Origin of the sequence: Pseudomonas sp. OST1909, assembly GCF_015277575.1 — a bacterium.
Classification (GTDB): Bacteria; Pseudomonadota; Gammaproteobacteria; order Pseudomonadales; family Pseudomonadaceae; genus Aquipseudomonas; species Aquipseudomonas synxantha_A.
On record NZ_CP063780.1, the window covers coordinates 1,556,322 to 1,671,664 of the forward strand.

The window sequence follows — 115,343 nt, forward strand, 5'->3', positions numbered from 1 at the left end:
CGGCACCGCCACTGATTCGGGTTCGCGTGGTACGGATGACCATCGTCTGGTCGGGGTCAATGCCCTGTGTGGGATAGTCTGGCAGGAACGCGCGTATCTTCACTAGCACCTGTTGCCTGGCATACTCGGCCAGTGTGGGAATCAGCGCGTTCCATTGTTTGCTCAGTTCGTTCTGTTTCTCGTCTGCGGTGCGTAGCTGGTCTTGCAGTGCCTTCTGGTCCGCTGGGTTCAGGCGCTTTTCCCAGTCTGGCCGCCAATGCTCCAGCAGCCGCTGGTTGCGTGCCACAAAGGCCTCTGCCATGTCCAACAGCTCGACCAGTTCTACACGGCCGTTGCTCTGGGGATCCGGTTCACCCTCGCTCAGGCCCAGGATGGCTTCGATATCAGACTGCTGCTTGTCCAGTAATGCCTGAATGCTATCGGCGACAAAATCACGGGCTATCGGTGCAAAGGTGGTGCGTAGGTCACTGCCCCATAACCCGGTTTTGCCGCGCAGTACCAGCAGCGGCAAGCTGGCGATCAATAACCTGCCCGTGTCGCCACCGCTATCGATGCGTGCCTTGAGGGTGTCGTGCAGTGTTTGCAGGGTGGCAAATTCTTCAAAGCCCTGGCTCGGGGTATACAGCACTACCGTACCCGCTCCAGCTTTATGGGTACTGAGGTTTTTGTGCCCGTAGGGCCAATGGGGAAGTACCGGGCGGGAGTCGTCGCTGGAGGTCAGGACGAAGCTGCCGGGCAGGCGCGCACCCTCTGCGTCACCGGTGTTCAGTGTTAATTGATACACCCCTGGCCGGTTTGCGTGGCTGAAGCGGGCTTCACGACGGGCCTGGGTCGGGTAGTGCAGCGCGTGATCGATCAGCCGTTTGGCCTGCGGGCTCAAGGTATTGTCGGCCATACCCAGGCGCGCCTGCACCTCCAGGGCTTGACGGTGCACCTCTATCAGTCTGGCTTGTGGGCAGGCCAATTCAGGCGCTATGGGCGTCTGCCAGTAAGTGGTGATGTGCGCGGTCAACTTGGCCAGCAGGGCTTCTGCCAGGGCCGTCAGTGTGCCGGTGTAGGGGATCTGGTCGGCAGCGCTGAAAGCCGTGGCGCTGCTGAAGACGCCTTCGGTGTGGCTCGCTTGTTCCTGGGGTTCATCTTCCCAGCGCAATAAGGTGCAAAGCGCCTCCAACAAGGTTTGCGAGGATTCAAAATGGCGCTGGCCGTCGCTGTCGGTGCGGTAGCGGTTGACATACAAATCGACCGGTTTGGTTTCGTGGGCCAGTTGCGGGAAGGTCTCCTTGAGCAGGGCTGACAACACGCCCTCCAGCGAAGGGTGTTTGTCTGGGGCCAGTACGTATTCGATCTGCTGGTTGAGTGAGTTCCAAAGCTGTATCAACTGCGCCTGTTGTTCAGGGTCTGGCGGGGTGTGGGCGAGGGCGGGCAAGGTCATTGGGTCTACCGGCGCAGGCAGGCGGGCGCGCAAGCTTGGGCTACCCTTGAGCGGCAGTGCCAGGGTCGCGCTCAGTGCGGTCGCCAAGGTGTCAAACGTGGTAGGGGTGGCGCTGAAGGCTTGGTCGATATCGGCATCTTGCTGGTCACGCTGGGCTTGCAGGCACGTGCTGAATACAGGGCCGGTAATCGGCGTGTAGCGCAAGTGCTGCCCACTGCGTAATCCTTCGTCGGCAAGGTGCCGCTGGCTGAGCGCAATGTTGATAAGCAGCCGGCTTTTATCGGCACCCGTCACCAGGCGTCTGCGCAGGGTGTTCTCCAAGGTGACGAAATGCTCGAATACCTCAACCCCGAATTGCGGGGTGTAGAGGACCGCCGGACGCGTCCCGTGCAATTGTTCGGTGAGTACGAAGCAGCCGTTCAGCGCCGCCGACCATTCGGGCTGGCGCGTTGAGTACAGGGTGATCGTCACCACCTGTGGCCGTGTGGCAGTGCCCGAGGTCTCATGGCGCACCAGGTTGTCGATCAACTGCCGGCCTTCGGTGTGTATCTTCAGGTGGGCCTTGGCTGCGGCAACGTTCGCCAGGGCTTGAGCGTCCGTGGGTTTTTTCTGCAACGCCTGCTCGGCCTTTGTGACCTCTTGCAGGGCGTCGTGGGTTTTCAGGTCCGACTCAAGCACGAACACTTCGCGTTGTTTTTGACTGATGGCCTCCAACACACTCAGCGCACCGGTGGTTGCCTGGGTAGACGTCCAGAACACATCGAGCCTGCGCGCGTACAGTGCCAGGCTGTCATGGTGCAGGTTGCTGATCAGTTGATTGAAGGCCGTGACCTCAAGCGCCGATATTTCGCCGTCGCGACCAGTGTCGTGAGCGCGTGTGTAGAAGCCCACGGCCTGCTCGACTACGCCGGTTTGCGGTGCCTTGGCATGCTCGGTCGGTATTTTGCCGGTGGCAATAGCCTCTTGCATAACCTGGGTCAGGTTATGCGTTCGGGTGACACGGGGCTTGGATTCGAGGCGGTCTGGAATGTCCGTTGTCGGGGGGGCGTACACATACTCGTTCAGGAAAACTGCATCGGGATCAAGCGGGGTACCGGGCACAAGGTTGGCCAGTGCCTGGCGCAAATGGGCAGCCATCAGCGTGGCGAAGTCCGGTTGGGCATCGAGCAGATGTTCAATGGCGGTGAGACATGCCGGTAACCGATATAGCAAGTCTTCGGGTGGCGGAAGGGTAAGTGACGACATAACCTGGGTTTCCTGTAGAGATAGGGTGACGGCACCCCATGTGAATCGAACGATCGACTCGACCTACACTACTTACCCAGGGTAAAGGGGCGGCCATACATAACCACAGCATGGGCCTTTCATCTCTGCATTCAGCTGAGGTTTGCTGGAACCAGAGGCGCGCCTGGTTCCAGCTCGCTTGTGCAATGGGAGTGAGGGTTACAACCCGGCGGCAACCATGGCCTCGCGGGTCAGGCGGCGGCCCAGTTCCTGTTCGTCGTAGAAACTCTTGAGAAACAGGCTCAAGTACAGTGCATCCGTCATAGGCTCGCGAGTCAGGACTTGCTCATGGGGGACATTCAGCGCGTCTGCCAGCTCGAGCAGGCGCTGCCGGAGTTGGGTACTGGTGGTCGAGCTTTTGCGCTCCGGTGGCAGTTGTTCATTGGCGGCCCAAGCGTTTTGAGCCAGGCGCAAGTCGTCGATGCTTTCACTGGCCTGTTGATGCTGGCATTTGATCTGTCGGAACGCCTCGGGACGGGTATTGACCAAGTAGTCTTTCCAGAAATACTGCTCAAGCATTTGGTTCACTAGCCCGTCGCCTTGCTCCTCCTCGATGACCTTGTTGTAGGCATTGACCAGTTGCGAGGTTGCGACATTGCCAGCATGGCGGTATAGCATGTGATCCGCCAGCCAAGGCAGATCCAGACGCTCCTTCAGGCCGGTCTGGTAGGCGCTGTACACTTCGACTTCATCCAGGGTGCCCGGAACACCGTTGACCACATCGGTGGTCAGCCGCAAAGGGGGACCTTCTCTGCCATCCTCATTGAGTGTGGAGGTGTTGAGGCGAGTCTGGATGTCTTTCTTGGCGATCTGGTTGACCTTGTCCAACCGGGCCTTTTGCTTGGCCAGCCGTACCAGCGCATCGGTCCGGGCTTGAGGGGTCGGCTCGCGCCATGCCTCCAGCTTCATGGCTTCGATACCCATGGCGTTGAACAGATGGGCGCCCGCATCGGCGCAGTGGGTCGGCATAGCGCTCAGGTTGAACAGCGCGGTGCGGGTTTGTTCGTCGCTGTCGGCGGCCCTTAGCAGGCGCAAGACATTGGTGCGCAATTGTCTGAGGTTCTGGTTGTAGCGCACCAGGTCGGCCGGGTCGTGGACGATCTCGGGGGCGGGTGGTCGCTGGCTTCTGATGACTTCAAAAAAACCCTGTGAGCCATGTTCCCGTTCGAGATCGTCCCAGATTTCCTGCCATCCCTGGCGTATTTCGGGTGTCAGGTGTTCGAGCCAGAATTGACTGTCCAGCTGGCCTCGGGGGGGATAGGTGCGATAAGGATCCAGGCCCGCGGCACGCCGGTAACTGACCATCCGATCCTCGGCGTCGCGTTCCAGCTTGTTGTTGTCCAGGCGTGCACGTGTCACCAGTTCGGCTTGCGCCGAACCGGGTTCGACAATCGGTACTTGGGTGATTGGCGTATTCAGCAAGTTCAGGTTGAAGTCGGGCGAGCGAGGCAGCTCGAACAACCCTATCGGCCAATCACGAATCTGAGTGTTGTTGAGTGCCAGTATGCACAATTCCGGCATGCGGCTAATGTCCGCCGGTGTGACCAGGTGTTCATTGTGCGAGAGGATCAATACCTTCAGGTGCTGCAATTGCCTGAGGTGTTCCAGGTTTTGCGCACGCCAGCGAATCGGGTTTTCGGACAGGCCCAGATGGGTGAGGCGACGCATACCGCTGAGGGCCGCAGGGAAGGTCATCAGGTGCTTGCCGGTGATATCCAGCATACGCAGGTTAGGGAAATTGTGCAGGAACGGGCTGTCGGCATCCGTGAAGTCGGTGCCTGCCAGGTTGAGGTTGGTGATGTGGTTCAACGCGGTATCCAATCGGGGAAAGTTTTGTAGAAACCCGTAGATGGTTTCTCCACGCAGGTCCAGTTCGCTACCCACTCGGCGCTCGCCGAAGTCCGTTTCGTAACCTTGGGCCGATTGCTCCCAACTCTGCTGTATGAGTGTGCTCAGTCGTTTCCTGAACAGTTGCTCCGGCAGTGCTGCGCGACGCTTGCGGGTACCGGCGGCTGGCAGCTCCTGCCAATTTTCGAGTGCATCGAGCAGGTCTTTTTTCTGGGTTTCAAGCTCAGTGAGCAGACGCTTTCCCTCGGCCGAGTCCAGCGACAGGGCATAGGCCGCTACATCTTCTTCGGAAAGTGTCGGATACAGAGCCTTGAGGCGCTCGTCTACGCTGGCACGCCCCAGCCTACGGCGCAGGGCGCTGACTATTGGATGTTGCAGCAGATCCTGGATTTCCAGGGGGGCGACGGTGAAGACCGGCGGTTCGGCCAACACAGCGCGGCGTTCGGCGGGTGGTTGCAGGGTACGTGTGAGCCACTGGCGCAATGCCTCGCCGTCACCCGGTGCAAAGCCCAGGGTGCCAGGGGGTACGGCTTGCAGCACGGCTTCATACAGGTCCCAGGTGTTATCGCCGCTGGCTTCATGGCGTGCATATCGCCCTGGCGCTGTGCATACCAGCAGCGTATCGGTCACCGCCTCGTCCGGACCGACACGGCAACGCAGTTGCCCGCTGGGCACTTGCTCGCGGATACTCAGGCGCAGGTTCGCGAACGCGTCGCTGTGAATCCTCAAGGCATTGAGCAGCAGCCGTTCGGTATCGGGTGTGGGCGCGTTGCCCGGGTAGAAACCTTCGTAGGCGTGGGTGGTTTGTGCTTCGAACTGCAATTCCCTGGCCTGATACTTGAGCCGTAGCGGCAAACGCTTCTCGTCATTCATCAACTGCACTTCCGCCGGGCGGGCCTGGTTCAGTATCACTTGGGCCAGCGTGTCGGGCAGCTCGGGGAACTGGCGTTGCAGCAGTAACCCGTGGGCGCTTTTCGACTGGCGTTTGAAACCGTACAGGTGCTCGAAGATGTCCTCCTTGCGTGTGGTTATGTAACGGCTCAGCTGTTCACGCAGGATTTGCACCCGCGCGTCATTGTCGGCGGGCAAGGGCTGGTCGAGTAGAGCGGCAAGCTCGGTTGTGTCCAGAAAGTCTACGACTCGTGGGATTAGCCGGCCTGCCAATAACGCTTCACGGCTGATGGTCAGCGTCGATTCCTGAGTTGCCTGCATTGCGCCATGGTGCATCGGCTCGCCGCTCAGGTCGGCGGCCTCGAACACCGCGACGGCTTTATCAGCCGGCCAGCCAGGCATTCGCGTTACCATGTCGGCGGACCAATAGGCGGCTTCACCGTTGTCGGCGGAGGGTTCGCTGAGAGCCTCGATCTGCTGCCGCAGTTTCAAGCGATTCAGGGTATCGCTCAATAGCGGCGGCGGTGCCTGGTTTTCGGCGTACATATGCCTCAACGCGCCGGGTTCGGTGCCACTGATATCGTATAACTGTTGCAGGCGTGCAGGTGGCCAGGTGGCGGTGATGGGGCTCAGGCGCTGGAGCAGTTGTGAGTCGTCCCAGGCCCTGGGTTCTTCGCCCTCCAGCACGACGGCACCCTGACCGTTAAGCACCACCTCGGGACGATAGGCGTGCGGGCGTTGTGGATGGATGATCCGGTGCCGGCCGGTGTCGGTTTCCTCGCTGACCTCGTAGTGCTTGTTCTCCAGGCGCAGGATTTTTTTGCCGGCGTGCGAGTGAAACCCATGGGCATCGGCTTTCGAACCGGGGGCCAGGGTTACGGCTTTTTGTTCATAGGGGCTCAAGTCCGCATGCCATAAACGGGTTTTGCCGTCAGCCAGCGTCACAGGCTTCAAACCCTCGACAAAGGGGGACAGCTTAAGATGGGCCAGTTGCCCGGCGGCGCCGAACGCGATCAGTTGCACCACGTTCTCCGTCACCCCTGCCACATGTTCAATGGCCTCTATGCCCTGGCCTTCGGCCCAATCCAACAATCCTTCGAACACCTCGTCGGCGAGTTGGTAAGCGGTATAGGCCAGCATCAATTCGCCCAAAAACGGAACGAAGGGGGTCACTACTAATAGCGCCGCGTTGAGAATGTCCGAGAAGATTTTTTCCAGATTGTCCCACCAGGCCCAACGTGCCATGCGGTCGGCGTAGGCGGTTGCGATCGCCAGTTCACGGGCATCGTTGAGGATTTTATTGAGACTTTGCTGATACAGGTGCTCCCACAGTGGCGTGCGTACACGCGTCACGCTGAACTGCAGGTTGGGGTTGTCGATGGGTGTTTCACGCCAGGTCGGCTGTGGATCGCCGGGCGCGTGCTGATGCCATTTCACCTGGCTCAAACGCGTGCCCAACTGGTTGAAAAAATGCCCCTGGTACTGATGCTCGACAAACCGGCTGAAGAATTGCTGATAGTCGGGCTGGCGCAGTTGCCCCGTCAGTGCCTGCATGAACTCCACCGTCGAGGCGTAGCGCTTGAGTGGGTGCTGCGGGTCATCCGGGATATAGGCGATCACGGGGGATGCCTGGCGACTGACTTCCAGGTCGGCGGCAATCAGTACCACGCCGGTCAAGGTGGCATCCATCAGGCTCAGGTCATGGCAGTGCGCGGCCTTGCCGTCGAGCGTCAGGTGTTGCTGGCCCTTGACCCAACCTGTGATCAACGCATGATCCAACGCCTGGATATCGCCCTTGATCAACGCCATGCGAGCGGCCACCGTGAGGGCGGCCTGCTGGTTGAGTAACACCTGGGCGCGCAGTACCCCTTCGACCACAGGTGCGGTGCGGCCGAGATAGTTCTCAAGGTGCTGTTGGTACTGGGCGCCGATGTCCAGGCCGCGAACCAGCGTTTTGAACTGCTGGATCGACAGCCGGGCTTTCAGGGGGAGGACTTCGAAATGGCCCAAGGCGTCGGGCTGGGTGATGAATTGCGAATCGGCGGTGAATGTCTCGTTGTCGGCAAAATTGTGCAGCGCCGCGTCCAGTAGCGACACCGTGCGGCTTTGCACACCACCTCTGAAATCCACGACCCACCATGCCTGGTTGGCCGGAGCATAGAGCCGCAGGTAGGTGCTGCGGACATCGACATCGAGGTTGTATTGCTGTATCAGCGCGGCTTTCAACAACGGTTCGGCGAAGCCTTTGAGGTCGGTGGCCGGGGCGAGTTTCTGGTCAATGAGGGTTTGGGTTTTCCAATGTTCGGCAATCGCGGTTTTCAATAATTGATGCTGGTGGGGCGAGGCGCTTTTGTACCAGGCCGCAATAGCTTTTCGGCTGGATTTCAAGGCGCTGACACGTGATGCCGACAGCGTCGTGATCCAGTCGGGCAAGGCCTTGCGAATGACGTCGTAGTGCTGGCCTTTATCTTCGTGTGTAGAGGGGGCAATGGCGGTCATGGCGTATGTCTGTAGTGGGACGGGCACTCAGATTAGGCTTGCGCAGGGGAGCACCTGGCAGTAACTGTCTATCGACACTGGGTGTCGGGCAGTCTGTAGCGTCGATGGCTCTATCACACCGAGAAACCCTGTCATGACCTCGACCGAACCCAGCCCCGCTTCCCTGCGCCAACCCCATATTGACCAGATCCAGACCCTGTTCCGCGATCCGCCGTCACTGCTCACTGTGGCGCAAGAGGCTGCCCAAGCCTATCTGGACCAGCATTTTGCGCCGCAGCAGTGGATGGCCGGCTTGATCCATATCGCCACACCTACCGCTGACAGCTCCGCTGCATTGCCGTCCTACACTTACCAGCCTTTGCCCGAATTAGTGGTGCAGCGCTTGGCCAGTGCCAGGCCGACATTGCTGGTCGAGCAGTATCAGGTTGTGGTCCGTCGGGTTCGCGAGGTGTTTGCGCCGAGTGGGCCGACCCTGGCTGAGCTGGAGAAATTGATCAATGAGTGCGGCGCCGTGCTTCTGAAGTCTTTTTCCAATCGTTTGCAAACATGGTGGCGTGAGCTTCTTCCGATAAACAGGGGCCGTTGGGGCTATCTGTCCGACCACCTGTTGGCGTTGCTCTACGACTCACCGATCCCCCCTGGCATGGACGAAAAACGTTTCGCTGCGCTGTTCCCCAAGGCCTTGTTACGCCCGGTGCGGCCGACCGCTGCATGGAGCCTGCATGGCGGCCCGTTGCAGGTGCGCACCGTACACCTGCAGGGGGGTGATCAAACGCAGATGTTGCCGCTGCTGGTCTTGAGTCATGCCTCGACCACCTTATTGTTCAGCCCGGCTAGCGGTATCCACGCGCTCGATAGTCTGGACGACATCGGCGCTCTGTTGCCGGCTTACACGAGCCCAGTGTTGACGGGAGTGGCTGAGCAGTGGTTCGTCCTGGAGTCTCAAGGCGACCCGTTCGATGCCTTGGCGTCGAGTTATCTGGCACGCCAACTGTTGGAGATTGATAGCATCCAGCGCACGGTGCGGCGTACGCCGCAGGCGTGCCAAGCGTTGCTCGATTACATCATTGATCCCAGGCGTTGGTTTATCTGTGAACTGAGCGCGCCCCAGCAGCGTTTGCGCCAGGTCATGCCGGGGTGGCTGACCCAGGCGAGCCCTGAGGACAGCATTGCCTACGCCCAGTTGTTGCAGCAGTGGGTGTTGGCCCAGCATGAAAGCGGGGCAGCGGATTTTCTTGAGGGTATCGAGTCGATTACCCAGTACGCTGACCGCCAGTTACAGCAGTGCTTGAGGAGGCAACCTGGTGCGAAGAGCCTGCAGCCGGGTGACGTTTCGCTGACCTTTGATCGAGTGATCGCGGCAGCCGTGCCGGTGCCTGGCGGGTTCATTGCCGGGGAAGTGGACCCTGTCACGGTGACGCTGACCGAGCTGGCCCTGGAAAACCTTGCCGGCTTCCCGCACACCGCCAAGCGCATCACGCTCAACGACGCAGAGGCACCGACCTGGCTGACGTACGACCTGATCAAGCGCTGTGTGGACGAGGCGGATGTGGGACAAACCTATCCTGCCCTGCTGAAAAAAACACTGATCGACGACACGGCTGGGGCCGCCCGTCGTCGGCAACAGTTCAGCCGGCAACTGCGGGTGCAACTGCCTATGTTGGCCCTGGAATCGAAGATCAAGGGCGAGCACGGTGTGACCCGCAGCGGTTTTCAGCGGGTACTCGCAGCCTTGCAGGCGAGTGCCGCCGAACGCAAGGTCGGTGGGCAGGCGGTCGCGTTGTGGCCGTTGGCGTTCAAGGCGTCGGCGCAGGCCGCAGCAGATGTGGTCGCCAACATGTTCATTATCGGGCCGCAACAGGGGCAAGTCGGCCCGCACCTGTTGTACCGGCCACTGTTCAGCCCGATGCTGCTGGAATATGAATCGCTGGAGGCTCTGTTTACGGCGATCAAGACCCCAGGTGCCCTGCAGGACAATGTGTTGACCTGGCTTGCGCCTGCGCGCCAGGCGATCTATGCCAACAATGGCTTTCATGAGCCGCATATTCGCCGCGTTCTACCGGGCGATGAGTTCAGCGTGTATGAGGCGCCGGCACCGGCACAACTGAGCAAACAGGTGGTCACCACCGACCCGACGGAGCAGGTGTTCAACGCCACGACCCAGGCACTGGTAGCCCTGGCAGACCGCCAGTCGGTGTCGAATGCCGAGCAGCGTTGGGCCAACTTGAAGCAGGTCGGTTGGCTGCTACTGGGCACTGTGCTGCCGTTGCTCAACGGGCCGTTGATGCTGGGGGGCTGGCTGGCTCAGTTAGTCGACAGCGCGCAGCGCGATATCCAAGGGCTGCAGAGTCACGATGGGCAAGCGAGGAGTGCAGCCCTCACCGACATGCTGGTGAACCTGATGGCGATTGTGGCCCATCAGGCCGCGCCCCAGGATGCCCAACAGCATTTGGCGCTGGAGCACCCGGTGTTTGCACCTTTGGCGGGTGTCGAACCCGTGCAACGGGCTGTGCCGCTCAAGCCTGTTGCCCCGCCGGCGACGTTCTACACGCCCACCCGCTGGGCCAATGCCCGCGACGTGCTGACGCCGCAACAGCGGGCGTTGATCCAGCCGTTGCGCCTGAAGACCTTCCCGACGCCCTGGCCGGTTGCCCTGGACAACGCCGAGCCCAGTGGTGCTACCCAGGGATTGTTGCGTGATACCTCCCATGTGCCTGTGCAATGGCAGGCGTTGGTTCGAGGGGCGCTGTACCGGGTGCAAATCAATCAAGGCGTGGTCCGGGTGGTTAGCGCTGATGGCGCCACCCTTGGACCTTGGCTCAGGCACCTGGGCCAGGGGCGGTGGGACTTTGACTTGAGACTGCGGTTGGCGGGCGGCAATGCCGACGAGGTGATTGAGCAAGCCCGGCACGCGCAGCCGGCCATCCTCTCAGCACTTGAGGCTGACTATAGAAATGCCCAGGCGGACTGCGCCAGGGCGAACACCGCGATGCACCTGGCACGCACGTTGGCGACCCGGCCCGCCGGGCAAATCACTGACCCGCAACGTACCCAGGCATGGGAGCGCTATGGTCGGGAAATGAGCAGCAAGTTCCAGCATGTACAGCGGGAGTTGCAGCTACTCAAGCGCCTACGGGAATTGGGCCCTCGCCCTGGCTATGAAGTAGAGCTTTGCCGAGTGTTGGAGTCAGTGATTCTGACCGCGCAGTTATTGGATACAGAGTCTCGACGACACGTAGTGGACTGCAATGCCAGGCTCAGGCCGCTGTTGGACCGGCTGAGTGAGGAAACCCCGGAAGAAGCCGAATCGGATATCAACCGCCAGGATCATGCCAAGCTGGGCACCGTCATGCGTGAGTTGGCGGCTGTGCAAGAAAAGGGCATCCGCTGGCGAACCCTGGAGGTCGGGTATCTGGATGAGTTGAGCCGTGTTCCTCGACTAGGTCGGGACAAGGCCCAAGCGCTGACGCTAGCCGGGCGCCCTTTGATACAGGATCTGCAAGTCTTGCAACTGACGACCTTGTGGGGAATTTCCATCGATGTTGCGGGACCTGAGCTCAGCGACGATTTCTTCGACGCTGTCAACGAAGCCGTCAAGCGTGCACGCCGTGCCACTCGCTCTCTGGCGGACTTACAACTGCTGCAAACAACGCCGGCAGAACGCATTGAACTGCTGAAGAATATTGACCAAGTCTATGCGCAAGTCGACGATCAGATTGAATTCTGGCGTGCCATGGAGCCGGAAAAATTCGACTTGGAGTACCTGCAAAAACTGCAGGAGCTGCTTGCCAGCCTGCACCAACAGGTCGAAAGAGAACTGGCGAGCCTCTTGCAACCTGAACCCCAGGCAGAACGGCCGACTGCACCCGCATCAGTGTCCCAAGGCACCCGGCGTAAAAAAATTATCCGTACTCGTAATCACGATATGTATGTGGCGCAGATCAATGAAGCCACGTCATTGGCGCCCGTCACCGCAGAGTTGCATGAGGCTGGCGGCGAGCTCATCGGCACGTTTACCGAGGGCCAGGACGGGATTTGGGAGCCGGTGACGCCGACGCCCAAGCCTGATGCGCAGCTTGGTAGCTTGCTGAAAAAGGGTCAGGCACTGCTGGATGATGAGCGTAGAGCGATCCAGCAGGTGGAGGTGCTGATTGAGCGGGTCAACGATCCGTCTTCCCTGGAGGACTTGCTCGAGGCGCAGGCCAAGACCCGCCGCTGGACCGCCGAGGCGATTGACCGCAGGCGTCAGGGTATGGAAGCCGTTCGACTGGTGGCTGTGCAGCAAGCCAAGGCACTGGCGATGGCGCGCGATCTACGCCTGGCTGACGCCCGACTGAAGGCTGCCGGGTTGGCGGCACGGATTAAAGCGACCCGGCTGCGACCCACCACTCAGGACCACGTCGATTTTCTCAAGCGCCACAATGAAGTGCTCATCTACCGCAAGGGGCAGCGTGTACTGCTCAAGGACACGGTTGATGATTACCTGCAGGTGTATGCGGTCGTTGACGCGAGGAAGACCGGCCGGGTTTTGTGCTACGCCCACTTCCACTACAAAAGGGCCCAGGGGCCGGAAGATCATTATGAGGGCGATCCCCACCTCAAGAGCCCCGAGCAGGAGCGCCTGGGACGCCAGGCCCAGGCCCGGGTCGAGGCCGAGGCGTTCACACGTATGCGCAGTGGCCAGACCGGGCGTGTGCGCCAGACCCTGGAAATTGACCGGGCAAAGATCACGCGGCCTTTTGCCCGACGCCTGTTTTTCAGTGTTGACTAGCCACGGGCTGGCACAGCGTGTGGCTGCCTGGCTTTAGGTACGGCAGCAGAATGGGCGCCATGCCTTTGAGCACCTGCACGGGCAGCGCCGAGGTGAACTTGAAGTTTTGTGCCGAGCTGCCCGGGACGAAGGCGGTGAGCGTGCCGAAGTGCCGGTCGCCGATATAGAACACAAAGGTGGCGGTGCGGTTGATCGCCTTGGAACTGAGTACCCGGCCGCCGGCGCCGATGGCTTCGATACGGTTGTCACCGGTGCCGGTCTTGCCGCCCATGGCCAGCGGTGTGCCGTCGTCCAGCTTGAAACTGCCAGCCACGCGTTTGGCCGTACCGGCATCCACCACTTGGGACAAGGCCCCGCGCAGTGCTCGCGCCACTTCGAGCGGCATCACCCGTTTGCCTTCGGCGGGGTCGTTGATCACCTGGGTTTCATACGGTGTATCAGCGGCAAAGTGCAGGCTGTCGATACGCACCACCCGCGCACGCACGCCATCGTTGAGGATGATCCCCATCAATTCCGCGAGTGCCGCCGGGCGATCGCCGGAGCTGCCGATAGCCGTGGCCAGGGAGGGCACCAGATGGTCGAATGGATAGCCCACCGCTTGCCAGCGCTGATGAATATCGAGGAAGGCTTGGACCTCGAGCATGGTGCGGATGCGACTGTCACGGGCGCTCTGATGGCGGCTCTTGAACAGCCAGCTGTAGACTTCCTGGCGCTCGAATTGGCTGGCTTTGACCACCTCACTGAAGGTTGCCTCGGGATGATTGAGCAGGTAGCCCATCAGCCACAGGTCCAGAGGGTGCACCTTGGCGATATAGCCCTGGTCGGGCAGGTCATAGTTGCCGGGGCCGTAAGCTTTGTAGAGATTTTGCAGGCGCTCGTCGGTGAGTTTCTCACCGGTTTTGATGCCGTTCAGGTGCGCACGCACGAACAGGTCGAAGCTGCCTTGGCTGGCGTTGGGCAACAAGTAACGGTGCACGGCGGCCAGGCGGATCGGCGTGGGGCGCAGGCCGTCGAGAAAGGTGTCGAGGCGGGCCTGGGTGTCTTTCTTCTGGTACTTCTTCCAGAACTTGCGCAGGAACGTCGTGCCCTCGCGGTCGGCGAAGTCGGCCAGGTATTCCTGGCGGCGCGGGTCACTGTCGTCCTTGAGCAACTCGGCGCTGTTGTTGGCGCCCGAATAGGTGCTGAAACGCACCAGGTCACGCATCAGGCGAATGAACGGCAGGTTGATCGACTCGCGCAATGCATCGCGCAAGGTCGGGTTGCGACCGTTGTCTTCGTTACGGAAATTGTGGAAGTGGTGCAGGCCGCCACCGGTGAAAAAACCTTCGTTGGGGCTGGCCGAATAAGTGCGGTCGAGGGCGGCGTCGAGCATGTTGGCCAAGGATTTATCCGGTGTCTGGATCAAGTAGTCGACGGCCCAGCGGCTGATGCGATCCTGTTCGGCGATGTCGACTTTCTTCAGTGCGGCGGGTGCTTGTGCGGCGTACTTGTCGTGCAGCTCGGTGATGATTTGCAGGTAGGTGGTCAGCACTCGCAGCTTGGCCGTGGAGCCTAGCTCGAGTTTGCTGCCTTCGTTGATATCGAAGGGCTGGTCGGTGTTGTCGGTTTGTACACGTACCCGTGAGCCGTCCGGTGTCAGCTCGAACAGGGTGAAGCTGTAACGCACCTGGGATGTGCTGGCGGGCGTCAGCAGGCGTTCGCCGAGCAGGCCCGTTTTACCGGCGAAGGTCGGGTCGGCCAGTTGCTTGAGGTAGTCGGTGACCTGGGTTTGCAGCTCGCCGTGCAAGGTGCTGGTGGCGGAAAGGTCCAGGCGGTCAAGGTCGTACAGCGGTCGGTTGAGCAGCGCGGCGAGGCGGCTGCGGGCGACGCTGATACCCTTGTTGGTGTCGATGGGCTGGACGGTCGGCTGTTGCTGCCAGTCGCGGTAGGTGACTCGCGCTGCCAGCGCGGCCTGGAGCAGTTTTGGGTCGATGACGTCGTTCTGCGCGAGCAGGCGCAGGTGGCTGTCGGTGAGTCGTGCCAGTTCGTCGTGTCCCTTGGCCAGGTAATGGGAAGGACGGCGCTGGGCGATCATCAGCGACAATACCTGGCGTAACGCGAGGCCACGCGCGGCGCGGCTGGCTGGCGTCGATGCCGTATCGAGCAGGGCTCGATTGACCTGGGCGAAGTCGGCGCCGTACCACACCCGCAAACCTTCGGCCATGCCATGGACTTCGCCGTGTCCAGGCACGGCGGACAAAGGCACGCTGTTGAGGTAATCGCGCACGACGTTTTGCCGGGCGGGAAGGGTGTCCGGGCCATTTTGGTAAGCCCGCACGCTGGCCGAGAGCATCTGGCGGATTTTTTCGCTGCCCGACAGGGTCAGGCCGTCGGGCGAATGGCGATACTTTTCCAGTTGGGTCGCCAGGGTGCTGCCGCCCGCAGTTTGTCCCGGTAAGTGCAATTGACGGGTGAGTTGTGACCACGCAGCCTTGGCAAAGCGCGGCCAATCCACCGCCGGGTTGGCCTGTGCGGGTTCAGCGGCGAGCAACTCGCGGTTTTCAATGAATAGGAGGCTGTTGACCATCAGCGACGGTATGTCATCGAAACGCGCATACAACTGGGTAGGGTAGTTGAACTGATACAGCGGTGCGGCGCGGCAATCGGTGATGGTCAACCCGGCCTGGATTTTCTCGGCGTAGGGAATGAACAGGCCATGTTGGCTGTAATCCATCAGTGCCTCGGAAAAGCGCACCTGGGACTGGATCAGGTAGTTGCGCTTGAGCAGGCGAGGCAGGAATTCGCCGAGGGCGCTGTAGCCCAGGCGCTGGTCAAACGGCCCGGCGCCGGGATACACGATGGCATCGCTGGCGCCTGGAGCCAAGCTGTAGGTCAATTTGGCGGCCCACTGGCTGAACTCGCGAGCCTGCCAACGGGCAGTGTGGATCTCCCGGTTGGCGGCAAAACCCAGGGCGATCAAGGCCATTAACAGGATCAGCCAACCCAGGCGCCGCCAGGGCCTGGTTTTTTTGGGCAAAGGTGCTGGGGGCGGGCTGTCGTTGTCGAGTTCAGCCTTGACGGGACCGGTTTGCCACAGAGCGCCCATAGTCGATTGATCCCTGCTTGCAGATTGATCGGACTTGTCTGAAGCGTAGACGCTGATTGCCGGTGCCATGAGGTTTGTTGCAAGCCTGGCCCCGTTCCAGTAACGCCTGCGTAACACCAGGCCGCTGTGGCCCGCCCAGGCCCATGCGCCGCTTCTTGTTCAGCGAATGTGTACTGTGAGGGCTCAGCCGGTGGTTGCTTCGGCTCTTTTCTCCTGTACCACGTATGAGACATTAATGTCTTCGTGTGCATGAATGACTATCGGATTGCTACTGGAGTAGTTCAGAACGTTATTGTGCAGGTACAGAGGATGCCTTCTGCGGGGAAGGGAACCGCAGGTCAGGCGCGGTCTCTTCAGATGGGAGTGTGGATGGGGGCGGTCGATCTGGTAGTAGCCTGCGTCAGTCATACGAAGCTCTCCGCCTACTCCGGGCATTACTATGTAGTCGGCACAGTCATTGTCCATGAGTATCCCTCCATGGATAACAACGACGAGACTCTCTTCGTTGTTGCGTTTATCCAGCCAGAAAATATGTTTTCTATAGGCGGGGGGAACCCACGCGTTTTCAGGTCGATTAGGTGTCCCAGGTGAATTAACGCATGGGGTTATGGGGGGCTCGATGGTGGGCGTGGAGTCAAGCGCTGCCACGACGGCAGTGACTATTTCAGAGATAACGGATTGGGTAATGTCCATGATGTTGCCTTTTCAGTTCGGTTGTTGAACGACTAGGCGATTTAACGACTTCTGCCTCTGCTGACTCCGGTAATTAATTACGCCTGCGCCCGACACGGTCAGGCCATCGGGAGAGTGGCGGTATTTTTCAAGTTGCGTGGCCAGGGTGCTGCCGTCGGCACTCTGGCCTGGCAGGTGCAGCAACTTGGCCACTTGTGACCACGCGACCTTGGCTGAGCGCGGCCAGTCTACAGCGGGGTTGGCCTCGGGCCGGTTGGGAAAAAATGTGTTCATGGCAGCGGATATTTAATGCTGGTCTCCAGTATGTTCAGCCAGGTCGAGTCATGGGCCGGTGCCCAGCGACGGCTCACGCCATCATGGAAAAACACCAGCTTGTCCTCCAGGTACCAGACTCTCATTTTTATGTTCAGTTGCCGCATATAGTCCTGCGCCTGACACGTAATGGACGCCCAGGGGTCGCAGATATACAGGTTCGCCCAGTCGGTGCCCTGGAAATCCAGGGTCTGGGTCAAGCCCGCAGGGGCCGTACCCACCACCACAAAGGTATGGCCCCGGCAGCGCCACACATGAGCGACGCCGCCATTGGTTCGGATCATTTCACACGCCACATGGGCCATCTGGTCACAATTGCCGGCACCGGTCTTGAGAATGACCTCGGTGTAGTTCGGGTGACCGATCTGGCTGTACTCCCACAACACAACGGGTTCAGCTTCTTGCAGTCGCAGGATTTCATCCGGGGTCGCCCCGACGACGTTGTTGGATCTCAGGCCGGTTCTATCCACCACTGCCTGGGTGCTGGCGTTGGCTTGCTCTGCGAAGTATTTATTGGACGGGCCACCCGTGGCGGGTCTGGGTGGCCAGATGTCCAGCTGCACCGGCCGCGAGACCACATTGATATCCAGGCGCCTTCCCTCGTCCGAGGCGTTAAGCAGCAGTTCCCGCTGCTTGATGACCCTCAGGGTGCTGGCCTTTTTGCGGATATTTTCGATTTTTTTCGGCAAAAATCCGCGCTTGCTCAACTGTCGGTACAGGACTTCGAGGGTCGGCAGTGTCACCAGCGGTTGGTCGGGAATCATCCCGCCGGCTTTTAAGAACTGCATTTTGATATCGCAATAGGCCCTGATCAGGGCTGTATCGTCCCCGCCTTGGCTGAAGTTCAATTGGTGGAATTGCAAGGTGTCGGCACCGCTGGGCGTTGCGTCTGCCCGGTAAAAAGCACCCACATCGGCCTCGGCCACCCAGTAAGGCGTTGTCGTGTTGGGGAGGGTGATCTCCAGCGCCCGGAGGGTTCTGCGGTCATTGATGAAGTTCACCAGCCCGTCGATTTCCACCACTTGGGTTTTACGGGTGAGCAGGTTGTCCAGGTCGTCTTCGGGCAAGCCGAACTGCGGCTCGTTGTCTACGCGCCTGCCGCTGACCTGCGGTTGGTAGATCAATGCTGAGGGTTGGGGGTGAGGGGTCAGCTCGAAGCTGTCGTAGTACGGGGTGACATCATGCACGTTTCGGTAATAGACCAACTGGCGTTTGTTGCCATCGATCATCGGCGCTGGCTGGATGCGAATATGGTCGAGCGCCTGGACTCGACGTTTATGAATCGAATCCTTAAAGGCGTACAGCCTTTTGGTAAAACAGATGAGGGGCACTCCCGGGCTGCGCTTTGCTCTGTCGACGGGGCAGACCGTGTCGAAGTGGTCGGTGAGCTTGGTATGGGGCGCTGAGGTGAGTTCGTCCAGCTGGCTGGGGTGTTTATGGGACAAACGCCAGACGCGGCCTTGGTCCAACAAGTCGGTCGCGTCGGCGCGTTGAATGAGCAAGGGCGTTGTGTCGAAAAAGGGTTCTACAACGAGCGCCTTGAAGCCGTCGGCGAAACTGACCGGGGTGACGGCCATCGTGGTGTCCAGTTGCAAACCTTCCAGCGCGGGACCGTACGGCCTTGCACTGAAGGGGTCAAAGGCATGCCAGGCGTTGGCGCGCCTGATCGCCAACAGAGGCGTCAGCCCCTCAGGGTGTATCAGAACGCCAGGCCTGACGTCGGCGCGGTTGATCAGCCGGCCATAATCAATCGTTGTCCCATGGGCCAGCCGTTGTTGCGCATGACGCAGTGCGCCCGCCAGCGCCCGCTGGCCTGAGTGGTTTAACCTGGCCAGGCCATGGGCCGTCAAGCGCACCAACGATGGCACCGCCTCCAGTGGGTTGAGCAATTCATTGACAAAGATGGCACTGAGTTTGGTCAGTTGCAGCAGTTTCAAGTAGGTCGGTGCGGGTTTGATCAGGCGGCTCCAGCCGCTGGTAATAAAGCCTTTGGTCGGCATGATCAAGCCAAGCATGTCGAAGAAACAGGCGAGGGTGCCATCGAGCACACGCTTGATTTCCCCTGACGCGAGGTCGTGGCCGCAGGACCAGAAGGGTATGAAGCCCAGCAGCGCCTCTAACAACTGCTCGCTGTTTTTTTTTCGCTCTTCAAGGGTGGTCAAGCCTTTGGCCTGGGCCACCCAGATATCGACATCGATGAAAAAGTGGTGCTTGACGATAGTGCTCGCCAACGTGAGGTTTCTTGGCGAGTCGAACACCAGCGGACGGGCCGTGGCCGCAAGCCCCGCGAAATGCCAGAGGCGATCCACGATAACGGTGCAATACCTGCCAGGTGTGGGTGGGTGGCCTTTGAAGTAGGCGTCCTCATCAATGGCCAGACGACTGCCCTCATGCAAATACGCGATCGGTCGTGTGCTGTGGGGGGAGCCGGTGGTGACTTTGAGTGGGCGGCCTCCCAGTTCCAGGATGGCGGGAAGGCGGGTGTTTTGTTGCACTTGATTGAGCAGGGGAAACAGTTCGTAGTCATGGAAGCTGTTGCCTGCCGTACAACGCAGGATGAAGCCGAACCGGCCGGTACGGGCCATTTTTTCTCCGGGCCTTTCGTCGATCTGCGGTTTGCTGGCGGCTTGCCTCACCACGAGCAGTTGTACCTCCCCCTCGTGTAAGCACTTGCGGTCGGCCAGGGGTAACTGCGACAGCAGGTAACTGATCGCTCGGATATAGGCCTCTTTGAGTCGTTGGGTGTAAGCACCTGCGGCCTCGCTGAACAGCGCGTTGACATCGCGCAATTGGCCAAAGTTTTTTTTCAGCAGGGAGAGGTCGAGTTTGGAGTCGGTTGAGCGCCATTTGTCGTCAATGGGCTGCAGGTGGCCACCCATATGCAGATCCACCAACGACTGAAGCTTTACGCCCGTGGTCGGTCTGTAGGAGGGGAGCCGAGAGGGGCCTTGCCCTTCTTGCAGGCATTTTTTCTTCAGCCCGCGGTGGGTGGGGAAGACGCGCTTAAGGTCCATCAAGGCCAGGCTGCGGCGTGTGATGAGCTTGCTGCGCATGGATTCGGCTGCTTCGTGCAAGGTCTTGATACGGGCTTTCAGGCGTTCTTTGACGGCGTCGATTTCATCGATTCGATAAGTCTGCGCAGGTTGCAGTTCGCCGTGGACGGTTGCCCAGTCGATCAGCGTGGCGGTGGCGTAATGCTCGCGCCACAAACGTTCCTGGTCCGTCGCCGGCTCCTGGGTGGCAAGGGCGATGATGTCGCTGAACGCCAGCTGTCGTGTTGACCCACAGGCGAGCTCTTCTGCCAGCATCACGCCTTGTTTGAACAGCATCCAGGCGTGGGAGGTCATGAAGTACAGCGAGTCAGGGATGCCTTGCACCAGAAATTCCGGTGCGACACCGGCCAGCAACAGGTGTGCGGCCAACGCTGTGGTTTGAGGCGTAGCAACAGCGGCCTCAATCAGGTGCAGCTCAAGTGAGCGGCGCAGGTTTGCATAAGGATGCCCATGGTAATCGCTGTGGTTCAGGTTCAGGCCGGCGAGGGTGTATCGCGCTTGTGCGGCCTGCGGGTCGAGACTGAGGATCAGCGCGGCAAGAACCAATGCGTTTCGACTGGCGTTGCTGGTCGTTTCACCGGGGGCGTGTCCAAACCAGCCCACGGCGCCGAGCAACGAGTCGGCCAGCTTCTGCGCACGGGGAGCGGCAAGCAGTTGTTGCAGTTGTTCATCCGGTGGCCCGGGCGGCAGGTCGGCGGCCAGCAGGTTGAACAAACCGGAGCTGGGTTGTGGGACAAACGTGGCGCTGATGTGGATCACCTTAGCGCGTTGTTCGGCTGAAAGGGTCAGCGCACCCGGTAGTGGCATACCCAGGGCTTCCCAGTAATTGCCTAGCTGGGGGCTAGCGAGCCGGGTGGTTTCGAGGCGTTGTCGATACTGCCGCAAGGCGACGTCGGAATGCGCCAGATCACTCACGGGCGGCACCGGCACCGGTTCGCTGCGCTGCAGTTGTTCCATCAGCTTCCAGGCCGCCTCGCGATTATCGGGCAACGGCAGGTCGTGCAAGCTGAGCAACTGTGCGAGGCTGAATTGGCCGTCCTGATGGACGAACAGGTTCATGGCCGCAGCGCAGGCTTGCAAGCGTTCAAGGCGATCGCCCAGCGGCAGCTGCGACAGTTGTTCATGGCTGATGTCTACCCGTTGACCCCAAGGGCCGACGCCTTTGATCGAGTGTTGCTGGTGGTCAAATTCGTACAGGCCGGGGGTCAGTGCATCGGGGCGAGTCAAGGCGAGAAACTGCGGATGCTCAGTGATTTCCCCGAGTAACGTTGCGGCGGTCTGCATGGTCACGGCCCAGAACGAGCCACCAGCCAGCGGGAAACGGCAGTGGTACACACTCAACAGGTTGAATGTGTGTTCGTTCAGGTCATCTTCGATGATCTGTGCATGCAGTGCATTGGCTGCCGCGCGCAGATCCTGATTCAGTCGCTCGAACGCGTCCGCGAGCGCAGATTCGGTCCTGCCCAGTGCGTCAATCAGCACGCCGCGTTGGGCAAGCGTGGTCGGTTGGGGGTAGCCATGGAACCGTAGTACCTGACGGGCGCTCAGCAGCAGGTTATCGGCAGGATAAGGCAGGCCGACCGCATCAGGGTCGATGATCCGGGCGATGGCCAGTATGGGCGGCGCGAGTTGCCGCCAACCGCTGGCACCTTCAAGGGTGAATGCTGTGCCGTTGGCAAGCAGTGCCCCGTTACGCACGCTCACGTCAATCGGCTTGAAGCCCTGCTGTTCGGCCCACGTGAGGAAAGACGGGCGCTCAAGCGCTTGGCGATACAGCAGCAGCCAGCGGCCGAGGGAGCAATGGAGCGGCACCATGAGTGAAGTCGATGGGGGGTGCGGGCCGGCCTTGAGGTGCTCGATCAAGGTGTTCAACATTTGCTGGTTGCCATCCTGGCGCAGCGATGGGTTGGGAGGATTGTGCGGGGGTGGGAAGTCTGTCATTTGGAAATGTCTCGTTGGTGATCACCGCCGCTATGCAGGGGGCGCGGTCTTTAATGCTGACTGTCGTGCAAGTTCTGCGCGCGTGTTGCCCGCTAACCCTGCATAAAGGCTGGGTGGAGTTATGTCAGTGCGTATTTAATGCTGGTGTTCAACAAGTTCAGCCAGGCGGCGTCATTGGCTGGCCCCCAGCGATATTGAACCCCGTCATTGAATAACACCGAGAGCTTGTTCTTGTTCCAAGCTTCCATGGTGGCGATGAGTTTGCTCATGTATTTGTTTGCCGGGCAGACAATCGAAGTCCAGGGGTCACAAATCCATAAGCCCGCCCATTGCGCTTGGCTGAAGTCGGCTGTTTGGTGCAGACCTACCGGCGGTGTCCCCACTAGCACGAATGCATGGGCGGGTGGGTTCGTCCCCCACAATTGCGCGGTACCGCCGTTGCTACGAATCTGCTCGCGGGCGACATGGGCCAACTGGTCGCAATTGCCGGCTCCGGTCTTGAGAATGACTTCGGTGTAGTTGGGATGGCCAATCTTGCTGTATTCCCACATCACCACGGGCTCGGCTGTCTGCGCGCGAAGGGCTTCGCTTCGGGTGACGCCCTTGATGTTGGCCGAGCCGATACCGGTTGTTTCAACGCGTGCATGGGTGCTGGCATAGGCCTGCTCGGCCAGGTAGCGGTTGATCTGATCGGTGCTGGGCTGGGTGATGGGGTTGGGCGCCCAGGTATCAAGCGTGATCGGTTCGGCGACGACGTTAATGTTCAGGCGTCGTCCTTCAGAGGAGGTGTTCAGCAAAAACTCGCGTTGTTTGAGTTTTTTAAGCGCGTTGGTCCTGGTGCGGATGAGTGCAACCTTTTCGGCGGAAAAACCGCGCTGGAACAACTGTCGGTATAGCGTTTCCAGGGTCGGCAGGGTCACCAGCGGTTGGTCGACGATAAATCCCCCTGAGTGCAGGTATTGGTTCTTCAGGTCACCGTAGGCGTTGATCAGTGCGCTCTCGTCGCCGCCCCGGCTGTAATTGAGCAAGTCAAACTGTAGGTCGCCAGAGCCTGGCGCGACGGTGGTCGTCTTGTAAAAAAACCCCACGTCGGCTTCGACCACCAGGTGTTTGCCAACCGTCACGCTGGGGGGAGACAGGTCAACGATCAGCGCCCGCAGGGTGCGGTTGTCATCGATGCCATCAACAATGCCTTTGAGTTTCACGACACTGCTTTGGGTACTCAACTGGATGTCCAGTTGAGCGTTGGGCAGGCCGAATTCGGGCTCGTTGATGAACGTGCCGTGGGTCTGTGGCCTGTACTGCAGGGGAGGGTGCGCAGGTAACGGTGTAAGCCTGAATCCGATGCCATGAGGGTTTACCTCATGGACACAGCGGTTGATCACCAGCTTGCGTTTGCCCACAAGTTGCAGCGGGGCGGGTATCAGTCGGATATGTTCCAGCGCCTGGACTCGGCGCTTCTGGATCGAGCGTTGGTGCGGATAGAGTTTTTTGGTGAAGCAGATGAGGGGAATCGGGCTGCGTTTTTGCCTGCCGGGCGTGCATACGGAATCGAGCTCGTCGGTGAGGTTGAAAAAGGTGGGTGAGTTCAACTCGTCCAGATGACTGGGGGTGTTATGGCTCAGGCGCCATACGCGGTCCTGGTCCAGCAGGTCAGTGGCATTGGCCCGTTGCATGATCAAAGGCGGCGTTTCGAAAAGTGGTTGCGCCACCAGCGCCTTGTAGCCGTCCGCCGTGCTGACGGGGGTGACTGCAATGGCGTTGGCGAGGCGCAAGTTCTGTATTTGAGGCCCATAAGGTCGCGCGCTGAAGTTGTCGAAGGCATACCAGGCGAGCGGGCGTTTAATCACCAGCAGGTCAGTCAAACCATCAGTGTGCGTCACGGTTGCCGGCCCTGCATCGGCCCTGTCTATCAGCCGGGTGTAGGGGGTGGCGGTTCCAGGCACGCTTTGCTGCCGGGCATTGCGCAGTGCTGTGTTCAATGCCTGTTGGCCTGATTGATTCAGCTGTATCAGGCCATATCCGGTAAGGCGCACCAGGGACGGCGCCAGGTCGAGAGGGTTGAGGGTGTCGTTCAGGTAGCGGGCACTGAGTTTGGCCACTTGCAGGAGTTTTACGTAGGCCGGGGCGGTGTTTCTCAGGCGGTTCACGCCGCCGACCAGCAAGCCTTTGGTTGGGAGGAACAAGCCAATTGCATCGAAGGCACACCCCCAGGCCCCCTCTACCTGGCGATTGATTTCGCCAGAGGCCAGGTCGTGGGCGCAGGACCAGAAAGGTATGAAACCTAAAAGCACCTTGAAGAGGTTCTCGGCGTTTTGTGTTCTCTTCTCAAGGGTGGTCGACTCCCGGGCTTGTACCAGCAAGGCATCGATATCGAGGAAGAAATGTTGTTCGACGATGGTGTTCGCCAGGCTGCGGCATCTGGGCGAGTCGAAAGTCAACGGTGAATCGAGTGTCGGCGCGGCCTCGAAGTGCCATAGTTGATCCAGCACCACGGTTGAATGCTGATCGGGCCTCGGTGGTCGACCTGTCAAGTAGGCTTGTTCGTCAATGGGTAACCGGCTGCCCAAGTACATGACTGTGGTCGGTTGGATGCTACGGGGATTGCCGGTGGTCACTGTCATGGACACACCGCCAAGTACCAGGCCAGATGGAATACGATCGTTTTTGCACACAAGGTTCAGTAATGGAAACAGCTCATAGTAATGAACATTGCCGTTTACCTTGCAGCTCAGGATAAAACCGAGCCTGCCTGTGCGGGCCATCCGTTCGCTCAGCGCCTCCAGGTGAGGTGGTTTTTTCGCTGGTTGCCGCATCACCAACAGTTGCACGTCGCCTTTTTGCAGTTTCAAACGATCGGCCAGTGGCAGCTGTGACAGCAGGTATTGAATGACACAGGTGTAGGCTTGCTTGAGTGCCTTTACCCGAGTCTCGCAAACCGTCTGGAACAGCATGTTGATATCCGCCAGTTTGGCGAAGTGCTCTTTCATGTTCGCCAGGTCGATGCCTGGGCGTGTTGAATGCCACTGTGCTGCAAAGGGCTGCAAGTGACCACTCATGTGCAGCTCCACCAATGATTGCGGGTTTATACCCGGCAGGAGGTGTGGGGGAGGGACTTGGGTGGGGCTGGCTTTCCAATGCAGGCATTTGCGCGTGAGGAATCGGTTTTTGGGGAACGCTTTTTCAAGGTCCTTGCGTGCAAGACTTCGGCGGGTGGTGAGCGGGGTGACGAAGAGTGTCGAGGCTTTGCGCAATGCCTCGATACGCGTGTCCAGGTTTTTTTTGACGACATCGATCTCATCCACGCTATAGGCATGATCGGCGGGCGCGGCTTGCAGTTCGCCCTGGGCAACCGCCCAGTCGATCAGGCTGCCGGTCGCGTAATGTGTGCGCCATTCTTGTTGCCTACGGTTGCCCGACTCTTGCATGGCCAGGGTCATGACGTCATTGAACGTCAGGTGTCTGGATGAGCCACAGGCGAGCGCTTCTGCCAGCATCACGCCGTGCTTGAAGAGCATCCAGGCGTGAGAACTCATGAAATACAGCGAGTCAGGAATCTCCTGGACCAGGAACTCAGGCGCGATACCGGCTAGCAACAGATGCGCGGCCAACGCGGCGGTGGCGGAGGTCGCGACGCCACTGTCGATCAGGTGCAATTCGATGATGGTACGTAATGGCGAGTAGTACCGCCCCCAGTAATCGCTGTGATTGAGGTTCAGGCCGGCCACCCTATAGCGTGTTTCACCGGCGTGTGGATCGAGGTTAAGGATCAATGCGGCCAATATCAGGGCGTCACGGCTTGCTTGATTGGTCGTCTCATCGGTTGCGTGGCCATACCACTGCACAGCGCTGATCAACAGATCCGCCAGCCTTTGCACCGCTGGGCGGGCGAGTAATTTGTGCAGCAGTTCATCGGCTTCGGCCGGGAGGGTGTGATCCGCCAGCAGGTCGGCGGCCAACAGGTCGATTAAACCTGTATTGGGGCTGGGTAAAAAATCACGGGTGACACGAATGACCTTGGCGCGTTGCTCGGCTGACAGGGTTAGTGTGTCTGGTTGAGGCATGCCCAGGGCAGCCCAATAGTTTCCCAGTCTGGGGGAGGCGGGTTGGGTGGTTTCCAGGCTGTACAGGTTTTTTTGCAGCGCCTTCTGTTTTATCGGCATGTCGAGTTTATAGCGCTGCAGCCCTTTTTTAAGGTCTGTCTGCTTTTGCGGTGTCGAGGGCGTAAGGGCGGGGTGAGGGAGCGGGGTGTCGGTCAGCATCACTAGGGGGGCGGCATGCGCGGGGCTGGGTGTTTTGTTCACGAGCATGTTGCTCACCGCTGCCGCCAGGGTGTCGCGATCATGGGCAATGGCGAGCCGTTGGCGGTGATCCATCAAGGCGACATCGGCATTGGCCAGGTCACCGCTGGGAGGAATAAGTAGGGGTTCACTGCGGCGCAGTCGTGCAACCAGGTCCCAGGCAGCCTCGCGGGTGCCAGGCAGTTCGAGGCCGTGGAGTCTGAGCAATTGCGCCTGGCTTATCTTGGTGTCGACATGGATGTTCAGGTCCAGGCGTCGGGCAACGACCATCAGGCTTTCAAGCGGTTCGCCCGCCGACAGCGGCGCCAGTAGCTCACGGCCGATGTTGACAGGCACGCCATCGGCCTTTACGCCTCTGATCGTCTGTATGCGGGGGTCAAAATCATATTCGTCAGGTAGCAGGTCACGGGTTTGGTCCAATGCCTCAAACCCCGGGTGCTCGATGATGCCCTTGAGTAACGTCGCCGCGCTTTTCAGGGTTTTGGCGCAAAACGATTGCGACGTTAACTGCAATCGCGCCCGGTCCAGCATGTGTGGGCTGAACGCGGTTTCGTCCAGATCCGCGGCGATGATGCTGGCCATCAGTTGTTCAGCCAAAGCGCGCAGGTCTTGGTTCGATTGCTCGAACGCGGTTGTAAGGCTGGGCGAACCGGCGCTGCCGCAAAACGAATACAGGCGACTCATTTCTTCGATCACCATCTCACGCTGTATGCGGTTTTGCGGTTGTGGGTAGCCGTAGAACCTCAAGACCTGCCGGGCGCTCAGTTGCAGGGGTGGGTTTTGATCCTTGGGCGGCGGGCAGGGCAGGCCGATGGCGTCTGGATCGATGACGTGGGCGATATGCAAAATCGGTGGTGTAAAACGCCGCCAACCGCTGTCGTCGCTCAGTGTGACGCTCGGCGTGGTCGCATTTTTAGCGTACAGCGCTCCGTTGCGCAGGGTCATGCCGGTGAGGCGCATTGAGCGACGTTGGGCCCAGACAAGTAATTGCGGACGGTTGAGCGCCTCGCGAAAGAGTTGCAGCCAGCAGTCCAGGGAGCAATGTGGGGTAATGACCAGAAGAGTGGCCGGGGCGTTCGAGCGGATTTTCAAGTGTTCGATCAATGTTTGGAGCATTTGCCTGTCACTGCTCTGGCGTTGCGTCTTGCCTTGGTCGAGGGTGGTCTGAGTAATGGGGGAGGGGCTGTCGTTGGTGGTCAAGTCAGTCATCCGTGAAATCTCGTTGAAGGTACTGGCCGAGCGTGCCTTTTACGGAGGCAGGCTGCAGCGGGACCGTTCTCGTTTCTTTCTGGTGGGTGTCGCTATGGGGTGAAGGACTTGAGCCGGGCGTCGGCAATTGCGCCATCGCAGGGCATGACGATGCACCAATGCTGTGCAATACTCGCCGCCGTTTTGGTCAGCGGCTTTCAGGATAAAACCAGTTAAAGCTCCTTCGTAAACCGGCTTATTCCCACGAGCTACCACTGAAATTGTGTTTTTTTATAGTGAAAAACCCTGTGTCGAGGTTTTTATACTGCATGCCCCGCTGACTTTGTAGGTTTCGTCCTACAAGGTGGGTTTGTCCATGAAACAGACTCGGACTCATCCCCACTGCCAGGCTTATCGGCCTGTCTGTGAGACCAAGTGGTTTATCCAATAACAAGATGAGGTTGTACCCCATGCCAGTCGGCAACCCACTGCCCCATGGCGAGACCGCTCAAGGCGGCCCGCTCAAACGCGAACTCGGTGAACGGCATATTCGCCTGATGGCCCTTGGCGCCTGTATCGGTGTCGGCCTGTTCCTTGGTTCGGCCAAGGCCATTGAAATGGCCGGCCCGGCGATCATGCTTTCGTACATCATTGGCGGCCTGGCGATCCTGGTGATCATGCGCGCCCTCGGCGAAATGGCGGTGCACAACCCTGTCGCCGGCTCGTTCAGCCGTTACGCCCAAGACTATCTCGGCCCCTTGGCGGGCTTTCTCACCGGCTGGAACTATTGGTTCCTGTGGCTGGTGACCTGCGTGGCGGAAATCACCGCCGTGGCCGTGTACATGGGCGTCTGGTTCCCCGACACCCCACGCTGGATCTGGGCCCTGGCGGCGTTGATCAGCATGGGCACAATCAACCTGATCGCGGTCAAGGCGTTCGGTGAGTTCGAGTTCTGGTTCGCGCTGATCAAGATCGTCACGATCATTGCCATGGTGATCGGCGGCGTCGGTATCATCGCGTTTGGTTTTGGCAATGACGGCGTGGCGCTGGGCATTTCCAACCTGTGGGCCCACGGCGGCTTTATGCCCAATGGCGTCACGGGAGTGTTGATGTCCTTGCAGATGGTGATGTTCGCCTACCTGGGCGTGGAGATGATCGGCCTGACCGCTGGTGAAGCGAAGAACCCGCAGAAGACCATTCCCAGTGCCATCGGCTCGGTGTTCTGGCGCATCCTGCTCTTCTACGTGGGGGCGTTGTTTGTGATCCTGTCGATCTACCCATGGAATGAAATCGGCACCCAGGGCAGCCCATTCGTGATGACCTTCGAGCGTCTGGGCATCAAGACCGCCGCGGGCATCATCAACTTCGTGGTGATCACCGCTGCGCTGTCGTCCTGCAACGGCGGGATCTTCAGCACCGGGCGTATGCTCTACAGCCTGGCGCAGAACGGCCAGGCACCTGCCACCTTCGGCACCACGTCGAGCAACGGCGTACCGCGCAAGGCGTTGCTGTTGTCGATCTTCGTACTGTTGCTGGGTGTGCTGCTCAATTACATGGTTCCGGAAAAAGTCTTTGTGTGGGTCACCTCCATTGCCACGTTCGGCGCGATCTGGACCTGGCTGATGATCCTGCTGGCCCAGCTCAAGTTCCGCAAAAGCCTGAGCCCGGCCGAGGCGGCTGGCCTCAAGTACCGCATGTGGTTGTACCCGGTCAGTTCCTACCTGGCGCTGGCGTTCCTGGTGATGGTGGTGGGGCTGATGGCGTACTTCCCCGATACCCGTGTGGCGCTGTATGTGGGCCCGGTGTTCCTGGTGGTCTTGACCGTGCTGTTCTACGTGTTCAGGTTGCAGCCAAAGACCGTCGCTCAAGGGACGGTGCGTTCCGCGTCCTGATGTGTGTCTTGTGACAAAAAGCCCCACCCCGCTCTATCGCGGGGTGGGGCTTTTGACCTCCGTATTTTCTGCACTATCCTCTATTTGCGGTGAGGCGCCTGCCGCCCCTGGGGCCTGATATCGCGAGCACTGCGCCTGTGTATGACGCGGGGCATCCGGTTCCGCGCGTTATCGCGTTGCTCATATCTATCTACCCCTCCAACGATAATTCATTCCCTAGGCTGGCTGATTCGACAGCTACCTTTGAAGAGTGATTTCATGCCTGAAAGCAACCCCCTGCTACTGCCCTACGACTTGCCACCGTTCTCTGCCATCAGAGCAGAACACTTGGTTCCCGCCATTGAGCAAATCATCGCTGATAGCCGCAACACCACCGCCACGATCATTGCCAGCCAGGCGTTATTCCCTACGTGGGACGACCTGGTGCAAGCAGTGGAAGAACTGGGGGCACGCCTGGACGGCTTTCTCAAAATCATTGAGTTGCTTGACTCCGTTCCTCAGGGGCCGGCATGGAAGCTGGCATCACATCGCAGTCATGAGATGGCAATGCAGTACAGCGCCGAGCTGGCGGCGAACAATGATCTGTACCAGCTTCACCGACAACTTGCCAATAGCCCGCCCGCAGCCCTTTTCAATCAACAACGCCACAGTGCATTGCATAAAATACTGCGCAAGTACCACTTGGCCGGCCTTGATCTTTCGCCTGAGAATCAACTACAGCTCAAAACGTTGAACCTGCAAATCGAGAAAGTCAGCCAAGAGTTCCTGCGGCGTGTGAAAGACTCCAGCGACGCATGGCGTAAGCACATTCAAGATAAGGCGATGCTCAGTGGACTGCCTGGCGCGGCCCTGGCACGCATGGAGGCCGCGGCTCGGGACGCAAGCCTGGATGGCTGGTTGTTAACCCTTTCCGAGCAGTCCTTTCAGGAGGTGATGAGCTACGCCGACCATCGAGCCTTGCGCCAGGAAATGATGGTGGCTTACTACCGCCGTGCCGTGGGGACCGGTCCCGACGCCATTGCCACCGACAATGAACTGGTTCTGACAGTGTTGCTCGACAGTCGTCACCAGAAAGCACAATTGCTTGGCTATGCCAACTTCGCCGAACTGGCGTTGGTGGAACAAATGGCGCAGACGACCGATGAGGTCACTGCATTTCTTCGTCAGCAGATTGATTGGGCACGCACGACATTTGCCTATGAGGCCCAACAACTGCAGCGCTATGCCGCGCAACGTGGGGTCGATGCGCTGGAACCCTGGGATTACAACTATTATGCGGAAAAAATTCGCCAGGACGTGGCGGGTGTCTCCCAAGACGCAGTGCGCAAATACTTCCCGTTGGAAACGGTGCTGCAACGCTTGTGCGCGTTCACCAAAACGCTGTTCGGCGTTGAGCTGATTGAACAAACCACAGTCGATACCTGGCACCCGGATGTGCGGGTATTCGAACTCAGGGAGTATGCCGAGCCCATTGGGCATTTGTTTATTGACCCTTATCGCCGCATGGCGGGCGGCGAGATTGGCGCCGCCTCAGGTTTGCGCAATCACCGGATGACGGCCGAGGGGCGTCCACAACGTCCCATAGCTGTGCTACGCAGTCAGTTGCCACCCCCTACAGCGACTCAGCCTTGCTTGCTGGATCACTTGCAATTAAGGGTCTTATTGCATGAATTCGGCCACTGCCTGCAGCACTTGTTGACCGCCGCTCCCTACCGGGCGATTTCCGGTATGGGCCAATTAAGCCATGATACGACGGAGTTTTTCGGCCAGGTGCTGGAGCAATTCTGCTTTACTGCGTCGTTCCTGACCTGGCTCTCCGGCCATTTCCAGACAGGAGATCCCTTGCCTGACGATATGGCCACGCAAATGAGCCGATTTGTTCACACCCAGACCAGTCAGGAAAGCGCCAGTATTTTGCTCACGGGCCTCGTCGACTTCGAGCTGCACCGTACTTACGGCGACGGGCGTACACCTCATGAAGTTTTCACCCATGCCAACGTTGAAGTCGGGCATTTGCAGTGGCCAGATGGCACCCGCCCGATCAACAGTTTCGAACAACCGATGGGTAGCTATGGGGCCAGGATGTATTCCTACAAGTGGTCTGGTGTCTTGGCCCGCCAGGCTTTTGAACAGTTTGAGCGTGATGGCTTGTTCAACCCGGAGACCGGGAAAGCCTTCCGGGACGCGTTCATCACTGAGGGCGATACCGGTACGCTGTTGAGCGCACTTGCGCTTTTTCGGGGGGACGGCGCGGGATGTGTCGGGCATTCCACCGGGGCATGAAGCGCTGGTGCATATGTAGCCCCTCGGCTGAAACTTGAAACGCCAGAGTGATCTTCAGCAGCCAATCCGGCATGGAGAGCACTCAATGAGCACTGACACCCCACCGTATTTTTTCAGCGAAACCCAAACCGATCGCACGCAGCTAAGCGAGCGCCAACGCACACGCAACTTTACCCTCAAGGACCTTGACTGGTTCGACTCGGTCTATCTGGCCACCGATGCTTTGCGCAGGGCACACAAAGCGCCGATGCACGTCCAAACCCTGCAACTGAATGTGCTCGGTCAACCGGCTATTGAATTGGCGGGTGCATTCGTCATGAGCCCCGCCCCAGAAGGCGGGGTTGTTCTCTATACACCCGCTCGTGGTCTGGAAAAGCTGGAAAGCCATGAAATCCTCAAGACGCAAATGAAGTCGTGGCTCAAAGACTCGTCGCAGCGCCAGGCGTTGCTTGATTACCTTTCCATCTCCCAGCAAGTAACCCTGACGCCTACGGCAGCCCTGACGATTACCGCACATACCGTGGCTGGCGCTGTCTTCGAAGCACAACATACGACCCTCTCCAATAACCTGCTCGAAAATGCTCGTTTGATGCGCGAGGAGCTGCTCAAACTGCCCAGTTTCACTTCTCTGCTGGATGAATACATTTCCTCCAAGTTGGCGCAGTCTTTTACGGATGTCGATCAGCGCCAGATCCAAGTGCAGAGTTATGTTATCGACGCATCCAGCGAATCAGGCAATTCTGATTCGCCAACGTCCCGACACACAACCACCCGCTCCTTGAGCGAAACTGTCCTCAGGTATTTCGTTGCCAATAGCTGGCCTGCGGGTGAAACCCGGCACTACTACAACCCCCAGCAGCCTACTCAGGACGCTGATGATCAGTTGCGTTGGGACGTATCAGTCCAAGGATTGGCCCGGGGCTTGAAAGCCTATATGAAGCAACAGCCCAAGGCATTTTGGGCGCTGCCGGCCGCCGCAGGATCCTCACGGCTACAACTTTTTACCAATGCCATGGCCAATGCCTTTTTCACGGTGGCGCTGGAGCAACAACAGCAAACTACGATTACGGTTGAGCAGCGTCTGCAACTACAGGCCTTGCCGCTCAAGGCTGCGCTGCCCGCGACAACGCTTGCTCCTGCGATCAATGTTGAAAAGGCACTGCTGAGTGAGCCTGAACAGACCCCCGCCGAGCTGGCAGGCACACTCATCATCAGCAGTAACAAAAGCGACGATGGCTCGCCCTGGCTGCTCTACACCCCTCAACAAGGCCTGCAATCGTTTACCGAACTGGGAGCACTCAAAACCCACCTTCTTGATGGTCTCAACTTCAGGCAACATGCCGATGCCTGGAGAAAGCACCTGTCCAGGCCGGAACGCTATAACGAAGTCGATCTGTTGGCCTGCGAGGTCACCACAGCCTCGATCACCGGGGGTATTTTCCAACGCATCATGGAGGGCATCATTGAGAAACAAGGTCGCAACCTTGAATACGCCCTCGATCAGTATCGCCTGAGCCAGGGCACGATGGACCTCGACGCCCTGGTCGACCATGTGCTGGATGTACGTGGCATGATTGATCCAACATTACTGACCTTCGAACCCATGGGGCGTTGGAGTACCCAGTTGGCAGACACCTGGACGGCGACGGTGAATGAACCCAGGGTTCCACCAACGCTTGCTGCAATGCGCACAACTGTGCATTTACTCGAAAATGTCGCCGCCGAAATCGAACAACACCTATCGTTTCGCCCCTCGCTGGAGCGTTCCGTTATCACCTATCTCAATACCAGACTGTACGCTATCAAGCAGCAACACTTGCAGGCTGCGTGCCTCTCGGTACGCCAATACAGCAACCCTTCGAATGGCACTGACAAACCTCAACTGCTCTCATCGAGCAGTATGGTCGACTATTTTTTGGCGCATTTATGTGGCGAAGCGGGTCCACCCATTGATCCGCTTAACACTCATGTCTACTCAACCGCTCCTGGCAAACCCGCCATTAAAGTCTCAAGTATGGACGCCACTGCCTTCAATACGCTGATCAGCAGTGCAGTCGGTGGGTTTAAACAGTACCTGTGTAGAACCCACAGCGTGTCCCCCAACATGCAGCCCTTGCTGAGAAAGGCAATGGAGATGGGCTTGACAGGGGAAGTGCAAGTCAGGCTTTGGAACAACGCGTTATTGCCCCTCGACTACGAAGTGCTTTTGACCGTGTTAGGTATTTACGCCAGAGACTTACGCCCTGGCGTCAATGGGTTCCGCCCTGATGCGTTTTCTTTGCAGGTCGTACCGACTGGGCAGAATACCCCGCTGGTATTCAATAACTGTTTCGTGCTGACCGAGCGCGGCGGGCTTGATCCTCAATATTGCGGCCGCACGCTGCTGTGGACACCCGCGTTGGGCCTGGAAAGTTTCTCCTCATTGAATGACTTCAAAGCAGAGATAAATCGACGCCTGGCAATCCCGAACGAGCGACAGGTTTTCCTGGCGAACCTGGCGCCACCGGACTGGGAAGCACAACCGAGCTATGCATTCAGTTCCCTTGAACTGATCGAAGACAACCTCGTCGAGCACTTGCAACGAACCTACGCGCAACAAAAAGACCATGAACTGGCGCAAATCCTGTCCATGCAGCTGTCGGTCGAACAGCTGCGCAAGCTCTGGCAGGTTCAAGCCACACAAGACCTTGCGCCCACCAACGTGCAGCGTGCCAAGGACATGGTCCAGGCCATGATCCGGCAACAGGGTTTGCAATGGTTGGGCAAAGCTCATGCTGTGGATCAACAGCTGTACGTCGAATTGCTGGAGCAGTATCGAAACAATGTCACCGACAATCAGGATTACCTGCACGGGATCGACTCCCTGGTTCAGTTCACGCGCAAGAAGCTCAGCACTTTACTGAAGGACCTTGACGATCAGGACAGCGTCACACCTGATGAAATCGAAGTCGGGCTGCCGGCGCAGGGCACTACGCCTGCCCGCAATCAGTCCCTGCTGGACTATGCCTTGAGTCATCAGTCGTATTGGAACGATGAGGTGCCCTTCTTCGCCAGCACCGGTACAACGCCGTTGCCATCCACCCTGGATGCGCAGACGCTGAAAACGCGGATACAGGCGTTGAACATCAACGCGGCTTACCAAACGTACATCAAATCCTTCCTGGGCCCTGCCAGCTCGGACTTTGAGCAACGCTCTACGCGCTTCGCCAAGCAACTGCCGTGGCAATTGATGCAATACGCTCACGGCATGAAGTTGCAGAACCAGCTTTCACCGACGGCCTTCGGGCTCATTCAACAGATCATGGACATGCCCGATGCGATCGCCCGCGCGACAGTAGTGGATGCCAACGCCATGATCCGCCCTCTGGAACTGTTGGTCGATGACGGGAAGAAAACCATCAAGATTCCCGGGGCTTATTTGATCGGATCCGCCTCCGGTGACAAGGGGCCTCACGTCCTTTATGCCCCCTATAGCCCATGCTACACCCTCAAGGAATATACCGTTGAGGCTGCACTATGTGCTGAGTTGACAGCCTCCGGCGCATTACAGCGTTGGGTTCGGCAGGTGGTCCCGGCCGTTGACCTCGCAGCACTGACAAACGCACTGGAGCAACCCCAGGCCAGCACCACCCTGCAGCTGGCAAGCAACCCCATCAACGCTGCGCTGTTCAAACAGCTGTTCACCGACAATGTCGAGCTGCTGACAACGCTGCTGGGCTGCCAAAAAGCCGCTGATGCAGGCACTGCCTGGGATACGGCCAAGGCCGTGTTCTCTGAGGGCGTGCAGGCGGCCACTGTATTTTTTGCCGGCAAACTGGCGTACCCCCTGGTGATCTGGCAGAGCTATAAACTGTTCAAGGCTTCTGCCGAGGAGCTGCAAAGCCACCAATGGCATGAGGCACTGGGTCATTTCATCGGTGGTGTCGCTGCGCTTGCCGGGTTGAGCGATTCCATGCCTCCCGTATCAGAGGACGGCGTGCCCCCGGCACCCGAGCCGATCCCGCCGCCTTCCACATCTGCGAGCTCTGTGGTGTCTTGGCCCGCGCTGGACATTACCGCTGCTTCGCGCACCCGGCTCCAGCGTTTCGAAGTCCTTGAGCCGAGCTTGGCCAACCTGATCAAAGACACCTCACTCAACCTTTACCGATCGACTTCCAACCATTACTACGCGGCGGTGGCAGGAAAAGTGTTCGAAGTCATCAAGCATGGCCAGGGCTGGCGCATCATCGGTGATGGCGAAGTCGGCCCTGAGGTACAGCGCAACCCTCGACAACAGTGGATGCTCAGTAGCGCTGGCCCATTGGTGACGGGGCGACGGACAATTGCACGATTGCTTAATCGCTTCTACTCCGAGCCATTTGCGCGCTCGAATATGAATGTATTGGCCAGCGGAATGCGCGAGATACGAGCGCTTTACGCTCGAGAATCCTGGGTTATCACCGATGCACTTGCCTTGGCGACGTTTTATGCAAAGAACGCCCAGGAAAATTTGCGCCTGATCACACAAACTCCCCTTGCTGCCCCTGAGCTGGTCAAACAGATCAAAACGTTTTTCGGCTTGCAGACGCTCGAGGTCGAACACCTTGAAAAAATTCAGGAGATCATCGACAAGGTCTGCAGTGCGTTAATGGAGCCCTCACTGACGTCCTCGGACTCAACGCGATTTGTCATAGGCCGTTCGCGGTTGCCGGCTATTCAGGGCGGACACACGTTGATGGCCTTTACGATTGTCCCCGACCCCCTTCAACTGGTGTACTTGACCGAGACGTTTTTCGACCCGGGTCTGAAATACAGTCATTTGTTGACAAAACCGTTCTATGTCAGCGCCCACGCCCGTGCGACCACCCTCATTCACGAAATCACTCATCATGTCTGTGCGACGTTGGACTTGGCTTACGTGCATTCAGGCCATCCCTTTGATGACCTGATTGATCCGCAAACCCCTGAGGGCAGTAACACTAAAGCAGCCCTGGAAAAGCGCCATCTTTCAAGACTGTCGCTCAATACGCCGACTCATGAGTTGTTCCAGGTTGTCGATGTTGCAACGGGCCTCAAATCAGACCCTACCCAGGGCACGTCAACACAGCATGTGCTCGACAGGCTACTCAGCGTCACAGGTGCCAAAACCCTCGCCGATGCGCGGCGAGTTTTCCGTACCGATTCGCTTAAACGCATCCTTACGGTACTTAACAACGCCGACTCCGTCGCCTACCTGATTGCACAATTGGGGCGTCGAAAAGAGAAACCTGTTGGCTTATGACTAAAACGTCAGGTCATCGCCCGGGCCGTTTACTCCTGCGCAGCGAGGCGGGCATTAACTATTCGGCCTGTCTCGCTTCAAGGGGCGTGGCGTCTGGTTGAGGTGTTTGTTGAACTCCATCCAGGCCGCGAGGGCCGACATCAGCACCACACCGAGCAAGGCGGTGAGTAATTGCATGACCACGTCGTCATCCGCCAGGGCATTGAGCATGTCCGCCAGTGGCGCCAGCACCACGCCCAGGCAGAACACTTCCAGGGAATAACGGCCCATCTGGCAAATCCGTTCAGCCAGACGGTTTTGCGTCCATTGCGGGTTTGGCAACAGCTTGGCGGTGACATAGGCCAGCGCCAGGAAGTGCACGAGACGCACCGGTGACAGATTGGTCTTGCTGATGGGGTACAGCAGGTTGTTGAGCGTGGTGGGCATCACCGCATCATGGATTTCTGGCCAGAGCCACGACAGCGTGATCACGCCGGCCACCACCACATACAGCGCCGCCGCAACGAACAGCGGCTGGCGCTGCAAGGGGCGTGTCTCGGGCGTGCTGGGCCGCTGGCTGTAAATCGCCGCGGCGCCCCCCAGCACAAACAGCAATTGCCAGGTAACAGGGTTGAAATACCACACGCCATCGGCAATGGCGCGCAGGTTCCAGCCCATCCACGGCGCCATCAGGTAGACCACCAGCGAGACACTTACCACGGCCCAGGGCGCGCGCACCATCAGCGGCAGCACCACGGACAAACCAGCCAGCAAGACGATGTACAACGGCAACGGATCCATCAGGTTGGGCTTGAAGCGCAACAGCAGTTCGTCGGTCAGTGCCTGTTGCGGGTGGGTGACGAAGTGCGTCAGGCCCATCTCCGCCACCAGGTCGCGGGTTTCTACATGGTTGTTGGCGAAGAACACGATACCCATCAGCAGGGCCAGCAGGAAAATATGCACCACATACAACACCCAGGTGCGGCGCAGGATTTTCAGGCAGGCCATCCAATAACCTTCGCGCTGCATGACCTTGCCGTAGGCCAGCACCGAGGCGAACCCGGCGAGAAACACGAAGACCTCCGCCGCGTCGCTGAAGCCGAAGTTGCGCAGAGTGATCAGGCCGAGAGGGTTGTGGGGGACGTGATCCCAGAAAATGAAGATCAACGCCAGGCCCCGAAAAAAATCGATGCGCGGGTCGCGTCCGTTCAGCATGGCAGCGGGCTCTTGAACAAGTAGTTGAATGACGATAGGTGAGCGCGCGCGTTGTCGTACGCCGCACGTCGAGCGGGCGCAGGTTGGCGGTATTTGTAAGCAATTGCAAAGGTTGGATATTACTGAATGTCTCTAGACATCAATGATCACCAGAATGCCCCGGCTGCCGGTGAGCACACCGTGGGCAGTGCCGGCTTCCACGAGGTACATCTGGCCGGCGTCCACCCTGATGACTTGATCACTGATGCACAGGTGCAAGTACCCACTGATCACCAACAACCCTTCGTTGTAGTCGTGGGTTTCTTCCTCGTACGCCTGCTCATCCATGCGCAATACTTTGATCCGCGCCGGGCCAACCTGACCCAAGCGTGTGGATTTCCAACTGTCGGGCAATTGCGCGGCGATTGCAGCGAAGTCGAGTAACGGCATGTGAATCTCCTTGTTTCAACGATGCCGTCGGTGGTCCGGTTCAGCAGGCAATGGGTATTTTCAGAAAGCGTCCATCAACACGACACTGCACGGCTTGGCCTGATACGCGTTGATCTGCGGCACCAACCGTTTGAAGTGCTCGGTCTGGCAGTGCGCATCCAGCGCTGCCTGATCGGGCCATTGTTCGATAAAAATAAAATGCCCTGGGTCTTTTTGATCGACAAACAGATCGTAGGCAACGCACAGCGGTTCCTGGCGGGTTTTTTCTACCAGTTCGGCGTACCACGGGCGCACGGTCTCCAGATGCTCGGGCTTGATAAAGTCTTCAGCAATGACTTTCAACATGGCGGGCGTCCTTCAGGCAGCAGCCGTTTCATGGGGCTCAAAACTGTCCGCCCGCGCCATCTGCCACATGCGCGAATAGAACTCGCCGTTCACGTCTCCCGTGAGTAATTCGCCGGGCTTCAAGAACACATGCAACTGCGAAAACAGCTTGATCTCGGTAGCCGACATGCGTCGCACCAAGTGCTTGGCCGACAATTGCGACGGGTGATCGAGCCCTGCGGCGGCGAGCATTTCGGCCAGGGCGTGCAGCGTGTTGCGGTGAAAGTTGAACACACGCTGGGCCTTGTCCGGCACGACCAGGGCTCGTTGGCGTAGTGGGTCTTGCGTGGCCACGCCGGTCGGGCATTTGTTGGTGTGGCATGACTGCGACTGGATGCAGCCAATGGCGAACATGAAGCCGCGTGCCGAGTTGGCCCAATCGGCGCCGATGGCCAGAACGCTGGCGATATCGAACGCACTGACAATCTTGCCGCTGGCGCCGAGTTTGATTTTGTCGCGCAGGTTCAGGCCCACCAGGGTGTTGTGCACAAACAGCAAGCCTTCACGCAGCGGCACGCCGATATGGTCGGTGAACTCTACGGGGGCGGCGCCCGTACCACCCTCCTTGCCATCGACCACGATAAAGTCGGGGAGGATGCCGGTTTCGAGCATGGCCTTGGCGATGCCCATGAATTCCCATGGGTGGCCCAGGCAGAACTTGAAACCCACGGGTTTGCCGCCGGACAGTTCACGCAATTGGGCGATGAATTGCATCAGTTCGATGGGCGTGGAAAACGCACTGTGGCGCGACGGCGAGATGCAGTCTTCGCCCATCATGATGCCGCGGGTGTCGGCGATTTCCTGGGTGACCTTGTGCTTGGGCAGGATCCCGCCATGGCCGGGTTTAGCACCCTGGCTCATCTTGATTTCAATCATGCGCACCTGCGGGTTTTGCGCCTGCGCGGCAAAGCGTTCCGGGTCGAAACGGCCGTCGCTGGTGCGGCAGCCGAAGTAGCCGCTGCCCAGTTCCCAGGTCAGGTCGCCACCGTTTTCACGGTGGTAGGGGCTGATGCTGCCTTCACCGGTGTCGTGGGCAAAGTTGCCGAGCTTGGCGCCTTGGTTGAGGGCGCGAATCGCGTTGGCGCTCAACGAGCCGAAGCTCATGGCTGAGATGTTGAACACCGACGCCGAGTACGGTTGTTTGCACTGCGGGCCGCCGACCATTACGCGAAATGCGCTGGGGTCGCTCAACGGTGCCGGGCGCATGGAGTGGCCGATAAATTCGAAGCCCGACTGGTATACATCGATCAAGGTGCCAAAGGGCTTGTCTGCGGTTTCGTTCTTGGCGCGCGAATACACCAGCGAACGCTGGGCCCGGGAGAAGGGCAGGGCGTCGCTGTCGGACTCGAGCAGGTATTGGCGGATTTCCGGGCGGATGCCTTCGACCAGGTAACGGATATTGCCCAGGATCGGGTAGTTGCGGCGCACCGCGTGGGGGCTTTGCAGCAGGTCGAAAATGCCGATCAGGCTGAGGATGCCGGTGACCAGGGTAATGGGCCACAGCCATTCATGTTCGATAAAGGGCAGGCTGGCGAGGGTGAAAATGACGCACACAGCAAAGAAGGCGTAGCGGCTTAACAAGGACAGGCTCATACGGTTTCCTTGGGTTCGGACTCTTCAGGTCGATCACCCATTCTGCGCCTCTGAGGAAACCCTAGACAACCTGTGGGAATAATCAGTTTGACCTCATCACTGGGACAGACTGGCCCGCAATAGACAATTGGCGACCTACAGTGAGCTTTCGGGACAAGCTATAGGCTTAGGGTTATTGCAATACGTTCTCGTTTGCCTGCATTGTTTGTGTTACTGTATAACACTCAAATTGCACTCAAACGCCCCGGAGGCTTTATGAAAGCTGGTATCCACCCCGACTACCGCACCGTACTGTTCCACGACACCGCCGCCGACGTGTACTTCCTCATCGGCTCCACTGCCGACAGCGACCGCACCCACACGCACAGCGACGGCAACACCTATCCCTATATCCCGTTGGACGTTTCAAGTGCTTCGCACCCGGTCTATACCGGCCAACAGCGCAAGACCCAAGCCGAAGGCCGCATTGCCGGCTTCAACAAGCGCTTTGCCTCGTTTGGTTCGAACCCGAAAAAAGCCGAAGCATGAGGATGATTCGGCGGCGTGCCCTACGCCGCCGTCTGGCGAATCGGCAACACCACGCGAAATGTCGTGCCTCTGCCCAGTTCGCTGCTGACGGAAATATCCCCGCCGTGTTTCTTGACGATGCCGTAGGACAGTGACAACCCCAGTCCAGTCCCTTCGCCCACGGGCTTGGTGGTAAAGAACGGGTCGAAAATCTTCTGTAGGCTTTCAGGGGCAATTCCGCAGCCGTTATCGGCTACTTCCAGCCAGATATTTTCGCCTTCCACACCGTTGCTGATGGTAATGGTGCCACGCTCCGGCCCCATGGCCTGGGCCGCATTGATCACCAGGTTCATCACTACCTGATTGAGCTGCGAGGCCAGGCATTCGATGTCCGGCAGGGGCGTGTAGTGCTTGACCACGTCGGCCTTGTACTTGAGTTCGCTGGCGACGATGTTCAGGGTCGAATCGATGCCTTGCTGCAGGTCAGCCAGTTGCCAGGTCTGGTCGTTATCCACGCGTGAGAAGTTCTTCAGGTCTTTGACGATCTGCACGACACGGCCAATGCCTTCCTTGGATTCGCGGATCAGGATCGGTATGTCTTCCTTGAGGAAATCCAGTTCCAGGTCGGTGCGCAAAACCTTTAGCTGATTGCGCTGTTCTGGCGCCGCGAGGTGTTCCTCACTGCGTTGATAGGCGTCGAGCATCTGTTGCAGCTGCGTGAAGTAGCTGTCGAGCGTGCTGAGGTTGGAGGAAATAAACCCCACCGGGTTGTTGATTTCATGGGCGACGCCCGCGGCGAGCTGCCCAAGGGAGGCGAGCTTTTCCGACTGCACCAGTTGGCTTTCCAGATGCTTGCGCTCGTTGATTTCCAATTGCAGCGCCTGGGTGCGTTGTTCAACCAGTTGTTCCAGCAGAGATGTCTGCAGCGACGCACGCCGGGCCATGTCCCATTTATTGGCCAGGGTATTGGCCATTTGTTGCACTTCAATATTGTCGAACGGTTTTTTCAGGATCAGCAAACGGTCATGGGCCTGCAGGCGCAACAGCAGGTCTTCCCAGGAGTAATCCGAGTACGCGGTGCACACCACCACTTGCAACTCGGGTGCGACCTGCCATAACGCCTCGATCGTCTTCGCGCCGTCCCAGCCCTGGGGCATGCGCATGTCAACGAACGCCAGTGCATAAGGACGCTGCTGCGCCATGGCGCTGGTGAGCAAGCCCAGGCCCTCTTCGCCGCCATAGGCCGAATGCAGTTCGAACGCCTGGGCCTGGGGCTTGGCCGCTTCGCCAAACAGTGCCGACTCCATGTCATCCAGCACCTGGTTGGGCGCAGTGTCCGGCATCAGGATCTTGCGAAAATCCTCATGAATGGACGGTGTGTCATCGATCAGCAGTACACGCCGGTTGGGAGGTTGGTTCATGAGCTGCTTCCGGCAAGGGTCAGGGGAATGGTCAAGGTGAATACCGCGCCGAGGCCCGGCCCGTCGCTGTGAGCACTGAGCTGGCCGTGCATTTGCACCGCGGCCAGGGCGCAGCTGTGCAGGCCGAAGCCATGGCCTTCTTTGCGCGTGGTAAAACCATGGGTGAAGATCCGTGTCATGTTCTCGGGCGGTATGCCTTCGCCATCGTCCTTCACACTGATCTTCAAGGTGTCTTCACCCTGGGCCTCGACCTTCAGCGTGATTTGTCGTGGCCTCTCGGAAAGGTTGGACATGGCGTACTTGGCGTTGCTGATCAGGTTGACCATGATCAGCAGCAGGCGGTGTTTGTCGCCGAGGATCTGCGGTACCTGTGCGTATTCCTTGACCACAGTGACGTGGTGACGGCTCAGCGCGCCGGCGTTCATGCGCAGGGCATCGTCCATCAAGGCGCCAATATTGATCGGCTCCAGCAATGTGGCAGCGCCGGCATAGGATTGCTGGGTCGAGACGATGTCCTTGATGTGATCGATGCTTTTGCTCAGTTGCGCCAGCTCATCACTCATGCCCTGTTGCTCCACGGCGATCGCTTCCACCAGTTGGTTGAGGTAGCCGGGCAGCAATTTGCCCTTTTCATCTTCGGTGAAAAAGCTGCCCAGGTCGCCCTGGTGTGCGTTGATCAATTGCATCGCTTTGCCCAGGCCCAGCGCTTTGCTGCCGCGCAGTTTACGGCTGACCAGCTCGGCAGAAATATTCACGCTGTTGAGCACGTTGCCGACGTTGTGCAGCACGTTGGTGGCGATCTCTGCCATGCCTGCCTGGCGGGCGCTGTCCAGCAGTTCGCTCTGGGCATCCTTGAGTTGTTGGGTGCGCCGTTCCACCCGTTGCTCCAGGGTTTCGTTGGCCGATTGCAAGGCGCGATTGACGCGGTTGATCTCGGCGAAACTGCGCAGCAGGCGCACCGCCAGGTAGAGCAACAGCACCACCAGCAGCGTCGAGAAAATCAGCAGGTAGCGATGATATTGATGGTCAACGAGGTCCGCGGTCTGCTGGTCCTGATTGAGGTGGGTGGTCAGGTCATCGAGGCGCTCGGCCACCGGCACGGCAGCAATGCGTTCGAGGAGGCTGTTGACCAGCGGCTGCTCGCGCAGGATCAGCGAAATATGGTTGCTGAGGATCTCCACCGGCGCCTGGAACTCACTGGGCAGGCTCTGTTTGTTGATCGCCAGTTTGCCCAGGCCCACCAGGATATCGGCGGCGCGTTCATCGCTGGTGACCTGGGCAAACTCCAGGCTGCTGAGCAGCAGGTCGTAAGTGTCGGTGGCCACGCCTTGCAGTTGCAGCCGGCCTTGATCGTCAATCTGGTTGAATTGGGCTTGAATGTCGTCTTCGGCGGTCGGCAAAAACGCCAGCGAGTTGCGCAACACGGCGTTGTGGGACTTGAACTGATCCACCAGGCGGGCTTTTTCCTGGATGGCGGCCACATACGCTGCCTGGCTGGCTTGCCAACTCGGCAGGTCGGCAGGGTTGTGGTAGGTGTCGCGGCCTTGCAGTTCAGACCAGATACGGGTCATGTCCGAGAGGGGCGTGACCAGCGGATCGTAGTTGTGGGTAATCGCGATCCGGGCCTTGAGCACTTCACTGTCCCATTGGGCATTGAGTTGCTGAAGCTGGCGGATCAGGTCCCGGGACTGGGTATAAGTGGCTGTTTGGTCGCGGGAAGATTTGAGGTACAAAAACACCAGTGTAGAGGCCAATAACAAGGCTATCAGGCCCAGCAGCATCTGGCTGGCACGACGGCGCGAAAAACGTCTCATAGCGGCTTGCCCGCCCATTCGCCGGTCAAGGTTCTGAGAAACTGGATAATCAGTTCCTTGTCTTCTTGGGACGGAGTGCGCCCCAACTGGTACTTGAACATCACGTCGACCGCGTCCTCCAGGGTCTTGGCCGAAGCGTCGTGGAAGTAGGGCGCGGTGACGGCCACATTGCGCAGGCTGGGCACCTTGAACACGTGGCGGTCCTCTTCATCGCCGGTCAGCAGGTAGCGGCCCAGGTCCGATTCGACCGGGTTGCCACGTGCCTTGAAGTAATCGCCCATCACGCCGAATTTCTGCAACATATTGCCGCCGATATTCACGCCCTGATGGCAGGCGATACAGCCGTACTCCTTGAAACGCTGGTAGCCGTATTTTTCCTTGATCGTCAGAATTTCGGTGTTGCCCAGCAGGTACTGGTCAAATCGCGAGTTGGGCGTCAGCAGCGTGCGCTCGTAACTCGCCAGCGCGTCCTGCACGTTGGCGGCACTGACGCCATCGGCATACACCTGCGCGAAGGCGCGCTGGTAATCAGGGTGGGCGGACAGGTTGTATTCCACGGCTTTCCAGTCGCTGCCCATTTCCATCGGGCTGATGACCGCGTGCTCGATCTGCGCTTGAAGGGTGTCGACCCGGCCATCCCAGAACTGCTTGAAGTTCAGGCTGGCATTGAACACGGTGGGCGTATTGAGTGGCACCGGCTTGCCATCCAGGCCTAGGGAGAAAGGTTTGTTGTCGGCACCGCCGGTTTCCAGGTGATGGCAGCTGGCGCAGGACAAGCTGTTATTAGCCGATAAGCGCGGCTCATTGAACAGCCGACGGCCCAGCTCAACCTTGGCCGGATCCTGTAGGGGAACACTCGGCAACGGCTTGAGCGCTTCGTCCAGCGGTGCGGCTGCGAGTGCTGCGCCGGTGCACAGGCAAAACGCGAGCACAAGGCTGAATCGGGTAGTTGAAACGTTGCTCAAGCGAGCACTCCTTGCAGGCCCAGGGCTATGGATGGGGCATCAGTGTCGCGCAACCCACTTGCAGCAACTGCACGAAATCCTTGGGGGGCAACGCCTTGCTGAAGAGGAAACCCTGGCCCTCTTCACACTTGTGGGCCTTGAGGAAATTGAGTTGCTCGACGGTTTCCACGCCTTCGGCAATGATGTTCAGCTCCAGGCTCTTGCCCATGCCGATGATAGCGCTGATCAGTTGTTCGTCCTGGTTATTTACGCTGAGGCCGCGCACGAAGGACTGGTCGATTTTCAGCACATCGATGGGAAAGCGCCGCAGGTAGCTCAGACTCGAATAGCCGGTACCGAAATCATCCAGCGCCAGACGCACGCCCATGACCTTGATTCTGCGCAGGGTATCTACGGTCTCGTCGACATTCTGCATCAGCACGCTTTCGGTGATTTCCAGCTCCAGCTGGGCGGGCGGCAGGCCGGTTTGCTTGAGGATGGCGGCCAGGTTGTCGACGAAGTCCCGTTGGCGAAAGTCGATCGCCGAGATGTTCACCGACATGCGCAGCGGCGCCAGGCCCAGATCCCGCCAGGCTTGGGCTTGCTCGCAGGCTTGGCGCAACACCCACTGGGTCAGGCGCACGATCAGCCCGCTGTCTTCGGCCACCGGAATAAACTGCGCCGGGCTGATCCAGCCTGACTGCGGTTCAAACCAGCGGGTCAACGCCTCGGCGCCGACGATCCGCCCGGACGCCAGATCCAGCTTGGGTTGGTAATGCAGGACGAACTCATGGCGTTCCAGGGCCTGGCGCATCGCGCTCTCCAGGTTTTGCTGGTGCTGGGCGCGGCGGTTCATGTCTTCGGTGTAAAAGCTGAAGTCGTTGGGGCCGCGTTCCTTGCTGGTGCGCATGGCGGTTTCGGCGTGCTTGATCAGTTGCACCGCATTGGTACTGTCATTGGGGTAAATGCTGATACCCAGGCTAGCGGTGACGTTCAGGTCGTGCCCCGCAATATGACGCGTTGCGCTGACGGCGCTGAGCAGTTTTTGCGCAATGTGTTGGGTTTGCTGAGGGTGCTGGATATCGTTGAGCAGGATCACGAATTCATCGGCGCCGTAGCGAAACGTTGAGTCCGAAGCGCGTACCGTCGCCACCAGGCTGCGACTGACGTGCTGCAGCACTTCATCGCCCACCGGATAGCCAAGGGCGTTGTTGATGCGTTTGAAGCGGTCCAGCCCGATAAACATCACCGCCAGTTGCGAGTCATGCCGCCGGCCCAGGGCGATGGCCTGGGTCAGCCGGTCGCCGAGTAACGTGCTGTTGGGCAACTCGGTGAGGGCATCGTATTGCAACAGGTGCGAGACCTTCAGCAGTTCCTGCACGCGTTCTTCGATGATGCGTTCCAGGCCGAGCACCTTGTGGGCCACGTCCTGGGCCAGTTGCCATTTCCAGGTCAGTGCGCTGGCCATCTGGCGGATTTCCAAGGGGTCGAAAGGTTTTTTCAGGATCAGCAACTGATCGCTGTATTTCAGTCGCGCTTCGATGGCCTCAAAGGAATAGTCGGAGTAGGCGGTGCACAGGGCGATTTGCAGGTTGGGGTCGACGTTCCAGAGCTGTTCGATGGTTTGCAGCCCGTCCCAGCCGGGCGGCATGCGCATGTCGATAAACACCATGGCGTAGGGGGCGTTGTCCGCCAGCGCCTTGTTCACCAGCGCCAGCGCTTCCTGACCCTGGTAGGCGGAATCCAGCTCGAACGCTTGGCGCAACGGTGCAGTGGTGCCGAACAGGGTCGACTCCAGAGTGTCGAGGGAGGGTTTGCCGTCTTCATCGGCGCAGAGGATCTTGCGAAAGTCCTGATGGATCGAGGCGGTGTCATCGACGATGAGGATGCGACGGTTGGCCCGTTCACCTTGGGTGTTCATGACGCGTCTGGCCTAGGCAAAAGACTTGATGGCATAGCGATTCCTTCCCTGGCTGGACTGCATAGCTCGGTGCCCACTGGCAGTGACAGCATAGTCGAGCTCCTTGATATCGACGGCCAGTTGGCGTCAAATCAACAGCGCTGTGCGCCGGGAGCCGGTACGGGCACGCCCCCCCGCGTCAATCTAGCTTAACTTCGTTCAATTTGAAGGCAGAGTCACCATGGATGAACAACTCGCTACGAAGTCTGCCGTTTTGCTGGTTGACGATGAGGAATCGATCCTCAATAGCCTGCGCCGCTTGCTGCGCGGCCAGCCTTACGAGGTGTTATTGGCCACCAGCGGCGCCCAGGCGCTGGAGATCATGGCCAGTCGGCCCGTGGATTTGGTGATGAGCGATGCGCGTATGCCCGGTATGGACGGGGCTACGCTTCTGGCGCAGGTTCACCGCCTGTATCCCGCCACCGGCCGCATCCTGCTCACCGGTTACGCAGACCATGACACCATCATCAAGGCAATCAATGACGGGCAGATCCACCGTTACATCAGCAAGCCCTGGAATGACGCAGAGCTGATACTGGTGCTGCAGCAGTGCCTCGAACACCAGCGGCTCCAACACCTGACCCGCGAGCAGAACGAGCAGCTCAAAGCGCTCAACGCCACCCTGGAAAAACGCGTGACAGCGCGCACCGCCGAGTTGCAGCAGACCGCCGATATGCTCGACCTGGCCTATGACGAGCTCAAGCGCAGCTACGTGACCGGCACTGAAGTGTTTTCGCTGTTGGCCAACCTGCGCTTGCCCAAGAACAAGCAGACCAACCGCGCGTTGATCGAGCTGATCCGCGTGTGCTGTGCCGCCCAGTCCCTGGATGAAGCCAGCACCCGCGACCTGACCATGGCCGCCGCGCTGTACAACATCGGCAAGCTGAGCTGGAGCGACAGCATGATGGTGTCGCCGGCGGACAAGCTGCACAGCACCGACCGCGCGCAGTATCGCGAGTACCCGACCCAGAGCGAATCACTGTTGATGACCCTGGAGCCGATGAAGGATGCAGCGCGGATCATTCGTCATCACCAGGAGCGCTGGGACGGCTCGGGGTTTCCCGACCACCTCAAGGGCGACGCGATTCCGTCGGGTTCGCGCCTGCTGAAACTGGCCGTGGACTTCATCGAGTTGCAAAAGGGCCTGATCCTGGAGCGGCACCTGAACAGCGACGAAGCGCTGCTGTATATCCGCAAATACGCCGGGCGTTTGTATGACCCGGCGCTGGTGGAAGACTTTGTGCTGGCCTGCGCGACTTTCCTCAGTGACGTGACCCTGGGCGACCCTACGGTCAAAGTCCTCACTACCCGCGAACTTGAAGCCGGGATGGTGCTGGCCCGCAACCTCAATGCCGACAACGGCATGTTGCTGCTCAACGCCGGCAAGGTGTTGAACCTGCCGCTGGTAGACAAGCTGATTGCCTTCGAAGCCATGGAGGGTGCCAAATACAGCATATTCATCAAACAACCGGACGAGACCTCGATTCCTTCATGAGCCATTCAACTATCCGCATCGCCGCCGCCGTCCTGATCGATAAAGACGGCCAAACCCTGCTGGTACGCAAGCGCGGCACCCGGGCTTTCATGCAGCCTGGCGGCAAGATCGACGCTGACGAAACCCCGCTCCAGGCGTTGGCTCGTGAGCTGCACGAAGAGCTGAACCTGCACATCAATCCGCAAGAGGCCGTGTACCTCGGCCAATTCTCGAGCCGGGCCGCAAACGAGCCGGGTTTTATGGTGCAGGCCGATATGTACCAGCTGCATATCGACGTGGCGGTCGAACCGGCGGCTGAAATAGAAGAAATATGCTGGATCGACCCCATGGGCGACGGCGGCCTGGAGTTGGCGCCGCTGACGCGTGAGCTCATCCTGCCGCATTATCGTGCTTCCTTGCTCAGCGCATGATGATTCGCCCGCTGCAGGCTAGCGATGCCCTGGCGTATCGGGCGTTGATGCTTGAGGCTTATGGCGCTTATCCCCAGGCGTTTACCTCCAGTGTTGCCGAGCGCGCCGCGATGCCCCTGAGCTGGTGGGAAAAACGCGTGAGCAGCGCGCTGGATCACCTGCTTGGCGCATTCGAGGGCGACCAACTGGCGGGTATCGTCGGCCTGGCGTTCGAGCCGCGGGAGAAGGCGTGGCACAAGGCAACATTATTCGGCATGTATGTGAGTGCGGCTTATCAACAACGGGGATTGGGGCGGCAACTGGTAGAGGCTGCGCTGGAGGAGGCCCGTAGACACCCGCGGCTGGAACTGATCCAACTGACTGTCACTGCCGGGAATGAGGCAGCGTTTGCGCTGTACCAGCGTTGCGGCTTCATTCAGTACGGCTTGGAGCCGTTGGCGGTGCGGGTTGGTGAGGAGTATTTCGACAAGATCCACATGTGGCGTGAGTTAAAAGATCAGTGATATCCAATGTGGGAGGGGCGGTGCGACGGTTCGACTTGCTCCCGATGGCGGCCTCAGGGTTGGTTGGGATGCTGGATCAGACCGAGTACATATCCGTTATTTGGGTAACGGCTGCTATTGGTTCCGCTTTTACAGCGGGTCACTTTTGGAAAAGAGCCCCAAATCCATGGCGGATTACGGCCAGCGTGGTTTGACGGGGCGCTTAAGATCAAGATCAAAAGCAGATCAGGATCAAGAGCGGCTCGCTTCGCATCGTGGTTAGGGGTGCTGCGAAGTCGCTTAACGCACTGCGCTGACCCCATCCAGGGTGGAAAACGACGTGTCCTTGGCCGTCAGCAAGAAGTCGCGCATGTACGGCGCATCCAGCATGTCCGCCCGAATGCCCGCGTACAGCGTGGCGAACAGACCTTTCTCGCCCAGGCGCTTGGCCTTCACATACCCGCGTGAGCTGTACTCATGCAGCGCCCAGTGGGGCATACCGCAGACGCCTCGGCCGCTGGCCACCAGTTGCATCATCATCACCGTCAGCTCCGAGGTGCGTACCAGGGCGGGTTCCACGTCGGCAGGTTCCAGGAAGCGGGTGAAGATGTCCAGGCGGTCTCTTTCCACCGGGTAGGTGATCAGGGTTTCCGTCAGCAGATCTTCCGGCACGATGTATGACTTGTTCGCCAGCGGGTGCTGGTTGGCCACGGCCAACATGGCTTCGTAGGTGAACAGCGGCACATAGGTGATACCCGGCAGCTCCAGCGGGTCGGAAGTCACCACCAGGTCGAGGTCTCCACGGGCCAGTGCCGGCAATGGCGCGAAGGCAAAGCCGGAGGCCAGGTCGAGCTCGACCTCGGGCCAGGCATCGCGGAACTGGTCGATAGTCGGCATCAGCCACTGGAAGCAGCTGTGGCATTCGATGGCCATGTGCAGGCGCCCGGCGGTGCCGCCTGCCAGCCGTGCGATGTCGCGTTCGGCGCCACGCAGCAAGGGCAGGGTGGCGTCCGCCAGTTGCAGCAGACGCAGGCCTGCGCTGGTGAAGCGCACAGGCTTGGTCTTGCGTGCGAACAGCGGCATGCCCAGGCGCTCTTCCAGTTCCTTGAACTGGTGGGACAAGGCGGACTGGGTCAGGTGCAGGCGCTCGGCTGCCTCCACCAGGCTGTCGGCTTCACGCAGGGCATGCAGTGTTTTTAGATGACGAATTTCCAGCACTGTGGCCTCCATGAATAGTATTTGCGCACAATGATAATTCATTGAAAGCTCTTCATGTTGGCCGCCCACCTGTTGGGATTACTTCAGCGCCTGGAAGTGCATTCTGGCGAAGGGCTTTTCGATAGACCCACGCCAGATTTTAGTGTCTACAAAGGCCAGTCCCTCTGCTGCGGCTTGCCATTTCATGCCCAAGTAGCGTTGTGCAAAGAGCTTTAAATGCGCCTTGGGGAAACTGTCGAACGAGGACTGCAGCGCGTCATAGTGAAAGTGCGCGTACCAGATCGGTTGGTCAGCCTTAGCCTGCCGGTTCGAGTCGTAGATCTCGTATTCCTGCAGGTAGTCGTCTTTGCCGTCGGGGCGTTTGTCCCTGAGCTTTTTACGCGCGCCGATTTTTCGAATCACCACTCGGCCTTTACCGACCAGATAGTCCAGGTAGCCTTCAGTCGGCGTTGGGCTTTCCAGGCTACGTTGAATCCGTAAGGCTTCGCCTGCCTGTTCAAGCGCAGTTGCACGAATGCGCAATTGATCGACAATCGGGTTGCCCGCGTCGAGGCTTTGCACGTTGTTGGCGCGAGTCCTGAGTTGTTTGGCTTCGGTGACCAGCCTGTGTTCGAGGTTGATCGGCTCCATGGTTTTGTACCCTCGCACCTGCTGTTCATAAGCATCCACTCCGTCCAGGCGGGTACGGGCATCCGCAAGTGTGGCGCGGCGGTCGGTGGGCAGCGCAGGCGGGGCGGCGGCAGGTTGGCTCTGGGTCAGGTTCAAACGGTAGGTGTTGCTGTCGCCAATCTTATCCCATACCTCAGTGGGATTGCCGTCGGCGTCGCTGATGATGAATTGTCGCGGTGATTGTTGCCCGGCGGGTTTTTCGGTGCCTATCAATAGTTGCCCGTCCTCGGTTTCAAAGGCGGTCCGAGTAGCGTTTGGATTGGGCTCGGAGGCGGGTTTCTTGATGGCCCGTTCGGCTTTTCGAATCAAGCGGTCAAGGTCTTTTTGCATGAGTTGGAAAAAGTTCGGATCGAAATGATCTGGTGACCTCTCGTTCCAGGCACTCAGATCACGTGAAAACTCTTCATAGACCTTGATGCAGTTCTGCAATATTCGATTGCGTTCAACCCGGCTGATATTGGCTTCGGGTAGGGTCATGTGCGCGGTTAGAGCGCGGCTGACGTTGTTCCTGGCCTGATTCACCGCAGTTTCCTGGTAGATCCAGTCAATGTCCACGGTTTGCTGTCGGCGGGTGATTGGGTGCAACAGTTGGCCGCTGCGCATACTGGTAATGCGCAGGTCGGTAAATCTCTGCTTCCAATAAGCCAGGTTGGCCGCGACCTCAGTGCGTGCCGTTCTGGCGGTAATGCGTTTGCTCCAGGTGCCCATGTCCTTCATCGAGCGCTCTATCACGTTAAGATCATCAAGTATGTCCAGGCGGCATTGCCTCACTTCACTGAGCAGTGTTTGAGTGATGGGGGAGGCTGAAGGCAGGTTATCCAGCTGCTGGATGATCGCCATGGATCGGTCAAATGACGCCACGGACCGATTGGTGGCATGGTGAATCAGGTGATTGAGTCGGTCAGACACAATGTGGGCTGTTTTACTCAGTTGTACAGCATAGTTGAAGTTGGGTAGGCGGACTTGCTGTTGCTGGGCCAGTTCGAGCGACGTATACATCTTCTTGGCGCTTTCGATGTCCCTGGCCAGGTCGACATCCAGGGCTTTGCTGTCTGTTGTTCTTTGAGTGGACGCGACTTGGGGGTCTGGATAGTCGTTTGCGTGTTTTCTTAATTTTGCGGTGCAGGCATCGACTTGGGTCACAAGGTCGTTGTGTTGGGTTATCACATTTTTACCGAGCGTAGCGCGCTGCGTATTGACCTCTAGCGCGGATGCCGGGAGTTCTCGATTGACTGCAGGTGGAACGCTCCCCGGCTGGCCTCCCCCGCGTCCTCCGCGCCGGCTGCCACCGCCATAAACGGTGTTGCGACCACCGTGCAGCGCGCCGTAGGTGTCCCATTGCAGGGCAGGGTCCAGTTCAATGACCACGCTGTCATACCTGTTTCTGGCAATCAGGCGCATTTTTCCGATGGAGGCGTCGAACCTGACCCTGTAATAACGCCCTTCACTGAGGATGAAGTAATCGCCGGACACGTTATGGCGCAAGGTGTGGCGATAGGGCCCGGTCAACACCGGTTGCAGATTGCCGGCCTTAATGGTCTCGGGGTGCTCGAAGCCGGCGAAGCGCTCGCGGGTGGTTGTTCCCTGGCGGGACTTCAATGATCGCCACAAGCTGGTGCCAGGCAGGTGTTTGAGCTGATGAGCGCGAGTCATTTGCCGGGCCGCACTGCCGCGTGGACCGGGTAAGGCGGCGGATATCGCGACGTCCCCAACCGCCTGGGCCAGAGACTGGAGCGCCGAGATCATTTGTTCGAGGCCTTGTTTGGTGTCACCTCGCCGAAACGCGGCCACCGCTTGATTCATGGTGGTGGAGGCGTCCACAAGGGATACGACGGCACCTACAAAGGGCACAAAAGACACGGCGATTTTGATACCGAGAAGAAGCGTTCCGCTCTTGAGTGCGTACCGTTCATTTGCCAAGTCGTCGTTGGAGCGTGCGTCATTGCGGTTGGCCTCGATCAGGCGGCCCATTTGGGCATCCAACTGATAGGCAGCCAGGGACGTGGTGGCCGGCCAGGGGAAGCCGGCCTGGATCATTGCATTGTATTTTTTGCCGCTGGCGTCGCCGATGCGCGCGGCGTGGGCCCGCACATCACCCTTGATCGCGCGCCCCGCCACGTAGGTCGCCATGGAGTCGAGGTTGCACAGCTCAAATAGGGCAATGCGCGCCTGCTCAAGGCTGGTAAACCCACGCAAGTAGCGTTCATCGGGCGCCTCAGGCAGATAGAGCAAGGTATTTCCCGAGTTTTGCTCTTCGATAAACGTGATACCCGACAGCGTGATTGGGCTCTCGTCGTTCGTATCCTTGCCGCCTGCGCTCAGGTGAGCCGGCAGTAGGCGGATGCGCTTGCCATCAATGTTCCAGGCGGCATGGGTGGCGGCGTCAATCGCGATGTTCAGCAGGAGCAATTGGCCTGTGTCTATGTGGTTTTGCATGACGGCCAGTCTGCCCTGCATCTTGAGCAATAGACGCAGAGGTTCTGTCAGGCATTCGTGTCGGTATTGTTTCTGGTGCATGGACTCCTCTGGCCCACCTTTGAATGTTTGGCGGATAAGGTCTTCATACTTCTGCGCCAGGTTGAGATCGCGAATGGTGCTGGCCAGGTACCGCTCCGTCACTCCAGCCTTAAGTACATCGCGCTCATTGACGTCGTCGGCGGTGACCTCGACGCTCACGAACTTCAGGCGTGCACTGAGGGCACTGTCGAGATTTTGCAGCGCCAGTGCGTCCAGAGATACCTTGCTGCGTTCAGCGCTGGGCTCGTCGAAGAGGATATGGGGTGCGTTCGGTAATGAATCGAGGAAGATATTAGGTTTTTGCACCACCGAGTCGGGCAATTCCAGGTCGAGAGTAAAACCTTGCTTAAGGGAGAAATCCTTGCGTAAACGTGCGTCGATCGTTTTCCTGACAAACTCGTCGCGAGGTGACAACGAGCGCTCCATCAGCGCTTGCGCGTTTTTCAGGGCACGAACGTAGGTCGGAAGCATCGCCTTGAAGGCTTCTCGATTTTCAGCGGTGTTTGTGCGCAGCCACTCTGGCAGCAGCTCGGCAAGCACCTGGCTGTTGTGTTGCTCGATAAGCTGTAAAAACGCCACTTCGCGTGCCATGTTATTGGGGAGCAGCAGCGTCGGGAGTGTTTGCTTGCGCAGCTTTTCCAACTCACTGGCAAGTCTTGATGCTTGTTCGGGGGCGGACCAGGTTTGGCGCAGGCTCGCGGCTTGTTCTTCGAAGGCGGTTTGTTGACTGCTCAGGCTGTACTCGAAGGGGGCTTGTGTCAATGGCTTGAACCGCAGGGCCAGCACCTCATCTTGGGGATGGATGGCGAACAAACCTTCTTCCAGCGCCTGTCGGGAGGCGAAGCGTTGCAAGCCGCCGTCGTTACCGGGCCAGTAGATGAAATGCGTGCCGCTGCCGTTGGTAGGGGTTTGCGGGGCCTGGGGGGGGAGCAAGACCAGCGGTCCGTTGAGTTCGGTGTGTGTCGGTTGGAGATCGCCGGGCCGCTTGACCGACAACATCAACGCCATGACGTCGGGCTTAGGCGTGTCGAGGGCGCTGGTGATCTGTAGCAGTTCGGCTTCGGTGATCTGGTCCAGGGTTCGCTGAATGTTCGCTTCGATCCGCAGCCCCTGCACGCGCGCCTGGTAGAGCGCGGAGTAGTGGGTGTTGAGTGCGGCTAAATCCAGGTGCCTACGGTTCAGCATGGCGCGTGCCGCGTCTTCAGCGGCGCGTTGCTGCACTTTCAGGTTATTGAGTTGCTGCTCGAACGATTGCCAGGCTGGGCTCGTCGGGGTGTTGCTGCCGAGCAGTTTTTCCAGGGCAAGGCGGTGCTGCCGTATCAAGACCTTGCGTTGGCTGGCGTGTATGCCGTTATGCAGCAGGCCGAACTGTGGCAGGTCGCTGTCGACCTGTGCATCGACGGTCGTCCCCGGTTGTTCGGGCGCTTGCGCAAAGAGTGCCTGGGCCCGGCGCTGGACATCGCGTTGGTCAATATGCTGGCTGGCTTGGTAGGCATCGTGGAGCTTGACGTGGGCCAACGGCTTGATCGCGTCCTCGTATTGCTGGTTGGCCAACTGCTTGAGCCAAAGATTGAGGCCGGCTTCCAGCGGGTTGTTGTTGATCTTGTACTCGATGATGGCCAGGGGATCGATGTCGCTGGCTGCGAACAACGTGGTCTGCCGGTCGAGCAACCAGCGTTCCAGGTCCAGGCGCCGGCTAAAGGTATGCCAGGCAGGCGCCTGTGTCGGCAGGTACACCAGTTGGCTGACCGGTTGTTCTGTATCCAGGGTCAGGACCCAGGCGCCGGGCAGCGCGATGGTATTGGCCCCGGTGCGCTTGAGCAACAGCTGCTCGGCGCAGAATTTTGGCGCGTCGGCCGTGGGCGCTACCGGGTTGATCAGTGAGAACAACGGTGTGAGCACTTCGGGATGGACCTTGTTCTCGGCCAGCAAGTGTTCTCCGCTGGCTTCGAAGTGGATCCGGTAGAGTTCGATCGCCCGGTTGAGGCAGGTCAGAGGCGTATTGGGGGCCCGCTCCGTGCGCCAATAGCGCAACCAGTTGTCCTCTATGGCTTGCTCCAGATCCAGGGTTTTAAGCTCATTGAGCAGTTGGGCAGCGGTGTGCTGCGCCAAGGTGTGTTGCGCTGGCAGGTAAAGCAGGTTGCATTCCGGTATTTGCGCGGTGTCCAGGCTGGGGTGTTGCTGCAGGTAGAGGCAGGCATCGGTCAGGCTGATCAGGCTGCGGCCACGTTGTTCGGTGGCGGAGAACTGCAGCATCACGCGCTCGCCGTCCAGTTGCAGATCGGTTTGGAGCAGGCGGTTGATCGAACTGCGAACCGTGGGAATGCCGGCCATCAGCGTGAGCATATCGCTGCGGCAGTCTTGCCAGCGTTGTGTGGCGTCGACCAACAGGTCTTCGTCAATGCTCGTTAGCGGCAGTGGAGACCAGGCGCCGAAATCGGTGGGGCTTGTTGTGTGGGTCATGGTTTCAATCCTTGAAGTAGAGCATACGCAGTGACTGGCGAGTGCGCATGGCACGACCTGTGGTGATCGGTTCCTGGGCCTTGCTGCGTAGTTGCGCCTGGAGGGCCATGGGATCGTGCTCGCGTAAATAAAGGGAGCCTCATTAACGTTGAGCAAGCGCAAGGTTGTGGCCTACATAGTTAGAGACCGATGACCGTTTAGCGTCATTCATCAAATTGTCATGCAACCGTGGCAGCGCGCTTGCACAAACTTCATCAGACTCGCGCTCTACTGGGGTTCTGCGTTTCGGTGTTTTTCATGCGTGTGTTGCTTCTACTGGCCGCTCTTTTATTCGGCCTGCCGTCTTTTGCGGCTTCTCGATGTGATGTCAATGTCCCGACCCAAACCGTCGACCTGGAAAAGGTGAGCATCGCCTACCAGAGCATCGGGCGGGCGTCAGACCCTGCCTTGCTGCTGGTGATGGGCCTGGGTGGGCAGTTGATCCACTGGCCGGATGAAGTGGTGGTCGCCCTGTGCGAGCAAGGGTTTCGGGTGATCCGCTACGACAACCGTGACGTCGGCCTGTCCACCTGGCGGCAAGCGCCGGCCAGTGCCAACCTGACCTTCGAGGTGCTGCGCTACAAGCTCGGCTTGCCGGTGGCTGCGCCATATACGTTGACCGACATGGCCGACGACGCGCTGGGCTTGATGGATGCGTTGCAGGTGCAGCAATTCCATGTCCTTGGCGCAAGCATGGGCGGCATGATCGCCCAGCACCTGGCGGCAATGGCGCCGCAGCGGGTGGAAAGCCTCACCTTGATCATGACCAGCTCCGGCGCCGAGGGCCTGCCCGCCCCGAACGCGGCACTCGTGCAATTGCTCTCGCGGCGCAGCGCGCCCAATCGCGAAGTGGCTCTGGAGCAGCAAGCCGATTTGCTCGCAGCGCTGGGCAGCCCGAATGTAAAGGATGATCGTCAGGCGTTGCTGCATCAGGCGGCGCAGTCCTACGACCGCGCGTTTAACCCGGAAGGCGTGAAGCGTCAGATCATGGCGATCCTTGCCGAACCGAGCCGCGTGCCGTTGCTCAACCAACTGCGCGTGCCGACCCTGGTGGTGCACGGCACGGCCGATCCGTTGTTACCGGTGATGCATGGTGTGCACCTGGCCGCGCATATCCAGGGTAGTCAGCTGAAATTGATCCCGGGTCTGGCCCACCGTTTCCAGGAAGCGTTCAAGGCGCCGTTGCTGGCGGCGGTGCTGCCTTACCTGCAAGCCCATCGCCAGGATACGGCGCACTGGGCGCAGATTGACCAGGGCGAGCGGTCGAAGCTGCTGTAGCGGTGGTGTATCGTGTAGCTTTGCGGCGCATTAATGCCAGCGAGGTTGCCTACCATGAGTACTGCCCTGAAAATCGATTTCGTCAGCGACGTGTCCTGCCCCTGGTGCATCATCGGCCTGCGCGGCCTGACCGAAGCCCTTGACCAGCTTGGCGCCGAGGTGCAGGCCGAGATTCATTTCCAGCCGTTCGAGCTGAACCCGAACATGCCCGCCGAAGGTCAGAACATCGTCGAGCACATCACTGAAAAATACGGCTCCACCGCCGAAGAATCCCAGGCCAACCGTGCGCGCATCCGCGACATGGGCGCAGCGTTGGGCTTCGCTTTTCGCACCGACGGCCAGAGCCGCATCTACAACACCTTCGATGCGCATCGCCTGTTGCATTGGGCCGGGTTGAAAGGCTTGCAGTACAACCTCAAGGAAGCCCTCTTCAAGGCGTACTTCAGCGATGGCCAGGACCCGTCCGACCACGCGACCCTGGCGATCATTGCCGAAAGCGTCGGCCTGGACTTGAAGCGCGCCGCCGAAATTCTTGCCTCTGATGAATATGCCGCCGAAGTGCGCGAGCAGGAAAAACTGTGGATCACCCGCGGAGTGACCTCGGTGCCGACCATTGTGTTCAACGACCAGTACGCTGTCAGCGGCGGCCAGCCGGCTGAAGCCTTTGTGGGCGCGATTCGCCAGATCATTGCCGAAGCGCGATCCTGACGCCGCTCTAATGTTGGAGCAGGCAAGCCAGCTCTAATGTGGGAGCAGGCAAGCCAGCTCCCACACTTGATACTCATTGTTTTCAAAAACGGCGCTCATCCAAGCGCTGGCCCATCCCTTGCATTACCCCCCTAAAGCCCGGCCGGCCTGCGGTTGGGCGCTGCCATTAGGGGTGAAAACTACCTTGAACATACTTGACCTCGACCACAGCCTAACCGGTCAGGCGCCCATTGCCCGGCGGTTGGCCAGCGGCCGGGCCACGCGTCTGGACCTGCTCGACCTGGGGCCGAAACTGCGCCTGTGGTCCACAGAAAAAACCTGGAAACGATTTACCGAACGCCTGGCCCAACGGTCTCGGCCCAGGGATGCGCGCCCGGAAATCCTGTTTGTCGGCTCCGGCGACTATCACCACCTTACGCCGGCCTTTTTGGCTGATCTGAAAGAGCCCGTCAGCCTGATCCACTTCGACAACCACCCCGACTGGGTACGCTTTGCGCCCAAGCGCCACTGTGGTTCGTGGGTCAACCGCGCACTGAAGATGCCGGCGATCAAGCGCATCGTCACCCTCGGCCCGTGCAGCGATGACCTGCATAACCCACAACTGCGTGGCGGCAACCTTGGCGCGCTCAAGCGCGGGCAATTGCAGCTGTTTCCCTGGCAGCACCCGCCGTCGAAGGTCTGGGGTCGGGTCGGTGATGGAGCGGGTCACCAGCAGCAGGAAAACCACCTGCACTGGCGCAACCTGGCAGAGCTCGATTGGGCGAAATTCCTCGACCAGATGATCGCCAGCCTGCCCACCGAAGCGATCTGGATCACCATCGACAAGGATGTGCTGGCCAGCGAAGACGCCGCCACCAATTGGGACCAGGGCGGTATGCGCCTGACCCATCTGCTCCAGGCCCTGCGGGCGTTGGCGGCGCATAAACGCATCATTGGCATCGACGTGTGCGGTGAGTTCGCCACGCCGGTGTTCAGCAACGCGTTCAAGCGCTGGGAAGCCAAGTCCGACCAGCCGCCACCGCAGCGCTGGAGCGCGCAAGACTTGCAGCGCAATGCCGCGACCAATGAGGCCTTGATCAACCTGTTTGAGGAGCTGTTCCCGTGACCCTGACCGTGGTGTTGCTGCTGGCGTTTTCCATTGTTCTCGATGTAATTGGCCAGCTGTGTTTCAAACTGGGCGTGGACCGCTTACCGCAACTCGATGACGGGTTCAGCCTGCGCGCATTCTGGGGCCAGGTGTTCAATGCTCCACTGCTCTGGGCGGGCGTCGGCGCCTATGTCATCGAGTTTTTCGTCTGGCTCGAAGCCCTGTCCCGTGCGCCATTGAGTCTGCTGTTTCCGTTGGCGGCTTTGGCCTATTGCCTGGTGGTTCTGGCGGGCAGGGTGGTGCTCAAGGAAAGGGTCAGCCCAAGGCGTTGGCTGGGCACGCTGGTGATTACCTTGGGTGTGATGTTGGTAGCGATTGCGGGGAGCCAGGCATGACGACGCAGACAGTCGATAGCGGTTGGTTACATGGGCGCCTGGGCACCCTGGTGCTGTGGGCGCTACTGATTGCCACCGAAAGCGCCGGGCAATTGTTTACCAAGGTGGCTGGTGATCAATTGGGGCAGATGGATTTCACCTGGCAGTGGCTGGCCGACGTGGCGCGTAACCCGGGGATCCTGGCGGCGATTGCCAGTTACCTGGGGGCGTTTTTTGTGTGGATGCTGATCTTGCGGCGCAGCAGTTTGTCGCTGGCGTTTCCCCTGAGTTCACTGGTGTTTGTGGCGGTGCTGCTGGGGTCGTGGTTGGGGTTGGGTGAGCACATCAGCCTGTTGCATTGGGTAGGGGTGGTGGTGATTATCGGTGGTATCGCGCTGTTGGCTGAGGGCGAAGAGCACTGAAAATTCTGCTGCGAAACACAGGCAAAATGTGGGAGGGGCGGTGCGACGATTCGACTTGCCCCCTCCCACATTTGGATCTGCTTACTTAAGGCAGAACTGCGTCGGTTTTTAATCGAAGGTGTAGCTGATCGCCGTCTGCACCTGCCCCTGATTCACCTCGCCGGCCTGCTTGACGATGCTGCTCCGGGCCGCCGAGCCCACCAGATGCACCCAGCTTGCGCTGGTCAGCAGTGACCAGTGGGGCGCCAGGGGAAAAGCGAAGCTTTGGCTCAACGTCACGTTCTGGAAGCCGCCGCTGGCGTTGTAGGGCCGAAAGCCGGTGGCGGCAGCTTCGTTGTTGTCTACGCCAAAGAAGGTATTGGCCTGGCGCGCATCGGCAAAATGCGCCACCAGGCCACTGCTGCCGATAATCCCGCCGCCCAACGGGTAGCCCAGTTCGCCGCCGATCTTACCCAGGGTGCCGCTCTGGGAGTGACCGCCGCCCACGGCCTGGCCCAGCTGCGCGTAGACCCGCCAGAAATTGGCCGGGGCGTACTGGATGAAACCGCCGACCTCAGCCATGTCCGACACATTGCGCAAGCCCTGCAACTCACCGTTGGAGGTACGCCCTGCCAGGTAATTGATATAGGGGCCGGCGGTGATGCCGTGGGTGTTCAGGGCGCTCCAGGTCAGGCCGTCGTCGGTGCTCAGGCTGACGTCGCCCCAATCCAGGTCCAGGTAGGGCACGGGCCGGGTTTCGTAGCGGCTGCCGGTCGGGTCATGGGGCTGATAGCTCAGGCCCGCGCCCACGTCGCCGCTGATGCCGTCTGCCCAGGCCGCACTGGAGCAGCCCCATAGGCCGAGCAAACCTGCGAATACGGCAGAAGTGATGTTGGTCATGGTGTACGTTCCTGAGGTGACAGGCGCGCATGAACGCGCAAACCCTCGCGCCTGCGCAAGCACTCATGTTGTTTGTAGCAAGCTACAAAAATTGTAGCTTGCAGCACGCCTATCACTGCGACTCTGCCGGCAAACCCCCAGCCCGACTGGGTTTTGACTAGTTGGCACACTCCCTGCTCTATCCCTGTTGCAAGCGCATACAGCGCGCTCTCTCAGGTACAGGTAGATGATCCACTGGCATATCGTGTGTGACTTCGATGGGACCATTACCCCCACGGATGTCATCGACAACGTCCTCCAACGCTTCGCCGGCCCCGAGTGGGAAACCATTGAACAGCAATGGCTGGACGGGCATATCGGTTCACGCGAATGCCTGAGCCGCCAACTGGCGCTGATCAAGGCCACCCCAAGCGAACTGCTGGCGTATTTCGACAGCGTCGAGATCGACCCGGACTTCCCGGATTTCGTCGATCACGTCATGGACCTGGGCGCCTCTATCGAGGTGGTCAGCGACGGCATCGAACAGGGCATCGCGCGCATCCTGTCGCGCAATTACGTGACCTTGTTGCCGATCCTCGCCAACCGTCTGCGCCAGGTCGACCAGAACAGCTGGCGTATCGACTTCCCCTACGCCAGCGATGCTTGCCGCGCCGCTTCCGGCAACTGCAAGTGCAAATCCACCCCGCGCAACAAGCGCGTACTGGTGATCGGTGACGGCAAGTCCGACATGTGCGTGGCGTCCACCGCCGACTTCGTGTTCGCCAAGGGCAGCCTCGCCGACTACTGCGTCGCCAACCACATTCCTCACGCGCGCTTCGACACCTTTGCGCAAGTGACCGCACTGCTGGCCAAGCTGCCCCAAGGCATCGCCGCCAACGCCACCACCTTCAACACCTCTTCTGACACTCAGGAACTCTTCCATCATGTCTGATATCCGTATCGCTACCGCCGAAGACCAGATCCTTCTGGATAAAGAAGCCAAGTATTGCTCCTACGGCGACACCGTTCACTACATCGAGCCTCCGCGTATTTTCAGCCGTTGCGAAGGCTCCTACGTGTGGGACACCGAAGACCAGGCTTACCTCGACCTGCAGATGTGGTACTCGGCCGTCAACTTCGGCTACGCCAACCCGCGCCTGAACAATGCGCTGAAACAACAGATCGACACCCTGCCGCAAATTGCCAGCCAGTATCTGCACAAAGGCAAGATCGAGCTCTCGGAAATGATCGCGGTCGACGCCAAGAAGAAGTTCGGTCTCGACGGCCGCGTGCACTTCAACGTCGGCGGTTCGCAGTCCATCGAAGACTCGTTGAAAGTGGTACGTAACGCCAGCAACGGCAAAAGCCTGATGTTCGCCTTTGAAGGCGGCTACCACGGCCGCACCCTCGGCGCCTCGTCGATCACCTCCAGCTTCCGCTATCGTCGTCGCTACGGCCACTTTGGCGAACGCGCCAACTTCATCCCATTCCCTTACCACTTCCGTGGCCCGAAGGGCATGACCAAGGAAGAGTACGGCAGCCATTGCGTGCAGCAGTTCGCCCGTTTGTTCGAGACCGAATACAACGGCGTCTGGGACCCCAAAACCAACCAGTGCGAATACGCAGCTTTCTATGTCGAGCCGATCCAGGGCACCGGCGGCTACGTGATCCCACCGATGAACTTCTACCGCGAGCTCAAGCACGTCCTGGACCAGCACGGCATCCTGATGGTGTCCGACGAAATCCAGATGGGCTTCTACCGCACCGGCAAACTCTGGTCGATCGAGCACTTCGATGTGCAGCCGGACGTGATCGTGTTCGGCAAGGCCCTGACCAATGGCCTCAACCCATTGGGCGGTATCTGGGCCCGTGAAGAGTTGATCAACCCGAAGGTGTTCCCGCCAGGTTCGACTCACTCCACCTTCGCCTCCAACCCGTTGGGCACCGCCGTCGGCCTGGAAATGTTCAAGATGACCAACGAAGTCGATTACGGCGCGATGGTCATGGCCAAGGGCAAGTTCTTCCTGGAAGGCTTGCAGGACCTGCAAAAACGCTTCCCGATCATTGGCGATGTCGACGGCCTGGGCCTGGCGCTGCGCTGCGAAATCTGCGGCCCGGACGGCTTCACCCCAGACAAGGCGACCCTGGACTATATGGTCGAGGAAGGCATGAAAGGCGACATGGTGGTGGACGGCCAGAAGCTGGGTCTGATCCTCGACGTGGGCGGTTACTACAAGAACGTGATCACCCTGGCACCGTCCCTGGAAATCAGCTACCCGGAAATCGAATTGGGTCTCAAGCTGCTTGAGCAACTGCTGGTGCGAGCGACCAATCGGTGAATGCGCAAGGGATCGACCTCGGTGAAGGTACCGCCGGCTTCGTTCTCGGTGAAGGTCCGGTCGGGATCCTGTTGATCCACGGCCTGACCGGCACACCGACCGAGTTGCGCCAGGTCGCCAAGGGCCTGGCCAAGACAGGCAATTGCACGGTGTATGTGCCCACGTTGGCCGGGCACTGCGGCGATAACAGCGACTTGCAGGCTACCGGCTGGCGTGACTGGTACGAAGGCGTGCGCAAGACCTTCCTGCAGGTCAAGCAACGCCACGGGCAGGTGTTTGTCGGCGGCTTGTCCATGGGCGCGGTGATGTCTATGTATGTGGCCGCCGAACACCCAGGCCAGGTCGCCGGGCTGCTGATGTACTCCACCACCCTGAAGTACGACGGCTGGAGCATCAACAAGCTGGCGTTCCTCACGCCGTTGCTGATGAAGATTCCATTCGGCGTGCACGTTTGCAGCTTCGAAGAGAAGCCGCCCTACGGCATCAAGAATGAGCGCCTGCGGGCCATCGTCGAACGGCAGATGAAGGAAGGGGAGAGCAGCGAGGCAGGGTTGCTGACCATGGAAGGCATCACCGTGCGCGAATTGCACCGCATGAACGCGGTGGTCAAGAAGCGCATGCCCGACATCAAGGTGCCGGCGCTGGTGCTGCATTCCATCGAAGACGACATCACCAGCCGCTGGAACGCCGACTACGTGGAACGCCACCTCGGTGGCCCGGTGACCAAGATTTTGCTGGATAACTGCTACCACATGATCACGGTCGACCTGCAATACCGACGGGTGATCGAGTTGAGTGCCGAGTTTGTCGAGCAGCACACAGCCTTCAGGTCAACGCCGGTCAAGGTGGGAGCTGGCTTGCCGGCGATGGCATCACTGCGGTCTGCCTGACGCACCGAGGGGCGTGCATCGCCGGCAAGCCAGCTCTCACATTTGATCGGCGTTCGCCATAGAAATAAGGGCAATCTGTGATAACCACCCAAGCCTTCCCGACCATCCGGGCGATCCAGCGCGATGCCTGGAACGACTGTTTTCCCGGTGCCCTGGAGGATTGGGACTATTACCTGGCCGTGGAAAACGCCGCTATCGATGATTTTCAGTGGCGTTACCTGGCGGTCTACGAAGATGAAACGCTGGTGGCTGTGGCTGCTGCGTTCATTACCCATTATCGCCTCGACACCACGGTGTCGGGGGCGGGCAAGCGCGTGACCGAACGCCTGGCTCGCCTGTGGCCGCAGGCTTTGCAATTGGCGCTGTACGCCATTGGTTCGCCGGTGGCTGAGCGTTGTGATGCGGGGGTCGCCAGCCATGTGCCCGAGGGCCGCCGCGCGTTGTTGTTGCAGCAGTTACTGGCGGCTGCGCGTCGGGATGCCGACCACTTCGGTATTGGGCTGGTGGCGGTCAAGGACGCGCCGACCAACGACCCGCATTGGGCCGACAGTTGTCGTGCAGCCGGCTTTCAGACCATGCCGAGCTTGCCGACCGGGGTGTTGCCGTTGCCCTACGGGTCGGTGGATGCGTACCTGGGCTCGCTGGGCAAATCCACGCGCAAGGACCTGCGCCGCAAGCTACGGGCACCCGGGCCGCGCATCGAGTGGCGGCACAACGTCGATGATGTGCTGCCCGAGATCATGCGCCTGTACGAGGCCACGCTTGCGCGCGCGGATCTACAGTTCGAGCGCCTGCCTGCCGCTTACTTCACCGGCGTGCTTGAACACCTTCACGAGCGGGCGGTCTGTGTTCTTTACTGGGTGGACGAACGCCTGGTGGCGTTCAACCTGATCCTGCTGGATGAGCAGCGGCTGGTGGATAAGTTCTTTGGCCACGACATCGAATTCAGCCGTGAGTACAACCTGTACTTTCGCAGTTGGCTGACCAATGTCGACTATTGTATTGAACACAATATCCCGGTGTACGAGTGCGGCCAGGCCGGGTATGCCAGTAAACTGCGGCTGGGGTGCGAGTTCGAGGGCAACAGCCTGTTCTTTCGCCATCGCAACCGGCTGGTCAACGGCCTGCTCAAGCTTGTAAAACTGTTTATTCGACCGGATCGTTCCGACCCTGCCATGGCTGCTGCGATAAGCGAAACCTGATGATCACCAAGACCCGCCAGAAAGCCCGCCCCTTTGCCATTTCGCGTTGGAGCGTCCAGCGCAAGCTGGTGCTGGCGTTCTGGCTGGTCAGCGTTATTCCGACCATGATTGCCGCTGAGCTGGCCGCCACCACGCTGTCGCAGATTTTCGACAGCAACGTGCGTATCTGGCTGCAAGAATCGACCAAGATCGTCAAGGATGAGATCGGTGACATCCTTCATGACAACGCGCGCATGGCCAAGCTGTTCTTGCGCTATACCAGCCCACCGTCGTCGAAACAGGCGGCCAGGCATGACCGGCTGACCGCCGACATTGCCGATGCCACCGATATCGACGTGGTCGCGCTGATTCGCACCAGCGACCACAAAGTGGTGTTCAGCACAGCCGCCGATGACATCGTCAGGCAGATCAACCTGACCAGCAATGCCGTGCTGCAGACCGTGCAAGTCGCGGGGGTGAGCACGGGGCTGGTGGTGTCAACCTTCGAGACCAGCCGCGATGGCGTTGATTACCTGTTGTTGGTGGCGACCTACCTGGACAGCAGTTTCCTCACCAGCGTGGCCGATGTGCACTCCCTGGACCTGCGTTTGTACCTGGCCAACCCGGCGGGTTTTTCCGAGATATTTTCCACCCAGCGTTTCGAGAATCACCCTTCGCGCATCCCGAAGAACGTCGAAGCCGCGCTGCGCAGCACCAAGCAGCCCAGCGAGCAATTCACTAACCAGTACAGCGGTTTGTACTGGCCGATCTTCAATGATGCCGGCGAACTGCAAGGCGTTATATTCAGCGGCCTGTTGCGTCACACCAGCCTGGTAGGGCTGGTGAACCAGAGCAACCTGTTCGTGCTGATCTTCCTGCTCAGCTCGGCGCTGTCACTGGCGGCCGGGGTGCTGGTGTCGCAGCGCCTGACCAAACCGCTGCGCGACTTGTCCCAAGGTGTGAACGCGGTGATTTCCGGTAGTTACGCGCATCGCGTGGTGGTCAGTGGCGGTGATGAACTGGCGCAGTTGAGCAGTACCTTCAACCACATGACCGAGCGCCTCGGCGAACTGCACCACCTGGAAGCCCAACTGCGCCGGCGTGATCGGCTGCATGCCCTGGGTGAAGTCGCCATGGGCCTGGCCCATGAAATCCGCAACCCGCTGGGCATCATCAAGACCGCCACCCAATTGTTGCACCGGCGTGCCGACCTGGCGGAAACCGACAAGCGTCACCTGGAGTACGTCATCAGCGAGGTCAGCCGCATCAACGAGCTGATTACCGAGTTCCTCGATTTCGCCAAACCCAATCCACCGATACGCGTGCTGCAGCCGGCACGTGCCCTGGTGGAAGAAATCCTCGGTTTTTGCGGCCCGGAGCTGAGCACCCACAATATTGATGCACAGATTGACGACCAGGCGCCCGACGCCACGATCTATGCCGATGCCAAGCAGCTCAAGCAGGCTTGCCTCAATCTGATACTCAACGCCATCGACGCGATGCCCGAAGGCGGGCGCCTGACCCTGGGCATCCGCAACGTGGGCGACAACACGGTGATCAGCATCGCCGATACCGGTCAGGGTATCCCGGCGGATATGGTCGAGCGTATCTTCACGCCGTTTGTCACCACCAAGGCATCGGGCACCGGCCTGGGTCTGGCCAAAGTCTATTCGATCATGGAAAGTCACGACGGCAGCATCGAATGCGCCAGTGAGAAAGATGCCGGCGCCACCTTCAGCCTGTACATTCCGGCTAACGGTGAAGACGACGGTGAGGATGAGGACGGGCATGACGCATAACGTATTGGTGGTCGACGACGAGCCCAAGCTCTGTGATTTGCTGACCCAGGCCCTGAGCCAGAACGGTATCCAGGTGTTCAGCGCGGGCAACGGCCTGCATGCGCTCAAGGTGCTGGGCGAGGAGGACATCGACCTGGTGATCAGCGACTGGCGTATGCCGGGCATGGACGGGCCGGCATTGCTGGCCGAGATCAAGGTGCGCTATCCACAGGTGCCGGTGATTGTGATGACCGCCTACAGCACGGTAAAAAATGCCGTGCAGTCGATGCGCAACGGTGCCTATGACTACATCGCCAAGCCGTTCGATATCGATGAGCTGGACATCACCGTGGCCAAGGCCCTGCAATTTCGCGACATCATGCGCGATAACGCACGGATGCGCGCAGAGCTGGACGAACATGCGCAGTTCGACAGCCTGGTGGGCGACAGCCCGGCGTTTCGCAAGGTGCTGCAAGCCGTGGATTCGGTGCGTGACAGCAGCGCAACCATCCTGCTGACCGGCGAAAGCGGCACCGGCAAGGAAATGGTCGCCCGCGCCATCCACAAGCATGGCAGCCGTGCCGACAAACCCTTTGTGGCCGTCAACTGCGCGGCGATTCCCGAAGGTTTGCTGGAAAGCGAGATGTTCGGCCATCGCAAAGGTGCCTTCACCGGCGCCGTGGCCGACCGGGTAGGGCGCTTCATGCAGGCCGACAAGGGCACGCTGTTCCTCGATGAAGTGGGGGACATGCCCCTGGCGTTGCAGGCCAAGATTTTGCGCGCCTTGCAAGAGCGGGTCATCGAGCCGGTGGGTGACCCACGCGAGCGCAAGGTGGATGTGCGGGTCATTGCCGCCACCAACAAGAACCTGCTGGACGCAGTGGCGAACAAAGAGTTTCGCGAAGACCTCTACTACCGCCTCAACGTCTTCCCGATTCCATTGCCGGCCCTGCGTGAGCGCGTGGAAGATATCGCGCCCCTGGCCCGGCATTTCGCCCAGACCTTGAGCGCCACCGCCGGTAAGCGCATTACCGGCTTCAGCCCCGAGGCATTGCAGGCGATGGCGGCGTATCACTGGCCGGGCAATATCCGCGAGCTGCAAAACTGCGTGGAGCGCGCGACCATCGTCGCAGCGTCGCCGGTGATCGAGGATATTGATTTGCCGGGTTATCTGTTTGCTTCAAAACCGAGCGAGGGCGATGTGACGGCGATCCTCAGCGACGGCCCGGGCGTGCCGCAGGATCTGGATGCGGCGCTGGCCGAGGTGGAGAAAGCCTACATCCTGGCGGCGTTGCAGGAGAGCAACGGGGTGCAGGCCGCGGCGGCGCAGCGGATCGGCATTTCCGAACGCAGTTTCTGGTATCGCCTGAAAAAACTCGGGATTCAAGTCGACAAAATCGTCCGCTGACACACGGCGGGCAAAAAATGTGGGAGGGGGCTTGCTCCCGATAACGGTGTGTCAGTCAGTACCTATTTCACTGATCCACCGCTATCGGGAGCAAGCCCCCTCCCACATTGTTGACCGAGTTGAGTCAGGAGTGGAGGCGAACCCAGATGCTGACCAGGATCGTCGCGGCCATCAACCAGGCCACGGCAGCTACTGCCAGTGATGCCTCCAGCCGCATCCGATCGACCATCACATACAAGGTCGCCAGGTACACGAAGTACGGAATGATCGACCACATCCCGAACACGATGGTGGTCTTCAAATCCTCCACCGAACGCCCTTTGCCGACGATGTAGTGGGCGATCAGTGCGAAGGTCGGAAACAGTGGCACCAAGCCTGCGATGTAATAGTTTTTGGTCTTGGCCAGTGCCGCCAGGATCAGCACCACCGCCGCGCCAAGTGCGGCCTTCAAGAACAGATCCATCAGTGACTCAACCCGTATTTCTTGACCTTGTCGAACAGCGTGGTCTTGGCCATGCCCAATTCCTGGCTGGCCTGGGTCAGGTTGCCGCCGCTACGCTGCAGGGCGTCCACCAGCAGGTTGCGCTCAAAGGCTTCCACCGCTTCGGTAAAGGCCAGGCCGTGGTTGCCGCTGCTGGCGCCGCTTTTCTTGAAGGCGGGCAGCCCCAGGGCAAAACGTTCGGCGACGTTGCGCAGTTCACGCACGTTGCCCGGCCAGTCGTGGCTCATCAGGCTCGACAGGGTCTGGTTGTCCAGCTCCGGCACCGCCCGGTCGAAGCGCAGCGACGATTGCTGCAGGAAGTGTTCGAACAGTTGCAGGATGTCTTCGCGCCGCTCGCGCAAAGGCGGCAGTTCCAGGGTGACCACGTTGAGGCGGTAGTACAGGTCGCTGCGGAACTGGTTGGCGCGGCTCAGTTCGTCGAGGTCGGACTTGGTGGCAGCGATTACCCGGCAATCCACCGCCACGCTCTGGTTCGATCCCAGGCGCTCCAGGGTGCGTTCCTGCAGCACCCGCAGCAGTTTGATCTGCAGGTTGATCGGCATACTTTCCACTTCATCGAGGAACAGCGTGCCCTGGTGGGCGTGTTCGATCTTGCCGATGCGGCGTTTGCCGGCGCCGGTGAAGGCATTGGCCTCGTGGCCGAAAATTTCGCTTTCGAACAGGTTTTCCGGCAGGCCCCCGCAGTTCAAGGCGACGAACTGATGGGAGTGGCGTCGGCTGAAATCATGCAGGCAACGGGCAACCAGCTCCTTGCCGGTGCCAGTCTCGCCTTCGATCAGCACGTTGGCCGATGTGTCGGCGACGTTGGCGATCAGCTCGCGCAGGTTCTGCATCGCCGGCGAGCGGCCAATGATGCGGCCTTCCAGCGAATCACGCTCGGCCAACTGGCGGCGCAGTGACCAGACCTCTCGTGCCAGCCCACGCTGCTCCAGGGCGCGACGGGCAACATCGACCAGGCGCTCGGGAGAGAAGGGTTTTTCCATGAAGTCGTAGGCGCCGTTGCGCATGGCGCCGACGGCCATGGAAATATCGCCATGCCCGGTAATCAGGACCACCGGCAGGCTTTTATCCAACGCCTTGAGGCGGGTCAGCAGCTCCAGGCCATCGATGCCCGGCAGGCGAATATCGCTGATGACGATGCCGGCAAAGTTTTCGCCGATACGTTTGAGCGCTTCTTCGGCGCTGCCCACGCCGACGCTGGGGATGTCTTCCAGCGCCAGGGCCTGTTGGCAACCGAGCAGCACGTGGGGATCATCTTCGACGATCAGCACGGTCAGGTCTTGGGGATCAGTATTCATGTCGACTCAACTTTTTTAGCGCCCGCCAGCGGCAGGTTCAGGACAAAGGCAGTACCACCACCGGCCGGGTGTTCCACGGCCAGGCTGCCACCGGTCGCGGCTGCGAGGCTAGCGGACAGGGTCAGGCCCAGCCCCAGGCCTTGTTCGCCGGGCTTGGTGGTGAAGAAAGGTTCGAACAAATGCTTGCGTGCCTCAGGGGCGATGCCGTGACCATTGTCGCGTACCAGCAGGCGGTATTTGCCCTCGGTACTCTGGCCCTCCAACCACAATTGCGGCGCCGGTTGCGTCTGCATCGCGTCCAGAGCATTACCAATCAGGTTGACCAGAATCTGTTCCAGGCGTGTCTGGTCGATCTGCAACTGGGCGGGTGCGAAGTCGCGGTGCAAGGTCAGTGGCAAACCGTCCAGGCGTGCGCCCAGCACCTGGAACGCAGCGTCCACGGCCTTGCCCAGGCTGGCTTCGCCCTGGTCATCGCCGCGCCGGGCGAACGAGCGCAGGCTGGCGGTGATACGGCCCATGCGGTCGATCAGTTCGTTGATGGTCTTGAGGTTGGTGCTGGCGGTGTCCAGGGCGCCGCGCTCAAGGAAGCGCACGGTATTGCCGGACAGGGTGCGCAGCGCGGCCAGCGGCTGGTTCAACTCGTGGGCGATGCTGGTGGACATCTGGCCGATGGCGGCGAGTTTGCCGGCCTGTACCAATTCGTCCTGGGCGCGGCGCAGGGTCTCTTCGGCCTGGCGCCGTTCACGGATCTGGCCCTTGAGCCGTTCGTTACTGGCGCGCAGGTCGGCGGTGCGTTCGGCGATCCGCCGCTCCAGTTGGCTGTTGGCTTCCTGCAGGGCTTCCCGAGCGGCGAGGCGGGTGGCGATGACCTTGCGTCGCTCGTTCCAGGCAATCAGCAGGAAGGCGACAAGGCCGAAGGCAACTGCTACCAGAATGCCCTGATTGATCGCGGCACGGCGCAGGTCATTGAGCGGGGTGAGCAGGGTGAAATTCCACGGCGTGTCGTTGAGCGGTCGGGTTTGCGCCAGGTAGCTGACAGCGTGCTGGTCGTTGACCACTTCCGAATTGGCCGGGAAGGTCAGTTTCTCGGTGCCTTCGTTCAGGCGCTCGCGGGCCAGGGGTTGCAGTTCATTGAGCGTCGCCCAGTAATATTGCAGGCTGTGGGCCAGGCGATCCTTGGTGTCATCGCTCAGCGGGCGTACAGCCTTGAGGCGGCGCGCCGGGTCACTGGACAGAATGATGATGCCGTTCTCGTCGCTCACGAACGCCTCGAGACGGGCACGCTGCCAGCGTTCTTCGAGGGCTTCGAGGCGCACCTTGACCACGGCGACGCCGATGATCTTGCCGTGCTCTTCCAGGCCATGGGCCAGGTAATAGCCGGGTTCGCCGTTGGTGCTGCCGATACCGTAGAAACGGCCGGGTTGGCCGCGTACGGCATTCTGGAAATAGGCGCGAAAAGACAGGTCCTCACCCTGGTAACTGTCGGCATCGCGCCAGTTACTGGTGGCCAGCACGCGGCCGGTGGTGTCCATCACGTAGATGGCTCTGCTGCGACTGCGACGATTCAGGCCCTCAAGGTAGTCGTTGACCGTTTTACGGGTTTCCTGATTCGGCTCGGCCAGCAATTGCGACACGCTGGACTCCAGCTCCAGCAGGCTGGGCAGGTAGGTGTATTTGCTCAGTTCACTTTCGACGGTGCGGGCGTGCAACTCCAACTGGCGTTCGCCGTTGTCGCTGAGGGTGCGGATGCCATAGTACTCGCTGACCCAAAAGCCGATATAACCCAGGCCGATCATCAGGGCGATGATCAACGGCGGAAGGAACAGTTGGCGTATCAGACGAGGCTTCACGGCAAGTGATGGCGGTGCGGCGCGATATTGATTGGGGTCGCATTTCATCACAGATGCCTTGGGTCAACCAGAGCTGCCAGCCTGTGCGATCCAGTGTGGGAGGGGGCTTGCCCCCGATAGCAGTGTGTCAGTCGATACATCTGTCACTGATCCACCGCTATCGGGGGCAAGCCCCCTCCCACATTGGCCATATTCCTACAGTGGGAGCTGCTTAGTACTTAGTGCTGCAGGATTTTCTCAAGGAAGTGCTGTGCGCGTTCGGAGCGTGCGCTGATGTCGCCGAAGAACTCTTCTTTCGGGCAGTCTTCGATGATCTTGCCGGCGTCCATGAAAATCACGCGGTCGGCCACTTTGCGCGCGAAGCCCATTTCGTGGGTCACGCACATCATGGTCATGCCTTCATGGGCCAGTTGCACCATCACGTCGAGCACTTCGTTGACCATTTCCGGGTCCAGCGCCGAGGTCGGTTCGTCGAACAGCATGACGATCGGGTCCATGGCCAGGGCGCGGGCAATCGCCACACGTTGCTGCTGGCCGCCGGAGAGCTGGCCAGGATGCTTGTGGGCGTGTGCCGACAAGCCTACGCGGTCGAGCAGTTGCAGACCCTTCTTGGTGGCTTCTTCCTTGCTGCGGCCCAGCACCTTGATCTGCGCGATGGTCAGGTTTTCAGTGATGGTCAGGTGCGGGAACAGCTCGAAGTGCTGGAACACCATGCCAACGCGTGAACGCAGTTTTGGCAGGTTGGTCTTCGGGTCGGCGATGGAGGTGCCATCGACCACAATGTCGCCCTTCTGGAACGGTTCCAGCGCGTTGACGCACTTGATCAGGGTGGACTTGCCCGAGCCGGAGGGCCCGCACACCACGATCACTTCGCCTTTCTTAACCTCGGTGCTGCAATCGGTCAGCACCTGGAAGTCGCCATACCACTTGTTGATGTTCTTGATAGAGATCATACGGCAAACCTTTTTTGCAGACGCTTGACCAGCAGCGAGGCGGAAAAGCTGATGATGAAGTAGACGACACCGGCAAAGATCAGGAACTCATTGGAGCGGCCGATGATGTCGCCGTTGGAGCGGGCGGAGTTGAGGAAGTCCACCAGGCCCACGGTGTAGACCAGGGAGGTGTCCTGGAACAGGATGATCGATTGTTGCAGCAGCAACGGCGTCATCTTGCGGAACGCCTGGGGCAGGATGATCAGGCGCATGGTCTGGCCGTAGGTCATGCCCATCGCTTGTGCCGCTGCCATCTGGCCCTTGGGGATCGACTGCACGCCGGCCCGCACGATTTCGCAGAAGTACGCAGCCTCGAACATCATGAACGCCACGACGCAGGACGTGAACGCACCGATCGGCGTGTCTTCGCCGGTGATCCAGCGCAGTACGAACGGCACCGCCAGGTAGAACCAGGTGATCACCAGCAGCAGCGGGATCGAGCGGAAGTAGTTCACATAGGCGCCGGCCACACGCGACAGCAGTTTATTGGACGACAAGCGCATCAGGGCCAGGATGGTCCCGATGATGATGCCGCCGACCACGCCCATGACCATCAGCTTCAAGGTCATGACCATGCCGTTCCACAGGCCCGGGATGGCGGGGATGATGCCGCTGAAATCGAAGTCCATTATTTACCCCCCACGGAGATCAGGCCGGGCACTGCGACTTTCTTCTCCACTACGCGCATCAGCAGCATCAGGCTCATGTTCAGGGTGAAGTAGATCAGCGTGGCCAGGGTGAAGGCTTCAAACAGGTTGGCCGAAAACTCGGCGGTCTGTTTGGTTTGCGCCAGCAGTTCCATCAAGCCGATCAAGGACGCCACGGAGGAGTTCTTGAACACGTTGAGGAATTCGGAGGTAAGCGGTGGAATGATGATGCGATACGCCTGGGGCAGCAGCACGTTCCAGTAGATCTGCGGCAGCTTGAAGCCCATGGCGCGCGCGGCGGATTCCTGGCCACGTGGCAGCGCCTGGATGCCTGTACGTACTTGCTCACACACACGGGCGGCGGTGAACAGGCCCAGGCACACCACAACGCTCAGGTAGGCCGAGGTGGTCGGGTTCAGGTCTTGTTTGTACCAGTCCTGCAGGTTTTGCGGCAGCATATCCGGTACCAGGAAGTACCAGATGAACAGCTGAACCAGCAGCGGCACGTTACGAAACAGTTCTACGTAGCAGGTCGCAATGCCCGACACGAGGCGGTTTGGCACCGTGCGCATGACCCCCAGAATGGAGCCCAGCAGCAAGGCGATAATCCATGCCACGATGGCGATGGCGATGGTCCAGCCCAGCCCGGAGATGTACCAGTCGAGATAAGTCTCGCTGCCCACGCCGGTGGACTTGAAGAACACGCCCCAGTCCCAGTTGTAATTCATTAGGGTCTCCCCTCGAGATCGATCGATGTACAAGCACCCGCTTGGGAAGATCCTTTTCCGCCCGACAATGAATGCCAGGCACACGCGATCGGCTCGAAAACCGCCAGGTCGAGTGTTCCAAGTTGAAGCCAGCAGGTAATTACAGACGCCTGAGGGAGGGTTGGCTCCCTCAGGAGATAAGCTTAGTCAGGTATCAGATTTTTACTTCTGGCGCTGGTTTGTCGCTTGGGTTGGCGATCAGCTCCTTGACCTTGTCGCTCATCGGGAAGTTCAGGTTCAGGCCCTTCGGTGGGATTGGGCTTTCGAACCATTTGGCGTAGATCTTGTTGATCTCGCCGGACTTGTACAGGGCGACAATGGCGTCATCCACGGCTTTCTTGAAGTCCGGGTCGCCTTTGCGAACCATGCAGGCATAGGCTTCGAAGGACTGCGGAGTGCCGGTGATAACCCAGTCATCCGGCTTCTTGGCCTTGGCTTCTTCACCGGCCAGCAGCGCGTCGTCCATCATGAACGCAACGGCACGGCCGCTTTCGAGCATCTGGAAGGATTCGCCGTGGTCTTTGGCGGAGATAACGTTCATGCCCATCTGCTTGTCGGCGTTCATCGCCTTGATGATGCGCTCGGACGTGGTGCCGGCGGTGGTCACGACGTTCTTGCCTTTGAGGTCGGCAAAGTCAGCGTAGGACGGCTTGCCTTCCTTGTCTTTCTTGACCAGCAGGCGGGTGCCGATTTCGAAGATGTTGACGGTGAAATCGACTTGCTGGGCACGTTCGGCGTTGTTGGTGGTGGAGCCGCATTCCAGGTCCGCGGTGCCGTTCTGGATCAACGGGATACGGGTTTGCGAGGTCACCAGGTTGTATTTGGCTTTCAGGTCGGGTTTGTTCAGGTCTTTTTTCAGTTGTTCAACGACGGCCAACTGAATGTCGTGGGAGTAGCCCACGGGTTTGCCCGAACCATCCGCAATGTAGGAAAACGGAATAGAGCTGTCGCGGTGAGCGAGAGTGATGGTGCCGGAGTCGTTGATTTTCTTCAGCGTGCCGGTGAGTTCTGCGGCGAAAACTGGAGTGCTGATCAGAGCAGCAGCGATAGCTGCGCCCAGGATATGGGGAACGATACGCATCAATACTTCCTCGACATTTGTTTTTTTTATGAAGCCAGGTGAACGGCTCTCTTGTATAGCGAATGCCCGTGACGGCTCCTAAGGCGCCTCAGGTAATCGTCAGAGAGTGTAGAGCATGAGTCGTGCCATACCGAAAATAAAAGGATAACTACATGATTTATATGGAGATTAACTTTTTGTTTCGGCGATATTTTCAGGCGGGGGTCCGGCAAACCGAATAGGGTGGAGGGGGGGTGTTCGGAAAACCGAATAGTCCGTAGGGGCGAGCTTGCTCGCGAAAAACGCAAAAGCGCCGCGTTTATGCTGAATAAACGCGGCGCTCTCAGGTTTTTCGCGAGCAAGCTCGCTCTTACAATTGGGCGGTCAGGCCGCTTCGATCTTGCTGCGGCTCTGCTCGACCTTGGACAGGTAACGCTGCAGGTTTTCCTGCTCCTGCGGTGTGGTGAACAGGCCAAGCTTGGTACGGCGCCACAGCACGTCCTGCGGTTGGGTCACCCACTCTTCAGCGCACAGGTAGTCGACTTCGCGGGTATACAGGCCGCCACCCAGGTGGTCACCGAGGTCAGCCAGCGATTGCACGCCTTCCAATAGGCGCCAGGTGCGGCTGCCATAAGTGGTGGACCAGCGGCGGGCGATCTCGCTCGGCACCCAGTCGAACTTGTTGCGGATGGCTTCGGCCAGCGCTTCAGGCGTGCTCATGTTTTCGCCGCCGGGCAGGCTGGCGGTGGCGGTCCAGCTTGGGCGCATCTGGGTAAAGTACGGCGCCAGTTGGGCCATGGCCGATTCGGCCAGCTTGCGATAGGTGGTCAGCTTGCCGCCGAACACCGACAGGATCGGCGCTTCGCCGGTACCGCCGGACAGCGACAAGGTGTAGTCACGCGTAATGGCCGACGGGTTGTCCGATTCGTCATTGCACAGTGGGCGCACACCGGAATACGTGTGGACGATATCCTCGCGGCTCAGTTGCTTCTTGAAGTGCGCGTTGACCACCTTGAGCATGTAGTCGGTTTCACCTTCGGTAATCGCAACTGCAGCCGGGTCGCCCGTGTATTCGCGATCGGTGGTGCCGATGATGGTCAGGTGGTTCAGGTACGGAATGGTGAAGACGATGCGTTGGTCTTCGTTCTGCAGGATATGCGCATGGGCACCCTCGTACAGTCTTGGCACGATCAGGTGGCTGCCCTGGATCAGGCGGATGCCGTAAGGCGAATCCAGCTTCAGGTCGTCCCTGATGAATTTGGCTACCCACGGGCCGGCGGCATTCACCAGCGCGCGTGCGCGGATCGAGAACAGGCTGCCGTCGGCACGTTCCATGTTCATTTCCCACATGCCGTTGCTGCGCTTGGCGCTGACGCAACGGGTCTGCGTGTGGATGTGCGCGCCTTTCTCGCGGGCAGCCATGGCGTTGAGTACCACCAGGCGGGCGTCGTCGACCCAGCAGTCGGAGTATTCAAAGCCCTTGGTGATTTCGCTTTTGAGTGGGCTGTCGGCGCCGAACTTGAGGCTTTTGGAGCCCGCCAGCTTTTCGCGCTTGCCCAAGTGGTCATAAAGGAACAGACCGGCACGAATCATCCACGCCGGGCGCAGGTGCGGGCGGTGTGGCAGGACGAAGCGCATTTGCTTGACGATGTGCGGGGCCTTGGCCAGCAGTACTTCACGCTCGGCGAGGGCTTCACGCACCAGGCGGAATTCGTAATGTTCCAGATAACGCAGACCACCGTGGATCAGCTTGCTGCTGGCCGACGACGTATGGCTGGCCAAGTCATCCTTTTCGCAAAGGAATACCGACAACCCGCGACCGGCTGCGTCTGCTGCAATGCCGACGCCGTTGATCCCGCCACCAATTACGGCAACGTCATAGACTTCGGCAAGCGGTGGAGCAGGCAAGGTGGAAGGGTTCATCGGCTAGCCTCGCGATCTTTTCGTCTTGGAATTCGAACATTAATGTTCATTTGCGAAAATGGTAGCTGATAAATGCGGGCACAGCCAGCTGACTTCGATTGAAAAAACTCATCGAAGGGTGGGAAAAGGAAGAATTGTGAACAAAGGTGAATGTATTGGTGTTAGTGAGGCCGTCATCGCGGGCAAGCCCGGCTCCCACATTTGATCGAATTTCAAACTGTGGGAGCCGGGCTTGCCCGCGATGACGCCTGAACAGGCGCTACACCACTTCCAGCCGCACCTTGTGTTCATTCAGCACTTGCACCAGCGCCGGCACCGGCTGCTGGTCAGTCACCAGGCAATCCACCAGGCTGATCGGCCCCAGGCGAATCATGGCATTGCGCCCGAATTTGCTGGAGTCTGCCGCCAGGATCACCTGCCGCGCATTGGCGATGATGGCCTGGGAAACCCGCACCTCCTGGTAATCGAAGTCCAGCAGGCTGCCGTCCTCGTCGATCCCGCTGATACCTACCAGGGCAAAGTCCACCTTGAACTGATTGATGAAATCGACACTGGCCTGGCCCACCACGCCGCCATCGCGGCGCACGTTGCCGCCGGTCAGCAACACATCGAAGTCGTCCTTGGCACTGAGCATGGTGGCGACGTTGAGGTTATTGGTGATGATTTTCAGGTGGCTGTGATTGAGCAGCGCACGAGCGATGGATTCGGTGGTGGTGCCGATGTTGATGAACAGCGAGGCATGGTCGGGAATCTGAGCGGCGATCGCTTCGCCGATGCGTTGCTTCTCGTCACGCATCTGATCGGCCCGCATGGCGTACGCGGTGTTCTCGACACTGGAGTCATAGGCCGCGCCGCCGTGGTAGCGGCGCAGCAGATTGGCGTCCGCCAGCTGGTTGATATCGCGGCGGATGGTTTGCGGGGTGACAACGAATAGCTGCGCCATTTCCTCGATACTGACGTAGCCGCGTTCGCGGACCAGTTCGAGGATTTGTTGTTGGCGGGGAGGCAGATTCATGGGGCGTCCTTTGGGCTGCCATACAAAAGTGGCCCATGATGACGCAGGAATCCGCTCCCTGCCAGTTACAACCTTATTCAGCGCCTTCGTGCGGTTCCCAGTCACGGGTGCGGCTCACCGCTTTTTGCCAGCCGGCGTAGAGTTTCTCTTTGGCTGCTTCATCCAGCTGTGGTTCGAACTCGCGCTCGATCACCGCCTTGCCACGCAACTCCTCCAGGCTGCCCCAGAAACCACACGCCAGGCCAGCCAGGTAGGCGGCGCCGAGGGCCGTGGTCTCGCGCATTTGTGGGCGTTCGACCTGAGTGCCGAGGATGTCGGCCTGAAATTGCATCAGGAAGTTGTTGGCGACCGCCCCACCGTCCACGCGCAGGGCCTTGAGGCGTTCGCCCGAGTCCTGCTGCATGGCGTCGAGTACGTCGCGGGTCTGGTAGGCAATCGACTCCAGCGCCGCACGAATGATGTGGTCCACGCGTACGCCTCGTGTCAGGCCGAACAGCGCGCCACGGGCATACGGGTCCCAGTACGGTGCGCCCAGGCCGGTAAAGGCGGGTACCAGATACACGCCGTTGCTGTCCTTGACCTTGCCGGCGAAGTATTCGGTGTCGTGGGCGTCGTTGATGATTTTCAGTTCGTCACGCAGCCATTGCACAGTGGAGCCACCATTGAATACCGCGCCTTCCAGAGCGTAAGCCACTTCACCGCGGGGGCCGCAGGCGATGGTGGTGAGCATGCCGTGCTTGGATTTCACCGCCTTGTCGCCGGTGTTCATCAGCAGGAAGCAACCGGTGCCATAGGTGTTCTTGGCCTGGCCGGCTTCGACGCACATCTGGCCGAACAGCGCGGCCTGTTGGTCACCGGCAATACCGCCAATGGCGATACCACTTTTGGTGCGGCCGTAGATTTCGGAGGACGACTTCACTTCGGGGAGCATTTCCCGCGGGATGTCGAGAATCTCCAGCATCTTCGCATCCCACTCCAGCGTGTGGATGTTAAAGAGCATGGTGCGCGACGCGTTGGTGTAGTCGGTGACGTGGGTCTTGCCGCCGGTAAATTTCCAGATCAGCCAGCTGTCGACGGTGCCGAACAACAGCTCGCCATTGCGCGCACGTTCGCGGCTGCCTTCGACGTTGTCGAGGATCCACTTGAGCTTGGTGCCGGAGAAGTACGGGTCGGTAACCAGACCGGTAGTGTCGCTGATGTACTGCTCATGGCCGTCGCGCTTGAGTTGCTGGCAAATTTCGGTGCTGCGTCGGCACTGCCAGACGATGGCGTTGTAGATCGGGCGACCGGTGATTTTATCCCAGACCACGGTGGTTTCACGCTGGTTGGTGATACCGATGGCGGCAACCTGATCATGGTGCAAGCCGGCCTGGGCCAGCGCCTCTACCATCACCGCGCTTTGGGTGGCGAAGATTTCCATCGGGTCATGCTCAACCCAGCCGGCCTGCGGGTAGTGTTGGACGAATTCACGTTGCGCGGTGCACACCACGTTGGCGTCGCGATCGAAGATGATCGCCCGCGAGCTTGTGGTGCCCTGATCGAGGGCAATGATGTAGTTCTTATTCTGAAGGTCGGTCATGTCAATTGCCTTGAACGAAATAAGGAAGTCAGAAATCAGCCTGGGCCGTGAAGGGCAGGGGACCAGGCTGGCGCTTTCAGGAAATACGAGTCTTGCCGTTGACAGCCGTGTCAGGTGTTTCAGCTATAGCAGGTGCTGCGCTCGGCAGGTGGCGAGCGATCAGCCCGCGATAGGCGGCAGCACCGAGGCAAGCACCGACAATCGGGGCGAATATCGGTACCAGGAAGTAAGGAATATCGCGACCGCCAGTAAAGGCCATTTCACCCCAACCGGCGAAAAAGGTCATCAGCTTGGGCCCGAAGTCCCGTGCCGGGTTCATCGCAAATCCGGTCAGCGGGCCCATGGCGCTACCAATCACGGCGATCAATAAACCGATCAGCAGCGGGGCCAGCGGGCCGCGAGGCAGGCCGTTGTTGTCGTCGGTGAGGGCCATGATCACGCCCATCAATATTGCGGTGATGACCATTTCCACCAGAAATGCCTGGGCCGTGCTCAGCAATGCATGGGGATAGGTGGAAAACACCGACGCCAGTTCCAGGCTGGCCTGGGAGCCACGGACCATCTGGTGGGTTTGTTCGTAATCGAAAAAAAGATTGCTGTAGAGCGTGTACACCAGTGCGGCGGAGCAGAATGCGCCGGCGACCTGGGCGAGAATATAGAAGGGCAGTTTGCGTTTTTCGAAGTCGGCAAAAATGCACAGGGCGATACTGACCGCCGGGTTGAGGTGAGCCCCGGAAATACCGGCACTCAGGTAGATCGCCATGCTGACGCCGATCCCCCAGATGATGCTGATTTCCCATAAGCCAAAGCTCGCACCCGCGACCTTGAGCGCAGCGACGCAACCGGTACCGAAGAAGATCAGCAGCGCAGTGCCCAGGAACTCGGCCATGCATTGGCTCGAAAGTGAAGGCTGTTGAAGAGCAGTTGTCATGGAAAACCTCAGTTGTTGTTCTTGTCTGGCGCACTGCCTCAACGGGCGGTTGCGCGATTTTCACCGTGACGAGGATCCCCATCCTTAGCCGCGGCTTACTGCTGGAGCACTGATGGACTATTCCTACAGTATTCGGAAACGAAAAAATATAGACAAGAATGACCGCTGTCAAAGGTCGAAAGTGAACCATTGGTCACTTTCGAACTATTGGTCTGGTGAATGATCACGCCCTTCATACCGAGCTTTTGACCCAGCAGTGCTTGGACTAGAGCGTTTTTCCGGCGCTTGGCCTAGAATTGGGCACCTGTTTTCCCTGCCGGAGACGCCATGACGCCCGCACTGGATTTGTTGAAAAAAGTTCGCGCCGAACATCGCATTCACAGTTATGAACATGACCCCAAGGCGGCGTCGTATGGTCTGGAAGCTGCGGAGAAATTGGGCCTCGACCCGGCGCAGGTGTTCAAGACGTTATTGGCGAGCAGCGAGAAGGGCGAATTGTTGGTGGCGGTGGTGCCGGTCGTCGGAAGTCTGGACTTGAAGGCGCTTGCCCATGCGGCTGGCGTAAAAAAGGTTGAAATGGCGGATCCAGCAGCAGCGCAGCGGTCTACTGGCTATCTGTTGGGCGGAATCAGCCCGCTGGGGCAGAAGAAGCGCTTGCGCACGTTTATCGACGAAACGGCGCAACCCTTTGCAACGATTTTTGTCAGTGCCGGGAGGCGAGGGCTGGAGGTGGAATTGCCCGCCGCGGTACTGGCTGAACATACCCAAGCCAAATTCGCGGCCATCGGCCGGGCGTGATGATCAGCCCTTTGGAGATCTAATGGGGGAGGGGGCTTGCCCACTCCCACATGTATAACCGCTTACGCCTGGAACAGCACCAGATGCTCGGCCGCCACTCGAATCCCCACATCCGTCCCCATCTGTTGATCAACATGGCTGGGGAAAATCGATTCCAGCTGAGCGCCCGTTGGCAGTTGCAACCGGTACAAGGTCGAGGCGCCCTGGAACGTCTTGCCGACGATCCGGGCTTTCAATGCGCTGTCCGGCGCGTAGACGATGTCGTCCGGGCGTAGCAGAACATCCACCGCGCCACCTGTGGGCCAGGTATAGGCGCGATTGCCGCGCAGGTCTCCCAGTTCGGTGCTCACTGACTCCGGTGAGTTCAAGCGACCTCGAATGAAGTAGCCCTGGCCGATAAAGCTGGCGACATAGGGCGTCTGCGGTTCGTGGTAAAGGTTGTAGGGCGTGTCCCATTGCTCCAGACGACCTTCCTTGAACACGCCGACATGGTCGCTGACCGCAAAGGCTTCTTCCTGGTCGTGGGTCACCAGGATCGCACTGGTGCCGCGTGCCTTGAGGATGTCGCGCACTTCATGGCTGAGCTTGCGGCGCAATTCGCCATCGAGGTTGGAAAAGGGTTCATCCAATAGCAACAGTTGCGGCTCTGGCGCTAGGGCGCGGGCGAGCGCGACGCGTTGTTGCTGGCCACCGGAAAGCTCATGAGGGAAGCGCTTGCCCAGATTCTTGAGGTTGACCAGTTCCAGCAGCTCGGCGACCACACGATCCTTTTGCGGATGTTTGCGAATACCAAAGACGATGTTGTCTGCCACGCTCAAGTGCGGGAACAGTGCGTAATCCTGGAACACCATGCCAATACGCCGTTTCTCCGGTGCCAGGGTGAAACCAGCACTGGAGATGACTTCGCCCGCCAGGCTGATTTCGCCTTCGTGTACCGGTTCAAAGCCGGCAATGGCGCGCAAGGTGGTGGTCTTGCCGCAACCGGACGAGCCAAGCAGGCAACCGATGTCACCGGCATTGAGGTGCAGGTTGAGGTTCTGCACCACCCGTTGATCTTGATAGCCGCATGCCAGATTGCGCAGGTTCAGCAGTAATGGCTGGCTCATGCGTGGTGGTACGACGGTGGGACGAGAAACTCGAGCAAGGCTTTTTGCGCATGCAGGCGATTTTCGGCCTGGTCCCAGGCGACAGAGCGTGGGTCATCGAGCAGGTCGAGGCTGATTTCCTCACCTCGGTGAGCAGGCAGGCAGTGCATGAACAGTACATCCGGCGCTGCTGTATCGAGCAGGGCGCGTGTCACCTGGAATGGTGCGAACCGGGCCAGGCGCTTGGCCGTTTCGTCTTCCTGGCCCATGGAGGTCCAGACGTCGGTGCTGACCAGGTGTGCGCCAACCACCGCATCCTTCGGATCACGCAGCAACTGCACGCGGCCATCGGCCCTGGCCATGAACTCGGCGCTCGGCTCGTAGCCTTCAGGGCAAGCGATACGCAGGTGGAAGTCGAACTGGATCGCCGCTTCTATATAGCTGTTGCACATGTTGTTGCCGTCACCGATCCAGGCCACGGTCTTGCCCTGGATCGAACCGCGGTGTTCGAGGAAGGTTTGCATGTCGGCCAGCAACTGGCAGGGGTGCAGGTCGTCGGACAGCCCGTTGATCACCGGCACGCGCGAGTTGGCGGCAAATTCGGTCAGGGTGCTGTGGGCGAAGGTACGGATCATTACGGCATCGAGCATCCGCGACATGACGATGGCGCAATCGCTGATCGGCTCGCCACGGCCCAGTTGGGTATCACGCGGGGACAGGAAGATCGCCTGGCCACCCAGCTGGATCATGCCGGCTTCGAAAGACAGGCGTGTACGAGTCGAGGACTTCTCGAAGATCATCCCCAGTACACGGTTTTTCAAGGGCTCAAACAGTACGCCGCGGTTACGCAGGTCTTTAAGCTCAATGCCTCGACGGATCACGCTGACCAGCTCTTCGGGCGTGCAATCCATCAGGGAGAGAAAGTGCCTTGCGCTCATCATTAACTACCTTTTTGCAACAGACCGCAGATCCTCAAAGCCTTGTTTATTGTGACAACGGGCGAGACCTGCGGCGAAAGCCGCACGGGGCGACGAAATAGGGGAAGGCGCGATATTGACATTAAATGTCGCGTCTTACCAATAGGGCTACGGTTTTTAAGAGTGTTCAAGCAGGGCGCTGACGCGCGTTTGAAGACGATTTCCGGACAGCAGCGGGCCATTTGTACACTGGCGCCGAGACCTTTTGCAATGCGCGGGGGCGGGCCCAGGCCAGGTTGTGTCGGTTTTAGTCGGTGCGCGGGAGGCTTCTGAAACATTTGCTCATGGTTAGCCATGCCTTTGCCTATGCCCGTCGATTCACAGCACGAAGGTTGCTGGCGCCCTGGGCGGTCGCGGGCCATAGTTGGGCCAAAGCCCTTATAAAGAGACTGGCCATGACCAAGACTCTCCATCACCGTGCCTGCCACCTGTGCGAAGCCATCTGCGGCCTGACCCTGGAAACGACTCAAGCCGAAGACGGTCGCCTGGCGATCACCTCGATCAAGGGCGACCCCCTGGACAGCTTCAGCCGCGGACACATCTGCCCCAAGGCCGTAGCGCTGCAGGATATCCAGAATGACCCGGACCGCTTGCACCAGCCAATGCTGCGGGTTGGCAACGAATGGCAGCCGATCTCATGGGAAAGTGCCTTTGCGCTTGTAGCCGAACGCCTTGCGGGTATCCAGGCCCGGCATGGCCAGAACGCGGTGGCGGTTTACCAAGGCAACCCCAGCGTGCACAACTATGGGCTGATGACGCACAGCAATTATTTTCTTGGCCTTTTGAAGACGCGCAACCGGTTCTCTGCAACCTCCGTCGACCAGTTGCCCCACCATCTGACCAGTCACCTGATGTACGGCCATGGCTTGCTGTTGCCGATCCCGGACATCGACCACACCGACTTCATGCTGATTCTGGGTGGCAACCCGCTGGCGTCCAATGGCAGCATCATGACCGTGCCCGATGTGGAGAAACGCCTCAAAGCCATTCAGGCCCGGGGCGGTAAAGTGGTGGTGGTCGACCCTCGACGCAGCGAGACGGCGGCGATTGCCGATCAGCATCTGTTCGTACGCCCCGGCGGTGATGCGGCGTTGTTGTTCGGGGTGCTCAACACCCTGTTTGCTGAAGGGCTGACCCGCGCCAGCCATTTGCCGGTTGAAGGCCTGGACGACGTACGCCGGGCGATCGCCAACTTTACCGCCGAGGCCATGAGCCGCCAATGTGCAGTGCCTGCCGAGCAGATCCGTCAATTGGCGCGAGACTTTGCCGCCGCCGATAAAGCGGTGTGCTACGGACGCATGGGCGTCTCGACCCAGGCGTTCGGCACGTTGTGTCATTGGCTGGTGCAGTTGATCAACCTGGTGACCGGCAACCTGGATCGGGTGGGAGGTGCGTTGTGCACCACACCAGCGGTGGACCTGGTGGCGTCGACTGGCGGCGGGCATTTCAATCGCTGGCAAAGCCGCGTGTCCGGGCGTCCCGAGTACGGCGGAGAGCTGCCGGTGTCAGCCTTGGCCGAAGAAATGCTCACCGAAGGTGAAGGGCAAATCCGCGCCCTGGTGACGGTGGCCGGCAACCCGGTCCTGTCGACGCCCAATGGCCGTCAACTTGAGCAGGCGCTGGATGGGTTGGAGTTCATGGTCAGTGTCGATCTCTACATCAACGAAACCACGCGTTATGCCGACCTGATCCTGCCGTCAACGTCGGCATTGGAAAATGACCACTACGACACCACCTTCAACATGTTCGCGGTGCGCAATGTCACGCGCTTCAACCGCGCGATCCTGCCAAAACCCGCAGGCGCGCTGCACGATTGGGAAATTTTCGTCGGCTTGGCCAAAGCCTTTGCGGCGCAGACCGGCGTGTCACTAAAACCGACAATGCCGCCCGCGCAAATGATCGATTTCGGGCTGCGCGCCGGTACTTATGGGGATGCGTCTGCACATAAGCTGTCGGTGGCGATGCTGGCCGATCACCCCCACGGCGTGGACCTGGGGCCGCTCCAGCCAAACTTGGGCGCGCGGCTGAAAACCGCCGATGGCAAGGTGCAGGCGGCACCGCCGGTGATCCTGGCGGACCTGTCGCGTTTTGCTGCGCAACCGGTGCCTGCGGTGGACGAACTGCTGCTGATTGGTCGCCGTCATGTGCGCAGCAATAATTCGTGGATGCATAACTATCACCGGCTGGTGAAGGGCAAGCCGCGCCATCAACTGTTGATGCACCCCGACGATCTGGCCAGTCGGCAGTTGAGCGATGGCCAGCGGGTGCGAGTGAGTTCGCGCATCGGCATGATCGAAGTGGAAGTCGTGGCCAGCGCGGACATGATGCAGGGTGTGGTCAGCCTGCCTCACGGTTGGGGTCATGATCGTCCGGGCGTGCAGATGAGCATCGCAAGCGGCCAGCCGGGTGCGAGTGCGAATGACTTGACCGACGAGCGGCAATTGGATGAGTTATCGGGTAATGCGGCGCTCAATGGGGTGCCGGTGCAAGTGGCGGCTGCGTGAGGTGCCCGAGCACTGCGCTGGGATTTTGCGTTACAATGCGCCACCGTGCCGACCTGTGAGTCGCAAAGTTCCAGCCGAGGTGTTCCATGGATATCATCGAAACGATCAAAGACCAGATTGCCAACAACACCATTCTGCTCTACATGAAGGGCGCGCCTAACGCTCCTCAGTGCGGTTTTTCCGCAAAAGCCTCCCAGGCCATCATGGCGTGTGGCGAGAAGTTCGCCTACGTGGATATCCTGCAGAATCCGGAAATTCGCGCCAATCTGCCAAAGTACGCCAACTGGCCGACTTTCCCACAACTGTGGGTAGCCGGTGAGCTGGTTGGCGGCAGCGATATCATCACTGAAATGGCAGCAGACGGTTCGCTGCAAGCGCTGATCAAAGACGCAGCGGAAAAAGCGGCAGCCAAGACTGAAGCTTGATTGACCTGCAATAAAAAGCCCCGATTCTCTGACGAGAGCGGGGCTTTTTTGTATCTGGTAGGGGTTATTCACCCATCTGCGATTGCAGGTAGTTCTCCAGGCTGACCTTGTCTATCAGTCCCAGCTGGGTTTCCAGCCAGTCGATATGCTCTTCCTGGTCTTCCAGGATGTCTTCCAGCAGCTCACGGCTGCCGAAATCGCCTTTGGTCTCACAGTGGGCAATCGCTGCCTTGATGTCGCTGTGGCTTTTGCGCTCAAAGCCCAGGTCACTGCCGATCATTTCCTGAGTGTGCTCGCCGATGTTCAGCTTGCCCAGGTCCTGCACGTTCGGCAGACCTTCCAGGAACAGGATGCGCTTGATCAGCGCGTCGGCGTCCTTCATGGCCTTGATCGATTCTTTGTATTCACGCTTGCCGAGCTTTTCCAGGCCCCAATCGTCGTACATGCGCGCATGCAGGAAGTACTGATTGATCGCGACCAGTTCATTGGCAAGGATTTTGTTGAGTTGCTGGATGACTGAGATGTCGCCTTTCATGACTGGGGTCCTGCCCTGTAATAGCTGTGTATAAGGGGGAGTCTGAGCGGTGAAAATCCCAGTGTCAAACCTAAGTTATTGAATAATAAATGAAAATTAATCGGAATAAGAATGTTTGTGTTCCGCGTCTTGGCGCTAACTAATTGAATTACAGGCATAAAAAAACCGGACACAAGGTCCGGCTCTTTAAAACATGCCTATCAGGCGTGTGTAAATTCTGTCGAGTAGGGGATCGCGGCCTGGGCTGTTTGCAGCTGCGTCAGGGTTTCCCGTACCACTTGCTTGGCGAGGCAGGCGCATTTGCCGCACTGGCTGGCAACGCCCGTGGTTTCACGCACTTCTTTGTAGCTGCAGCAACCTTCGTAGATCGCTTCGCGGATTTGTCCGTCGGTGACGCCAGTGCAGAGGCAGACATACATAAGTGAGAACCGTCGCGGGTTTATGGCTTAAGTGCGATGGATCTTAATGTTAACGAGAATGATTGTCAAAATAGTTTCAGCAGCAATCCGAGAGGAATTGCCCGTGCGCTGACGAACGGTTTTTTCGGTGTATGATGATCGGTCTTCACGAAGCGTGATTGCGTCATATTTCTGTCTGCTTCCACAGGCAGACTCGACCGGTCCTTTTACTTCAATCGTCACCCCCTATATCAGGAGATATCCAATGAGCGTACTCGTCGGTAAACAAGCCCCGGATTTTGACGTTCCAGCCGTCCTCGGCAATGGCGAAATCGTAGACAGCTTCAAACTGTCTGAAGCCATCAAAGGCAAATACGGCCTGGTATTCTTCTACCCGCTGGACTTCACTTTCGTCTGCCCTTCGGAGCTGATCGCCCTGGACCATCGCATGGACGATTTCAAGGCGCGTAACGTTGAAGTGGTTGCTGTGTCCATCGACTCCCATTTCACCCACAACGCCTGGCGCAACACCGCCATCAACGACGGCGGTATCGGCAAAGTCAAATACACCATGGCTGCCGACATGAAGCACGACATCGCCAAGGCCTACGACGTTGAATCCGAAGGCGGCGTCGCTTTCCGTGGCGCGTTCCTGATCGACGACAAGGGCGTCGTGCGTTCGCAGATCATCAACGACCTGCCGCTGGGCCGTAACATGGAAGAGCTGATCCGCCTGGTTGACGCCCTGCAATTCCACGAAGAGCACGGTGAAGTCTGCCCTGCCAACTGGAAAAAAGGCGACAAAGGCATGAACGCTTCGCCAGAAGGCGTTGCCGCTTACCTGACCGAGAACGCCGGCAAGCTGTAAGCCTGCGTCGAGGTACAAAAAAACCGGCCTGAAAAGGCCGGTTTTTTTATGGGAGGGGCGGTGCAGGCTCAGTCGTTGAAGTCTTCCCAGCCACCCATCTGTTTCCAGCGGTTGACGATGCCACAGAACAGGTCGGCGGTCTTTTCGGTGTCGTAGCGGGCCGAGTGGGCTTCACGACCATCAAAGTCGATACCCGCTGCCTGGCAGGCTTTGGCCAGTACGGTCTGGCCATACGCCAGGCCTGCAAGGGTGGCAGTGTCGAAGCTTGAGAACGGGTGAAACGGGTTGCGCTTCATGTCCAGGCGCGCCACGGCGGCATTCAGGAAGCCCAGGTCAAAGCTGCTGTTGTGGCCGACCAGGATCGCGCGTTTGCAGCCATTGGCCTTCAGCGCCTTGCGCACGCCACGGAAGATATCGGTCAGTGCTGCTTCTTCACTGACGGCCATGCGCAGCGGGTGGTCGAGCTTGATCCCGGTGAACTCCAGGGCCGCGGCTTCGATATTGGCGCCTTCGAACGGCTCGACACGGAAGAAGTGGGTGTGTTCCGGGAACACGAAACCCTGTTCGTCCATGCCGATGGTGGTTGCGGCGATTTCCAGCAGGGCGTCGGTGGCGCAGTTGAAGCCACCGGTTTCTACGTCGATGACAACCGGCAGATAACCGCGAAAACGCTCGGCCATCGGGTGGCGCGAGCCGCCGCCACTGTGCTCTTGTTCGTCATCGTAATGGTCTTCACTCACTTGCTTTCCTCCAGCAGGCGCCAGCGCAGTGTTTCACCGGCGCGCAGCGGGATAACGGTCAGCTCGCCAAACGGCAGGCTGGCGGGGGCGGTCCAATCTTCACGGACCAGGGTAATGCGGTCGGTATTCGCCGGCAGGCCGTAGAAACGCGGACCATTGAGGCTGGCAAAACCTTCGAGTTTGTCCAGGGCATTGCGCTGTTCGAATGCTTCGGCATACAGCTCGATGGCGGCAAACGCCGTGTAGCATCCGGCACAACCGCATGCGGCTTCCTTGGCGTGCTGGGCGTGGGGCGCCGAGTCGGTGCCCAGGAAGAACTTCGGGCTGCCGCTGGTGGCGGCATCCAGCAGGGCCACCTGGTGAGTGTTGCGCTTGAGGATCGGCAGGCAATAGAAGTGCGGCCGAATTCCGCCCACCAACATGTGGTTGCGGTTGTAGAGCAGGTGGTGAGCGGTGATGGTCGCGCCAACGTTAGCCGAAGCTTCGGTGACGAACTGCACGGCATCGGCGGTGGTGATGTGCTCGAACACTACCTTTAAAGTCGGGAACAACTCGACCACACGACGCATGTGTTCGTCGATGAAGATTTTCTCGCGATCGAACACGTCCACATCGCCACGGGTCACTTCCCCATGGATCAGCAACGGCATACCAACTTCGGCCATGGCTTCGATCGCCGGCAGGATCTTGTCGATACTGGTTACGCCGGAATCAGAGTTGGTGGTCGCGCCGGCCGGATAGAGCTTGGCAGCGTGTACGAAGCCGCTAGCCTTGGCCTGGCGAATTTCTTCAGGCTGGGTGCGGTCGGTCAGGTAGAGCACCATCAACGGTTCAAAGCGGCTGCCGGCCGGTCGTGCAGCGAGAATACGCTGGCGATAGGCGTCGGCTTCTGCGGCATTGCGCACCGGAGGTACCAGGTTAGGCATGATGATGGCACGGCCAAACGTGCGCGCCACATCGGCCACGGTTTGGGGTAACGCAGCACCATCGCGAAGATGAATATGCCAGTCGTCGGGACGCAGCAGGGTCAGGCGGTCGGACATTGGGGATTCCAGGCGGGTCAATCTGGTGGGAATGCTACCGGAAAAGACTCTTGCAGGCACTCGCTATCAAGTTTTGCCGGATGCGACCGATATCCCCGGGTATGCCTTAACGATGTATGACGCTTTGAAGTGTTGTAGAAACCAGTGGAGCCTCCCGTGCGCCAGCATTATCTAGCCCTGCTCAGTGTGTTCGCCAGCCTGCCCGCTATGGCCCTCACGTTCCAGACACGTCTGGAGAATATTGAGTGGAAGGTAGAGGGCGACCAGTTCGAGTGCCGCCTGACGCAGCCGATCACCGACTTTGGTTCCGGGGAGTTCGTGCGCCGGGCCGGCGAGCAGGCGACGTTTCGCCTGAAAGCCTATAACGGTGCGTTTGGCGCAGGCTCGGCAACCTTGTTGGCCGCCGCTGCGCCCTGGCAGCCGGGCCGAGGCGATATCAACCTCGGGGCGGTACGTGTCGGCAGTGGCGACGTACTGTTCAATAGCTCCCAGGCCCAGGCCGGGCGCCTGTTCACTGGATTGCTTGAGGGGCGCAGCCCGACCGTACGGCATTACGCGCGCGAGGGCGGGTACTCGGAGGTGCGTCTGCTGCCGGTGAGGTTCAGCAAGGCTTACAGCGACTATCAGTCGTGCACTGCCAAGCTGTTGCCCATGAATTACGATCAGGTCAAGCAGACTGAAGTCGGATTCCCCGGTGGCGGCATTGAGCTGGACGCTGCCGCCAAGAAGAAGCTGTCTGTGATTCTTGCGTTCATGAAGGCCGACCCTACCGTCAATCATGTCGAGTTGAACGGCCACTCGGATAACAGTGGCAATCGCCTGACCAATCGCGACGTCTCGCGCCGGCGTGCCCTGGCGGTGATGGATTACTTCAAGGCCAATGGCATTCAGGAATCGCAGATCACCCTGCGTTTCCACGGCGAGAGCTACCCTCTGGCACCCAACACCAGTGCCGCCAACCGCGCCCGCAACCGCCGTGTGAATATCCAGCTTGAGCGGGTCGCTGCCCCCGAGAAACCGGCACCCCAGGCCACGGTACCGAGCAACCCGGCGGTTACCTCGTAGGTGCGACCATCGGTCGCCCACTCGACATAATCTGTCGCTTTATCTTCATTTGCTGTCGCGCCCCTGTAATTTCGCGGTTTTGATCGGTAGAATCGTTGCCTTTCCGTACAACCCCGTGGAGTGATGGCATGGCCGACGTAAACAAGGTCGTTCTCGCGTATTCCGGCGGCCTGGACACTTCGGTGATCCTCAAGTGGCTGCAGGATACTTATAACTGTGAAGTGGTGACCTTCACCGCTGACCTGGGTCAGGGCGAAGAGGTCGAACCTGCACGTGCCAAGGCGCAAGCCATGGGCGTGAAAGAGATCTACATTGACGACCTGCGCGAAGAGTTCGTCCGCGATTTCGTATTCCCGATGTTTCGCGCCAACACTGTCTACGAAGGTGAGTACCTGCTGGGTACCTCCATCGCACGTCCGCTGATCGCCAAACGCCTGATCGAGATCGCCAACGAAACCGGCGCTGATGCCATTTCCCACGGCGCCACTGGCAAGGGCAACGACCAGGTGCGTTTCGAACTGGGTGCCTATGCACTCAAGCCAGGGGTAAAAGTGATCGCCCCTTGGCGTGAATGGGACCTGCTCTCCCGCGAAAAGCTGATGGATTACGCTGAAAAGCACGCGATCCCGATCGAGCGTCATGGCAAGAAGAAGTCGCCGTACTCGATGGACGCCAACCTGCTGCACATCTCCTATGAGGGCGGCGTGCTGGAAGACACCTGGACCGAGCACGAAGAAGACATGTGGAAATGGACGGTCTCCCCGGAGAACGCTCCAGACAAGCCACAGTATCTGGAACTGACTTACCGCAACGGCGACATCGTCGCGTTGGACGGCGTTGAAATGTCTCCGGCCACCGTGCTGGCGACCCTCAACCGTATCGGTGGCCAGCATGGTATCGGCCGTCTCGACATCGTCGAGAACCGCTATGTGGGCATGAAGTCCCGCGGCTGCTATGAAACCCCGGGCGGCACCATCATGCTGCGTGCCCACCGTGCCATCGAATCCATCACCCTGGACCGTGAAGTCGCACACCTTAAAGACGAGCTGATGCCCAAGTACGCCAGCCTGATCTACACCGGTTACTGGTGGAGCCCTGAGCGTCTGATGCTGCAACAGATGATCGACGCCTCCCAGGCCCACGTGAATGGCGTTGTGCGCCTGAAACTCTACAAGGGCAACGTGATCGTCACGGGTCGTAAATCCGATGAGTCGCTGTTCGACTCCAACATTGCGACCTTTGAAGAAGATGGTGGCGCCTACAACCAGGCGGATGCGGCGGGCTTCATCAAGCTGAACGCCCTGCGTATGCGGATTGCTGCCAACAAGGGCCGCTCGTTGTTCTGAGTGTTGCCTCGGTTGTGAAAAATGGCCCCTTATCCAAGGGGCCATTTTTTTTGCTTGTTTATTATTGGATGAACATAAATAGGACGCTGATGTTTATCCGCGTTTAGCGAGTGCTTGAGTGTGTTTTTTTCCGAAACTTTGCCGGTTGTTTTACTTTTTTGCGTTTTGTTTTTAACGCTGAATGATTTTTTACATCTGCAGAGGAACTATGTCTGACAGAAAATTCACTCATATAACTGCAATGGCGAGGTTATTCGTTGAATCTTCTGTAGGAATTATGGAATTCTATAAATATGTTAAATGGAACTAATACAGACGGGCTTTCCTTGTCGTTCTGCGTGCAGCCTGGCTCCAGGCAAGGGGCATTTCCTGAAAGTCTTGTGCGGTGCGTTTACCTTCATAGGCTTATGCCAAGGACATTTCACTCAAAATATGTGCGCGTCGAGAAAAGTCTGAAAGCATCCATAAAGCCCTATACATCTAAGTTTGCGATTTTTTGTAGGCTAATTCCTAACTTCCTGTGGGTTGGGTCTCTCCCTGCCGTTGCTCGGGGTGGAATGCTATGCCAACTAGTAATCGACTAGGCTATTGTGTTTGCTCTAAATAATTCGAACAGCGAAATTGGACTTTCTCATGAATAAAGTGCTGATCGTGGATGATCATCCCGTCATTCGTCTTGCTGTGCGCATGCTAATGGAGCGTCATGGTTATGAGGTCGTTGCCGAGACCGATAACGGTGTCGATGCGTTGCAACTTGCACGGGAACACATGCCGGATATTGTGATACTGGATATCGGAATCCCCAAGCTCGACGGCCTGGAGGTGATTTGTCGGTTGGCTTCAACCAAGCAGGCCATATCGTTCAAGGTGCTGGTGCTGACGTCCCAGGCCCCTGGCCATTTTTCCATGCGCTGCATGCAGGCAGGGGCGGCCGGCTATGTCTGCAAACAGCAGGATCTTACCGAGTTGTTGAGCGCCATCAAGGCGGTGCTCTCCGGCTACAGCTACTTCCCGAACCAGGCGCTCAATTCAGTGCGCTCAACCATGGGCAACGCCAGTGAAGCTGAAATGGTTGAACGCTTGTCGGGGCGAGAGATGATGGTGCTGCAGCAACTGGCACGTGGCAAAACCAACAAGGAGATTGCCGACGGCATGTTCCTCAGCAACAAAACCGTCAGTACCTACAAGACCCGCCTGCTACTCAAGCTCAATGCCCGCTCCCTTGTGGACCTGATCGAGTTGGCCCAGCGCAACGGCTTGGTGTAGGAGGACGTTGCAACGCTCAAAACCCGTGTATCCGGCAGAAAAAAGCCTCCGTCAGGGAGGCTTCCGGTCGTTCACGCATCGATCACAGATCGAAGTCGTAATCGGCCAGCTGTTTTTGCAAGCGTCGCTCTTCCAGAAGATTGTCGATAGTGCGACGTTTGCTCAAATTGGTCTTGGCTACCTCTACAGGTGTCTCTACCGCGTCCTCATCCGACTCAGCGAGGTCGTCTTCCACTTCCAGTTGTTCTTTGCCAGCGCTCATAAGATTAACTCCGGGCTAAGACTGCCATTGGGGCTCCTTATAGCGATAATCTGCGAACGGGTAAAAAAGATTTTTTCAATCGACTGATCAAAAAAAGCAATGGTCGCTCAATCGTCGGACGTCTTGTCCTTGTATTCACACAAATCTTCGATGCGACAGCTGCCGCAGCGGGGCTTGCGAGCCTGGCAAACGTAGCGCCCATGCAGGATCAGCCAATGATGGGAGTCGAGCAAATACGGCTTGGGCACGAACTTCATCAGTTGCTTTTCCACCTCGACTACATTTTTGCCCCGCGCAATGCCGGTTCGGTTACTGACCCGGAAGATGTGCGTATCCACAGCCATGGTCAACTGCCGGAATGCGGTATTGAGCACCACGTTGGCCGTTTTGCGGCCCACCCCTGGCAAGGCTTCCAGGGCTTCGCGCGTTTGCGGGACTTCACCACCATGCAGCTCTACCAGCAGGCGGCACGTTTCGATCACATTCTTGGCCTTGCTGTTATACAGGCCGATGGTCTTGATGTACTCGGACAAACCTTCCACACCCAGGGCGTAAATCGCGGCCGGGGTATTGGCCACGGGATACAGCTTGGCCGTGGCCTTGTTGACACCGACGTCCGTGGATTGGGCTGACAGGATCACCGCAATCAGTAATTCGAAGGGGGAGGAGTAGGCCAGTTCGGTTTTCGGTTCCGGATTGTCTTCATGAAACCTGCGGAAGATTTCCAGGCGTTTTGCGGCATTCATAGGGGCGGACGTTTCCTTGCTGGCGGTCGACGTGATGTTAGCAATGCAAAGCGCAGGTTCAGGCGTCGGTGTTGGCCTCGGCATCCTGCAGCGTCTGCTCGGCGGCGTTCAACGCAGCGCTCAAGGCTGCCAGTTGCTGCTCGCCAGCCTGCTCGGCCTGGGCCTTTTTCAACTCGGCTCGGCGCATGGCCAGTTGGATCTTTGCACGCTTGAGGTCGGCGCTCTTTGGGGGCGTTGTCGGCGGCGCACTGTTGGCCTCCAGCGCAGCAAGCGCCTGTTCGCAAGCCTCGAACTGCCGTTGCAGCATAATCAGTTGTGACTGTTGCTCAAAGGTCGGGGGATGTCCAAACGCCTTCAACGACTTGTGCAATTGAGCGCGACTCATGGTGACGCTGATTTTGGCCTGCTTGATTGCGGCGTCCTGAGCGGCCTGATGATTATTGACCTGTGCCGTTTCCACCGCAGCTGCGCGTTTGGCCCGTGTCAGGCGTTCGGCGAGCTTGCAGGCTTCCTCACGTTGCAGGCGGGCGTTACGTTGTTCGAAACGCCGCCGCGCCCGGTCACGTTTGCGGTCGCGTTCACGCCGCTCCTCCTCGTTGGCTGCCAAGCCGCCCACGATAGGCAGCAGGTCAGCGAGCGCACGCATCTCGATGCAGTCGACGGGGCAGGGGGCGACACACAGGTCGCAACCGGTGCACTCGTCGGTAATCACGGTGTGCATCAGCTTGGCGGCGCCCACAATGGCGTCCACCGGGCAAGCCTGGATGCATTTGGTACAACCGATGCATTCGGCCTCACGGATATAGGCAATCTGCGCGGGCGCTTCCCCGCGGCTGGTGTCCAGGTCCAGCATTGGCAGGCGCAGCAGTTGCGCAAGCCCGGCGATGGTTTCCTGCCCACCGGGCGGGCACTTGTTGATGGCCTCGCCTTTGGCGATGCCTTCTGCATAAGGCTTGCAACCCGGGTGCCCGCACTTGCCGCATTGAGTCTGCGGCAGCAGCGCGTCGATACGTTGAATGAGGTTCATGCTGTGATCATAGCGTTGACGCCCGGCCCAGGGAGGTGGGCAAGCTGAAAAGCCCCGCCGTGGCAACAGCGGGGCATTTTGCAGGGGTTACTTGATGCGTTGGCCCGGCTTGGCGCCGCTGTCGGGGCTCAGCAGGTAGATTTCTTCGCCGCCAGGGCCAGCCGCCATCACCATGCCTTCGGAAATGCCAAACTTCATTTTCCGTGGCTTGAGGTTGGCGATCATCATGGTCAGGCGCCCATCGAGCTTGGACGGGTCCGGGTAAGCGCTCTTGATCCCGGAGAACACGTTGCGCTGTTCGTCACCGATATCCAATGTCAGGCGCAGCAACTTGTCGGCGCCCTCCACGGCTTCGGCCTTGATAATCAGTGCTACGCGCAGGTCCACGGCGGCAAAGGCGTCGAAATCGATTTCCGGAGAAATCGGGTCCTTGGCCAGTTCGCCATTGCCCGCAGGCGCGGATTGGCCGGTATCGGTCTGGCTGGCGACCAGGTCTTCTTTCGAAGCATCGGTCATGGCCTGGACTTTCACCGGGTCAATGCGGGTCATCAAGGGCTTGAACGCGTTCAACTGATGATTACCGAGCAAGGTGGCGTGATCGTTCCAGGTCAGCGGCGTCACATTCAGGAACGCCTCGGCATCGGCGGCCAGCAATGGCAGCACCGGCTTGAGGAAGATCACCAACTGGCGGAACAGATTGACGCCGGTGGCGCAGATAGCCTGAACCTCAGCTTCCTTGCCTTCCTGCTTGTTCAGCGACCACGGGGCCTTGTCGGCGATCCAGGCATTGGCACGGTCGGCCAGGCCCATGATTTCGCGCATGGCGCGGGCGAAGTCGCGGGCCTCATAGGCGTCGGCGATGCTTGGTGCGGCGGCCAGGAAGGCGTCGGTCAGTTCCGGTGCGGCGTTCTCGGCTACCAGTACACCGGCGTTGCCCTTGTGGATAAACCCGGCGCAACGGCTGGCGATGTTGACGACTTTACCCACCAGATCCGAGTTGACCTTCTGTACGAAGTCTTCCAGGTTCAGGTCCAGGTCGTCGACACCCCGGCCCAGCTTGGATGCGTAGTAGTAGCGCAGGTATTCCGGCGACAGGTGGTCCAGGTAAGTGCGCGCCTTGATAAAGGTGCCACGGGACTTGGACATTTTCTGCCCGTTCACCGTCAGGTAGCCGTGCACGGCAATGCCGGTCGGCTTGCGGTAGCCCGAGCCTTCAAGCATCGCCGGCCAGAACAGCGCGTGGAAGTTGACGATGTCCTTGCCGATGAAGTGGTACAGCTCGGCAGTGGAGTCCTTGCCCCAGAACGCGTCGAAGTCCAGCTCCGGGGTGCGGTCGCACAGGTTCTTGAAGCTGGCCATGTAGCCGATCGGCGCGTCCAGCCATACATAGAAATACTTGCCCGGCTCGCCCGGGATCTCGAAGCCGAAGTATGGCGCGTCGCGGGAGATGTCCCACTGCTGCAGGCCACTGTCGAGCCATTCGGAGAGTTTGTTGGCCACGGCGTCCTGCAAGGTACCGCTGCGCGTCCAGGTTTGCAGCATTTGCTGGAAATCCGGGAGCTTGAAGAAGAAGTGCTGCGAGTCCTTGAGCACCGGAGTGGCGCCGGAGATCGCCGACTTGGGATCCTTCAGGTCGGTTGGTGCGTAGGTCGCGCCGCATTTTTCGCAGTTGTCGCCGTACTGGTCTTCGGTGCCGCATTTGGGGCAGGTGCCCTTGATGAAGCGGTCGGCCAGGAACATCTTCTTTTCCGGGTCGAAATACTGGGTCACCGAACGTTGGTCGATGTGCCCGGCTTCCTTCAACCGCAGGTAGATCTGGCTCGACAACTCGCGGTTTTCGTCAGAGTGGGTTGAATGGAAGTTGTCGAAGTCCACCAGGAACTCGGCAAAGTCGGCGCTGTGTTCAGCCTGCACGTTGGCGATCAGTTGTTCCGGGGTGATGCCTTCCTTTTCGGCACGCAACATGATGGCCGAACCGTGGGCGTCGTCCGCGCAGACATAAATGCATTGATTGCCGCGATGCTTCTGGAAGCGCACCCACATATCGGTCTGGATGTACTCAAGCATATGGCCAAGATGGATGGAACCATTGGCATAGGGCAGGGCGCTGGTGACGAGGATCTTGCGTGGCTCGGACATGGGGCTCGGCTACTTGATGAAACGGAGGTCGGCCACTATAAAGCGCCGGGAAATTTATTTCACCCCGTGACGCTGTTTCAGAATCTTCCGGAACCTCGAAAGCGTGCCGCTCAAGCGCCGGAACGGTTAGGATAGCCGCCTGTTTCAGTCAGTCTTTTTTCGGGAGTAGCCCATGAGCGCCGTCAATCGCGCAGCGGTGGAAGCCGTTCTTCGCCAGTACACCGACCCTTATTTGAACCAGGACCCGGTCAGTGCCGGTTGTGTGCGCAGTATCGAGGTCCAGGGCGACCAGGTGTCGGTACAGATGCAACTGGGCTATGCCGCAGGCTTGTTCAAACGCGGCTGGGCGCAGATGCTCCAAATGGCCATTGAGGGCATCGACGGCGTGGGTTCGGCGAAGGTCGATATCCAATGCGTGATCGCCCCGCACAAGGCCCAGGCGCAGATCCCGGGCCTGGCCAACGTCAAGAACGTGGTGGCGGTGGCCTCCGGCAAGGGTGGCGTGGGCAAGTCCACCACCGCGGCCAACCTGGCCCTGGCCCTGGCCCGCGAAGGCGCGCGGGTGGGGATTCTCGACGCCGATATCTACGGCCCAAGCCAAGGCGTGATGTTCGGCATCGCCGAAGGCACGCGGCCGAAGGTCAAGGATCAGAAATGGTTTGTACCCATCGAGTCGCTCGGTGTGGAAGTGATGTCCATGGCCTTTCTTACCGATGACAACACGCCGATGGTCTGGCGCGGGCCGATGGTTTCCGGGGCGTTGCTGCAATTGGTCACACAGACCGCCTGGGGCGACCTCGATTACCTGGTGATCGACATGCCGCCAGGCACCGGCGACATTCAGCTGACCCTGGCGCAAAAAGTGCCGGTGGCCGGTGCGGTGATCGTCACCACGCCTCAGGACCTCGCGCTGCTGGACGCCAGGAAAGGCGTCGAGATGTTCCGCAAGGTCAATATCCCGGTGCTCGGCGTCGTGGAAAACATGGCGGTGCACATCTGCTCCAACTGTGGTCACGCCGAGCATCTGTTCGGTGAAGGTGGGGGCGAAAAGCTCGCGACCCAGTACGGTGTCGAGCTGCTCGCTTCGTTGCCGCTGGCGATGGGCATTCGTGAGCAGGCCGATGGTGGCAAACCTACCGTGGCGGCCGAGCCTGAAGGCCAAATCTCGATGATCTACCAGGAACTGGCCCGTCATGTCGGTGCGAGAATTGTCTTGCAGGAAGCTGCTGCGCCGGCGATGCCGACCATTACTGTCAGTGACGACTGATGCCTTTCAACAGTAAGCGGTGGGGGCAATGAGGCTTATTGCCCTTTTCCGCAATTGTGTGTGTAAGCATTTGCTTACCTTTGCGTAAGTGATCGGTTCTTTTATCTTGCATGGACGTCTCGATTTTTTTGAGACTTTTTTCATCTCATTGAAAAACAAGACTTATTTATCTGTGTTTAGGTGTCAGAGCGTGCCAGTCGATCGAACCGGGTCGCGTTGAACTTATCTTCGAACCCTCTAACATCAGCCCTGTGTCCACGGATTGACACAGCCATCAAGGAACGATGGTTTGAAGGAACGTCGCAGGATGCGATTCATCAGGATGATGAAAAGGAATACAGGGACTAGGGAAAAAATGTGGGCGGGTCATACCGCCCCTTTTTTCGCCTGTAGAAAAGTAAAACGCTCCCCTCAGAAACGCAAAAAGGCCCGCAAGGGGCCTTTTGGGGGCGGCGACGCTATCAGCGTTTGAGGTCTGCAATCTTACCTTTTTTGCCATCCCACTCCGCTGCATCGGGCATCGGGTCTTTGCGCTCGGTGATATTCGGCCAGATTTCCGCCAACTCGACGTTCAGCTGAATAAACTCCTGCATCTCCGCAGGCACTTCGTCCTCGGAGAAAATCGCGACGGCCGGGCATTCTGGTTCACACAGGGCGCAGTCGATGCACTCATCCGGGTGAATAACCAGGAAGTTCGGGCCTTCGTAGAAGCAGTCCACCGGACACACTTCTACGCAGTCGGTGTACTTGCACTTGATGCAGTTGTCGGTGACGACGAAGGTCATTTCTAATTTTCTCCTCAGGCGGCGGCAGCGAAACCCCTTGTGGTGGGGTTCGCGAGGTTTGAGAGCGATAGTCTGCGGACCAGGCTAAAAGCCCGCAGCATCCCAAACCGCGCGAGATTCTATCAGCTTGCAAGCGTCTGCGTTATATCCGAGTCTTCAGTGCATATAACATTTCGAGCGCTTTACGCGGCGTCAAGTCATCCAGATCAAGCTTTGCCAACTCATCCAGCACCGGATGGGGCAGGCTGGCGAACATATCGCTCTGGTGCGGCGCGGCGGGTTTCTTGCTGGCCTTGGCAGGGCTGGCGACCACGGTTTCATGGGGCAGGGCTGTGGTTTCCAGGCGGCTGAGGTGTTCGCGGGCGCGAGTAATCACGTCATTCGGCACGCCGGCCAACTGTGCTACGGCCAGGCCATAGCTCTGGCTCGCCGGCCCTGGCAGCACATGGTGCAGGAACACGATGCGCTCATTGTGCTCGGTGGCATTGAGATGCACGTTGGCCACCAGTGGCTCGCTTTCCGGCAACACCGTGAGTTCGAAGTAGTGCGTGGCAAACAGCGTATAAGCGCGCAAATGCGCCAGACGTTCGGCCGCCGCCCAAGCCAGGGACAGGCCGTCGAAGGTGCTGGTGCCGCGACCCACTTCGTCCATCAGCACCAGACTGCGCTCGGTAGCGTTGTGCAGGATGTTGGCGGTCTCGCTCATTTCCACCATAAAGGTCGAACGGCCACCCGCCAGGTCATCACTGGAGCCGATCCGCGTGAAGATGCGGTCCACCAGGGACAGCTCGCAACTGGCCGCCGGCACAAAGCTGCCGATATGGGCCAACAACACGATCAACGCGGTCTGGCGCATATAGGTGGATTTACCACCCATGTTCGGACCGGTGATCACCAACATGCGGGTATCGTCGTCCAGCGACAGGTCGTTGGCGACGAACGGCGTGGTCAACACCTGCTCCACCACCGGGTGGCGACCTTGCACAATGCGCATGCATGGCTCGCTGACAAACCGTGGGCAGTTCAGGTCAAGGTTCAGCGCTCGTTCGGCGAGGTTGCTCAGTACATCCAGCTCCGCCAGGGCGGCCGCAGTGTCCTGCAATGGCGCCAAACGGCTGATCAAATCCTCGAGCAAGGCTTCGTAAAGCATCTTTTCCCGGGCCAGGGCGCGGCTTTTGGCTGACAGCGCCTTGTCTTCGAACTCCTTGAGCTCTGGGGTGATAAAACGCTCGGCACCCTTGAGCGTCTGGCGACGTTGATAATCGATAGGCGCCGACTCCGCTTGCTTGCTCGGCAACTCAATAAAGTAGCCATGCACGCGGTTGTAGCCGACCTTCAGGTTAGCCAGACCGGTGCGGGCTTTTTCGCGGGCTTCCAGGTCGATCAGGAACTGGCCGGCGTTTTCGCTCAGGGACTGCAGTTCATCCAGCTCGTTGTCGTAGCCGGTTTTCAACACGCCGCCATCACGGATGATCGCGGGCGGGTTGTCGATGATGGCTTTTTCCAGCAGCGCCGCGAGGTCCGGGTAAGTGCCGGCAGTCACCGCCAGCTGTTGCAAGTGAGGCGTATCCAACTCAGTCATTGCCAGTTGCAACTGCGGCAGGGCGCTCAAGGCATCACGAAGGCGCGCCAGGTCGCGGGGTCGTGCATTGCGCAGGCCGATCCGCGCCAGGATACGCTCGATATCACCGATTTCTTTCAGTTGCGGCTGCAGCTTTTCAAAGCGATAGCCATCGAGCAGGCAGGTAATAGAGGTTTGACGCGCTTGCAGCACGGTCAAGTCCCGCAGCGGACGGTTCAGCCAACGGGTCAGCAAGCGACTGCCCATCGCGGTCTGGCAGCGGTCGACCACCGATTGCAGGGTGTTATCGCGCCCGCCGGCCAGGTTGGTATCCAATTCCAGGTTGCGACGGCTGGCGCCATCGAGCACCACGGTATCGTCCAGCCGTTCATGACGCAGGCTGCGCAAGTGGGGCAGGGCGGTGCGCTGGGTTTCCTTCGCGTAACTGAGCAGGCAGCCAGCAGCGCCGATGGCCAGGGTCAGCGTTTCACAGCCAAAGCCTTTAAGGTCTTGCACCGAAAACTGCTGGCACAGACTTTTCAGCGCCGAATCACGTTCGAAATCCCACGGTGCACGCCGCTTGGTCCCACGACGTTTCTCCGCCGGCAAGTCCTTGGGCCAATCATCCGGGATCAACAACTCCACCGGGTTGATACGCTCCAGCTCCGCCAGCAGGTTCTCCCAGCCCTTGATCTCCAGCACGCTGAAGTTGCCGCTGGTGATATCCAGCACCGACAGGCCGAACAGACGCTCATCGCCCAACACCGCAGCGATCAGGTTATCGCGACGCTCATCCAGCAACGCCTCATCACTCACCGTACCCGGCGTAATAATGCGCACCACTTGACGTTCCACCGGCCCTTTACTGGTAGCCGGGTCGCCGATCTGCTCACAGATCACCACCGACTCGCCCAGCTTCACCAGCTTGACCAGGTAGCCTTCCAACGAGTGATAAGGAATCCCACACATCGGAATCGACTGCCCCGCCGACTGCCCGCGCGCGGTCAGGGTGATGTCCAGCAGCTTTGCGGCCTTCTTCGCATCTTCATAGAAGATCTCGTAGAAGTCGCCCATGCGATAGAACATCAACTGATCAGGGTGCTGGTTTTTCAGGCGCCAGTACTGCTGCATCATCGGGGTGTGGGAGGACAGGTCTGAAGTGTTTTTACTCATTGGGTAGTAGGCAAATTCGTTGAAAGTGATGGGGCAAAGGGGGCGCTTGGCCCAGCATTTTTTGCGATGGCGGCAAGGTTAACACGCGAGGTCGGCCCTTCGCAGGTCGCAAACGGCTAGGTAAAACGCAAATTAACCCAATAAAAAGCCCGGCACAGGGCCGGGCTTCGAAAGGCGGTGTGCAATCAAGCTCTTTTCGCTTCTGCCTTCATCATCACGAGATTCTGCTGCTTGGTCGCTTCAGTCAGAACCTCACTGTAGACGCGCTTTTTCTGCTCGGATTTTGCGTCACGGATAAAGTCGGCAAAGGAGCTTTTTGCACCTTTGGACAAGCCCAGCTTGATCGATATCATCAACGCGCTCCTGATGGTGGCCCGAGCTTAGCCGCTAGATCGGCCGAAATCCCAAGCAAGCATGGGGTTTTGATACACGTACAAGATCTGTACGATCTGCCCTTTCTCAATGAGCGTTCCACATTGCTTCTAGCTATTTCTAGATTCGAAAAGGTGCCATCGAGCAGGAAGGATTGTCGTTGATCCAATGCGAGGTCGACGATTTTTTCGACCAAAATAGATACGCCTTGTTGAAACAGCCACGAGTTCGCCCCCTGATACGCGGCAAACTCCTTGCGAAGCTCATCGGGGTCGATCTTTAGGATGGGGGTGTCGGCGAACAGGTTCACGAGAGCGATTGAGGCCTCGGTTTTTCCTGCTCCGGGTGATCCTGCCATGAAGACGGACACCGGTGACTCTTCTGATGGATAGATAGCTTTGTCTGTCAGCCGTTTGGCAATTGATTTTTTATTTGAGCGGGCAAAGCGCAGTGCTTCTTCTGAAATATCAATCTCTGCCGGTGTCATCCTGCCTGCTTCGGGAAATGCGGTCTCTTCAATCAAACATCCCCATCTGTTTCGGTGGTGAGGTAGAGACTATCACGCGATTCCAGCTCCTTTACTGGCCGAAACGTCACTTAATACATCCGTTTTATGTAGATATATGCAAATTAGCATTTGCCAACCTCAAAAACTCCCGTCACTATCCGCGTTATGCAAAAACGCAATGTTTCTATCGTCTTAAGAGAGCTGCTGGATCGCGACCGGATCTCCCCCACGGAGCTTCATCGGCGCACCGGCGTGCCTCAATCCACACTGTCCCGGATCCTCAGCGGCAAGATCGTTGATCCGTCGGATAAACACATCTCCCGTATCGCCGAGTATTTTCGCGTGAGCACCGACCAACTGCGCGGGCGCGCTGCGGTGGGAGCCTTGCGCGATGATGGGCGCGACCCGATGCATTCGGAACTCAAGGACATAAGCCTGTGGGACGACGACACCCCCGTCAATGATGACGAGGTGTCGATCCCCTTTCTGCGCGAGGTTGAATTGGCTGCTGGATCAGGAAGATTCGTCATCGAGGAAAGCGAGAAGGCCAGCCTGCGGTTCGGCAAGCGCAGTCTGCGGCATAACGGCGTGCAGTTCGACCAGGCCAAGTGCGTGACGGTACGCGGCAACAGCATGTTGCCGGTACTGCGCGACGGCGCCACGGTTGGCGTGAACGCCGGTAAAAGCGGCATTGGCGATATCGTCGATGGTGATCTGTATGCCATCAATCACAACGGCCAGCTGCGAGTTAAACAGCTCTACCGCCTGCCTTCTGGGATTCGCCTGCGCAGTTTCAACCGTGATGAGCATCCGGATGAGGACTACAGCTTCCAGGATATCCAGGATGAGCAGATCAGCATCCTCGGTCATGTTTTCTGGTGGGGCATGTACGCCCGCTAACCCCCTCGCGTAAGACGAAACCCGCCCATGAGCGGGTTTTTTTTCGCCCCGAAAAAACCGGCAAACCCCATGCTGGCAAGGCCTTAAATGCATTTGTGCATTTCCATAGCAAAAATAAATGCATTGATGCATTGACTGTATATGCATACATGCATATTCTCCATCTCAAGCCAGCCAACAAGGCCTGGTGGAGGTGGCAAGGATGCTGCCAAGGAAGACAAGGAAGGCACGCAACATCGGCAAGGACGCCATCGAAGCGATGGCAGGGATGCCAGGCAACACCGGCAAGGATGCCGACGCTCTTTAGTTTCAACGCTTCAAAAACAGGCAGCGATGAACCGGCCTTGACGGTTCAGAGGGTTGGCAACTGACCCGGGTGTGCAGCGTAAAGCACCAGAAGCAGTTATCCGGCAGACAGGGATCGTGGTCGGAAAAACATCGAGGAAAGGACCGTACCGCGCCAGTAGCGCCGAAAGTCCGAGGACAGCATTACTGAAAAGCCCGGGCAACCGGGCTTTTTGGAATGCCTACCTATCGAAGCATCTGTAAATGAAATATGGATTATTAAATGCTCAGCCAGGAGGCGTGACATGACAAATGAACAGCAAGCGTTAGCGGAAATGCCTATCTGGCTGGTCATCGTATTGGCCGTGATCGGCGGCGTATCCGGCGAGATGTGGCGCGCCGATAAGGAAGGGGCTCGCGGTTGGTCGCTGATCCGACGCCTGGCCCTGCGTTCCGGGGCGTGCATGGTCTGCGGGGTTTCGGCTCTGATGCTGTGCTACGCAGCGGGGATGTCGATCTGGACCGCCGGCGCCATTGGTTGCCTGACCGCCATGGCCGGTGCCGACGTGGCTATCGGCCTTTATGAGCGGTGGGCGGCCAAGCGCATCGGGATCAACCAAGGCTCCCGCCAGGACCCGCAGTAATCGTTGCAAGGACGCTACATAAAATGACGCTTATCGAAAAGCCATCCCAACTGCCCCAGGCCGTGGGCGCTGCGCTGTATGCAGCCTTCCCGGACCTCAAGGTCGGCAGTCATCAGGACTTCCAGGGCGACACTGAAAAAACCGGTGTGCAGGTCACAGTCGAAGGCAATGGCCCGGGCATTCGCTCTCGCGAAGGGCGCAAGGCTCACGTGCTGAGCATTTCACTCAGGGCCATGGTCGCCCCCGGGGCATTGCCGTTCGATGCCTGCGACCTGGCCAGCCAACTCATGGATCTTGTGCTGGATAACCGTTGGGACCTGCCCCAGGCACAGTGCGATTTGCCCGCAAATATCGTCGCCGCTCCGGCTGTGCGCAGCACCCTTGATGCGGACTACGACACCTGGACAGTTTCGTTTACTCAAACCCTCTATCTGGGGCCGCCGTTACTTGAAGATCCTACAGGCCAGCCGCTGTTTGCCTGCACCTGGGACGTCTCCAACATCGACGACCCAGCCCAATACAAACCACTGGCGGAGTAGCCCATGTTCGACGCGCTGTTACGCATGCAATTGGGACCGATCGTCGAACGCCTGGCAGAGATGGAGACCCAACTCGAAGACCTTTACCGCCGCGCTGAAAGCTTCTGCCGGATTGGCATTTGCCAGCAGGTCGACGCGGCCAGCAACACCTGCAAGGTCAGCCACGGTGATTTGCTGACCCCGGCGATCCGCTTTTTCAACCCCAGCGCCGGTGCGCAAACGGAAACCCGCATTCCAACGGTGGGCGAGCAATGCCTGTTGCTTAACTACGGTGGCGGGGAGGGCGGCGTGCAGTCAGTGGCGCTGTTCGGCCTCAACAGTGATCGCTTTCCGCCGGTCTCCAGCGTTGCGACGCTGACCCGGCGTCGCCATCACGACGGCACCCAAAGCGACTACGACGACGCCAGCCATACCTTCAACTGGGTCAACGGCCCAACCACCGTCAGCGGCTCCCGTGAACAGGTCGACATTAAAGTCGGCGCCGCCAGCCTGACCATGAATGCCCAGAGCATCACCTTGCAAATTGGCGGCACCAGTCTGTTGCTGGATGCTGGCGGAGCTCACTTCAGCGGCCCGGTAGTGGACCATCAAGGACGCGTCATCAGCCCCCGATAAGGACATCCCATGCTCGGAATCGAGAGGAACACCGGCGCAGCCGTCGATGACTGGCTGCAATTTGTGCAGCGCGCCACCCGGGCGCTGACCACCCCCGTGGGCACCCGGCAAAAGCGTCCGTTGTATGGCTCGCTGATCCCGCAGTTGCTCGGGCAAAACCTCGGCGACGACCTGCTGATTCTCGCCCAGAGCCATGCCGCCCAGGCGTTCTACAACACCCATAACGGCATCAGCGATTTTGACCCCCAGGTCATCGTCGCCACTCGCCAAGGCGCCGGCCTGTTGCTGCGGTTTGCCGGCACCTGGAAAAACCGCCAACAATCCTTCGAGGTCGTGACATGAGCATGTTGATCCCCGGCCAGAACCAACTGGCGGAACCGACCATCATCAAGGTGGATGAGTTCGAACCGTTGCTGGCCGAGTTCAAGACGTTTGTCATCGACTACGTCGCCACCCGCGCGCCGCAAAGTGCGGCCAAACTCAAGGCCAGCCTCGACAACGAAAGCGAACTGCTGACCCTGGCCCTGGAAGCGTTTTGCGTGCGTCTGCAAACCCACGAGCGTAAATACAACGCCCGCATCAAGCAGATGCTGGCGTGGTGGGCCACCGGCAGCAACCTGGATGCGCGCCTGGCCGATATGGGCCTGGAGCGCCAAGTGCTCGACCCTGGCGACTCGGCGGCGTTCCCGCCCGTGCCGCCCACCCTGGAAAGCGACGACGACGCTCGCCTGCGTTACTACCTGGCCCCCCACGCCCCGGCAGCGGGCTCGCGGATGCAGTATCGCCGCGAAGTGCTCACCCTTGGCGAGCGCCCGGCGGTGAAAGTGCAAAGCGCGACGCCGGGTGTGGTGACGGTCACCTACACCTTCGATCCAGATGGTTATGCAGCCCAGGTCAAGGACGGCAACGCCCGACGCACCGCACCGGGTGAAGTCATGGTCACTGTGCTTTCCCGCGAGGGCGACGGCACGCCGTCTGCGGACTTGCTTGACGGTGTGCGTCGACATTTCGCACGGCCGGATGTAAGGCCCGAAACCGATCTTGTCAGCGTCCAAGGCGCACAGATTCAACCCTACAAAATTCGCGTGGTGGCCAAGATCAACGCTGGCCCGGACTCGGGGCTGACCCAAGTGGCGGCGCAGAAGCTGCTGCAAGACTACGCAGAGTCCTGCCATCGCCTGGAAGGGCGGGTCGACCCCAGCTGGATCGACTACGCCATTCATAGCGCGGGTGCTGCGCAACTGCAGATCCTGGAACCGCTGGCGCCGATTGTCAGCACCGCGTTCCAGGCCCCGTATTGCACGGGTGTCGAGGTGGAGGTGCGCACGCTATGAGTGAACCCAACGCGAGTCTGTTGCCGGCCAACAGTTCACCGCTGGAAAAGGCCCTGGACCTGGGCTTCGGCACATTGCTTGAGCGCGTCACGCCGCCGTTTCCAGCGCTGATGAACCCACTTCAAACCCCCAGCGAATTCCTCCCGTACCTGGCCGCCGACCGCGGCGTCAGCGAATGGGATGCCGAGGCCAGCGAGGCCGAAAAGCGCCTGACCGTGGCCTTGTCCTGGCAGATCCAGCGCCAGGCTGGTACGCCCAAGGCGCTGAGTCATGCGGTGGAGTCATTGGGCTTCACTCCCAACATCAGCGCCTGGTATCAGCAGCGTCCCTTGGGTGTGCCTTACACCTTCGACGTACAGGCGATCATCGGGCGCAGTTGGTCCAGCGGTGATCACAACCGGCTGATCCGGCGTATCAATGCGGCCAAGAGTGAGCGCGATCAGGCGACGATCACCATCGTGCATGAAACCGAAGGTCAGCTTGCGTTCACGCAAGTGCTCGACGCCCCTTTAAGCGACGGCGAGTTTTATCTAAACGGCGCGTTGCCGGAATGGGCGCTGGTTGCTCGGCTTAACAGTGCCGGGGTTGCCCAGCACTACACCATTAACGACTACGACCTCAGGGCGCAGCCATGACAGATGAAATCACGCGCCTGGTGCGCTTCACTTCCAAAGGTTTGGATGAAGTGCTGCAGGCAAAGAACCAGGGCCTCAAAGGCGAAATCACCCACATCGGCGCCGGCACCGGCCGCTACAACCCCGACGGCACAGAAGTGGCCTTGCGTGACGAGCGACAACGGGTGGCCATCGTCGATTACGAAGACCTGGGCGAGCGCCAACTCAGGATGGCCGCGCTGTTTGATGGCGACGGCGAATATGAGATTGGCGAGTTCGGTTTTTACCTCGCAAGCGGGACTTTGCTGGCGGTGTATTCCGTGGCGGGGAAGTTGCTGACGTATAAGGCGGCGGCGGCTCGGGTGCTGCAGAAGTTTACGTTGGATGTTTCGCCGTTGCCGACGGATAGCGTGACGATTGTGGTGGGTAGCGACAATTTGAATGTGCTATTGACTGATGAAATTGCGGCCTTATCAGCTGCGAGCATAGACAATATGGCACGCGGTGTAGGGGTTCTATTTCGAGTGATGGAAGTCGAAAGAAAATAGAGCGTTTTCAATTTATTTTACATGACGCTATCCAGGCGTTTAGGAGCATTCATTTGAGTACCGAACAGCAACTTGCTGCCGTTGTAAGCGCGGCAAATAACTTGACTAACGTCATTACCGGAAAAGTCGGAGAAATTGACAAGGCGATAGTCGATGCCCGCCAGGCGTACGACGCTCAATTGTCGGAGTTGAAAAATAGACTCCCAAGATTGGCGGTCACCAAGAACTTCAATTTGTCCCCGAATGCCGATGGAACACTGATTGAAAATTGGGGGATTCACGCTGAAGTGACGCCGACTAAGCTGCGAACTATCACCACTGCCTCTCAAGCGGCCGGACGCCCGCAAGCTGATGTGGATTTCTTGCTTCAGGTGCAGGCAGATGTGCGTGAGCAATATCCAAATTTTGAAATCAGGGCCAGCGACTATTGGCGCACGTTGGTACATCTGTGGCAAATGAAGTGGTCGGTGTCAGACGCTAGTCCTTGGCTCGCGTTCCCTTACACTGTCGATATGGCGCTCGCGAATGGCTCTGGTGCAGTACCGCAGAACTCCTACCTTACCGTTGGTGCCTTCGTACGTCTTTTGGAGGGTAACGTGTCTGGAGCATGGAGTAATGGCGTTGAAAAAGGCAAATGGCGCTGGTGCTCCAGTGTTATTTCTCCTACAGAGCTGTTTGGAACTTATTACCATCTGCACCCGATGCGCACCTCGTCAACTGGCGTTGTTGAGGTGATGCTCGCAGGGGCATGCACAGGCGTTGTAACCAACCCAGGTGATTGGGGAACGATGTTGGCCCTAGGCTGAGGAGAGAATATGAAACCACTATTTATACCTGCTGAACTTCATCCGATTATCAAGTGGGAAATGATTCGTAAGGCAAGGGATCAAGACTTGTCGGCGAGTGATTATGCAGCAATGCCAGACTATCCGATGCTCGACACCCATAAGCTCTTGTTCGCTGAGTATCGTCAAAAACTGCGTGATATTCCAGATCAGGGAGAAAACCCTGATGCAGTGCTCTGGCCATCCAAACCAGATTTCCTGAAATAACTGATAACCGCGAAAGCGGTTTTTTTTCGCCTCCTCCAAAGCCCCTCCTCAACAGGGGCTTTTGCATTTTCCACCCGGAGATTTTTCACCCATGCCCACCCGCCAAACCTACACCGTCCTCATCCCATTCGCCATCGGTAACGGCCATTGGTCCATCGCCGGCGAAGAACTGGAACTGCTGGACGTCGAAGCATCCGCCTTGCGCACCGCTGGCCGCCTGGAACTGTCCAGCGTCCTCAACTCCACCCCCAAGAAGGCTGAATAATCATGGCTGAGGTTTTGAACTTCGAGCACAACGGCATCACTGTGAATGCCACCGAATCTCCCGAGGCCATGGGTGGCCTTGGCGATAACGTGATTGGCCTGGTCGGCACTGCGCCGAATGCCCACGTATCGATCCCGAAAAACGCCCCGTTTCGTATCAACAGCTTCACCACCCAGGCGCTGCTGGACCCTACGGGCACCGAGTCGGGCACCTTGTTCCAGGCGGTGTATCAGATCCTCAAAGTGGTCAAGGTGCCGGTCTATGTGGTCATCGTCGAAGAAGGCGCCACCCCGGCCGATACGATCAACAATGTGATCGGTGGCAATGACCCGGTCACCGGCCGCAAGCTGGGCCTGGCTGCCCTGAGCAGCGTGCCTGAAGACCTGACCATCATCGGCGCCCCAGGCTTTACCGGCACCAAGGCCGTGGCCGGTGAGTTTGCCTCTTTCGGCAAGCGCATCAAGGCGCGTGTGGTACTGGATGGCAAGGACGCTTCGGTGGCCGATCAAGTGACCTACAGCGGCGAGCTGGGCGGTGCCGACCTCGGTTTCGACCGTTGCCTGCTGGTGCACAACATGCCTTCGGTGTACTCCAAGGCTGCGAAGAAAAACGTGTTCCTGTCGCCATCCTCGTTGGCCATCGCCGCACTGGCCAAGGTCAAACAGTGGGAAAGCCCGGGCAACCAGGTGACCTTCGCTGAGGACGTTTCCCGCGTGGTCGAGTACAACATCCTCGACACCTCCACCGAAGGCGACCTGCTCAACCGCCATGGCGTGAGCTACTACGCCCGCACCATCCTCGGCGGTTTTTCATTGCTGGGTAACCGCTCCATCACCGGCAAGTTCATCAGCTACGTCGGCCTGGAAGATGCCATCAGCCGCAAGCTGGTCAAGGCCGGCCAGAAAGCCATGGCCAAGAACCTCACCAAGTCCTTCATGGACCAGGAGGTCAAGCGCATCAACGACTGGCTGCAAACGCTGGTGGCCGACGAAACCATCCCCGGCGGCAGCGTGTACCTGCACCCGGAACTGAACAGCGTCGAGAAGTACAAGAACGGCACCTGGTTCATCGTTATCGACTACGGCCGCTACGCGCCTAACGAACACATGGTTTATCAACTCAACGCCCGCGATGAAATCATCGAGCAGTTCCTGGAGGATGTTCTCTAATGTTTACAAACCGAGTCAGACAGGCCATTGCGGCCACCCTTCAAGGCCTGCCGTTGTCCGCAACCGTGGAAGAGTTCACCCCGCCAAAGATCGAGTTCGACATGGAGCCCATGTCCGGCGGTCGCTTTATCGCCGAGGAAATGGCCAAGAGCGGCAAGGTGCTCAATGCCAAGCTGGTGCTGCAAGGTGCCGGTCCGGAAATCATGCTGGCCCTGGGCGTGCGCATGGGCGACGACATCCTGCTGAACGTGCGTGAAGCCGGCCAGGACCAGGACGGCAAGACCTACTTCACCTACCACACCGTCGGCGGCAAGCTCAAATCCCTGGAGGAGGCGAAGCTGAAAATGGGCGACAAGGCTACCACTACATTGGAACTGTCCTGCCGCACCTACAACCGTCTGGAAAATGGCGTTTCGGTGATCGACATCGACGTGCGCACCCAGAAGTTCGTGCTCAACGGCGTCGACATTCTGGGCGATGCGCGCCGCGCCGTGCTGATGCCGTAAGGATAACTGCAATCGAAGCGGGCACGGTCAATGTGGGAGCCGGGCTTGCCCGCGATGCAGGCGACTCGGTGCGTCTGGAGCACCGAGTTGATGCTATCGCAGGCAAGCCAGCTCCCACAGAGACCGCGCTCAGATTGGGATTCCCGTGCTTTTCAATACCGCTCTACAAGGAATTGCCCCATGGCCTGGATGCCACCGTTGCATATCCTGCTGGCTCCGATCACCGCCGACACCGGCGCGACGATCCAGCAGGTTCAGCTAAAACCGTTGTTCTACGCCGCGCAAAAAGACGCGCTGGCCCGGGCCGGTGATGACGAGGACGATCAGTTTTTCGAACTGGCGAAACTCGCCACTGGCCTGTCGGAAAAAGAGCTCGACCAGCTCAAGCGCCCTGATTACGTGAGCATTGCCCAGTACGTACACGAGATGTCGACGCGCCCGACGTCGTTCTTCCTGAATGCGGATGAAGTGACACCCCAGGACCAACCCGTCCAGTTGCTATTGCCCCTAAATGCAGCCGGCCGAACCCTGACCGAACTGCCGCTGGAAATGCCTGCCCTGCGCGCCACCAAGGTGATGAAAAAGCTCGCCACCAACAAAGAGCGCGCCGAATTCATCACCGCCCATTGCACCGGCCTGATGATCCCTGACCTGGCCGGTTTGACCGTGCCCGACTGGACGGAACTGCAGGAGCGTATCGACGATTTTTTAAATCAACCGGCGGACTTCTTTCGCAGCGCGACATCGAAGTAATCCTCGATGTGGTGCCGCTGATCTACTCGGTCAATGAGGCGGAGATCCTCGACTGGGACGCCGGAAAAGCATTGCGCCGCTACGACATTGCGATCACTCGCCTTGGCGTTAAACAGGAGTAAGCGGGATGCAAGAAACTCAATTTGGGACCAGGCTCGTCCAGGAGGACAAGCGTTGGCTGCTTGGCGATGCGGACCTGGGCAATGTGCTGGCGCCGTTTTCCGCAGACCTCGCCGCGCCTGTCAGCCTTGAATCGGTACCACAGTCGGCGCCGTTATTGTTGCCGCAGCCGCAGCCGCAGCCGCAACCGCAACCGCAACCGCAACCGCAACCGCAACTCCAACCCCAGCCGCAACCACTGCCGGAGCTGACCTCGGCGCTGATCACCGTCAGTGTGGACATCAACGCTCTGGCCCAAGAGCAAATTCGGTTGCGCGAATCGCTGGAAACGCTCACCAGCACGCTGTTCATTAGCGCCAATTCGCTGGCAACCAAGACGGCAGAGGTCCGCGCGGGAGTCGCAGAAAGCAAGCAGGACAAGCCTGCGTCTGCTACCCCGTCCTGGGGGGAAAAAAGTGTTGAACTGGCCACGGATGCCGTCAAGTTCGTCGGCAAGGAAGTGTTCACCGGTTTGTGGGATAAAGCCAAAGACCGTCTTTCAGGCAAGGCGATTGATGCGGTGGCTGCCAGGTATCCGAAGGGTGCCAAGTGGCTCAAGGACGATAGCGGCAAGGGCGCTGAAAAAGGCAAGGACTGTTGCTGCACCGGAGCACTGCCTGCGCAGATTCGCGGCCCGCTTGATAGCGCTGCCGCACAGTTGCCAGAGAGTGTCGGTGAGACCGCCAGGAAAGAAGAGAAGGCACGCCCCAAAGATAATCCCAGGAGGCCGCGCGGCAAGCGTAACAAGGCCCGTCAAATAAAATCGCGCGAGGTCAAAATCCCAGAGGTCAGAAGGCGGACGGATCTCAAATCGCAGCCTACTGTCACGCCAGCCCCTGCTGCGCCGCCAGTCAATATCATGGGCCAGCCGCAGCTAGCGTTCGACAGCAAACGGGTGAGCGAGACTACACGCAGTATTTCCGGCAACTCATTGACCTCTTACGCAGCCGCTTCGGCAGACCGAGTCGCAGCACAGGGTGGGCCCAAGGGTTTGGCCCCTGGACTGTCGGGGACGCTCGCAAAGCTTGAATCGTCCGCCGTACGCCGCCTTGGCCCGCTGAAGTATGTCGACACCGCCGTGGATGTGATCCAGGGCGTACGCAATGGCGACGCCAAGGCCGTCGGTGCTGGCCTTAGCACTGCTGGCGGCGCCTGGGCGGGAGCATCCGCCGGCGCCGCGCTCGGCACGCTGGTTTTCCCTGGCATTGGCACCGCAGTCGGTGGCGCCATCGGTGGCTTGCTCGGCAGCGAAGCCGGCAGCTGGCTTGGGGACAAGTTGTTCGGTTCAGGCGATCGTCTACCTGCGCCGAACGCGCTGAGTAAAGAGCTCAACAGCGCGCGAACGGACAACGTCCAGGTCACGCTCTCACCGAGCATCCAGATCACCGGCGTTAATCCGGCGGACGCCCAGCAAGTGGTCAATCAGGTGATCCAGGCCCTGCAATTTCAATGCGTGCCGATGGTCACCGATTCCCTGGGCATCCGGCGCAACGCGGCACTGGCCGATCCTTCAGGAGGTGATTGATGCGACAACAAATGGTGCTGGGCGACTTTATTTTTGGCTTATCCCGAGGGTTCGCCTATTCCACACTGGCCCGCAACAGCGACGGCGGCTGGAGTGACCTGGCGATTATTGCCAGCAAGCCGCAGTCGCGTCAGAGCGGCCAGAAGCTGGAAAAACTCACCTTCAGCGGCACGGCCATGTACGCCGTTGGCATGCAGCGCCTGGACGAATTGCGCGCTCTGCAAAATGCGCGGGCGCCGTTGCCGCTGGTCGACGGTATCGGCCGTAACTGGGGCCTGTGGCGGATCAATTCGGTGGTGGAAGCCCAAAGCAATGTGATCGATGACGGCACTGCCATGGTCATGACCTGGACCCTTGAGCTGGAGGAGTACGTCAATGCGTAGAGT

At 59.2% G+C, this 115,343-nt stretch carries 85 protein-coding genes and 1 pseudogene (2 of these 86 cut by a window edge); 44 read left to right on the forward strand and 42 right to left on the reverse strand.

Translation table 11 applies throughout. The annotated features are described in order from the left end of the window. Together IH404_RS06795 and IH404_RS06800 are read right to left on the reverse strand one after the other, a co-directional pair. Window positions 1–2,677, reverse strand: the 5' portion of a protein-coding gene (locus IH404_RS06795) for a hypothetical protein (RefSeq protein ID WP_194440181.1). Its footprint begins 2,174 nt before the window's first position; the window shows 2,677 of its 4,851 coding nt (coding positions 1–2,677); the start codon lies at window positions 2,675–2,677; its stop codon lies beyond the left edge, outside the window. 198 nt (window positions 2,678–2,875) lie between these two features. Next, window positions 2,876–7,954, reverse strand: coding sequence for a DUF6543 domain-containing protein (locus IH404_RS06800; protein WP_194440182.1), 5,079 nt, complete (start codon window positions 7,952–7,954; stop codon window positions 2,876–2,878). A 133-nt stretch (window positions 7,955–8,087) separates the two neighbouring features. Between IH404_RS06800 and IH404_RS06805 the strand changes: the two genes are divergently transcribed. Further along, entirely contained in the window at window positions 8,088–12,725 is a 4,638-nt protein-coding gene (locus IH404_RS06805; RefSeq protein ID WP_194440183.1) for a hypothetical protein, read from the forward strand. On the opposite strand, the gene IH404_RS06810 is transcribed toward IH404_RS06805, so the two are convergent. The 4 genes from IH404_RS06810 to IH404_RS06825 all read right to left on the reverse strand — a co-directional run bounded on the left by IH404_RS06810 (window position 12,712) and on the right by IH404_RS06825 (window position 27,319). Further along, window positions 12,712–15,810, reverse strand: coding sequence for a transglycosylase domain-containing protein (locus IH404_RS06810; RefSeq protein ID WP_194440184.1), 3,099 nt, complete (start codon window positions 15,808–15,810; stop codon window positions 12,712–12,714). The genes IH404_RS06805 and IH404_RS06810 overlap by 14 nt on opposite strands. Window positions 15,811–15,993: 183 nt before the next feature. Continuing rightward, window positions 15,994–16,503, reverse strand: coding sequence for an ecotin family protein (locus IH404_RS06815; RefSeq protein ID WP_194440185.1), 510 nt, complete (start codon window positions 16,501–16,503; stop codon window positions 15,994–15,996). 269 nt (window positions 16,504–16,772) lie between these two features. Further along, window positions 16,773–21,809, reverse strand: coding sequence for a hypothetical protein (locus tag IH404_RS06820; protein ID WP_194440186.1), 5,037 nt, complete (start codon window positions 21,807–21,809; stop codon window positions 16,773–16,775). 119 nt (window positions 21,810–21,928) lie between these two features. Further along, window positions 21,929–27,319 carry a hypothetical protein gene (locus IH404_RS06825; RefSeq protein WP_194440187.1) on the reverse strand — a complete coding sequence of 1,797 codons (5,391 nt, stop codon included), beginning with the start codon at window positions 27,317–27,319 and terminating at the stop codon, window positions 21,929–21,931. A 449-nt stretch (window positions 27,320–27,768) separates the two neighbouring features. Between IH404_RS06825 and IH404_RS06830 the strand changes: the two genes are divergently transcribed. The 3 genes from IH404_RS06830 (at window position 27,769) to IH404_RS06840 (ending at window position 36,733) form a co-directional block, all read left to right on the forward strand. Continuing rightward, on the forward strand, window positions 27,769–29,190 hold the full coding sequence (locus IH404_RS06830; RefSeq protein ID WP_005785190.1) for an amino acid permease: 1,422 nt from the start codon (window positions 27,769–27,771) through the stop codon (window positions 29,188–29,190). A gap of 258 nt (window positions 29,191–29,448) precedes the next feature. Then, window positions 29,449–31,473 carry a M3 family metallopeptidase gene (locus IH404_RS06835; protein WP_194440188.1) on the forward strand — a complete coding sequence of 675 codons (2,025 nt, stop codon included), beginning with the start codon at window positions 29,449–29,451 and terminating at the stop codon, window positions 31,471–31,473. Between the two features lie 85 nt (window positions 31,474–31,558). Next, window positions 31,559–36,733, forward strand: a complete 5,175-nt coding sequence (locus IH404_RS06840) for a DUF6543 domain-containing protein (RefSeq protein ID WP_194440189.1) — start codon at window positions 31,559–31,561, stop codon at window positions 36,731–36,733. A 54-nt stretch (window positions 36,734–36,787) separates the two neighbouring features. On the opposite strand, the gene IH404_RS06845 is transcribed toward IH404_RS06840, so the two are convergent. The 4 genes from IH404_RS06845 to IH404_RS06860 form a co-directional block, all read right to left on the reverse strand. After that, window positions 36,788–37,927: an OpgC domain-containing protein gene (locus IH404_RS06845; RefSeq protein ID WP_005785195.1), complete on the reverse strand. Its 1,140-nt coding sequence runs from the start codon at window positions 37,925–37,927 to the stop codon at window positions 36,788–36,790. A gap of 132 nt (window positions 37,928–38,059) precedes the next feature. Further along, window positions 38,060–38,356 (reverse strand): cupin domain-containing protein, encoded by a 297-nt coding sequence (locus IH404_RS06850; protein WP_005785196.1) that lies wholly within the window; start codon window positions 38,354–38,356, stop codon window positions 38,060–38,062. Between the two features lie 60 nt (window positions 38,357–38,416). Continuing rightward, on the reverse strand, window positions 38,417–38,701 hold the full coding sequence (locus IH404_RS06855; protein WP_005785198.1) for a putative quinol monooxygenase: 285 nt from the start codon (window positions 38,699–38,701) through the stop codon (window positions 38,417–38,419). A gap of 12 nt (window positions 38,702–38,713) precedes the next feature. Then, complete coding sequence (locus IH404_RS06860; protein WP_194440190.1) at window positions 38,714–40,333, reverse strand: FMN-binding glutamate synthase family protein; 1,620 nt, start codon at window positions 40,331–40,333, stop codon at window positions 38,714–38,716. Window positions 40,334–40,588: 255 nt separating this feature from the next. On the opposite strand from IH404_RS06860, the gene IH404_RS06865 reads away from it, so the two are divergent. Next, on the forward strand, window positions 40,589–40,861 hold the full coding sequence (locus tag IH404_RS06865; protein WP_005785201.1) for a type B 50S ribosomal protein L31: 273 nt from the start codon (window positions 40,589–40,591) through the stop codon (window positions 40,859–40,861). A 20-nt stretch (window positions 40,862–40,881) separates the two neighbouring features. On the opposite strand, the gene IH404_RS06870 is transcribed toward IH404_RS06865, so the two are convergent. Genes IH404_RS06870 through IH404_RS06885 form a run of 4 tightly spaced genes read right to left on the reverse strand, consistent with a single transcriptional unit; the run spans window position 40,882 to window position 46,940 of the window. Then, complete coding sequence (locus tag IH404_RS06870; RefSeq protein WP_005785203.1) at window positions 40,882–42,261, reverse strand: ATP-binding protein; 1,380 nt, start codon at window positions 42,259–42,261, stop codon at window positions 40,882–40,884. Further along, on the reverse strand, window positions 42,258–44,075 hold the full coding sequence (locus IH404_RS06875) for a DAHL domain-containing protein (protein ID WP_005785205.1): 1,818 nt from the start codon (window positions 44,073–44,075) through the stop codon (window positions 42,258–42,260). Before IH404_RS06875 ends, IH404_RS06870 begins: the two co-directional genes overlap by 4 nt. After that, on the reverse strand, window positions 44,072–45,040 hold the full coding sequence (locus IH404_RS06880) for a cytochrome c peroxidase (protein WP_005785206.1): 969 nt from the start codon (window positions 45,038–45,040) through the stop codon (window positions 44,072–44,074). The genes IH404_RS06875 and IH404_RS06880 overlap by 4 nt, the downstream gene beginning before the upstream one ends. A gap of 25 nt (window positions 45,041–45,065) precedes the next feature. Further along, window positions 45,066–46,940 (reverse strand): GGDEF and EAL domain-containing protein, encoded by a 1,875-nt coding sequence (locus IH404_RS06885; protein ID WP_194440191.1) that lies wholly within the window; start codon window positions 46,938–46,940, stop codon window positions 45,066–45,068. 220 nt (window positions 46,941–47,160) lie between these two features. On the opposite strand from IH404_RS06885, the gene IH404_RS06890 reads away from it, so the two are divergent. The 3 genes from IH404_RS06890 to IH404_RS06900 are packed head-to-tail and all read left to right on the forward strand — an operon-like array spanning window position 47,161 to window position 49,387. After that, window positions 47,161–48,474, forward strand: coding sequence for an HD domain-containing phosphohydrolase (locus IH404_RS06890; RefSeq protein WP_005785210.1), 1,314 nt, complete (start codon window positions 47,161–47,163; stop codon window positions 48,472–48,474). Then, the gene (locus IH404_RS06895) at window positions 48,471–48,884 is read left to right on the forward strand and encodes an NUDIX domain-containing protein (RefSeq protein ID WP_194440192.1); all 414 of its coding nucleotides are present in this window, start codon (window positions 48,471–48,473) and stop codon (window positions 48,882–48,884) included. The genes IH404_RS06890 and IH404_RS06895 overlap by 4 nt, the downstream gene beginning before the upstream one ends. Beyond that, complete coding sequence (locus IH404_RS06900) at window positions 48,881–49,387, forward strand: GNAT family N-acetyltransferase (protein ID WP_032877554.1); 507 nt, start codon at window positions 48,881–48,883, stop codon at window positions 49,385–49,387. Before IH404_RS06895 ends, IH404_RS06900 begins: the two co-directional genes overlap by 4 nt. Window positions 49,388–49,666: 279 nt before the next feature. On the opposite strand, the gene metR is transcribed toward IH404_RS06900, so the two are convergent. After that, window positions 49,667–50,584 (reverse strand): transcriptional regulator MetR, encoded by a 918-nt coding sequence (gene metR, locus IH404_RS06905; protein ID WP_005785216.1) that lies wholly within the window; start codon window positions 50,582–50,584, stop codon window positions 49,667–49,669. A gap of 78 nt (window positions 50,585–50,662) precedes the next feature. Beyond that, window positions 50,663–56,233, reverse strand: coding sequence for a DUF6543 domain-containing protein (locus IH404_RS06910; protein WP_194440193.1), 5,571 nt, complete (start codon window positions 56,231–56,233; stop codon window positions 50,663–50,665). Window positions 56,234–56,530: 297 nt separating this feature from the next. Between IH404_RS06910 and IH404_RS06915 the strand changes: the two genes are divergently transcribed. The 5 genes from IH404_RS06915 to IH404_RS06935 all read left to right on the forward strand — a co-directional run bounded on the left by IH404_RS06915 (window position 56,531) and on the right by IH404_RS06935 (window position 60,141). After that, a complete protein-coding gene (locus IH404_RS06915) occupies window positions 56,531–57,550 on the forward strand; it encodes an alpha/beta hydrolase (RefSeq protein ID WP_005785219.1) in 1,020 nt (339 codons plus the stop codon). Between the two features lie 54 nt (window positions 57,551–57,604). Beyond that, on the forward strand, window positions 57,605–58,258 hold the full coding sequence (locus IH404_RS06920) for a DsbA family oxidoreductase (protein ID WP_005785221.1): 654 nt from the start codon (window positions 57,605–57,607) through the stop codon (window positions 58,256–58,258). A 184-nt stretch (window positions 58,259–58,442) separates the two neighbouring features. After that, window positions 58,443–59,363, forward strand: a complete 921-nt coding sequence (locus IH404_RS06925) for an arginase (protein ID WP_032803279.1) — start codon at window positions 58,443–58,445, stop codon at window positions 59,361–59,363. Next, a complete protein-coding gene (locus IH404_RS06930; protein WP_005785225.1) occupies window positions 59,360–59,740 on the forward strand; it encodes an EamA family transporter in 381 nt (126 codons plus the stop codon). Before IH404_RS06925 ends, IH404_RS06930 begins: the two co-directional genes overlap by 4 nt. Then, entirely contained in the window at window positions 59,737–60,141 is a 405-nt protein-coding gene (locus tag IH404_RS06935; RefSeq protein ID WP_005785226.1) for an EamA family transporter, read from the forward strand. The genes IH404_RS06930 and IH404_RS06935 overlap by 4 nt, the downstream gene beginning before the upstream one ends. 108 nt (window positions 60,142–60,249) lie before the next feature. Here IH404_RS06935 and IH404_RS06940 read toward each other — a convergent pair whose 3' ends face one another. Next, window positions 60,250–61,020 carry a MipA/OmpV family protein gene (locus IH404_RS06940; RefSeq protein WP_005785228.1) on the reverse strand — a complete coding sequence of 257 codons (771 nt, stop codon included), beginning with the start codon at window positions 61,018–61,020 and terminating at the stop codon, window positions 60,250–60,252. A gap of 226 nt (window positions 61,021–61,246) precedes the next feature. Between IH404_RS06940 and IH404_RS06945 the strand changes: the two genes are divergently transcribed. The 6 genes from IH404_RS06945 to IH404_RS06970 all read left to right on the forward strand — a co-directional run bounded on the left by IH404_RS06945 (window position 61,247) and on the right by IH404_RS06970 (window position 68,595). Further along, the gene (locus IH404_RS06945; RefSeq protein WP_005785229.1) at window positions 61,247–61,951 is read left to right on the forward strand and encodes an MtnX-like HAD-IB family phosphatase; all 705 of its coding nucleotides are present in this window, start codon (window positions 61,247–61,249) and stop codon (window positions 61,949–61,951) included. Continuing rightward, window positions 61,944–63,338, forward strand: coding sequence for an aminotransferase class III-fold pyridoxal phosphate-dependent enzyme (locus tag IH404_RS06950; RefSeq protein WP_005785231.1), 1,395 nt, complete (start codon window positions 61,944–61,946; stop codon window positions 63,336–63,338). The genes IH404_RS06945 and IH404_RS06950 overlap by 8 nt, the downstream gene beginning before the upstream one ends. Beyond that, the gene (locus IH404_RS06955) at window positions 63,335–64,228 is read left to right on the forward strand and encodes an alpha/beta fold hydrolase (RefSeq protein ID WP_005785233.1); all 894 of its coding nucleotides are present in this window, start codon (window positions 63,335–63,337) and stop codon (window positions 64,226–64,228) included. Before IH404_RS06950 ends, IH404_RS06955 begins: the two co-directional genes overlap by 4 nt. 77 nt (window positions 64,229–64,305) lie before the next feature. Beyond that, window positions 64,306–65,430 carry a GNAT family N-acetyltransferase gene (locus tag IH404_RS06960; protein ID WP_005785235.1) on the forward strand — a complete coding sequence of 375 codons (1,125 nt, stop codon included), beginning with the start codon at window positions 64,306–64,308 and terminating at the stop codon, window positions 65,428–65,430. Continuing rightward, window positions 65,430–67,208, forward strand: a complete 1,779-nt coding sequence (locus tag IH404_RS06965) for a HAMP domain-containing sensor histidine kinase (protein ID WP_005785237.1) — start codon at window positions 65,430–65,432, stop codon at window positions 67,206–67,208. The genes IH404_RS06960 and IH404_RS06965 overlap by 1 nt, the downstream gene beginning before the upstream one ends. After that, entirely contained in the window at window positions 67,198–68,595 is a 1,398-nt protein-coding gene (locus tag IH404_RS06970; RefSeq protein ID WP_005785239.1) for a sigma-54 dependent transcriptional regulator, read from the forward strand. Before IH404_RS06965 ends, IH404_RS06970 begins: the two co-directional genes overlap by 11 nt. A gap of 124 nt (window positions 68,596–68,719) precedes the next feature. Here IH404_RS06970 and IH404_RS06975 read toward each other — a convergent pair whose 3' ends face one another. The 11 genes from IH404_RS06975 to IH404_RS07025 all read right to left on the reverse strand — a co-directional run bounded on the left by IH404_RS06975 (window position 68,720) and on the right by IH404_RS07025 (window position 81,159). After that, on the reverse strand, window positions 68,720–69,058 hold the full coding sequence (locus IH404_RS06975) for a GlpM family protein (RefSeq protein ID WP_005785241.1): 339 nt from the start codon (window positions 69,056–69,058) through the stop codon (window positions 68,720–68,722). After that, window positions 69,058–70,395 (reverse strand): sigma-54 dependent transcriptional regulator, encoded by a 1,338-nt coding sequence (locus IH404_RS06980; protein ID WP_005785243.1) that lies wholly within the window; start codon window positions 70,393–70,395, stop codon window positions 69,058–69,060. Before IH404_RS06980 ends, IH404_RS06975 begins: the two co-directional genes overlap by 1 nt. Then, window positions 70,392–72,293, reverse strand: coding sequence for a sensor histidine kinase (locus IH404_RS06985; protein ID WP_032877539.1), 1,902 nt, complete (start codon window positions 72,291–72,293; stop codon window positions 70,392–70,394). Before IH404_RS06985 ends, IH404_RS06980 begins: the two co-directional genes overlap by 4 nt. 170 nt (window positions 72,294–72,463) lie before the next feature. Further along, window positions 72,464–73,198: an amino acid ABC transporter ATP-binding protein gene (locus IH404_RS06990; RefSeq protein ID WP_003188952.1), complete on the reverse strand. Its 735-nt coding sequence runs from the start codon at window positions 73,196–73,198 to the stop codon at window positions 72,464–72,466. After that, window positions 73,195–73,866, reverse strand: coding sequence for an ABC transporter permease subunit (locus tag IH404_RS06995; RefSeq protein ID WP_003188954.1), 672 nt, complete (start codon window positions 73,864–73,866; stop codon window positions 73,195–73,197). Before IH404_RS06995 ends, IH404_RS06990 begins: the two co-directional genes overlap by 4 nt. After that, entirely contained in the window at window positions 73,866–74,612 is a 747-nt protein-coding gene (locus tag IH404_RS07000; RefSeq protein ID WP_005785247.1) for an amino acid ABC transporter permease, read from the reverse strand. Before IH404_RS07000 ends, IH404_RS06995 begins: the two co-directional genes overlap by 1 nt. Before the next feature lie 193 nt (window positions 74,613–74,805). Continuing rightward, the gene (locus IH404_RS07005) at window positions 74,806–75,732 is read right to left on the reverse strand and encodes a glutamate/aspartate ABC transporter substrate-binding protein (RefSeq protein ID WP_005785249.1); all 927 of its coding nucleotides are present in this window, start codon (window positions 75,730–75,732) and stop codon (window positions 74,806–74,808) included. Between the two features lie 363 nt (window positions 75,733–76,095). Continuing rightward, window positions 76,096–77,634 (reverse strand): glycerol-3-phosphate dehydrogenase, encoded by a 1,539-nt coding sequence (glpD, locus tag IH404_RS07010; protein WP_194440194.1) that lies wholly within the window; start codon window positions 77,632–77,634, stop codon window positions 76,096–76,098. A gap of 259 nt (window positions 77,635–77,893) precedes the next feature. Then, complete coding sequence (locus tag IH404_RS07015; RefSeq protein WP_003188962.1) at window positions 77,894–78,649, reverse strand: DeoR/GlpR family transcriptional regulator; 756 nt, start codon at window positions 78,647–78,649, stop codon at window positions 77,894–77,896. A 73-nt stretch (window positions 78,650–78,722) separates the two neighbouring features. Further along, a complete protein-coding gene (gene glpK / locus IH404_RS07020) occupies window positions 78,723–80,228 on the reverse strand; it encodes a glycerol kinase GlpK (RefSeq protein WP_005785253.1) in 1,506 nt (501 codons plus the stop codon). Window positions 80,229–80,304: 76 nt separating this feature from the next. After that, a complete protein-coding gene (locus tag IH404_RS07025; protein WP_194440195.1) occupies window positions 80,305–81,159 on the reverse strand; it encodes an MIP/aquaporin family protein in 855 nt (284 codons plus the stop codon). 327 nt (window positions 81,160–81,486) lie between these two features. On the opposite strand from IH404_RS07025, the gene ybaK reads away from it, so the two are divergent. Then, window positions 81,487–81,957 carry a Cys-tRNA(Pro) deacylase gene (gene ybaK / locus IH404_RS07030; RefSeq protein WP_005785257.1) on the forward strand — a complete coding sequence of 157 codons (471 nt, stop codon included), beginning with the start codon at window positions 81,487–81,489 and terminating at the stop codon, window positions 81,955–81,957. Between the two features lie 62 nt (window positions 81,958–82,019). Here the strand turns inward: ybaK and IH404_RS07035 are convergent, their stop codons facing one another. After that, window positions 82,020–83,063, reverse strand: a complete 1,044-nt coding sequence (locus IH404_RS07035) for an ABC transporter ATP-binding protein (protein ID WP_005785259.1) — start codon at window positions 83,061–83,063, stop codon at window positions 82,020–82,022. Then, a complete protein-coding gene (argF, locus tag IH404_RS07040) occupies window positions 83,060–83,980 on the reverse strand; it encodes an ornithine carbamoyltransferase (RefSeq protein ID WP_005785261.1) in 921 nt (306 codons plus the stop codon). The genes IH404_RS07035 and argF overlap by 4 nt, the downstream gene beginning before the upstream one ends. Window positions 83,981–84,414: 434 nt before the next feature. Between argF and IH404_RS07045 the strand changes: the two genes are divergently transcribed. Then, a complete protein-coding gene (locus IH404_RS07045) occupies window positions 84,415–86,523 on the forward strand; it encodes a molybdopterin oxidoreductase family protein (protein ID WP_005785262.1) in 2,109 nt (702 codons plus the stop codon). 86 nt (window positions 86,524–86,609) lie between these two features. Next, the gene (gene grxD, locus IH404_RS07050) at window positions 86,610–86,948 is read left to right on the forward strand and encodes a Grx4 family monothiol glutaredoxin (RefSeq protein WP_005785264.1); all 339 of its coding nucleotides are present in this window, start codon (window positions 86,610–86,612) and stop codon (window positions 86,946–86,948) included. A 64-nt stretch (window positions 86,949–87,012) separates the two neighbouring features. Here the strand turns inward: grxD and bfr are convergent, their stop codons facing one another. Then, the gene (gene bfr / locus IH404_RS07055) at window positions 87,013–87,483 is read right to left on the reverse strand and encodes a bacterioferritin (RefSeq protein WP_005785266.1); all 471 of its coding nucleotides are present in this window, start codon (window positions 87,481–87,483) and stop codon (window positions 87,013–87,015) included. Window positions 87,484–87,683: 200 nt separating this feature from the next. Further along, window positions 87,684–87,902: a bacterioferritin-associated ferredoxin gene (locus IH404_RS07060; RefSeq protein ID WP_005785268.1), complete on the reverse strand. Its 219-nt coding sequence runs from the start codon at window positions 87,900–87,902 to the stop codon at window positions 87,684–87,686. Window positions 87,903–88,146: 244 nt separating this feature from the next. Here IH404_RS07060 and IH404_RS07065 point away from each other — a divergent pair, with 244 nt between their 5' ends. Next, window positions 88,147–88,749: a peroxiredoxin gene (locus tag IH404_RS07065; RefSeq protein WP_003172097.1), complete on the forward strand. Its 603-nt coding sequence runs from the start codon at window positions 88,147–88,149 to the stop codon at window positions 88,747–88,749. Between the two features lie 68 nt (window positions 88,750–88,817). Here IH404_RS07065 and rnt read toward each other — a convergent pair whose 3' ends face one another. Both rnt and pyrC read right to left on the reverse strand, forming a co-directional pair. After that, a complete protein-coding gene (gene rnt, locus IH404_RS07070) occupies window positions 88,818–89,489 on the reverse strand; it encodes a ribonuclease T (RefSeq protein ID WP_005785271.1) in 672 nt (223 codons plus the stop codon). Then, the gene (gene pyrC, locus IH404_RS07075; protein ID WP_005785273.1) at window positions 89,486–90,532 is read right to left on the reverse strand and encodes a dihydroorotase; all 1,047 of its coding nucleotides are present in this window, start codon (window positions 90,530–90,532) and stop codon (window positions 89,486–89,488) included. Before pyrC ends, rnt begins: the two co-directional genes overlap by 4 nt. A 156-nt stretch (window positions 90,533–90,688) precedes the next feature. Here pyrC and IH404_RS07080 point away from each other — a divergent pair, with 156 nt between their 5' ends. From IH404_RS07080 to IH404_RS07090, 3 genes are all read left to right on the forward strand, one after another. Beyond that, the gene (locus IH404_RS07080) at window positions 90,689–91,597 is read left to right on the forward strand and encodes an OmpA family protein (protein ID WP_005785275.1); all 909 of its coding nucleotides are present in this window, start codon (window positions 90,689–90,691) and stop codon (window positions 91,595–91,597) included. A gap of 128 nt (window positions 91,598–91,725) precedes the next feature. Further along, on the forward strand, window positions 91,726–92,943 hold the full coding sequence (locus IH404_RS07085; RefSeq protein ID WP_005785276.1) for an argininosuccinate synthase: 1,218 nt from the start codon (window positions 91,726–91,728) through the stop codon (window positions 92,941–92,943). A 633-nt stretch (window positions 92,944–93,576) separates the two neighbouring features. After that, window positions 93,577–94,209: a response regulator transcription factor gene (locus IH404_RS07090; RefSeq protein WP_005785278.1), complete on the forward strand. Its 633-nt coding sequence runs from the start codon at window positions 93,577–93,579 to the stop codon at window positions 94,207–94,209. 82 nt (window positions 94,210–94,291) lie between these two features. Here IH404_RS07090 and IH404_RS07095 read toward each other — a convergent pair whose 3' ends face one another. From IH404_RS07095 to metG, 4 genes are all read right to left on the reverse strand, one after another. Next, complete coding sequence (locus IH404_RS07095) at window positions 94,292–94,471, reverse strand: hypothetical protein (protein ID WP_005785279.1); 180 nt, start codon at window positions 94,469–94,471, stop codon at window positions 94,292–94,294. Window positions 94,472–94,578: 107 nt separating this feature from the next. Further along, window positions 94,579–95,217: an endonuclease III gene (gene nth / locus IH404_RS07100; RefSeq protein WP_005785281.1), complete on the reverse strand. Its 639-nt coding sequence runs from the start codon at window positions 95,215–95,217 to the stop codon at window positions 94,579–94,581. A gap of 58 nt (window positions 95,218–95,275) precedes the next feature. Next, entirely contained in the window at window positions 95,276–96,244 is a 969-nt protein-coding gene (rsxB, locus tag IH404_RS07105; protein ID WP_194440196.1) for an electron transport complex subunit RsxB, read from the reverse strand. Window positions 96,245–96,331: 87 nt separating this feature from the next. Then, window positions 96,332–98,383: a methionine--tRNA ligase gene (metG, locus tag IH404_RS07110; protein WP_005785283.1), complete on the reverse strand. Its 2,052-nt coding sequence runs from the start codon at window positions 98,381–98,383 to the stop codon at window positions 96,332–96,334. Window positions 98,384–98,555: 172 nt separating this feature from the next. Between metG and apbC the strand changes: the two genes are divergently transcribed. After that, window positions 98,556–99,650, forward strand: a complete 1,095-nt coding sequence (apbC, locus tag IH404_RS07115; protein WP_005785285.1) for an iron-sulfur cluster carrier protein ApbC — start codon at window positions 98,556–98,558, stop codon at window positions 99,648–99,650. A gap of 461 nt (window positions 99,651–100,111) precedes the next feature. Here apbC and fdxA read toward each other — a convergent pair whose 3' ends face one another. From fdxA to IH404_RS07135, 4 genes and pseudogenes are all read right to left on the reverse strand, one after another. Next, window positions 100,112–100,435, reverse strand: a complete 324-nt coding sequence (gene fdxA, locus IH404_RS07120; RefSeq protein ID WP_005785286.1) for a ferredoxin FdxA — start codon at window positions 100,433–100,435, stop codon at window positions 100,112–100,114. Window positions 100,436–100,577: 142 nt separating this feature from the next. After that, entirely contained in the window at window positions 100,578–103,169 is a 2,592-nt protein-coding gene (mutS, locus tag IH404_RS07125) for a DNA mismatch repair protein MutS (RefSeq protein WP_194440197.1), read from the reverse strand. A gap of 185 nt (window positions 103,170–103,354) precedes the next feature. After that, window positions 103,355–103,522, reverse strand: a complete 168-nt coding sequence (locus tag IH404_RS07130) for a hypothetical protein (RefSeq protein WP_005785379.1) — start codon at window positions 103,520–103,522, stop codon at window positions 103,355–103,357. Window positions 103,523–103,567: 45 nt separating this feature from the next. Further along, a pseudogene (locus tag IH404_RS07135) lies at window positions 103,568–104,028 on the reverse strand (zeta toxin family protein); the annotation flags it as partial. Window positions 104,029–104,205: 177 nt separating this feature from the next. Here IH404_RS07135 and IH404_RS07140 point away from each other — a divergent pair. The 17 genes from IH404_RS07140 to IH404_RS07220 form a co-directional block, all read left to right on the forward strand. After that, complete coding sequence (locus IH404_RS07140; RefSeq protein WP_177327421.1) at window positions 104,206–104,949, forward strand: XRE family transcriptional regulator; 744 nt, start codon at window positions 104,206–104,208, stop codon at window positions 104,947–104,949. A gap of 590 nt (window positions 104,950–105,539) precedes the next feature. After that, window positions 105,540–105,878 carry a phage holin family protein gene (locus IH404_RS07145; protein WP_005785384.1) on the forward strand — a complete coding sequence of 113 codons (339 nt, stop codon included), beginning with the start codon at window positions 105,540–105,542 and terminating at the stop codon, window positions 105,876–105,878. Between the two features lie 23 nt (window positions 105,879–105,901). Further along, complete coding sequence (locus IH404_RS07150; RefSeq protein ID WP_194440198.1) at window positions 105,902–106,417, forward strand: hypothetical protein; 516 nt, start codon at window positions 105,902–105,904, stop codon at window positions 106,415–106,417. 3 nt (window positions 106,418–106,420) lie between these two features. Further along, the gene (locus IH404_RS07155; RefSeq protein WP_194440199.1) at window positions 106,421–107,032 is read left to right on the forward strand and encodes a phage baseplate assembly protein V; all 612 of its coding nucleotides are present in this window, start codon (window positions 106,421–106,423) and stop codon (window positions 107,030–107,032) included. A gap of 9 nt (window positions 107,033–107,041) precedes the next feature. Further along, complete coding sequence (locus IH404_RS07160; protein ID WP_005785388.1) at window positions 107,042–107,374, forward strand: phage baseplate protein; 333 nt, start codon at window positions 107,042–107,044, stop codon at window positions 107,372–107,374. Continuing rightward, window positions 107,371–108,366, forward strand: a complete 996-nt coding sequence (locus tag IH404_RS07165) for a baseplate J/gp47 family protein (RefSeq protein ID WP_194440200.1) — start codon at window positions 107,371–107,373, stop codon at window positions 108,364–108,366. Before IH404_RS07160 ends, IH404_RS07165 begins: the two co-directional genes overlap by 4 nt. Continuing rightward, window positions 108,363–109,001, forward strand: coding sequence for a phage tail protein I (locus IH404_RS07170; protein WP_005785392.1), 639 nt, complete (start codon window positions 108,363–108,365; stop codon window positions 108,999–109,001). The genes IH404_RS07165 and IH404_RS07170 overlap by 4 nt, the downstream gene beginning before the upstream one ends. Then, on the forward strand, window positions 108,998–109,528 hold the full coding sequence (locus IH404_RS07175) for a tail fiber protein (protein WP_005785393.1): 531 nt from the start codon (window positions 108,998–109,000) through the stop codon (window positions 109,526–109,528). The genes IH404_RS07170 and IH404_RS07175 overlap by 4 nt, the downstream gene beginning before the upstream one ends. A gap of 53 nt (window positions 109,529–109,581) precedes the next feature. Continuing rightward, window positions 109,582–110,334, forward strand: coding sequence for a hypothetical protein (locus tag IH404_RS07180; RefSeq protein ID WP_005785395.1), 753 nt, complete (start codon window positions 109,582–109,584; stop codon window positions 110,332–110,334). A 9-nt stretch (window positions 110,335–110,343) separates the two neighbouring features. Further along, window positions 110,344–110,580, forward strand: coding sequence for a tail fiber assembly protein (locus tag IH404_RS07185; protein ID WP_005785396.1), 237 nt, complete (start codon window positions 110,344–110,346; stop codon window positions 110,578–110,580). A gap of 91 nt (window positions 110,581–110,671) precedes the next feature. Then, window positions 110,672–110,845, forward strand: coding sequence for a hypothetical protein (locus IH404_RS07190; RefSeq protein WP_194440201.1), 174 nt, complete (start codon window positions 110,672–110,674; stop codon window positions 110,843–110,845). Window positions 110,846–110,847: 2 nt separating this feature from the next. Then, window positions 110,848–112,014, forward strand: a complete 1,167-nt coding sequence (locus IH404_RS07195; RefSeq protein ID WP_005785399.1) for a hypothetical protein — start codon at window positions 110,848–110,850, stop codon at window positions 112,012–112,014. Beyond that, on the forward strand, window positions 112,014–112,520 hold the full coding sequence (locus IH404_RS07200; protein WP_005785401.1) for a phage major tail tube protein: 507 nt from the start codon (window positions 112,014–112,016) through the stop codon (window positions 112,518–112,520). The genes IH404_RS07195 and IH404_RS07200 overlap by 1 nt, the downstream gene beginning before the upstream one ends. A 180-nt stretch (window positions 112,521–112,700) precedes the next feature. Beyond that, window positions 112,701–113,273: a phage tail assembly protein gene (locus IH404_RS07205; RefSeq protein WP_005785403.1), complete on the forward strand. Its 573-nt coding sequence runs from the start codon at window positions 112,701–112,703 to the stop codon at window positions 113,271–113,273. Between the two features lie 127 nt (window positions 113,274–113,400). Beyond that, the gene (locus tag IH404_RS07210; protein WP_194440202.1) at window positions 113,401–114,957 is read left to right on the forward strand and encodes a tail tape measure protein; all 1,557 of its coding nucleotides are present in this window, start codon (window positions 113,401–113,403) and stop codon (window positions 114,955–114,957) included. After that, window positions 114,957–115,340, forward strand: coding sequence for a phage tail protein (locus IH404_RS07215; protein ID WP_005785407.1), 384 nt, complete (start codon window positions 114,957–114,959; stop codon window positions 115,338–115,340). Before IH404_RS07210 ends, IH404_RS07215 begins: the two co-directional genes overlap by 1 nt. Beyond that, on the forward strand, window positions 115,333–115,343 hold the 5' portion of the coding sequence (locus tag IH404_RS07220) for a tail protein X (RefSeq protein ID WP_005785409.1). It continues 202 nt past the right edge of the window; 11 of the gene's 213 nt are visible here — the first part of the coding sequence; the start codon lies at window positions 115,333–115,335; the stop codon falls past the right edge of the window. Before IH404_RS07215 ends, IH404_RS07220 begins: the two co-directional genes overlap by 8 nt.

What these genes read in the sequence shown, in the direction of transcription:
- IH404_RS06835 (WP_194440188.1), top strand. Translation starts at nt 29,449, where the DNA reads ATGCCTGAAAGCAACCCCCTGCTACTGCCCTACGACTTGCCACCGTTC.
- fdxA (WP_005785286.1), bottom strand. Translation starts at nt 100,435, where the DNA reads ATGACCTTCGTCGTCACCGACAACTGCATCAAGTGCAAGTACACCGAC.
- IH404_RS06920 (WP_005785221.1), top strand. Translation starts at nt 57,605, where the DNA reads ATGAGTACTGCCCTGAAAATCGATTTCGTCAGCGACGTGTCCTGCCCC.
- bfr (WP_005785266.1), bottom strand. Translation starts at nt 87,483, where the DNA reads ATGAAAGGCGACATCTCAGTCATCCAGCAACTCAACAAAATCCTTGCC.
- IH404_RS06810 (WP_194440184.1), bottom strand. Translation starts at nt 15,810, where the DNA reads ATGGGCGCTCTGTGGCAAACCGGTCCCGTCAAGGCTGAACTCGACAAC.
- IH404_RS07150 (WP_194440198.1), top strand. Translation starts at nt 105,902, where the DNA reads ATGACGCTTATCGAAAAGCCATCCCAACTGCCCCAGGCCGTGGGCGCT.
- IH404_RS07035 (WP_005785259.1), bottom strand. Translation starts at nt 83,063, where the DNA reads ATGAGCCAGCCATTACTGCTGAACCTGCGCAATCTGGCATGCGGCTAT.
- IH404_RS06815 (WP_194440185.1), bottom strand. Translation starts at nt 16,503, where the DNA reads ATGGACATTACCCAATCCGTTATCTCTGAAATAGTCACTGCCGTCGTG.
- IH404_RS07130 (WP_005785379.1), bottom strand. Translation starts at nt 103,522, where the DNA reads ATGATATCGATCAAGCTGGGCTTGTCCAAAGGTGCAAAAAGCTCCTTT.
- IH404_RS07200 (WP_005785401.1), top strand. Translation starts at nt 112,014, where the DNA reads ATGTTTACAAACCGAGTCAGACAGGCCATTGCGGCCACCCTTCAAGGC.
- IH404_RS06830 (WP_005785190.1), top strand. Translation starts at nt 27,769, where the DNA reads ATGCCAGTCGGCAACCCACTGCCCCATGGCGAGACCGCTCAAGGCGGC.
- IH404_RS06850 (WP_005785196.1), bottom strand. Translation starts at nt 38,356, where the DNA reads ATGCCGTTACTCGACTTCGCTGCAATCGCCGCGCAATTGCCCGACAGT.
- IH404_RS07190 (WP_194440201.1), top strand. Translation starts at nt 110,672, where the DNA reads ATGCCCACCCGCCAAACCTACACCGTCCTCATCCCATTCGCCATCGGT.
- IH404_RS06935 (WP_005785226.1), top strand. Translation starts at nt 59,737, where the DNA reads ATGACGACGCAGACAGTCGATAGCGGTTGGTTACATGGGCGCCTGGGC.
- IH404_RS06995 (WP_003188954.1), bottom strand. Translation starts at nt 73,866, where the DNA reads ATGGACTTCGATTTCAGCGGCATCATCCCCGCCATCCCGGGCCTGTGG.
- IH404_RS07095 (WP_005785279.1), bottom strand. Translation starts at nt 94,471, where the DNA reads ATGAGCGCTGGCAAAGAACAACTGGAAGTGGAAGACGACCTCGCTGAG.
- IH404_RS06890 (WP_005785210.1), top strand. Translation starts at nt 47,161, where the DNA reads ATGGATGAACAACTCGCTACGAAGTCTGCCGTTTTGCTGGTTGACGAT.
- IH404_RS07215 (WP_005785407.1), top strand. Translation starts at nt 114,957, where the DNA reads ATGCGACAACAAATGGTGCTGGGCGACTTTATTTTTGGCTTATCCCGA.
- IH404_RS07170 (WP_005785392.1), top strand. Translation starts at nt 108,363, where the DNA reads ATGAGTGAACCCAACGCGAGTCTGTTGCCGGCCAACAGTTCACCGCTG.
- glpK (WP_005785253.1), bottom strand. Translation starts at nt 80,228, where the DNA reads ATGACCGACCTTCAGAATAAGAACTACATCATTGCCCTCGATCAGGGC.
- IH404_RS07205 (WP_005785403.1), top strand. Translation starts at nt 112,701, where the DNA reads ATGGCCTGGATGCCACCGTTGCATATCCTGCTGGCTCCGATCACCGCC.
- IH404_RS06805 (WP_194440183.1), top strand. Translation starts at nt 8,088, where the DNA reads ATGACCTCGACCGAACCCAGCCCCGCTTCCCTGCGCCAACCCCATATT.
- mutS (WP_194440197.1), bottom strand. Translation starts at nt 103,169, where the DNA reads ATGAGTAAAAACACTTCAGACCTGTCCTCCCACACCCCGATGATGCAG.
- IH404_RS06940 (WP_005785228.1), bottom strand. Translation starts at nt 61,020, where the DNA reads ATGACCAACATCACTTCTGCCGTATTCGCAGGTTTGCTCGGCCTATGG.
- apbC (WP_005785285.1), top strand. Translation starts at nt 98,556, where the DNA reads ATGAGCGCCGTCAATCGCGCAGCGGTGGAAGCCGTTCTTCGCCAGTAC.
- IH404_RS06985 (WP_032877539.1), bottom strand. Translation starts at nt 72,293, where the DNA reads ATGAAATGCGACCCCAATCAATATCGCGCCGCACCGCCATCACTTGCC.
- ybaK (WP_005785257.1), top strand. Translation starts at nt 81,487, where the DNA reads ATGACGCCCGCACTGGATTTGTTGAAAAAAGTTCGCGCCGAACATCGC.
- IH404_RS06875 (WP_005785205.1), bottom strand. Translation starts at nt 44,075, where the DNA reads ATGAGACGTTTTTCGCGCCGTCGTGCCAGCCAGATGCTGCTGGGCCTG.
- IH404_RS06840 (WP_194440189.1), top strand. Translation starts at nt 31,559, where the DNA reads ATGAGCACTGACACCCCACCGTATTTTTTCAGCGAAACCCAAACCGAT.
- IH404_RS06845 (WP_005785195.1), bottom strand. Translation starts at nt 37,927, where the DNA reads ATGCTGAACGGACGCGACCCGCGCATCGATTTTTTTCGGGGCCTGGCG.
- IH404_RS06870 (WP_005785203.1), bottom strand. Translation starts at nt 42,261, where the DNA reads ATGAACCAACCTCCCAACCGGCGTGTACTGCTGATCGATGACACACCG.
- nth (WP_005785281.1), bottom strand. Translation starts at nt 95,217, where the DNA reads ATGAATGCCGCAAAACGCCTGGAAATCTTCCGCAGGTTTCATGAAGAC.
- IH404_RS07155 (WP_194440199.1), top strand. Translation starts at nt 106,421, where the DNA reads ATGTTCGACGCGCTGTTACGCATGCAATTGGGACCGATCGTCGAACGC.
- metG (WP_005785283.1), bottom strand. Translation starts at nt 98,383, where the DNA reads ATGTCCGAGCCACGCAAGATCCTCGTCACCAGCGCCCTGCCCTATGCC.
- IH404_RS07005 (WP_005785249.1), bottom strand. Translation starts at nt 75,732, where the DNA reads ATGCGTATCGTTCCCCATATCCTGGGCGCAGCTATCGCTGCTGCTCTG.
- IH404_RS06970 (WP_005785239.1), top strand. Translation starts at nt 67,198, where the DNA reads ATGACGCATAACGTATTGGTGGTCGACGACGAGCCCAAGCTCTGTGAT.
- IH404_RS06895 (WP_194440192.1), top strand. Translation starts at nt 48,471, where the DNA reads ATGAGCCATTCAACTATCCGCATCGCCGCCGCCGTCCTGATCGATAAA.
- IH404_RS07165 (WP_194440200.1), top strand. Translation starts at nt 107,371, where the DNA reads ATGAGCATGTTGATCCCCGGCCAGAACCAACTGGCGGAACCGACCATC.
- IH404_RS07210 (WP_194440202.1), top strand. Translation starts at nt 113,401, where the DNA reads ATGCAAGAAACTCAATTTGGGACCAGGCTCGTCCAGGAGGACAAGCGT.
- IH404_RS06965 (WP_005785237.1), top strand. Translation starts at nt 65,430, where the DNA reads ATGATCACCAAGACCCGCCAGAAAGCCCGCCCCTTTGCCATTTCGCGT.
- IH404_RS07065 (WP_003172097.1), top strand. Translation starts at nt 88,147, where the DNA reads ATGAGCGTACTCGTCGGTAAACAAGCCCCGGATTTTGACGTTCCAGCC.
- IH404_RS07085 (WP_005785276.1), top strand. Translation starts at nt 91,726, where the DNA reads ATGGCCGACGTAAACAAGGTCGTTCTCGCGTATTCCGGCGGCCTGGAC.
- IH404_RS06910 (WP_194440193.1), bottom strand. Translation starts at nt 56,233, where the DNA reads ATGACCCACACAACAAGCCCCACCGATTTCGGCGCCTGGTCTCCACTG.
- grxD (WP_005785264.1), top strand. Translation starts at nt 86,610, where the DNA reads ATGGATATCATCGAAACGATCAAAGACCAGATTGCCAACAACACCATT.
- IH404_RS06975 (WP_005785241.1), bottom strand. Translation starts at nt 69,058, where the DNA reads ATGGATCTGTTCTTGAAGGCCGCACTTGGCGCGGCGGTGGTGCTGATC.
- rsxB (WP_194440196.1), bottom strand. Translation starts at nt 96,244, where the DNA reads ATGAACCTCATTCAACGTATCGACGCGCTGCTGCCGCAGACTCAATGC.
- IH404_RS07000 (WP_005785247.1), bottom strand. Translation starts at nt 74,612, where the DNA reads ATGAATTACAACTGGGACTGGGGCGTGTTCTTCAAGTCCACCGGCGTG.
- glpD (WP_194440194.1), bottom strand. Translation starts at nt 77,634, where the DNA reads ATGAACCCTTCCACCTTGCCTGCTCCACCGCTTGCCGAAGTCTATGAC.
- IH404_RS06950 (WP_005785231.1), top strand. Translation starts at nt 61,944, where the DNA reads ATGTCTGATATCCGTATCGCTACCGCCGAAGACCAGATCCTTCTGGAT.
- pyrC (WP_005785273.1), bottom strand. Translation starts at nt 90,532, where the DNA reads ATGTCCGACCGCCTGACCCTGCTGCGTCCCGACGACTGGCATATTCAT.
- IH404_RS07175 (WP_005785393.1), top strand. Translation starts at nt 108,998, where the DNA reads ATGACAGATGAAATCACGCGCCTGGTGCGCTTCACTTCCAAAGGTTTG.
- IH404_RS06980 (WP_005785243.1), bottom strand. Translation starts at nt 70,395, where the DNA reads ATGAATACTGATCCCCAAGACCTGACCGTGCTGATCGTCGAAGATGAT.
- IH404_RS07025 (WP_194440195.1), bottom strand. Translation starts at nt 81,159, where the DNA reads ATGACAACTGCTCTTCAACAGCCTTCACTTTCGAGCCAATGCATGGCC.
- argF (WP_005785261.1), bottom strand. Translation starts at nt 83,980, where the DNA reads ATGAGCGCAAGGCACTTTCTCTCCCTGATGGATTGCACGCCCGAAGAG.
- IH404_RS06820 (WP_194440186.1), bottom strand. Translation starts at nt 21,809, where the DNA reads ATGACAGACTTCCCACCCCCGCACAATCCTCCCAACCCATCGCTGCGC.
- IH404_RS07160 (WP_005785388.1), top strand. Translation starts at nt 107,042, where the DNA reads ATGCTCGGAATCGAGAGGAACACCGGCGCAGCCGTCGATGACTGGCTG.
- IH404_RS07060 (WP_005785268.1), bottom strand. Translation starts at nt 87,902, where the DNA reads ATGTATGTCTGCCTCTGCACTGGCGTCACCGACGGACAAATCCGCGAA.
- IH404_RS06990 (WP_003188952.1), bottom strand. Translation starts at nt 73,198, where the DNA reads ATGATCTCTATCAAGAACATCAACAAGTGGTATGGCGACTTCCAGGTG.
- IH404_RS06900 (WP_032877554.1), top strand. Translation starts at nt 48,881, where the DNA reads ATGATGATTCGCCCGCTGCAGGCTAGCGATGCCCTGGCGTATCGGGCG.
- IH404_RS06860 (WP_194440190.1), bottom strand. Translation starts at nt 40,333, where the DNA reads ATGAGCCTGTCCTTGTTAAGCCGCTACGCCTTCTTTGCTGTGTGCGTC.
- IH404_RS06825 (WP_194440187.1), bottom strand. Translation starts at nt 27,319, where the DNA reads ATGACTGACTTGACCACCAACGACAGCCCCTCCCCCATTACTCAGACC.
- IH404_RS07090 (WP_005785278.1), top strand. Translation starts at nt 93,577, where the DNA reads ATGAATAAAGTGCTGATCGTGGATGATCATCCCGTCATTCGTCTTGCT.
- IH404_RS06855 (WP_005785198.1), bottom strand. Translation starts at nt 38,701, where the DNA reads ATGTTGAAAGTCATTGCTGAAGACTTTATCAAGCCCGAGCATCTGGAG.
- IH404_RS07195 (WP_005785399.1), top strand. Translation starts at nt 110,848, where the DNA reads ATGGCTGAGGTTTTGAACTTCGAGCACAACGGCATCACTGTGAATGCC.
- IH404_RS06865 (WP_005785201.1), top strand. Translation starts at nt 40,589, where the DNA reads ATGAAAGCTGGTATCCACCCCGACTACCGCACCGTACTGTTCCACGAC.
- IH404_RS07185 (WP_005785396.1), top strand. Translation starts at nt 110,344, where the DNA reads ATGAAACCACTATTTATACCTGCTGAACTTCATCCGATTATCAAGTGG.
- IH404_RS06800 (WP_194440182.1), bottom strand. Translation starts at nt 7,954, where the DNA reads ATGACCGCCATTGCCCCCTCTACACACGAAGATAAAGGCCAGCACTAC.
- IH404_RS06915 (WP_005785219.1), top strand. Translation starts at nt 56,531, where the DNA reads ATGCGTGTGTTGCTTCTACTGGCCGCTCTTTTATTCGGCCTGCCGTCT.
- IH404_RS06885 (WP_194440191.1), bottom strand. Translation starts at nt 46,940, where the DNA reads ATGAACACCCAAGGTGAACGGGCCAACCGTCGCATCCTCATCGTCGAT.
- IH404_RS07015 (WP_003188962.1), bottom strand. Translation starts at nt 78,649, where the DNA reads ATGAATCTGCCTCCCCGCCAACAACAAATCCTCGAACTGGTCCGCGAA.
- IH404_RS06945 (WP_005785229.1), top strand. Translation starts at nt 61,247, where the DNA reads ATGATCCACTGGCATATCGTGTGTGACTTCGATGGGACCATTACCCCC.
- IH404_RS07045 (WP_005785262.1), top strand. Translation starts at nt 84,415, where the DNA reads ATGACCAAGACTCTCCATCACCGTGCCTGCCACCTGTGCGAAGCCATC.
- IH404_RS07145 (WP_005785384.1), top strand. Translation starts at nt 105,540, where the DNA reads ATGACAAATGAACAGCAAGCGTTAGCGGAAATGCCTATCTGGCTGGTC.